The organism is Rhodococcus phenolicus (assembly GCF_001646785.1).
GTDB lineage: Bacteria > Actinomycetota > Actinomycetes > Mycobacteriales > Mycobacteriaceae > Rhodococcus > Rhodococcus phenolicus.
Map to the genome: position 1 here is coordinate 56,002 of NZ_LRRH01000008.1, position 115,343 is coordinate 171,344.

The 115,343-nt window shown below is 68.0% G+C and carries 111 protein-coding genes and 3 pseudogenes (2 of these 114 only partly in view); 61 read left to right on the forward strand and 53 right to left on the reverse strand.

The annotated features are described in order from the left end of the window. The 7 genes and pseudogenes from A8G15_RS03380 to A8G15_RS03405 all read right to left on the reverse strand — a co-directional run. On the reverse strand, positions 1-170 hold the 5' portion of the coding sequence (locus A8G15_RS03380; protein ID WP_342671536.1) for an aldehyde dehydrogenase family protein. It extends 31 nt beyond the left edge of the window; only the first 170 of its 201 coding nucleotides appear in the window; its start codon is at positions 168-170; its stop codon lies off the left edge, out of view. After that, positions 79-309, reverse strand: a pseudogene (locus tag A8G15_RS31655) (hypothetical protein); the annotation flags it as partial. The pseudogene A8G15_RS31655 and the gene A8G15_RS03380, both read right to left, overlap by 92 nt. Beyond that, positions 242-409, reverse strand: a pseudogene (locus A8G15_RS32435) (hypothetical protein); the annotation flags it as partial. The pseudogenes A8G15_RS32435 and A8G15_RS31655, both read right to left, overlap by 68 nt. Beyond that, complete coding sequence (locus A8G15_RS03390; protein ID WP_068155329.1) at positions 406-1,461, reverse strand: lipocalin-like domain-containing protein; 1,056 nt, start codon at positions 1,459-1,461, stop codon at positions 406-408. The gene A8G15_RS03390 and the pseudogene A8G15_RS32435, both read right to left, overlap by 4 nt. Positions 1,462-1,533: 72 nt before the next feature. Further along, complete coding sequence (locus A8G15_RS03395) at positions 1,534-2,811, reverse strand: oxygenase MpaB family protein (protein WP_068155331.1); 1,278 nt, start codon at positions 2,809-2,811, stop codon at positions 1,534-1,536. Next, the gene (locus A8G15_RS03400; protein WP_068155333.1) at positions 2,808-3,005 is read right to left on the reverse strand and encodes a hypothetical protein; all 198 of its coding nucleotides are present in this window, start codon (positions 3,003-3,005) and stop codon (positions 2,808-2,810) included. The genes A8G15_RS03395 and A8G15_RS03400 overlap by 4 nt, the downstream gene beginning before the upstream one ends. Further along, the gene (locus A8G15_RS03405; protein WP_068155658.1) at positions 3,002-4,789 is read right to left on the reverse strand and encodes a multicopper oxidase family protein; all 1,788 of its coding nucleotides are present in this window, start codon (positions 4,787-4,789) and stop codon (positions 3,002-3,004) included. The genes A8G15_RS03400 and A8G15_RS03405 overlap by 4 nt, the downstream gene beginning before the upstream one ends. A gap of 465 nt (positions 4,790-5,254) precedes the next feature. Between A8G15_RS03405 and A8G15_RS03410 the strand changes: the two genes are divergently transcribed. Next, positions 5,255-5,836: a TetR/AcrR family transcriptional regulator gene (locus A8G15_RS03410; protein ID WP_068155660.1), complete on the forward strand. Its 582-nt coding sequence runs from the start codon at positions 5,255-5,257 to the stop codon at positions 5,834-5,836. A gap of 110 nt (positions 5,837-5,946) precedes the next feature. Here the strand turns inward: A8G15_RS03410 and A8G15_RS03415 are convergent, their stop codons facing one another. Then, positions 5,947-7,059, reverse strand: coding sequence for an NAD(P)H-dependent flavin oxidoreductase (locus A8G15_RS03415; protein WP_068155335.1), 1,113 nt, complete (start codon positions 7,057-7,059; stop codon positions 5,947-5,949). 13 nt (positions 7,060-7,072) lie between these two features. After that, positions 7,073-8,731: an acyl-CoA synthetase gene (locus tag A8G15_RS03420; protein ID WP_068155337.1), complete on the reverse strand. Its 1,659-nt coding sequence runs from the start codon at positions 8,729-8,731 to the stop codon at positions 7,073-7,075. 77 nt (positions 8,732-8,808) lie between these two features. Here A8G15_RS03420 and A8G15_RS03425 point away from each other — a divergent pair, with 77 nt between their 5' ends. Continuing rightward, a complete protein-coding gene (locus A8G15_RS03425) occupies positions 8,809-9,645 on the forward strand; it encodes a crotonase/enoyl-CoA hydratase family protein (protein WP_068155339.1) in 837 nt (278 codons plus the stop codon). A 175-nt stretch (positions 9,646-9,820) separates the two neighbouring features. On the opposite strand, the gene A8G15_RS03430 is transcribed toward A8G15_RS03425, so the two are convergent. Together A8G15_RS03430 and A8G15_RS03435 are read right to left on the reverse strand one after the other, a co-directional pair. Then, positions 9,821-10,777 (reverse strand): hypothetical protein, encoded by a 957-nt coding sequence (locus A8G15_RS03430; RefSeq protein WP_068155342.1) that lies wholly within the window; start codon positions 10,775-10,777, stop codon positions 9,821-9,823. Between the two features lie 213 nt (positions 10,778-10,990). Next, entirely contained in the window at positions 10,991-12,028 is a 1,038-nt protein-coding gene (locus A8G15_RS03435) for an LLM class F420-dependent oxidoreductase (protein WP_068155344.1), read from the reverse strand. Positions 12,029-12,119: 91 nt separating this feature from the next. On the opposite strand from A8G15_RS03435, the gene A8G15_RS03440 reads away from it, so the two are divergent. The 8 genes from A8G15_RS03440 to A8G15_RS03475 all read left to right on the forward strand — a co-directional run bounded on the left by A8G15_RS03440 (position 12,120) and on the right by A8G15_RS03475 (position 18,235). Beyond that, entirely contained in the window at positions 12,120-13,091 is a 972-nt protein-coding gene (locus A8G15_RS03440; RefSeq protein ID WP_068155346.1) for a Zn-ribbon domain-containing OB-fold protein, read from the forward strand. A gap of 15 nt (positions 13,092-13,106) precedes the next feature. Further along, positions 13,107-14,168 carry a thiolase domain-containing protein gene (locus A8G15_RS03445; protein ID WP_068155348.1) on the forward strand — a complete coding sequence of 354 codons (1,062 nt, stop codon included), beginning with the start codon at positions 13,107-13,109 and terminating at the stop codon, positions 14,166-14,168. A gap of 1 nt (position 14,169) precedes the next feature. Next, positions 14,170-15,345, forward strand: a complete 1,176-nt coding sequence (locus tag A8G15_RS03450) for a thiolase domain-containing protein (protein ID WP_068155350.1) — start codon at positions 14,170-14,172, stop codon at positions 15,343-15,345. A 16-nt stretch (positions 15,346-15,361) separates the two neighbouring features. Continuing rightward, positions 15,362-16,240 carry a TIGR03619 family F420-dependent LLM class oxidoreductase gene (locus A8G15_RS03455; protein WP_211270111.1) on the forward strand — a complete coding sequence of 293 codons (879 nt, stop codon included), beginning with the start codon at positions 15,362-15,364 and terminating at the stop codon, positions 16,238-16,240. After that, positions 16,237-16,650, forward strand: coding sequence for a nuclear transport factor 2 family protein (locus A8G15_RS03460; protein WP_068155354.1), 414 nt, complete (start codon positions 16,237-16,239; stop codon positions 16,648-16,650). The genes A8G15_RS03455 and A8G15_RS03460 overlap by 4 nt, the downstream gene beginning before the upstream one ends. 16 nt (positions 16,651-16,666) lie before the next feature. Further along, positions 16,667-17,239: a nucleotidyltransferase family protein gene (locus tag A8G15_RS03465; RefSeq protein ID WP_068155356.1), complete on the forward strand. Its 573-nt coding sequence runs from the start codon at positions 16,667-16,669 to the stop codon at positions 17,237-17,239. A gap of 77 nt (positions 17,240-17,316) precedes the next feature. After that, positions 17,317-17,928 (forward strand): TetR/AcrR family transcriptional regulator, encoded by a 612-nt coding sequence (locus A8G15_RS03470; RefSeq protein ID WP_068155358.1) that lies wholly within the window; start codon positions 17,317-17,319, stop codon positions 17,926-17,928. Next, positions 17,915-18,235 (forward strand): YqeB family protein, encoded by a 321-nt coding sequence (locus A8G15_RS03475; protein ID WP_068155361.1) that lies wholly within the window; start codon positions 17,915-17,917, stop codon positions 18,233-18,235. Before A8G15_RS03470 ends, A8G15_RS03475 begins: the two co-directional genes overlap by 14 nt. 148 nt (positions 18,236-18,383) lie before the next feature. Here A8G15_RS03475 and A8G15_RS03480 read toward each other — a convergent pair whose 3' ends face one another. Then, positions 18,384-19,706 carry a cytochrome P450 gene (locus A8G15_RS03480; RefSeq protein WP_082899631.1) on the reverse strand — a complete coding sequence of 441 codons (1,323 nt, stop codon included), beginning with the start codon at positions 19,704-19,706 and terminating at the stop codon, positions 18,384-18,386. A 118-nt stretch (positions 19,707-19,824) separates the two neighbouring features. Here A8G15_RS03480 and A8G15_RS03485 point away from each other — a divergent pair, with 118 nt between their 5' ends. From A8G15_RS03485 to A8G15_RS03495, 3 genes are all read left to right on the forward strand, one after another. Beyond that, entirely contained in the window at positions 19,825-20,988 is a 1,164-nt protein-coding gene (locus A8G15_RS03485) for a steroid 3-ketoacyl-CoA thiolase (RefSeq protein ID WP_068155364.1), read from the forward strand. 1 nt (position 20,989) lies between these two features. Continuing rightward, positions 20,990-21,466 (forward strand): nitroreductase family deazaflavin-dependent oxidoreductase, encoded by a 477-nt coding sequence (locus A8G15_RS03490; RefSeq protein ID WP_068155365.1) that lies wholly within the window; start codon positions 20,990-20,992, stop codon positions 21,464-21,466. 78 nt (positions 21,467-21,544) lie between these two features. After that, the gene (locus tag A8G15_RS03495) at positions 21,545-22,204 is read left to right on the forward strand and encodes a GNAT family N-acetyltransferase (RefSeq protein WP_068155368.1); all 660 of its coding nucleotides are present in this window, start codon (positions 21,545-21,547) and stop codon (positions 22,202-22,204) included. A 56-nt stretch (positions 22,205-22,260) separates the two neighbouring features. Here A8G15_RS03495 and A8G15_RS03500 read toward each other — a convergent pair whose 3' ends face one another. The 3 genes from A8G15_RS03500 to A8G15_RS03510 form a co-directional block, all read right to left on the reverse strand. Beyond that, entirely contained in the window at positions 22,261-23,175 is a 915-nt protein-coding gene (locus tag A8G15_RS03500) for an SDR family oxidoreductase (RefSeq protein ID WP_068155370.1), read from the reverse strand. After that, entirely contained in the window at positions 23,172-23,948 is a 777-nt protein-coding gene (locus tag A8G15_RS03505) for an SDR family oxidoreductase (protein ID WP_068155662.1), read from the reverse strand. Before A8G15_RS03505 ends, A8G15_RS03500 begins: the two co-directional genes overlap by 4 nt. A 235-nt stretch (positions 23,949-24,183) precedes the next feature. Next, positions 24,184-24,795 (reverse strand): TetR/AcrR family transcriptional regulator, encoded by a 612-nt coding sequence (locus A8G15_RS03510; protein WP_068155372.1) that lies wholly within the window; start codon positions 24,793-24,795, stop codon positions 24,184-24,186. Positions 24,796-24,992: 197 nt separating this feature from the next. On the opposite strand from A8G15_RS03510, the gene A8G15_RS03515 reads away from it, so the two are divergent. Beyond that, positions 24,993-25,502, forward strand: coding sequence for a flavin reductase family protein (locus tag A8G15_RS03515; protein ID WP_068155375.1), 510 nt, complete (start codon positions 24,993-24,995; stop codon positions 25,500-25,502). Between the two features lie 12 nt (positions 25,503-25,514). On the opposite strand, the gene A8G15_RS03520 is transcribed toward A8G15_RS03515, so the two are convergent. The 5 genes from A8G15_RS03520 to A8G15_RS03540 form a co-directional block, all read right to left on the reverse strand. Then, a complete protein-coding gene (locus tag A8G15_RS03520) occupies positions 25,515-25,994 on the reverse strand; it encodes a nuclear transport factor 2 family protein (protein ID WP_068155376.1) in 480 nt (159 codons plus the stop codon). Positions 25,995-26,002: 8 nt separating this feature from the next. Next, positions 26,003-26,932: a biphenyl-2,3-diol 1,2-dioxygenase gene (bphC, locus tag A8G15_RS03525; RefSeq protein ID WP_068155378.1), complete on the reverse strand. Its 930-nt coding sequence runs from the start codon at positions 26,930-26,932 to the stop codon at positions 26,003-26,005. Between the two features lie 36 nt (positions 26,933-26,968). Further along, positions 26,969-28,147 carry an acyl-CoA dehydrogenase family protein gene (locus tag A8G15_RS03530; RefSeq protein ID WP_068155380.1) on the reverse strand — a complete coding sequence of 393 codons (1,179 nt, stop codon included), beginning with the start codon at positions 28,145-28,147 and terminating at the stop codon, positions 26,969-26,971. Between the two features lie 101 nt (positions 28,148-28,248). After that, entirely contained in the window at positions 28,249-29,115 is an 867-nt protein-coding gene (locus tag A8G15_RS03535; RefSeq protein ID WP_068155382.1) for an alpha/beta fold hydrolase, read from the reverse strand. A 64-nt stretch (positions 29,116-29,179) separates the two neighbouring features. After that, a complete protein-coding gene (locus A8G15_RS03540) occupies positions 29,180-30,064 on the reverse strand; it encodes an IclR family transcriptional regulator (RefSeq protein WP_068155664.1) in 885 nt (294 codons plus the stop codon). 284 nt (positions 30,065-30,348) lie between these two features. Between A8G15_RS03540 and A8G15_RS03545 the strand changes: the two genes are divergently transcribed. Together A8G15_RS03545 and A8G15_RS03550 are read left to right on the forward strand one after the other, a co-directional pair. After that, complete coding sequence (locus A8G15_RS03545) at positions 30,349-31,263, forward strand: LLM class F420-dependent oxidoreductase (RefSeq protein WP_068155384.1); 915 nt, start codon at positions 30,349-30,351, stop codon at positions 31,261-31,263. A gap of 3 nt (positions 31,264-31,266) precedes the next feature. Then, a complete protein-coding gene (locus tag A8G15_RS03550; protein ID WP_068155386.1) occupies positions 31,267-32,412 on the forward strand; it encodes an oxidoreductase in 1,146 nt (381 codons plus the stop codon). A 64-nt stretch (positions 32,413-32,476) separates the two neighbouring features. Here A8G15_RS03550 and A8G15_RS03555 read toward each other — a convergent pair whose 3' ends face one another. The 5 genes from A8G15_RS03555 to A8G15_RS03580 form a co-directional block, all read right to left on the reverse strand. After that, on the reverse strand, positions 32,477-33,835 hold the full coding sequence (locus A8G15_RS03555) for an MFS transporter (RefSeq protein ID WP_068155667.1): 1,359 nt from the start codon (positions 33,833-33,835) through the stop codon (positions 32,477-32,479). A gap of 348 nt (positions 33,836-34,183) precedes the next feature. Further along, entirely contained in the window at positions 34,184-34,987 is an 804-nt protein-coding gene (locus A8G15_RS03565) for an SDR family NAD(P)-dependent oxidoreductase (protein ID WP_068155390.1), read from the reverse strand. 44 nt (positions 34,988-35,031) lie between these two features. Beyond that, positions 35,032-35,289 (reverse strand): hypothetical protein, encoded by a 258-nt coding sequence (locus A8G15_RS03570; protein ID WP_068155391.1) that lies wholly within the window; start codon positions 35,287-35,289, stop codon positions 35,032-35,034. Next, positions 35,267-36,445: a 3-ketosteroid-9-alpha-monooxygenase, oxygenase component gene (locus A8G15_RS03575; protein WP_068155393.1), complete on the reverse strand. Its 1,179-nt coding sequence runs from the start codon at positions 36,443-36,445 to the stop codon at positions 35,267-35,269. Before A8G15_RS03575 ends, A8G15_RS03570 begins: the two co-directional genes overlap by 23 nt. Positions 36,446-36,585: 140 nt before the next feature. Beyond that, positions 36,586-38,259: an AMP-binding protein gene (locus tag A8G15_RS03580; protein ID WP_245687692.1), complete on the reverse strand. Its 1,674-nt coding sequence runs from the start codon at positions 38,257-38,259 to the stop codon at positions 36,586-36,588. Positions 38,260-38,423: 164 nt separating this feature from the next. Between A8G15_RS03580 and casG the strand changes: the two genes are divergently transcribed. The 7 genes from casG (at position 38,424) to A8G15_RS03615 (ending at position 46,796) form a co-directional block, all read left to right on the forward strand. Then, on the forward strand, positions 38,424-40,106 hold the full coding sequence (gene casG, locus A8G15_RS03585) for a steroid-24-oyl-CoA synthetase (RefSeq protein WP_068155671.1): 1,683 nt from the start codon (positions 38,424-38,426) through the stop codon (positions 40,104-40,106). Between the two features lie 124 nt (positions 40,107-40,230). Beyond that, complete coding sequence (echA20, locus tag A8G15_RS03590) at positions 40,231-40,992, forward strand: (7aS)-7a-methyl-1,5-dioxo-2,3,5,6,7,7a-hexahydro-1H-indene-carboxyl-CoA hydrolase (RefSeq protein WP_068155396.1); 762 nt, start codon at positions 40,231-40,233, stop codon at positions 40,990-40,992. Between the two features lie 13 nt (positions 40,993-41,005). Further along, on the forward strand, positions 41,006-41,908 hold the full coding sequence (ipdA, locus tag A8G15_RS03595) for a cholesterol ring-cleaving hydrolase subunit IpdA (RefSeq protein ID WP_156665238.1): 903 nt from the start codon (positions 41,006-41,008) through the stop codon (positions 41,906-41,908). Next, entirely contained in the window at positions 41,905-42,678 is a 774-nt protein-coding gene (gene ipdB, locus A8G15_RS03600; RefSeq protein WP_068155398.1) for a cholesterol ring-cleaving hydrolase subunit IpdB, read from the forward strand. Before ipdA ends, ipdB begins: the two co-directional genes overlap by 4 nt. After that, positions 42,675-43,739, forward strand: coding sequence for an NAD(P)H-dependent flavin oxidoreductase (locus A8G15_RS03605; protein WP_068155400.1), 1,065 nt, complete (start codon positions 42,675-42,677; stop codon positions 43,737-43,739). Before ipdB ends, A8G15_RS03605 begins: the two co-directional genes overlap by 4 nt. Before the next feature lie 166 nt (positions 43,740-43,905). Beyond that, entirely contained in the window at positions 43,906-44,679 is a 774-nt protein-coding gene (locus A8G15_RS03610) for an SDR family NAD(P)-dependent oxidoreductase (RefSeq protein ID WP_068155402.1), read from the forward strand. 92 nt (positions 44,680-44,771) lie between these two features. Next, the gene (locus A8G15_RS03615; RefSeq protein WP_068155404.1) at positions 44,772-46,796 is read left to right on the forward strand and encodes a CocE/NonD family hydrolase; all 2,025 of its coding nucleotides are present in this window, start codon (positions 44,772-44,774) and stop codon (positions 46,794-46,796) included. On the opposite strand, the gene A8G15_RS03620 is transcribed toward A8G15_RS03615, so the two are convergent. The 8 genes from A8G15_RS03620 to A8G15_RS03650 all read right to left on the reverse strand — a co-directional run bounded on the left by A8G15_RS03620 (position 46,793) and on the right by A8G15_RS03650 (position 54,130). Beyond that, positions 46,793-47,797 carry an LLM class flavin-dependent oxidoreductase gene (locus A8G15_RS03620; protein WP_068155406.1) on the reverse strand — a complete coding sequence of 335 codons (1,005 nt, stop codon included), beginning with the start codon at positions 47,795-47,797 and terminating at the stop codon, positions 46,793-46,795. The genes A8G15_RS03615 and A8G15_RS03620 overlap by 4 nt on opposite strands. Next, entirely contained in the window at positions 47,794-48,633 is an 840-nt protein-coding gene (locus A8G15_RS03625; protein ID WP_068155407.1) for an alpha/beta fold hydrolase, read from the reverse strand. Before A8G15_RS03625 ends, A8G15_RS03620 begins: the two co-directional genes overlap by 4 nt. Beyond that, positions 48,630-49,613 carry a DODA-type extradiol aromatic ring-opening family dioxygenase gene (locus tag A8G15_RS03630; protein ID WP_068155409.1) on the reverse strand — a complete coding sequence of 328 codons (984 nt, stop codon included), beginning with the start codon at positions 49,611-49,613 and terminating at the stop codon, positions 48,630-48,632. Before A8G15_RS03630 ends, A8G15_RS03625 begins: the two co-directional genes overlap by 4 nt. Beyond that, positions 49,610-50,926, reverse strand: a complete 1,317-nt coding sequence (locus A8G15_RS03635) for a zinc-binding metallopeptidase family protein (RefSeq protein ID WP_068155411.1) — start codon at positions 50,924-50,926, stop codon at positions 49,610-49,612. The genes A8G15_RS03630 and A8G15_RS03635 overlap by 4 nt, the downstream gene beginning before the upstream one ends. Further along, the gene (locus tag A8G15_RS30405) at positions 50,923-51,060 is read right to left on the reverse strand and encodes a hypothetical protein (RefSeq protein WP_156665239.1); all 138 of its coding nucleotides are present in this window, start codon (positions 51,058-51,060) and stop codon (positions 50,923-50,925) included. Before A8G15_RS30405 ends, A8G15_RS03635 begins: the two co-directional genes overlap by 4 nt. 5 nt (positions 51,061-51,065) lie before the next feature. Beyond that, complete coding sequence (locus A8G15_RS03640) at positions 51,066-51,872, reverse strand: alpha/beta fold hydrolase (RefSeq protein WP_068155413.1); 807 nt, start codon at positions 51,870-51,872, stop codon at positions 51,066-51,068. 10 nt (positions 51,873-51,882) lie between these two features. Further along, positions 51,883-53,118 carry a Rieske 2Fe-2S domain-containing protein gene (locus A8G15_RS03645; protein WP_245687693.1) on the reverse strand — a complete coding sequence of 412 codons (1,236 nt, stop codon included), beginning with the start codon at positions 53,116-53,118 and terminating at the stop codon, positions 51,883-51,885. A 67-nt stretch (positions 53,119-53,185) separates the two neighbouring features. Beyond that, the gene (locus tag A8G15_RS03650) at positions 53,186-54,130 is read right to left on the reverse strand and encodes a PDR/VanB family oxidoreductase (RefSeq protein ID WP_068155676.1); all 945 of its coding nucleotides are present in this window, start codon (positions 54,128-54,130) and stop codon (positions 53,186-53,188) included. A gap of 153 nt (positions 54,131-54,283) precedes the next feature. Here A8G15_RS03650 and A8G15_RS03655 point away from each other — a divergent pair, with 153 nt between their 5' ends. From A8G15_RS03655 to A8G15_RS03675, 5 genes are all read left to right on the forward strand, one after another. Next, the gene (locus A8G15_RS03655) at positions 54,284-54,976 is read left to right on the forward strand and encodes a TetR/AcrR family transcriptional regulator (RefSeq protein WP_068155415.1); all 693 of its coding nucleotides are present in this window, start codon (positions 54,284-54,286) and stop codon (positions 54,974-54,976) included. Positions 54,977-55,374: 398 nt separating this feature from the next. Further along, positions 55,375-56,700: an MFS transporter gene (locus A8G15_RS03660; RefSeq protein WP_068155417.1), complete on the forward strand. Its 1,326-nt coding sequence runs from the start codon at positions 55,375-55,377 to the stop codon at positions 56,698-56,700. Then, the gene (locus A8G15_RS03665; protein WP_068155419.1) at positions 56,697-57,539 is read left to right on the forward strand and encodes an alpha/beta fold hydrolase; all 843 of its coding nucleotides are present in this window, start codon (positions 56,697-56,699) and stop codon (positions 57,537-57,539) included. Before A8G15_RS03660 ends, A8G15_RS03665 begins: the two co-directional genes overlap by 4 nt. A gap of 1 nt (position 57,540) precedes the next feature. Next, positions 57,541-58,389 (forward strand): alpha/beta fold hydrolase, encoded by an 849-nt coding sequence (locus A8G15_RS03670; protein ID WP_068155421.1) that lies wholly within the window; start codon positions 57,541-57,543, stop codon positions 58,387-58,389. Next, positions 58,386-59,174 (forward strand): maleate cis-trans isomerase family protein, encoded by a 789-nt coding sequence (locus A8G15_RS03675; protein WP_068155423.1) that lies wholly within the window; start codon positions 58,386-58,388, stop codon positions 59,172-59,174. The genes A8G15_RS03670 and A8G15_RS03675 overlap by 4 nt, the downstream gene beginning before the upstream one ends. Here A8G15_RS03675 and A8G15_RS03680 read toward each other — a convergent pair. Then, entirely contained in the window at positions 59,118-59,702 is a 585-nt protein-coding gene (locus A8G15_RS03680) for a TetR/AcrR family transcriptional regulator (RefSeq protein ID WP_068155425.1), read from the reverse strand. The two genes, A8G15_RS03675 and A8G15_RS03680, sit on opposite strands and share 57 nt — an antisense overlap. 95 nt (positions 59,703-59,797) lie before the next feature. Between A8G15_RS03680 and A8G15_RS03685 the strand changes: the two genes are divergently transcribed. Next, complete coding sequence (locus A8G15_RS03685) at positions 59,798-61,204, forward strand: cytochrome P450 (protein ID WP_068155426.1); 1,407 nt, start codon at positions 59,798-59,800, stop codon at positions 61,202-61,204. A 21-nt stretch (positions 61,205-61,225) separates the two neighbouring features. On the opposite strand, the gene A8G15_RS03690 is transcribed toward A8G15_RS03685, so the two are convergent. After that, complete coding sequence (locus A8G15_RS03690; protein WP_068155428.1) at positions 61,226-61,495, reverse strand: DUF2277 domain-containing protein; 270 nt, start codon at positions 61,493-61,495, stop codon at positions 61,226-61,228. A 106-nt stretch (positions 61,496-61,601) separates the two neighbouring features. On the opposite strand from A8G15_RS03690, the gene A8G15_RS03695 reads away from it, so the two are divergent. Continuing rightward, entirely contained in the window at positions 61,602-62,006 is a 405-nt protein-coding gene (locus A8G15_RS03695; RefSeq protein ID WP_068155430.1) for a hypothetical protein, read from the forward strand. A gap of 84 nt (positions 62,007-62,090) precedes the next feature. Here A8G15_RS03695 and A8G15_RS03700 read toward each other — a convergent pair whose 3' ends face one another. From A8G15_RS03700 to A8G15_RS03715, 4 genes are all read right to left on the reverse strand, one after another. Further along, the gene (locus A8G15_RS03700; protein WP_068155432.1) at positions 62,091-63,245 is read right to left on the reverse strand and encodes an acetyl-CoA C-acetyltransferase; all 1,155 of its coding nucleotides are present in this window, start codon (positions 63,243-63,245) and stop codon (positions 62,091-62,093) included. Between the two features lie 8 nt (positions 63,246-63,253). Then, complete coding sequence (locus tag A8G15_RS03705; RefSeq protein ID WP_068155434.1) at positions 63,254-63,868, reverse strand: TetR/AcrR family transcriptional regulator; 615 nt, start codon at positions 63,866-63,868, stop codon at positions 63,254-63,256. A 72-nt stretch (positions 63,869-63,940) separates the two neighbouring features. Next, complete coding sequence (locus A8G15_RS03710; RefSeq protein ID WP_068155436.1) at positions 63,941-64,741, reverse strand: SDR family oxidoreductase; 801 nt, start codon at positions 64,739-64,741, stop codon at positions 63,941-63,943. Beyond that, positions 64,738-65,946, reverse strand: a complete 1,209-nt coding sequence (locus A8G15_RS03715; protein WP_068155438.1) for an acyl-CoA dehydrogenase family protein — start codon at positions 65,944-65,946, stop codon at positions 64,738-64,740. The genes A8G15_RS03710 and A8G15_RS03715 overlap by 4 nt, the downstream gene beginning before the upstream one ends. A 44-nt stretch (positions 65,947-65,990) precedes the next feature. Here A8G15_RS03715 and A8G15_RS03720 point away from each other — a divergent pair, with 44 nt between their 5' ends. The 12 genes from A8G15_RS03720 (at position 65,991) to argJ (ending at position 80,248) form a co-directional block, all read left to right on the forward strand. Continuing rightward, positions 65,991-67,538 (forward strand): FadD3 family acyl-CoA ligase, encoded by a 1,548-nt coding sequence (locus A8G15_RS03720; protein ID WP_068155440.1) that lies wholly within the window; start codon positions 65,991-65,993, stop codon positions 67,536-67,538. Next, a complete protein-coding gene (locus A8G15_RS03725; protein WP_068155441.1) occupies positions 67,535-68,404 on the forward strand; it encodes an enoyl-CoA hydratase in 870 nt (289 codons plus the stop codon). The genes A8G15_RS03720 and A8G15_RS03725 overlap by 4 nt, the downstream gene beginning before the upstream one ends. Further along, positions 68,404-69,564, forward strand: a complete 1,161-nt coding sequence (locus tag A8G15_RS03730; protein ID WP_068155678.1) for an acyl-CoA dehydrogenase family protein — start codon at positions 68,404-68,406, stop codon at positions 69,562-69,564. The genes A8G15_RS03725 and A8G15_RS03730 overlap by 1 nt, the downstream gene beginning before the upstream one ends. Beyond that, positions 69,561-70,526, forward strand: coding sequence for an acyl-CoA dehydrogenase family protein (locus A8G15_RS03735; protein WP_068155444.1), 966 nt, complete (start codon positions 69,561-69,563; stop codon positions 70,524-70,526). The genes A8G15_RS03730 and A8G15_RS03735 overlap by 4 nt, the downstream gene beginning before the upstream one ends. Next, complete coding sequence (locus A8G15_RS03740; protein ID WP_068155446.1) at positions 70,523-71,572, forward strand: acyl-CoA dehydrogenase family protein; 1,050 nt, start codon at positions 70,523-70,525, stop codon at positions 71,570-71,572. The genes A8G15_RS03735 and A8G15_RS03740 overlap by 4 nt, the downstream gene beginning before the upstream one ends. An 85-nt stretch (positions 71,573-71,657) precedes the next feature. Continuing rightward, complete coding sequence (locus A8G15_RS03745; protein ID WP_068155448.1) at positions 71,658-72,215, forward strand: P-loop NTPase family protein; 558 nt, start codon at positions 71,658-71,660, stop codon at positions 72,213-72,215. A gap of 80 nt (positions 72,216-72,295) precedes the next feature. Beyond that, a complete protein-coding gene (locus A8G15_RS03750) occupies positions 72,296-73,339 on the forward strand; it encodes a DUF559 domain-containing protein (RefSeq protein ID WP_068155450.1) in 1,044 nt (347 codons plus the stop codon). Continuing rightward, on the forward strand, positions 73,336-73,974 hold the full coding sequence (locus A8G15_RS03755) for a hypothetical protein (RefSeq protein ID WP_156665240.1): 639 nt from the start codon (positions 73,336-73,338) through the stop codon (positions 73,972-73,974). The genes A8G15_RS03750 and A8G15_RS03755 overlap by 4 nt, the downstream gene beginning before the upstream one ends. Then, positions 73,971-77,165, forward strand: a complete 3,195-nt coding sequence (locus A8G15_RS03760; protein WP_068155454.1) for a helicase HerA domain-containing protein — start codon at positions 73,971-73,973, stop codon at positions 77,163-77,165. The genes A8G15_RS03755 and A8G15_RS03760 overlap by 4 nt, the downstream gene beginning before the upstream one ends. After that, positions 77,162-78,034, forward strand: coding sequence for an aldo/keto reductase (locus A8G15_RS03765; RefSeq protein ID WP_068155456.1), 873 nt, complete (start codon positions 77,162-77,164; stop codon positions 78,032-78,034). The genes A8G15_RS03760 and A8G15_RS03765 overlap by 4 nt, the downstream gene beginning before the upstream one ends. A gap of 88 nt (positions 78,035-78,122) precedes the next feature. After that, positions 78,123-78,872, forward strand: coding sequence for an acetoacetate decarboxylase family protein (locus A8G15_RS03770; RefSeq protein WP_068155458.1), 750 nt, complete (start codon positions 78,123-78,125; stop codon positions 78,870-78,872). Between the two features lie 227 nt (positions 78,873-79,099). Beyond that, positions 79,100-80,248: a bifunctional glutamate N-acetyltransferase/amino-acid acetyltransferase ArgJ gene (gene argJ / locus A8G15_RS03775; RefSeq protein WP_068155461.1), complete on the forward strand. Its 1,149-nt coding sequence runs from the start codon at positions 79,100-79,102 to the stop codon at positions 80,246-80,248. A 161-nt stretch (positions 80,249-80,409) separates the two neighbouring features. Here argJ and hsaB read toward each other — a convergent pair whose 3' ends face one another. Genes hsaB through hsaA form a run of 4 tightly spaced genes read right to left on the reverse strand, consistent with a single transcriptional unit; the run spans position 80,410 to position 83,954 of the window. Continuing rightward, positions 80,410-80,994 carry a 3-hydroxy-9,10-secoandrosta-1,3,5(10)-triene-9,17-dione monooxygenase reductase subunit gene (gene hsaB, locus A8G15_RS03780; RefSeq protein WP_068155463.1) on the reverse strand — a complete coding sequence of 195 codons (585 nt, stop codon included), beginning with the start codon at positions 80,992-80,994 and terminating at the stop codon, positions 80,410-80,412. Next, a complete protein-coding gene (gene hsaC, locus A8G15_RS03785) occupies positions 80,994-81,893 on the reverse strand; it encodes an iron-dependent extradiol dioxygenase HsaC (protein WP_068155465.1) in 900 nt (299 codons plus the stop codon). Before hsaC ends, hsaB begins: the two co-directional genes overlap by 1 nt. Then, positions 81,893-82,768: a 4,5:9,10-diseco-3-hydroxy-5,9,17-trioxoandrosta-1(10),2-diene-4-oate hydrolase gene (gene hsaD / locus A8G15_RS03790; RefSeq protein ID WP_068155467.1), complete on the reverse strand. Its 876-nt coding sequence runs from the start codon at positions 82,766-82,768 to the stop codon at positions 81,893-81,895. Before hsaD ends, hsaC begins: the two co-directional genes overlap by 1 nt. Before the next feature lie 10 nt (positions 82,769-82,778). After that, positions 82,779-83,954, reverse strand: coding sequence for a 3-hydroxy-9,10-secoandrosta-1,3,5(10)-triene-9,17-dione monooxygenase oxygenase subunit (hsaA, locus tag A8G15_RS03795; RefSeq protein WP_068155469.1), 1,176 nt, complete (start codon positions 83,952-83,954; stop codon positions 82,779-82,781). Between the two features lie 189 nt (positions 83,955-84,143). On the opposite strand from hsaA, the gene A8G15_RS03800 reads away from it, so the two are divergent. The 12 genes from A8G15_RS03800 (at position 84,144) to A8G15_RS03845 (ending at position 96,788) form a co-directional block, all read left to right on the forward strand. Continuing rightward, positions 84,144-85,289, forward strand: coding sequence for a 3-ketosteroid-9-alpha-monooxygenase, oxygenase component (locus A8G15_RS03800; protein ID WP_068155470.1), 1,146 nt, complete (start codon positions 84,144-84,146; stop codon positions 85,287-85,289). Positions 85,290-85,291: 2 nt separating this feature from the next. Continuing rightward, on the forward strand, positions 85,292-85,630 hold the full coding sequence (locus A8G15_RS03805; protein WP_068155472.1) for a hypothetical protein: 339 nt from the start codon (positions 85,292-85,294) through the stop codon (positions 85,628-85,630). A gap of 172 nt (positions 85,631-85,802) precedes the next feature. Next, complete coding sequence (kstD, locus tag A8G15_RS03810) at positions 85,803-87,515, forward strand: 3-oxosteroid 1-dehydrogenase (protein ID WP_211270109.1); 1,713 nt, start codon at positions 85,803-85,805, stop codon at positions 87,513-87,515. A 73-nt stretch (positions 87,516-87,588) separates the two neighbouring features. Beyond that, positions 87,589-88,449, forward strand: coding sequence for a MaoC/PaaZ C-terminal domain-containing protein (locus A8G15_RS03815; protein WP_068155476.1), 861 nt, complete (start codon positions 87,589-87,591; stop codon positions 88,447-88,449). A 44-nt stretch (positions 88,450-88,493) separates the two neighbouring features. After that, positions 88,494-90,239: a cholesterol oxidase substrate-binding domain-containing protein gene (locus tag A8G15_RS03820; RefSeq protein ID WP_068155478.1), complete on the forward strand. Its 1,746-nt coding sequence runs from the start codon at positions 88,494-88,496 to the stop codon at positions 90,237-90,239. A gap of 116 nt (positions 90,240-90,355) precedes the next feature. Next, complete coding sequence (locus A8G15_RS03825; RefSeq protein ID WP_068155680.1) at positions 90,356-90,775, forward strand: DUF7144 family membrane protein; 420 nt, start codon at positions 90,356-90,358, stop codon at positions 90,773-90,775. Between the two features lie 86 nt (positions 90,776-90,861). Continuing rightward, positions 90,862-91,941, forward strand: a complete 1,080-nt coding sequence (locus A8G15_RS03830; RefSeq protein WP_245687694.1) for an alpha/beta hydrolase — start codon at positions 90,862-90,864, stop codon at positions 91,939-91,941. A 4-nt stretch (positions 91,942-91,945) separates the two neighbouring features. Continuing rightward, a complete protein-coding gene (locus A8G15_RS31030) occupies positions 91,946-92,089 on the forward strand; it encodes a hypothetical protein (RefSeq protein ID WP_169833853.1) in 144 nt (47 codons plus the stop codon). Positions 92,090-92,313: 224 nt separating this feature from the next. Beyond that, a complete protein-coding gene (locus A8G15_RS30410) occupies positions 92,314-92,727 on the forward strand; it encodes a hypothetical protein (protein WP_156665241.1) in 414 nt (137 codons plus the stop codon). A 751-nt stretch (positions 92,728-93,478) separates the two neighbouring features. Then, entirely contained in the window at positions 93,479-94,687 is a 1,209-nt protein-coding gene (locus A8G15_RS03835; protein WP_068155480.1) for a PP2C family protein-serine/threonine phosphatase, read from the forward strand. 32 nt (positions 94,688-94,719) lie between these two features. Further along, positions 94,720-96,351 (forward strand): sensor histidine kinase, encoded by a 1,632-nt coding sequence (locus A8G15_RS03840; protein WP_068155482.1) that lies wholly within the window; start codon positions 94,720-94,722, stop codon positions 96,349-96,351. Then, entirely contained in the window at positions 96,348-96,788 is a 441-nt protein-coding gene (locus A8G15_RS03845) for a response regulator (RefSeq protein WP_068155484.1), read from the forward strand. Before A8G15_RS03840 ends, A8G15_RS03845 begins: the two co-directional genes overlap by 4 nt. A 129-nt stretch (positions 96,789-96,917) precedes the next feature. Here A8G15_RS03845 and A8G15_RS03850 read toward each other — a convergent pair whose 3' ends face one another. Continuing rightward, a complete protein-coding gene (locus tag A8G15_RS03850; RefSeq protein WP_169833854.1) occupies positions 96,918-97,361 on the reverse strand; it encodes an ATP-binding protein in 444 nt (147 codons plus the stop codon). A 32-nt stretch (positions 97,362-97,393) separates the two neighbouring features. Beyond that, on the reverse strand, positions 97,394-97,783 hold the full coding sequence (locus A8G15_RS31660; protein WP_342671543.1) for an anti-sigma factor antagonist: 390 nt from the start codon (positions 97,781-97,783) through the stop codon (positions 97,394-97,396). A 369-nt stretch (positions 97,784-98,152) separates the two neighbouring features. Here A8G15_RS31660 and A8G15_RS03860 point away from each other — a divergent pair, with 369 nt between their 5' ends. The 4 genes from A8G15_RS03860 to A8G15_RS03875 all read left to right on the forward strand — a co-directional run bounded on the left by A8G15_RS03860 (position 98,153) and on the right by A8G15_RS03875 (position 101,643). Continuing rightward, positions 98,153-98,467 (forward strand): WhiB family transcriptional regulator, encoded by a 315-nt coding sequence (locus A8G15_RS03860; protein ID WP_082899636.1) that lies wholly within the window; start codon positions 98,153-98,155, stop codon positions 98,465-98,467. Positions 98,468-98,582: 115 nt separating this feature from the next. Further along, a complete protein-coding gene (locus A8G15_RS03865) occupies positions 98,583-98,888 on the forward strand; it encodes a hypothetical protein (RefSeq protein ID WP_068155486.1) in 306 nt (101 codons plus the stop codon). A 191-nt stretch (positions 98,889-99,079) separates the two neighbouring features. Beyond that, positions 99,080-100,387 (forward strand): lipase family protein, encoded by a 1,308-nt coding sequence (locus A8G15_RS03870; protein WP_082899637.1) that lies wholly within the window; start codon positions 99,080-99,082, stop codon positions 100,385-100,387. Between the two features lie 11 nt (positions 100,388-100,398). Continuing rightward, a complete protein-coding gene (locus A8G15_RS03875) occupies positions 100,399-101,643 on the forward strand; it encodes an alpha/beta hydrolase family protein (RefSeq protein WP_068155692.1) in 1,245 nt (414 codons plus the stop codon). A 249-nt stretch (positions 101,644-101,892) separates the two neighbouring features. Here the strand turns inward: A8G15_RS03875 and A8G15_RS29635 are convergent. Further along, positions 101,893-102,073 (reverse strand): annotated as a pseudogene (locus A8G15_RS29635) (YegP family protein). Positions 102,074-102,436: 363 nt separating this feature from the next. Here A8G15_RS29635 and A8G15_RS03880 point away from each other — a divergent pair. Then, positions 102,437-104,236, forward strand: coding sequence for an alkyl/aryl-sulfatase (locus A8G15_RS03880; RefSeq protein ID WP_068155488.1), 1,800 nt, complete (start codon positions 102,437-102,439; stop codon positions 104,234-104,236). Positions 104,237-104,678: 442 nt separating this feature from the next. Here the strand turns inward: A8G15_RS03880 and A8G15_RS03885 are convergent, their stop codons facing one another. Next, on the reverse strand, positions 104,679-107,249 hold the full coding sequence (locus A8G15_RS03885; RefSeq protein WP_068155490.1) for an AMP-binding protein: 2,571 nt from the start codon (positions 107,247-107,249) through the stop codon (positions 104,679-104,681). 288 nt (positions 107,250-107,537) lie between these two features. Between A8G15_RS03885 and A8G15_RS03890 the strand changes: the two genes are divergently transcribed. Further along, on the forward strand, positions 107,538-107,930 hold the full coding sequence (locus tag A8G15_RS03890) for a TIGR02611 family protein (protein WP_068155695.1): 393 nt from the start codon (positions 107,538-107,540) through the stop codon (positions 107,928-107,930). A 9-nt stretch (positions 107,931-107,939) separates the two neighbouring features. On the opposite strand, the gene A8G15_RS03895 is transcribed toward A8G15_RS03890, so the two are convergent. From A8G15_RS03895 to A8G15_RS03905, 3 genes are all read right to left on the reverse strand, one after another. Beyond that, positions 107,940-108,743 (reverse strand): ABC transporter permease, encoded by an 804-nt coding sequence (locus tag A8G15_RS03895; RefSeq protein ID WP_068155492.1) that lies wholly within the window; start codon positions 108,741-108,743, stop codon positions 107,940-107,942. Further along, positions 108,740-109,714, reverse strand: a complete 975-nt coding sequence (locus tag A8G15_RS03900) for an ATP-binding cassette domain-containing protein (protein WP_068155493.1) — start codon at positions 109,712-109,714, stop codon at positions 108,740-108,742. Before A8G15_RS03900 ends, A8G15_RS03895 begins: the two co-directional genes overlap by 4 nt. Before the next feature lie 102 nt (positions 109,715-109,816). Further along, on the reverse strand, positions 109,817-110,635 hold the full coding sequence (locus A8G15_RS03905) for an SDR family oxidoreductase (RefSeq protein ID WP_068155698.1): 819 nt from the start codon (positions 110,633-110,635) through the stop codon (positions 109,817-109,819). Positions 110,636-110,828: 193 nt separating this feature from the next. On the opposite strand from A8G15_RS03905, the gene A8G15_RS03910 reads away from it, so the two are divergent. Continuing rightward, positions 110,829-112,481, forward strand: a complete 1,653-nt coding sequence (locus tag A8G15_RS03910; protein WP_068155495.1) for an MFS transporter — start codon at positions 110,829-110,831, stop codon at positions 112,479-112,481. Here the strand turns inward: A8G15_RS03910 and A8G15_RS03915 are convergent. The 3 genes in view from A8G15_RS03915 to A8G15_RS03925 are tightly spaced (at most 13 nt apart) and all read right to left on the reverse strand, a layout consistent with a single transcriptional unit that may run on beyond the window. Continuing rightward, positions 112,445-113,794 (reverse strand): diacylglycerol/lipid kinase family protein, encoded by a 1,350-nt coding sequence (locus A8G15_RS03915; RefSeq protein ID WP_082899638.1) that lies wholly within the window; start codon positions 113,792-113,794, stop codon positions 112,445-112,447. The genes A8G15_RS03910 and A8G15_RS03915 overlap by 37 nt on opposite strands. A 6-nt stretch (positions 113,795-113,800) precedes the next feature. After that, positions 113,801-115,234: a hypothetical protein gene (locus tag A8G15_RS03920; protein ID WP_068155499.1), complete on the reverse strand. Its 1,434-nt coding sequence runs from the start codon at positions 115,232-115,234 to the stop codon at positions 113,801-113,803. Positions 115,235-115,247: 13 nt separating this feature from the next. Beyond that, positions 115,248-115,343, reverse strand: partial view of a DUF7144 family membrane protein gene (locus tag A8G15_RS03925; protein WP_068155501.1) — the final stretch only. It continues 330 nt past the right edge of the window; the window shows 96 of its 426 coding nt (coding positions 331-426); its start codon lies beyond the right edge, outside the window; it ends in the stop codon at positions 115,248-115,250.

Here is a 115,343-nt window from a genome sequence, read left to right on the forward strand (position 1 = left end):
CTCGCGGGTCGATACCCCAGGTGGACCGTCTTCACCTCGACAAACGCCTCGAGACCGCTGCGGCCGATACCGCTGACCTCACGTCCGCCCCAGGGCAGGCTCGGGTCGGGGACGCCCCAGCCGTTGACCCACACGGTACCGACCCGCAGTTGCGGGATCACGCTGTGCACGCCCAGTTGCCGGCGTCGATGCGCCGGAACGCGGGGTGTGCGGCGGACCGCATGATCCGGTACGTCCACGTGTGCCGGTTGATTCCACGCGGTCGGTGAGCGCCGTCGCGGAATGCTGCTCGGCGTACAGACCGTAGGGGGCGCGCTGCGGCGAATTCTGCCCCCCACGGCAACGTCCCCTCGATCGCCTCGGTGCGGTGTTCGTTGCCGAACACGAGGTCCGACGAACCGGCCGTCACGTGAGGGCAACCATCTCGTGCAGCGTCGCGCCGTGCCGCTCGTGGGTCAGACCGTCGACGGTCACCGCCAGGTCGAAGTCGGAACGGAACCGGAAATATCCGGGCCGGCCGACGAACCGGTTGACGATCGGCTTGAGCAACGGACTCGCCGCCAGCGGGATGTCCTCGAGCAGGTTGTGTGCGTGCACGATCTCCCGCACGTTCAGTCTGACGTCGAGGACATCCGGAACACGGATGCGCAGCCACGTCGGATAGGTGCGGTCGGCGACCGAGTCGAACACGGTGGGCCCCTCGGTCATCTCGACCTCACCGTTGCTGACCACCACATTCCCGTTGTGTGCGATCATCACCGGCTGCGACCAGTGGTGCCCGTACTTCTTCTGGGTGTGGACCATCGCGTAGACCAGGGTGAAATCATCGGTGTACAACCGACCCCAGTACCACTTGTCGATGATCCGTTTCATGTCACCCACACCCCAGTTGTGGTCGTGATAGCCACGGCCCGCAACAGTGGTGGTCTCGCCGTCGATGGTCACGGTTCCCGCGACCTTCGCGCGCGGTGCGCCGACGACCCAGGCGAAGAACTCGCGATCGTTGTAGCTCGTCTGCCCGCGGCCCGGCATCCACGGCGGAACTTCGGCAGCGAACGTGAGGTCGAATCCGAGGTCGCCCTCGGCGACTTTCACCCGGTACACGGGCAGCCCGTCCTCTTCCCCGGTCAGCCGCGCGAAGTTCGTGCCCACCCGGACATCGCACCTGTCGGTGGCGACCGCGAGATCCGCATCGGTGAACTGTCGCACCACCTCCCGGCGCTTGCCGTCGGGGCTGTAGACGTGGATCTCCACGCCCGGCTTGCGGTGCACCAGTTCCCGGGTTTGGAGCATCGCCACGACGATGCGGCCGTCGTCGAGATGCGCGTCGAAGTACCAGTGTTCGAATGCGTGCTTGTCGGTCGACGGGTGCGCCCCGTTGTCACTCGGCGCGACGGTGGTGATCTCACCGTCGCGTCGACCCGGTCCGTTCCATGCCTCGACGATCTGCAGTGCGGCCACAGTGCCCCCTTCTCGATGATGATGTCCGCGACGCGATGTACTCGTACGTCAACGACGCAGTGCCCACGTGCGTCAACGACGCAGTGCGCTGCTGGCGTCGAATTGCGCTTCCCGCCCCTGCATCTGGGCGCGATACCAGTTCTCGCGATGGGTAATCATGACCTTCTCCTGTATCCGGGCGACGCCGGGCACGAAGCGGCGGGCGAGTTCCATCGCGGTGATGAGCGGGAACCGGGCGATCGGGATGATCATCCACGGCAGCACCTTCGGCATCGAGTACTTGCGCCGGGTGCCGGGTGCCATGTAGATCGCCGAGTACACCGAATTGATGCGGAAGTTGTAGGCCTCCCGCAGCCGGGTGAGACCACGGTGGCCGTCGCGGGGCGCGAACGCCTGCGGGTACGACTCGATGAGTTCCTTGCCGTGCCGGCCGGAATCGTGCGAGCGCGACACCACCGTCGTAGCCAGCGCCCGCAGACTGTCGCCGATCGTCTCCGGGTACCAGCGCAGCCGCACCCCGAGCAGGTAGCCCATGTACTTCTGGAAGTGGATGAGCGCCCGGATCTCCCGCGGGGTGGTCTGGTAGCCGAGCACCCACAGCGCCAGCCCGGGGGTGACGCTGCCCGCGATGAGCGTGAGCATCATGTAGGTCTGGCTGATCGGCAAACCCCACTTGGACCGGTCCCATTCGGGATGGCTCGCCACCCGCGACCGGACGGACACGTGCATCACACGTACCTTCAGCGCCGTGGCCCGGCCCTTCGATCCGGGAGTGAGCAGCGCACCGGGTTCGGAAACGTCCATCCAGAACCGGCAGGTCTCGAGAAAGCGGCGCAGCGCGTTGTCCCCGGCGTAGCCACCGGCGAGCGACAGCGGTGTCGCGACCGCCGCCTCGGTGTAGATCTCGAGCGTCTCGGCTCCGGCGAAGCTGAACAGCATCGTGCCCCAGCGTCGCCAGATCGCCGCTCCCTGCTCGACAAGTTCCGGCCGCACCCAATCGGGTACGGATTCGAATTCCTCGAACAGCGCGCGCATCGATGCGGGAGCGTCCGGCACCGCGTCGATACCGTCGGCGAGCGCGACGTCGAGCATCTCGCGAGCCCGTGTCGGTCCGGTCTCGCCGTGGTAGACGTCCTCGACGAATCGCTCGGCGATGGGGTCGCCGCTGTAGAGGTCGTTGCACAGGGCGCGGGCCTGCTCGTCGGTCGGCAGAATATCGAACCCGGTGAGCCTCAGAACGAGTCGGCGCACCCGCTGGACACGCTCGGTCGCAACGGAATCCCAGTAGGGGAACGCGGACGGGCAACGGTCCGTCCCATCGGGTGTCTCACGAGCGAGCGTGCCGGTCATGCCGGGGCCTCCTGGCTGCGATCGTCGAGAACGGTACGGCCGATCCAGCCGGCGAGGCGGGAGACGACATCGTCCAGCCCACCGGGCTGATCCACCGGAAGGTGGTCGAGGTCGCGCATCTCGATCAGTTCGGCGTCGTCCGGCAGCGCAGCGCGCATGAGTCGCGAGTCGCGGATCTGTGTCGTGGAAGTCATGTCACCGTCCGATATTTCAGCATCATGTCGTGGTCTTCGTGATCGAGGATGTGGCAGTGCCACACGTACCCCTGCAGCGTGCGCGTCCCCGGGTGATCGTGGTGAGTCGCCGTCCCGTGGCCGTCGATGCCCTGGATCAGGTCGGTGGTGAAGGTGGCATCGGGGTCGAAGCCGAGTTCTTCCGCCGTCGGAAATCGAATCACGATGCGGGTGACGGAGTTCGGATCACACACGACGGTGTCCTTGAAGCCGGTCTCCCACGGCTCGGGCCCTCGGAGCGGTTCGACGACGAACGGGTCCGGGTCCGGTGTCCATTTGATGCCGAGGGGCGGTTGCGGCTCACGTGCACACATCGCGAGGGTGTTGATCGCCTGCCGTCCGAGAATCCGGAACGTCACCAGGTGCAGGTGCACCGGATGCGGGTCCGCGGTCGCATTGACGATGTTCCACTGCTCGACGGTGCCCTGCCGCGGCATCTCGATGTCGTCGCTGTGGAATCGAAGGTTGTTGAGCGACATGATGGACGGCGGCAGGCGCAGATCCGAGGGCTGACTGAGCGACACGTTCCGGACGACCTGCGGCGCCGGGACCGGTCCCATGGCGTGGGGTTGCCCCGTTCCACCGCGAAGGGTCGCGGGAACCGGGCCGGGGAACCCGCGCACCGCGCCGGCCCGGAAACGCAGGAACACTGGCATGCGCACGGCGCCGATCTGCGCGGCCTGGGGCGCGGCGTCCTCGGTGTTGCGGAGTTCGACGGTGGCGCCGGGATCGAGCAACGCGAAATCGACCAGCAGATCGGCACGTTCGCCGGGCGCGAGCCGGACCCGTGTGGTCGTGGCCGGCGCGTCGAGCAGTCCGCCTTCCATACCGACGACCCAGAACACCATGCCGTTGGAGAAGCTCAGGTCCCACACGCTGAACGAGGCGGCGTTGAGCAGCCGCAGCCGATAGAGCCCACGCGCAACGCGGGTCTCGGGCCAGATCTTGCCGTTGACGACACCGACGTCGCCGACCGCCCCACCTTCCCAGCGGCCCTGTGGCACGGCCGGTGTGGAGCGGATCGATTGCGAGCCGTCACTGTTCACGATCTTCTCCTGCAGCACCAGCGGCAGGTCGAACTCACCGGAGGGCAAGCCGAGGGGGTTGCCTGCCTCGCCGGTATCGAACTCGTCGCGCAACTCGTAGATCCCGGCGAGTCCGGCGTAGACGTTGAGGCGGGTGATCGCCATCGCGTGGTCGTGGTACCACAGCATCCCGGCTTCCTGACGGTTCGGGAAGCGGTAGGTCATTCCCTGACCGGGCCGGGAGATCAGCTCCGGATGGCCGTCGGAGGCGGGTGGGGTCACTCCGCCGTGCAGGTGCAGCGACATCGGGATCTCGACACGGTCGCGTTCGCTGAGACCGTGCAGCGAGGTGTCGATGTCCGGCGCGAAAGGATGGGCACCCGAGCGGTTTCGGAAGCGGATCTCGGTCGGCTGACCGCGGTGCGCGGTGATGACGGGGTCCAGGTAGCCGTCACCGTAGGCGAGAGTCGCGCCGGGCGGAAGGTCGCGGTGGAAGCTGTGGGAGGAACTGACGGCGTCGATCGCGATGCGCGAACCGGAAACCCGATCGAGCATCGGCAGTTCGTCGACGAAGGGTGCGAGTGTCGGCGAGCGGAACAGGAGCGGCCGGCCGATGTCGGGGCCGTCGGCCAGGGCACGACCGGCGAGGAGCCCGGTCGCACCGGCCCCTGCCCCCACGGCGATTCCCGTGAGAAGTGTTCTACGACTGATGTTTCGCATCGAGAAAGCTTCCATGATGAGCCCTGCGCGGACGAGGAGGAAGAACAGCCGATCGTGATCCGAGCCACACAGTACCATAGGGTATGGTTCAGTCAAGACGGCCGCGACCAGGCGCGACGAGGTCGATCCCGAATCCCTCCAGGAGAGATCCGGTGCGCCACCACGACGACCGAAGGTGAACTGCGCGAGTAGTTTTCGAATCGTCCCCGCTCGCCGTCGTCGCAACGGCCGTGTGCTTTCCCCGCCGGCGCCGGCGCGGCACCCACGACGGAATCGGTGGTTCCCGCCACCGGGCATCCCCGGCCGGGACGACGGTGGTCACACGGCAGGATCACGATCCGGGCGACTGCGCCGGGCCCTTCGCCCTCCCCACGACCCTCTGGTGCGCGGTCTCACGCTCGACGCGGTCCGGGACGGCACCGTGTAGGCTCGGCGCGGTCGAGGACAGACGAAGGAGTGGTGGACGTGGCGCGCCAACCGTCGGAGACCGAGCGTTCGGCCGAACGACGCCGGCGGCTCTCGCTCGAGGACTGGACCGAGGCCGGTCTGCACGTGCTTGTCACCGAAGGCCTTGCCGCCGTGAAGATCTCCCGCCTCTGCAAAGATCTCGGTGTCACCAAGGGCAGTTTCTACTGGCATTTCGACGACATCGACCAGCTGATGAAGGGCATCGCGACGCGCTACGCGTCCCAGGACAACGACGCCGCCCGCGGCCTGACCAGCCTCGAGGAGCTGCCGGTCCGCGAACGGCTGGCACGGATGGGCACCATGCTCGTCGACGACCGTGCGTGGGCCGCGGAAGCAGCGGTCCGCGAATGGGCCCGCAGCGATCCGAAGATCGCCGAATCCGTGCGCGCCCTCGATCAGCGGATCATGACCGTGGTGCAGAACGCGTTCCGCGAACTGGGTTTCGACGAACGCGGCGCCCGTGTCCGCGCCGGAACCCTCGTCTACGCGGGCATCGGATTCGTCTACGGCCGGGACAGCCTCCCCACGCCCACCGTCGACGAGATCCAGGAACTCCTCGCCGTCCTCACCGCCCGCTGACGTTCACACGAGCAGAGACACGGACCGGAGGCGCCGGCTCCGGGTGGGCAGAAACGGCAAGTGCCCGGGACGGATTTCCCGTCCCGGGCACTTCACCGTCCCCCGAGTCCCTACCGCGCCGCGTCGAGGCGGTCGACGGTCCTGTCGTATTCGTCCACGAGTTCTGCGATGATCTCGGCGACGGGCCGGATCTCGTTCATACGACCGACGATCTGACCCGCCGGCATCGCGACGACCTCGGGGTCGCTGCCCGCCGAGATCCGCTGATGCGCTTCGCTGACGAGGATGTTCTGCAGGGGCATCGGCAGCGGTGCCGGTGCATCCGGCTTCGCCCACGCGTCGGTCCACTTCGTCTTGAGCAGCCGGGCGGGCTTACCCGAGTAGATCCGCGAGCGCACCGTGTCCGCGGAGGTCGCGCCGAGCAGCGCCCGCTGGATCGCGGTGGGTCCCTTGTCCGCGCCACCGAGCTTGTACTCGGAGGTGGTGAGCCAGTAGGACCCCATCCATACGCCGGACGCCCCCAGCGCCAGCGCCGCCGCGACCTGACGGCCGGACCCGATACCACCGGCCGCGAGAACCGACGCGGAATCACCCAGCGCGTCGACGATTTCGGGCCACAACACCATCGAGGCGATCTCGCCGGTGTGACCGCCGGCTTCGTATCCCTGCGCGATGACGATGTCGACGCCGTTCTCGACGTGGCGCTTCGCGTGGTCGACGGCGCCGGCGAGCGCCGCGACCGGCACACCGTGTTCGTGCGCGAGGTCGATGACGTCCTTCGGCGGGGAACCGAGCGCGTTGGCGATCAGCGCCGGCCGGTGCGCGAGGGCGACGTCGACGTGCGAGCGAGCCACCGAATGCAACCACCCCAGGACACCGGTGGCGCGTTCTGCGTCGTCTCCGAGCGGGGGCACACCCAGTTCCGTGAGGGTCCGGTCCACGAATGCACGGTGCTCGGCCGGGATGAGCTTGTCGAGATCGACCGCAGCGCCCTCGGTCGGGACCTTCGCGGGCATCACGATGTCGACGCCGTACGGCTTGCCGTCGGTGTTCTCGTCCATCCATGTGAGCGTGTCGTCGAGCTCGTCCGGATCGTTGAACCGCACGCATCCGAGCACGCCGAGGCCCCCGGCCCGGCTGATGGCCGCGGCCACGTGCTCGGAGGGGGTGAACCCGAAGATCGGGTAGTCGATTCCGAACTTCTTGCTGAGATCGGTGTGCATCGCCGGTACCCCTCTACCCGGCCGCGACGGCGGAGCCGTTGACGTAGTCGTCGTCCGCCGGACGCGACTCGGTCTGCTCGTGGGCCCACCGGTAGTCGGGCTTGCCCGCCGGGGAACGCTTGATCTCGTCGACGTACCAGACACTGCGCGGCACCTTGTATCCGGCGATCAGCGTGCGGCAGGCGTCCGCGAGCGACTTTGCGGACGGACGCTCACCGTCGCGGGCCGCGATGACCGCGGCGACACGCTGGCCCCAGCGTTCGTCGGGAACACCGACGACGAGGACGTCGAACACGTCCGGATGCGACTTGAGCGCGGCCTCGACTTCCTCGGGGTAGATCTTCTCGCCGCCGCTGTTGATGGAGACCGAACCGCGGCCGAGCATCGTGACGCTGCCGTCCTCCTCGACCTGTGCGTAGTCCCCGGGGATCGAGTATCGGACACCGTTGATCTCGCGGAAGGTGGCCGCGGTCTTGGCTTCGTCCTTGTAGTAGCCGATCGGGATGTGGCCGCTGCGGGCGATCTGGCCGATCTTGCCGGAGCCCGGTTCGACCGGGTTGCCGTCGTCGTCGAGCACCGAGGTGGAAGCGTCGATCTTCACGGTGGGGGCACCGACGTGCGACTGCCCCTTGGTGACGAATCCGATTCCACCGAAGCCTGTTTCGGAGGAACCGATGGAGTCGGAGATCACCCGGTTCGGGAGCAGGTCGAGGAACTTGTCCTTGAGCGCCGGCGAGAACAGCGCCGCGCTCGAACCGATGAAGAACAGGCTCGAAAGATCGTAGGGCTGTCCGGTTTCCGGGTTTCCCTCGTCGAGAGCGTCGAGCATCGGCTGCGCCATCGCGTCGCCGGTGATGAAGATGAGGTTGACCTTGTGCGCGTCGATGGTCTGCCACACGGCGTGGCCGCTGAACTCGGCGAGCAGGACGGCCTTGCCGCCGCCGAACAGCGCCTGCAGCGTCGCCCACTGCGCTCCGCCGTGGATCATCGGCGGGATGGGCAGACGCACCAGGCCGGCGTTCTCGGCGCCCTGCTTCGCGAGGTCCCACTCGTCGGCGACATATTCGCCGGTCGCGAAGTTGATGCCGCCGCCGAGGACACGCCAGACGTCCTCGTGGCGCCACATGACACCCTTCGGCGCCCCCGTGGTGCCGCCGGTGTAGAGCATGTACAGGTCGTCGGCGCTGCGCTCACCGAAGTCGCGCTCGGGCGAACTCTGTGCCAACGCGGCCTCGTACTCGACGCCGCCGGAGGCCGTGAAGTCGAGATCGGTGCCGTCCTCGACCACGAGGACCGTCTTCAGCTGCGGCACGGACGGCAGCACATTGGCGACCTTGTCGGAATAGCGACGCTCGTGCACCAGCGCCACCATGTCGGAGTTGTCGAAGATGTACTGCAACTCGTTCTCGACGTACCGGTAGTTCACGTTGACCATGACGGCGCGGATCTTGAACACCGCCACCATCGCCTCGATCGCCTCGATGGTGTTGCGCGAGTAGATACCCACCTTGTCGCCCGGCTTCACGCCGTGTTCCAGCAGGTAGTGACCGAGCCGGTTGGCTCGCTCCTCCAGTTGCGCGTAACTGATCTCGCGACCTTCCGCCGCGAGGGCGACACGGTCGGGCACGAGGTCGATTGCATGCTCTACGAGGTCTGCGATGTTAAGGGCCACGCCATCAAAGTAGAACGTGTTACCGTTTCTGACAAGAGCCGAATGAGATCCAGTTCACAACACCGCAGGAGTCCCCAGTGTCCACTACCGCGCCGTCCGGCCCCACCGAAACCTCGGACATTTCGGAACGCGCGCCGCACTGCCTCGTCGAGCAGCGCGGCCACGTGCTCATCGTGACGATGAACCGACCCGAGGCCCGCAACGCCCTGTCGGGCGAGATGATGGCCATCATGACCGAGGCGTGGGACCGGGTCGACAACGATCCCGAGATCCGGGTCGCGATCCTCACCGGCGCAGGGGGCGCGTTCTGCGCGGGCGCGGACCTCAAGGACATGAACAGGTCCGCACCCGGCGACAAGTTCGAAGGCGGCGGCTGGGACCTGTCCAAGCTGCCCGCCCTGCTCAAAGGCCGTCGCCTCACCAAGCCGCTCATCGCCGCCGTCGAGGGACCGGCGATCGCCGGCGGCACCGAAATCCTGCAGGGCACCGACATCCGAGTTGCGGGCGAGAACGCCAAGTTCGGTGTGTCCGAGGCGAAGTGGGCTCTGTTCCCCCTCGGCGGTTCGGCGGTTCGCCTCGTCCGTCAGATCCCCTACACGATCGCCGCGGAAATCCTCCTCACCGGCCGCCATCTGAAGGCGCCGGAGGCGAAGGAGATCGGTCTGATCGGGCACGTCGTCCCCGACGGCCAGGCCCTCGACAAAGCCCTCGAGATCGCCGAGACGATCGCCGCCAACGGCCCGCTCGCCGTCCAGGCCATCCTCAAGACCATCCGCGACACCGAAGGCATGCACGAGGAAGAGGCCTTCCGCATCGACGCCGAACTCGGCGCCGCGGTGTTCAAGAGCGCCGACGCGAAGGAAGGTCCTCGCGCCTTCGCCGAGAAGCGCGCACCGAAGTTCACCGGCGCCTGACCTCGCCCCCGCCCTCCCTACCACTCGCCCTCGGGTCGGGCCGTCCGCTCCCGCGGTCCGACACCGGGCGCGTCCGCCTTCCGCGGTCCGAGCGAATGTATCCCTCGTCTCCTTCAATCGACTGGGTGAACCACTCGCTCAGGTGCGGGAGGGCGTGGCGACGGCGAATCCCGGTTCACGCTCCGGGAATCACCACTCGAACGTTCGGGCGGGGACGCGACCGCGCCAACTCGAAGTGCCGGACCAGCTCGGCCACCACCCGACCGGGACTGTCCCGAAGCGCACTGGGCGCGGTCGCCAGCACGATGATGCCCAGACCCTGCATTCTCGTCCGTCGCTCCAGCGTCCTCTTGTAATCGGCCGGCGAGAGGTGCCAGGCGAGCGAGTCGATCTCCCAGGCCATCGCGACCTCGTCGATCCAGCCGTCCGGACGTGCAACGAAATCGCCGTCGGCATCGACGACGTCCCGGTTGAACACCATCTCCGGCAACCCACTGCGCAGCCAGAGTTTTCGTGCATGTGCTTCCGGCACCGAATGCACGTTCGCCGTGACCTCCTGCAGCACCTTCCGCGGGAACGCCGAACCTCGGCCGCTACCGGCCTCGAGTTCCTCCGACAACTGGGGCACCGTCGCTGCTCCACGCTGCACGACTTCCGCGATCAGCGCGCGGGTCGCGTCGAGTGTCGGGCACCGGCGTGCCGCGTCGAGAACGGCGCGAACGAGCGGCGCGCAGCGAAGCCCTCGACGCCCCACCTGTTCCGGCATGCGATGCGTACGTTCCACCAATACGAATCCATTCGATTGGACGCGCTGTGCCGCCGGGAGCAGAATGTGGGCGCCGTCCCCGGCACTGTCGAATCCGTACTCGCGGAGAGCTGCACGCCCGGTCAGGATTGCCGTGTCACCGCTGTACATCAGTGCCGCGACGGATCGCTGGCGGTCCGTCAGCCGCCCGTTCCTCAGGTGGATGACCCCGGGGAGAACACGCTCCCAAGGACCACCCGGCCCGCATCTGTCGTGGATTGCCGAACCCGACACCCCGATGCTCCGCAGCGTCGAGTCCGCGATGATCCCGCGGTTCGCGATCCGAAGCAGTGCTTCGGGGTCCCCTGCCCATTCTCCTCGTCTCATGCACCGATCATGCTGTGTCCTCGGCGACCTCGGTGCCCTCGATGCCGCATCTGTGGATGGATCGCGCGCCTGTGGACAAACTCCCCGCGCGGGTTGTCCCACCCGCTCGGTCCGAGCGAGTGGTACACCGAGTCGGCTGAAGGAGACGAGGGATACATTCGCTCGGACCGCCGGGGCGGAACCGAACATCGGACCCGGGGCGGGGAGCGAAAGTCAGCCCAGTACGACGTCTGCCAGCGACCTCACGTGCTCGGCGTCGCGGCACGCTACGAGCAGCATCGTCACCCCCGCGTCCTCCCAGCGGCGTACGCCCTCGCGCACTTCGTCCCGATTGCCGATGATCATCGTCTCGGTGACCATTTCGTCCGGAATCGCAGCGGCCGCTTCGTCTTTGCGTCCCGACCGGAACAGTGCGGTCACTTCGTCGACGACCGCGTCGTAGCCCATCCGGCGGTACACCTGGGCGTGGAAGTTCAGTTCGGGGGCGCCCATTCCGCCGATGTAGAGCGCCATGATCGGTTTCTGCGCTGCGAGGGTGGCGGCCGTGTCGTCGGTGACGACGACCTGGCAGGTCGCGGCGACCTCGAAGTCCTCGCGGGTGCGCCGGGCGCCGGGGCGGGCGAAGCCCTCGTCGAGCCATTTGTTGTACATGGGTGCCAGGCGCGGCGAGTAGTAGATGGCGAGCCAGCCGTCGGCGATCTCTGCGGTGAGGGCCACGTTCTTCGGTCCCTCGGCGCCGAGCCAGATCGGGATGTCGGCGCGCAACGGGTGGGTGATCGGCTTGAGCGGTTTGCCGAGTCCGCTGGCGCCTTCGCCGGTGTAGGGCATCGGGTAGTGCGGGCCGTCGCTCGTCACCGGTTCCTTGCGCTCCAGGACCTTCCTCACGATGTCGACGTATTCGCGGGTGCGGGCGAGCGGCTTCGCGAACGGTTGGCCGTACCAGCCTTCGACGACCTGCGGTCCGGACACGCCGAGGCCGAGAATGTGCCGGCCGCCGCTGAGGTGGTCGAGGGTCAGCGACGCCATCGCTGTGGCGGTGGGCGTGCGCGCCGACAACTGGACGACGGAGGTGCCCAGGCGAACTCGTTCGGTTTCCGATCCCCACCATGCGAGCGGGGTGTACGCGTCCGACCCCCAGGACTCCGCGGTGAAGATCGCGTCGTAGCCGGCGGCTTCGGCTGCGGTAACGAGTTCCGGTGCGTTCGCGGGCGGTTGTGCGCCCCAGTAGCCGAGCTGCAATCCCAGTTTCATCTGGCACCTTTCGCGATGGATACCGGTGTGGAACCGGCCTGGTCGGACGCTACCCTTGCCTCAAATCCTAGAACCTGTTCTACTCGAAGTTGTGAGCCTGGGAAAGAGCGCGGTTGTCGAGCCACCGCTGAGCGCACCACTGAATCTGAAGTTCGACTACACCCGATCCACCGGACCGACCGTGGGAGCCTTCGTCACAGGTCTGCGCGACGGCCGGATCGTGGGGGCACGCGGATCCGACGGGCGGGTGCTCGTTCCGCCGCCGGAGTACGACCCGGTCACCCACGAACCGTTGCTGGATTTGGTGGAGGTCGGGCAGTCCGGGACGGTCGTCAGCTGGACGTGGAACGCGCTTCCGCTTCCGGGCCAGCCGTTCGACCGTCCGTTCGCGTGGGCGTTCATTCGCCTCGACGGCTCCGACTCCTCGATCCTGCACGCCGTCGACGTGACCTCCCCCGAGGACATCGAGACCGGCATGCGCGTGCGGGTGCGCTGGGCCGCAGAGCGTGTCGGCAGCATCAACGACATCGCGGCGTTCGAGCCCGGTGAGGCCACCGACGCGGCATCGGCCGACGAGGGTGAGCCGGTCACGATGATCACCACTCCGGTCGACCTGCACTACAAGCACACCGCCTCGGCCGAGGAGTCCTACTACCTGCGCGGCCTGGCCGAAGGCAAGCTCATCGGCGGCCGCACCGGTCCGGGCGATCCGGTCTACGTTCCACCTCGCGGCTCGAGCCCGACCGACGGCATCCCGACCAAGGAACAGGTGGAGCTGTCCGACAAGGGCACGGTCACGACGTTCTGCATCGTCAACGTGCCGTTCCTGGGCCAGCAGATCAAGCCGCCGTACGTCGCGGCGTACGTCCTGCTCGACGGCGCGGACATCCCGTTCCTGCACCTGATCCTCGAGTGCGATGCCGCAGATGTGCGCATGGGCATGCGAGTCCAGGCCAAGTGGCGACCGCGCGAGGAGTGGGGCCACACCCTGCGCAACATCGAATACTTCCGTCCCACGGGCGAACCCGACGCGGACTACGACACCTTCAAACACCACCTCTAGGGAGCACCGGGAACCATGACAGACATCGCAGTCGTCGGCTTCGCCCACGCACCCCACGTGCGTGAAACCACCGGCACCACCAACGGCGTCGAAATGCTCATTCCGTGCTTCCAGGAGTTGTACGAGACACTCGGAATCACCAAGTCCGACATCGGGTTCTGGTGCTCGGGATCGTCCGACTATCTGGCCGGCCGGGCCTTCTCGTTCATCTCGGCGATCGACGCGATCGGTGCCGTGCCGCCCATCAACGAATCGCACGTCGAGATGGACGCGGCCTGGGCCCTGTACGAGGCGTGGGTCAAGCTCATCACCGGCGAGGTCGACACCGCGCTCGTGTACGGCTTCGGCAAGTCCTCCGCGGGCACGCTGCGTCGCACGCTCACCATGCAGCTCGACCCCTACCTGGTCGCACCGCTCGGTGTCGACTCGGTCTCCCTCGCCGGCCTGCAGGCCCGTTCGGGTCTCGAATCCGGCAAGTGGACCGAACGCCAGATGGCCGAGATCGCGGTCCGCAGCCGGGCCGCCGCCAAGAACAACCCGAAGGCGCAGCTCAGCGGCGACCTCGATCTCGAGGAGCTGCTCGCGCAGCCGTTCGTCGCCGATCCGCTGCGCAGGCACGACTGCGCACCCGTCACCGACGGGGCCGCCGCCGTCGTGCTGGCATCCGGCGACCGCGCCCGCGAACTGTGCGAGAACCCGGCCTGGATCACGGGTATCGAGCACCGCATCGACTCACCGAACCTCGGCGCCCGCGACCTCACCGTCGCCCCGTCCGCGCAGGCCGCGGCCCGGGCCGTGACCGGTGGCGACACCGCCTTCGACATCGCAGAACTGCACGCGCCGTTCACCCATCAGGAGCTGATCCTGCGCGAGGCCATCGGTCTGGACGACTCCACCGTGATCAACCCGTCGGGCGGCCCGCTGACCGGCAACCCGATGTTCTCCGGCGGCCTCGAGCGCATCGGATACGCCGCGCAGGCGATCATCGACGGACGCGCGGGCCGCGCACTCGCACATGCGACGAGCGGTCCTGTGCTGCAACAGAATCTGGTAGCCGTTCTGGAGGGACGTAACTGACATGGCCAAGCAACCGGCAGCGGTCCTCGGTACGGGGCAGACCCACTACGTCGCCAAGCGGCACGACGTCTCCATGTCCGGTCTGGTCCGTGAGGCCATCGACCGCGCCATGCTCGACGCACAGGTCGGCTGGGACGACATCGACGCCGTCGTCATCGGTAAGGCACCCGACCTGTTCGAGGGCTCGATGATGCCCGAACTCGCGATGGTCGACGCGATCGGCGCGACCGGCAAGCCCATGCTGCGCGTGCACACCGCCGGCTCCGTCGGCGGCTCCACCGCGAACGTCGCGGCCAGCCTCGTGCAGTCCGGCGTGCACCGTCGCGTGCTGGCCGTCTCGTGGGAGAAGCAGTCCGAATCGAACGCGATGTGGGCGCTGTCCACACCCGTTCCGTTCACGATGCCCGTCGGGGCGGGCGCCGGCGGCTACTTCGCCCCGCACGTACGCTCCTACATCCGTCGTTCCGGCGCGCCCGAGCACATCGGCGCGATGGTCGCGGTCAAGGACCGACTCAACGGCGCCAAGAACCCGTACGCGCATCTCAAGCAGCCCGACATCACCCTCGAATCGGTGCAGGCATCCCAGATGCTGTGGGACCCGATCCGTTACGACGAGACCTGTCCCTCCTCCGACGGTGCGTGCGCCGTCGTGATCGGTGACGCCGACACCGCAGCGGCACGCGAAGCCGCCGGGCACAAGGTCGCGTGGATCCACTCGACGGCGATGCGCACCGAACCGACCACCTACGCCGGTCGAGACCAGGTGAATCCGCAGGCCGGTCGTGTCGCGGCGGCCGCGCTGTGGAAGGACGCGGGCATCACCGATCCGATCACCGAGATCGACTGCGCCGAGATCTACGTGCCGTTCTCGTGGTTCGAGCCGATGTGGCTCGAGAACCTCGGCTTTGCCGAGGAAGGTTCCGGGTGGAAGCTCACCGAGGCCGGTGACACCGCGATCGGTGGTCGTATCCCACTGAACATGTCGGGTGGCGTGCTGTCGTCGAACCCGATCGGCGCGTCCGGCATGATCCGCTTCGCGGAGGCCGCGATCCAGGTGATGGACAAGGCCGGCGACCATCAGGTCGAAGGCGCACGCAAGGCGCTCGGCCACGCGTACGGTGGTGGATCCCAGTACTTCTCGATGTGGGTCGTCTCTTCCGAGCGGCCTTCGCACTAGAAGGGACAGCTTCATGGTGAAGTTCTCCGTCGGTGTCGCGATGACACCGCTGGACCAGCTCCCCGAACTCGCGCGGACCGCCGAGGAGTGCGGGTTCTCGTCGATCGCGCTGCCGGATTCGTTGTTCTTCATGGAGAAGCAGACGGTCGACTACCCGTACACGCCGGACGGGTCGCGGATGTGGACCGAGGACACCCCGTGGGTCGATCCGCTGATCGCGGCCGCCGCGATGGGGGCGGTGACGTCCACGATCGGGTTCTACACGCAGGTACTCAAACTGGGTTCCCGGAATCCGGTGCTGCTGGCCCGGCAGGTGGGGTCGGTCGCGAACCTCACCGGCAACCGGTTCGGTTTCGGCGTCGGAATCGGCTGGGCACCCGAGGAGTTCGAGTGGTGCGGTGCGCCGTACGCGAAGCGGGGCAAGCGCGTCGACGAGATGATCGAGGTCATCAAGCTGATCCTCGGCGGCGGCATGGTCGAGCACCACGGCGAGTTCTTCGACTTCGCCCGGTTGCAGATGAGTCCGGCACCGAGCAAGCCCGTGCCGTTCTACGTCGGCGGTCACACCGACGTGGCGCTGCGTCGCGCGGCGCGCGTCGGTGACGGCTGGACGTCCGCGATGATCAAGTTCGACGACCTGGTCGCCGTGATCGACCGGTTGCGGGTGCTGCGCGCCGAATACGGCCGCAGCGACCTTCCGTTCGAGATCCAGGTCGTGTCCGTCGACCGGTTCGGTTCGTCCGGCTACGCCGAACTCGCCGACGCCGGGGTCACCGACATCATCACCGTGCCGTGGATCTTCGACGGCCACGGCTTCGACTCTCCCCTGGAAGCGAAGAAGGAATCTTTGCATCGCTTCGCGGACAAGTACATTCACGGAAAGGGCGCTGCATGAGCGAGGAACATCCCGCACGGATCGCGGCGCGGGCGTCGCAGACCGCGGCGAGCGCACGACGCAAGGACCAGTGGCTGGCGCTGTTCGCCGAGAACGGGTGTGTCGAAGACCCGGTCGGCCCGTCCGGTTTCGACCCGGAGGGCAAGGGCCACCACGGCCGGGACGCGATCGCGGCGTTCTACGACATGACGATCGCGAACACCGAGAGGCTCGAGTTCCTCGTCGACGACGTGCTGGTGTGCGGCGACGAGTGCGTCAATATCGGCACGATCCGGACGACGCTGGCCGGCACCGTCATCGACGCCGAGGGTGTGTTCGTGTATCGGGTCGACGGCGACGGCAAGATCGTGTCGTTGCGGGCGTTCTGGGAGGTCGAGCGGGCCATGAAAACGGCTCGCCCCGTCGAATAGCCGGTACCCTCGGTCCATGACCGTGGCCGGGATCGTTCTCGCTGCAGGGGACGGCTCGCGGTTGGGTGGTCGCGCGAAAGCGCTTCTACCCCACCGTGGCCGTCCCCTTCTGCTCACCGTCGTCGATGCACTGCGCGCGGGCGGTTGCGACGAGGTCGTGGTGGTCGTCGGCGCGTTCGGCGACGAGGTGGCCGCGCAGTGCGGTGCGGGTGTCACCGCCGTTCGCAATCCGGAGTGGGCTGCGGGCATGTCGACGTCTCTGCGGGCGGGTGTCGATGCGGCCGGAGATCACGGCACGGTGGCATTGACCGTGGTCGACTTCCCCGGCATCACAGCCGAACTCGTACGGACCGTGCTGTCGGCGCACGAACCGGGAACGGTGACGCTGCCGGTGTTCGGCGACCGGCCGGGACATCCCGTCGTGTTCGACCGTACCGACGCGGTCGCCGCCGCCGATCAGGCAGCCGGCGACGAGGGTGCCAGGTCGTTCCTGGCCCGGAACCGTGACCGTGTGCGTCGACTCGACTGCTCGGCGCTGGCCGACGCCGCGGACATCGACACCCCCGAGGACCTGCACCGCTTGGGCTGATCAACCCCTCGCGGCATCTGCGCACCCAACCCGACCAATAATTGACTTATTAGTCAATCAATATATACGCTCGGGACATGGCACGTACGGTCGACCACGAACTCCAGGCGCGGCGCCGCTCCACAATCCTCGACGCCGCAACGATGCTGTTCGCCGAACGCGGCTTCGACGCCACACCCGTGACCGCGATCGCAAAGGCCGCCGGAGTCAGCTCCGGCACGGTCTTCCACTACTTCGGCGACAAACGCGGACTGTTCCGGGCGATCTTCGAACAGGACCTGCCGGAGTCGCGCGAACTTGTCGAGCGCTTCCGAGTCGCCGACGACCCGCTGGCCGCGATCCTCGACATGGTGGCCGAACTCGTTGCTCCGTCGGAGAATCCGGCGTCGGCAGGCCTTGTGGTGGAGGTGATCCGGCAGGTCGCACACGACCCGGAACTCGCGCACGTGCTGAACGAAACCGACGCTGTCGTCCACGCGGGCCTGCGCGATCTTCTGGTCCGCGCCCACGACCGGATCGACCCCGCGCTCGATCCCGACGCGGCCGCCACGTGGATCCATGCGATCACCGACTCGGCATTCCTCTACGCGGACAACCCGACGGCGACCGCGCCCGTCGAGACCCTGCGCACGATCGTTCTGCGTTACCTGACCGGACACAGAAAGGAGCACCACCATGACGATGCGTGACGACGCGACCCGTGTCCACGTCTCCTACGCCCTTCCCACACTTCTGGCGGTCGCGTGCACCGCAGCAGGTACCGGACTCGGCTTCGTCGCTCCCCCGTTGTCACGGTGGGCTGTCGAAACCTTGCCGGCGGTCCCCGGACCACTCGAGCTCCTCGCCGAGCTCACCGCAGCCTGGACCGTCCCGATTCTCACCGCCGTCGGGGTCGTCGCGGGAACAGCGCTCGCTGCGACCGTGGTCGCCGAAGCCCTCGCCCTCACCGTCGATTCCGGTGGCGTGCTGCTCGACCAGAACGACGACGAGTTGTAGATCCCCCGCGCCAAGGCGCACGCCGTGTTCCTCGACGACCGCGCCTCCCACCAGGAGTTCCGGTACCTCGAGCAGCCCCGAAACGGTTGATGGGGACCTTCGTTCGGATTCTCCGAACCAAGGTCCCCATCACCGGGGAATGCGGGCGTCAGTGCTTGACCGGGCAGCCACCCTCGGTCTTGTAGTCGACCTGGAATTCCTTGATGCCGTTGAGCCAGGCGGAGCGCAGTCGCTTGGGATCGGCGACCTTCGTGATGTCCGGGACGAGATCGGCGATCGCGTTGAAGATGATCTCGATCTCCATGCGGGCCAGGTTCGCGCCGAGGCAGAAGTGCGCGCCCGTGCCTCCGAAGGCCAAGTGCGGGTTGGGATCACGCAGGATGTTGAATTCCCGCGGGTTCTCGAACACTTCCTCGTCGTTGTTCGCCGACGCGTAGAGCATCACGACGCGGTCGCCCTTGGCGATCTTCTGGCCGCCGAGCTCGGTGTCCTCGAGGGCGGTGCGCTGGAACGAGGTGACCGGCGTGGCCCAGCGGATGATCTCGTCGACCGCGGTCTTCGGGCGGTCGCGCTTGAAGATCTCCCACTGGTCGGGGTTCTCGAGGAACGCGAGCATGCCGTGCGTCGTGGCGTTGCGGGTGGTCTCGTTGCCGGCGACCGCGAGGACGATGAAGAAGAAGCCGAATTCCTCGGGAGAGAGCTCGTCGCCGTCGATGTCGGCTTCGATGAGCTTGGTGACGATGTCGTCGGCCGGGCATTCCTTACGGGCAGCGGCCATCTGGTACGCGTAACCGAGAACCTCCATCGACGCCATCGCGGGGTCGGCGGTGTTGTCGGGGTCGTCGTAGCCGGTCATCTGGTTCGACCACTCGAAGATCTTGGTGCGATCCTCCTGCGGCACACCGATGAGATCGGCGATCGCCTGCAGCGGCAGTTCCGCCGCGACCTGGGTGACGAAGTCGCCACTGCCCTCCTCGGCGGCCGCCCCGACGATCGTGCGGGCGCGGGCCTCGAGATCGTCGCGCAACGCGTTGATGGCGCGGGGGGTGAAACCGCGGGCGACGAGCTTGCGGAGCTTGGTGTGCTCGGGGGCGTCCTTGTTGAGGAGGACGTGGCGCTGCAGCTCGATGTTCGCGCGCTCCATGTCGTCGCTGAAGCGCGGGATCGCGGTGTTCTCCCAGTTGGAGAACACGTCGCTGCGACGGGAGACCTCGCGGACCTCCTCGTGCCGGGAAACCACCCAGAAGCCGTCGTCGTGGAAGCCACCCTTGTCGGGGGACTTCTTGTTCCACCAGACCGGCGCCGTGCGGCGCAGCTCGGCGAACTCTTCGAACGGCATGCGCCCTTCGTAGAGGTCGGGGTCGGTGAAGTCGATGTCTTCGGGAATGTTGGGCTGCGCCGTCACTGAACTCTCTCCTGCCCTGGGCCGGTACACCACGCCGACGTCATTTGTAACACGTTCTAGATCCATTCAAACACGGGCGGGCCGACATGCCAAGGATCCCGTGGCTCCCGCTCGGTCGGACTCGCCTTGTCCAACTGCGGAACCTGTTCTATTTTGCGAAGACAGGACCAGAAAGGAGCCCGCCGTGGGCACACCAGTCATCGTCGAGGCGGCACGCACCCCGATCGGCAAGCGCGGCGGCTGGCTCGCCGGCCTGCACGCCGCCGAGATCCTCGGTGCCGCACAGAGCGGCCTCGTCGAACGTGCCGGCATCGACCCGACTCTCGTGGAGCAGGTGATCGGCGGCTGTGTCACCCAGGCCGGTGCCCAGTCGAACAACATCACGCGCACCGCCTGGTTGCACGCCGGACTGCCCTGGCAGGTCGGCGCCACCACCATCGACTGCCAGTGCGGCTCCGCGCAGCAGGCCAACCACCTCATCGCCGGACTCATCGCGACCGGCGCCATCGACGCCGGCATCGCCTGCGGGGTCGAAGCGATGACGCAGGTTCCGTTGGGCGCCAATGTCGGTGAGCATGCCGGGCCGCGTCGCCCGGCGTCGTGGAACATCGACATGCCCGACCAGTTCGGCGCCGCGGAGCGCATCGCCCGCCGCCGCGGCATCACCCGCGAGGACGTCGACGCCCTCGGTGTGCGGTCGCAGGCACTGGCGAAGCAGGCATGGGAGGAGGGCCGCTTCGACCGCGAGGTGCTGCAGGTCGTCGCGCCCGTCGTCGACAAGGAAGGCAACCTCACCGGCGAGAAGCAGACCGTCAGCCGCGACCAGGGTCTGCGCGACACCACCGCCGAATCGCTCGGCAAGCTCAAGGCCGTGGTGGACGGCGGTGTGCACACCGCCGGCACATCGTCGCAGATCTCCGACGGTGCCGCCGCGGTGCTTCTCATGGACGAGGACAGGGCCAGGGCACTCGGCTTGAAGCCGCGCGCCCGCATCGTCGCGCAGGCACTCGTCGGCGCCGAACCCGAGTTCCACCTGGACGGCCCGGTGCAGGCGACCGCGAAGGTCCTGGAGAAGGCCGGGATGAGCATCGACGACCTGGACCTGTTCGAGGTCAACGAGGCGTTCGCGTCGGTGCTGCTGTCGTGGGCGCAGGTGCACGGCCCGGACATGGACAAGGTCAACGTCAACGGCGGCGCGATCGCCCTCGGCCACCCGGTCGGCTCGACCGGCTCGCGCCTGATCACGACCGCCCTGCACGAGCTCGAACGCCGGGACGCCTCGACCGCGCTGATCTCGATGTGCGCCGGTGGCGCGCTCGCGACCGGCACCATCATCGAGCGGATCTGAGATGAGCACCCCACCCGCTGCGCCGGCCGGCCTGGACTCGAAGTGGACCGTGTCGATCATCAAATGGATGTCACGGGCGAACGTGACGGCGTACCGGGCCACCGGTGGCCGGATCGGCGGAAAGTGGCGGGTGGGCAGCGCATTTCCCTGGGGAATACCGGTGTGTCTGCTGACCACCACGGGCCGGAAGACGGGGCAGCCACGGACGTTGCCCCTGCTGTTCCTCGAGGACGGCGACCGGGTCGTGCTGGTCGCCTCCCAGGGCGGGCTGCCGAAGCATCCGCTGTGGTTCCGCAACATTCAGGCGAACCCCGAGGTGACGGTCCAGATCCGGTCGCGGGTACGCACGATGAAGGCCCGGGTCGCGACGACGGAGGAACGTGCCGCGTACTGGCCGAAGCTCGTCGCTCTGTACCCGGACTTCGACAAGTACCAGTCGTGGACGGACCGGACGATCCCGGTCGTCGTGTGCGATTGACCTTCGCCTCTTCCCACGTGGCGGGAACCGGCAATACTGGAGGAGGTTCTGCCAGCTCTCGAGAAGGGATGTCACTCCATGACAACCACGAACCATGATCAGGTCCTCGACCGCCGCGAGATCGCCGCGGCCCTGTTGCGCGCGCTCGAACGCCGCCACGAGGTACTCGATGCCATCGTCGAGAGCAACGATCGCTCCGAGGCCGTCGCCACGATCGCTCAACTGCTCGACACGAACGAGTTGTGCGCGGAGGCCGTGCTGAACCTGCCGTTCCGGCGGCTGACGAAGGCCGAGCGCAAGAAGATCCGCGAGGAACTCGAGGATCTCGACGCCGTGCTCACCTGGACACCGGCCGAACGTCCCTACGCGACAGGCGCGCATTTCCGGTTGCGTCCGTTCACCCACAGCGATGAGGACCGCTCACTGTTCGCGGAGCGGTGCGCCGAGACCCTCGGCGACAACAGCGACCCCAAGGTCGACGCCGAGCGGGAGGCGGGCGAGTCCCGAATCGACGACGAGGCTGCCGTGTGGCTGGTCGCCGAGGACCTGTCCGGTGCCGAGCCCAAGAGCGTCGGGTTCGCGTTCGGTGAGCTCAACGGCAACGAGGTCGACGTCGCGATCTGGGTGCGGTCGGATCTGCGCAAGCAGGGTTACGGCACCGCGACCCTCAAGCAGGCCCGCACCGAACTGGCCGCGTATTTCCCGGGGTCGACGCTGATCGTCCGCACCCCCGCTTAGCAACCCCTCGTGCGGGGTTCCGGCAGCGCCCGCTACCGGAACCCCGCACGAGTCGTTTATGCGCCGTAGACCGGAGTCGGCGGCTGGGCTTCGGCGATCAGCTTCTCGACGACCGGGCCGAGCTCCTTCGGATCCCAGCGCTCGCCCTTGTCCACGACGTCACCGTGGCGCCAGCCGTCGGCCACCGACACCTTGCCGCCCTCGACCTCGAACACTCGGCCCGTGACATCCTTGGATTCGGCGCTGCCGAGCCACACCACCAGCGGCGAGACGTTCTCCGGCGCCATCGCGTCGAAGCCCTCCTCCGGCGCGGCCATCATCTCGGCCATCGCACCACCGGCACCGACGGTCATGCGGGTCCGCGCGGACGGCGCGATCGCGTTGACGGTCACGCCGTAACGGGCGAACTCTGCGGCGGCCTGGATCGTCAGCGCGGCGATGCCCGCCTTGGCCGCGGCGTAGTTGCCCTGGCCGATGCTGCCCATCAGACCCGCACCGGAGCTGGTGTTGATGATCCGGGCATCGACGGGGTTACCGGCCTTGGACTCGCCGCGCCAGTACGTCATCGCGTGCCGCATCGGCGCGAAATGCCCCTTGAGGTGCACGCGGGTGACCAGGTCCCACTCGTCTTCGCTCATGTTCGCGAGCATGCGGTCGCGGAGGAACCCGGCGTTGTTGACCAGAACGTCGAGGCGCCCGAAGTTGTCGAGTGCGGTCTTGATCAGGTTCGCGGCGCCGTCCCAGTCGGCGACGTCGTCGCCGTTGACCACGGCGTCGCCGCCGGCCGCGCGGATCTCCTCGACGACCTGCTCCCCCGGGCTCTCACCGGTTGCCGAGCCGTCGCCGCCGACACCGATGTCGTTGACGACGACCTTGGCGCCTTCCGCGGCGAACGCCAGCGCGTGGGCCCGGCCGAGCCCGCGCCCGGCGCCCGTCACGATGACGACGCGACCGTCCAGCAGTCCACTCACTTTGTCTCCTTCGTTCGGGCCGCTGCCAGGTAGGCAGGGCTTTCCCCGCCGCCGTGCACGGTCAGGGTCGATCCGCTGACATATGCCGCCAGCGGGGATGCGAGAAACGCGGCGCAGTTGCCGATGTCATCGGGGGTGGCGAGCCGTCCCGCCGGCACGGTCGCGCCGACCGCGGCGATACCGTCGTCGTCGCCGTAGAACAGGTGCGACTGCTCGGTGTGGACCATGCCGACCACGACGGAGTTCACCCGGACCTTCGGTGCCCACTCGACGCCGAGGGTCGACGACAGGCTGTCGAGCCCGGCCTTCGCCGCACCGTAGGCCGCCGTGCCCGGTGTCGGCCGGTGCGCGCTCACGCTCGAGATGTTGACGATCGAGCCGCCGCCCTCCTGCTGCTGCATCACCGCGTTGGCGGCCTGCGCGACGATCAGCGGTGCGAGCAGGTTGAGCTCGACGATCTTGGCGTGGAACTTGGCGCTCGCGTCGGCGGCGAGGGCGAACGGCGATCCGCCGGCATTGTTGACCAGCACGTCGAGCTTGCCGTGGCGGGCCACGATGGTGTCGACGAGTTCGCGGACCCTGTCGGGGTCGCGCACATCGCATTCGAGGAATTCGGCGGCGCGGCCGTCGATCTCGATGTCGTGGTCGGGCCGGGTGCGCGCACACGTCACGACGGTCGCGCCTGCCCGCAGGAACGTGCGGGTGATGCCGGCGCCGACGCCGCGCACACCTCCGGTGATCAGTACTACTGCGCCGTCGAGTCCCAGATCCATCCGTGCCTCCGCTTCGATTCGTGCGCCCGATTCCGCGGGGCGCATCCGTAACTTACCAAGCAATCGCTTGGTTCGGTATGGGGCGGTCCCGATCGGCCCCGAACGGTCCGAGAGATCCCGACGGTGGCGCACCGAAGAATCTTGGCGGAGAACGGTTTTCGCCGGTGGACTAGTAGAGGACCGGGACGGCCCGCTCGGCCTCGGCCGACCCGAGGCGCAGCGCACGGTGTGCCGGCTACGCCGCCAGGTGTACCAGCAGCAGCCGGCAGCTGCGCCGGATGTCGGTTTCGGTCCCCTCGAGGGTGGCCCGGCCGTTGAGGAACGCGATGATCACGCCGTACCAGAGCATCGACAGCAGCCGCAGCACGTCGCGGTCCGCGTCGGTGGGATCGGCGATACCCGCGGCGTCGAGCACGATCTTCTGGAACTGCTCCTCGACCTTGACCGAGTCGGGCACCGCACCGGCCGCGGCCGTGCCGTTGGACTGCAGCATCGCCAACGCCAACGACGGGTGCGCGACGAGCTCACGGGTCATCTCGATCAGCGTCTCGCAGATCGCGTCCTGCACGGACAGGCCGCGATCCGGCGCCGGATCCGGCCGACGCGTTTCGAACCGCTCGAGCCGATGCAGCATCACACCCACGAACAGGTGCGTCTTCGACGGGAAATACCGGTAGAGCGTTCCGATGGCGACACCCGCCCGCTTGGCGACCTCGGTCATCTGCACGTGCGCAAGGTCGTGCTCGGTCGCGAGATGCGCAGCCGCATCGAGAATGCGTACGTGCCGCTCCCGCTGGTCCGCCGAAGACGGTTCGGCGCCGTCGCGCGCCACACCGATCCTGGGCATTGTCGATCCCCTTTCACATCCGATCGGGGTCGATTGTCCCATCGCCTCGCCTCCGGGCAGGCGTCCCGGGCAGGTTGCGGCCCGGGATGTCCGCTGAGCGAGAATCGGGCAGGGGGCGGTGACGGTCCGCCCATAGGCTCGGATCCGTGAGTGTCGCCCCGTCCGGGGCGACCCGGACCGAATCGGAGCCGAGGCACATGCACACCCAGACGCGGCCCCTGACCACCCCTAGCGAGGCGCCCTCCCCCACCGAGATGCGGCATGCGATGAGTCACTTCGCGACCGGCGTCACGATCGTGACCGGCTTGGACGACGACGGTCCGGTCGGCTTCGCGTGCCAGTCGTTCGCGTCGGTGTCGCTCGAGCCGCCGCTGGTGCTGTTCTGCGCCGACCATCGGGGCCGCGCCTGGCCGCGGATCCGCCGGACCGGCCGGTTCGCGATCAATGTGCTGCGCGAGGACCAGTCGGATCTGTGTGCCAGGTTCGGGTCGTCGCGCGGCGCCCGCTACGAGGGCCTGGACTGGGAGACGTCGCGCTGGGGCACGCCGGCACTGCCCGGGGTGCTTCTTCGCGTGCACGCCGAGGTCGACGACGTGCATGTCGCGGGTGACCACGACGTGGTGATCGGCCGGGTCGTCGAGCTCGAATGTCTCGACGACGACCGGCCGATGCTGTTCTACCGTGGAGCGTTCGGGGTCGGCGGCTGACGGAAGGTCGGCTCAGCGCACGCCCGCGGCGAGGAGGTCGCGGGCGTCGGCGCGACCGTCCAGGACACGCGCGATGCGCAGCTTCACCTGCCACCGGCCGTCCCCGCGCACTAGTTCCCACCGGTTCGCGGTGACCCGAGCTACGCGGAAACCCTTGTCGGTGTTGAGGATCAGCTGCGAATGGCAGGTGACGACCGCAGTGTCACCGTCGACCCGGATGTTCAGCGGATCCATCAGGTGGCCGCAGCCGCCGTGGATGAACCGCTGGTGCGCTTCGGAACGCACCATCGCCGTGATCTCGTCACGGCCACGGTACGCACCCGAATCGACCTCGTACACACCGTCCTCGGTCCACAGCGCGCCGACCGCCTCGGCCGAGCCGCTGTCGACGGCCGGACCGTAGGTGGTGACGAGCTGCTGGATCGCGAGGGTGTCCTCGAGCAGTTCGACTCGCCGCGCAAGTTTTTCGACGAGTTCAGCCTGATCGGTCACCTCGGTCCCTACGATCGCGCGCTCGGCGGCGCGAACGCGGCGAGGGGCTCGGAACCGGACCAGTCGTGGCCCCAGTAGCTGTCGGCGGTGATCTCCTCGGCGGTGTAGAACGTCTCGTCGACGAGCATGCCTTCGGTACCGAACTCGATGTCCCAGCCACCCGGAGCCCGGACGTAGAACGAGACCATCTTGTCGTTCGTGTGGCGGCCGAGCGTCGAGGAGATCGAGAAGCCCAGGGCCCGGACCCGATCCAGAGCCTGCCCGACCGCGTCGAGGGAGTCGACCTCGAGCATCAGGTGCACCAGCCCGGGCAGCTCGGTCGGCGGCGCAGGGCACAGCGCGAGGCTGTGATGGCGGCGGTTGACACCGAGGAACCGCACGCGGCGCACGGGCGGCGGCGCCGACGGCCCGCCGACGCGGATCGCACCGCGCGGCAGGAAGCCGAGAACATCGGTGTAGAAGTCGTAGACCTTGTCGAACTGCGCGCTCGGCAGCACGACGTGGCCGAGCCCTTCCTCACCGGTGTGGAACCGGCCCGCGAACGGGGTCACGACCGGGCTGTGGTCGAGCACCGGCCCGAAGAACACCTCGACGCGGGTTCCGCCCGGATCGTCGAACGCGATGACCTGCTCGGCGTCGCGGTACGTCGACTCCTCTTCCGACAGCACCTCGACGGCGATACCGGCCTTCTCCACGGCCTCGCGTACCCGCGCGAGCGCGAACTGGTCGCGGACCTCCCAGCCGACGGCCAGGGCCCTGTCCGTATCGCCGGGCAGCACGATCAGGCGCGCACGGCGCTCGTCGATCCGCAGGTACAGCCCGTCCGTTTCCGGCCCGGAGCCGACCGCCAGGCCGAGCCCGTCGACGACGAGTTCACGCCACCGCGCGATGTCTGTGGTCTGGATCCTGAGATAGCCCAGTCCCCGAATGTCCGTCATGTTCGATAGTCCTTGGTGAGAAGTGGTTTCGGGCCGTCAGATCATCGAGCGCATCATGCCCTGCGGCTCTTCACCGAGCTGGGTCAGCGTGGCCGCGTGGAAGATCGAGCCGGGCACGTGGATGGCGTGGCTCAGGCCTGCGTGGGCGTCACGCCAGAACCGCTGCAACGGGTTGGTCAGCTGCAACGCACCGCCGCCGGCCCGCGCGAAGATCTCGTCGACCGCGCGCACCGCACGCCAGGCCGCGGCCGTCTGGGTGCGCCGGCCGATGGCGCGCATCTCGAACGTGACCTCCTGCCCCTTCTCGGTCATGTCCCAGAAGCGGTCGACGGTCTCGAGGATCGCGGCACGGGACGCGGCGATCTCGGCGGCCGCGTCACCGAGCGCGGACAGCACGTACGGGTCCTGCTTGATCGCGGTGCCGGACACCGTCACCCGCGACCGCTGCGTCTCGATGTAGCAGTTGAGGGCGCCTTCGGCGATGCCGATCAGCGACGAGGTGATACCGAGCGGGAAGATGCACGAGAACGGGAAGCGGTAGAGCGTCTCGTCCCGGCCGGCGTCCTGCCATGCGACACCGCCCATGACGCGTTCGGCGGACAGGGTCCGGTACTCGGGCAGGAAGGCGTTCTCGATGACGAGATCCTTCGAGCCGGTGCCGCGCAGGCCCACGACGTTCCAGCTGTCCTGATCGATGCGGTAGTCGGAGCGCGGCACGAGCACGTGCAGCGACTTCGGCGGGTTGAGCCGATTGCCGTCCTTGTCGCCGACCGCGGCGCCGATCATGACCCAGTCGCAATGGTCGGTTCCGGACGAGAAGGACCAGCGGCCGTTGAGGATGTAGCCGCCGTCGACGGGGGTGGCCACGCCCATCGGTGCGTACGGCGAGGCGATCCAGGTGTCCGGATCGTTGCCCCAGACCTCGTTCTGCGCCTTGGGATCGAAGAACGCCATCTCCCAGGGGTGCACACCGACGATGCCGGAGACCCAGCCGGTGGCGCCGTCCATGGCTCCGAGAGCCATCGCGGTCTCGGCGAATTCACGCGGGTGCGCTTCGAGGCCACCGAACTCGGCGGGCTGGAGCATCCGGATGACCCCGGAATCGCGCAGTCGCTTGGCACTGCGATCGGTCAGGCGCATGAGCTTGTCGCCTTCGGCGCCGTCGGCGCGGATCTCGTCCGCGAACGGTGTGATGGAGTCGAGAACCTGTCCCATGATCTACCGGCTTTCTGGTGTGGTGCCCGGGTTCACCCAGGCGGACGTCCGGTGGAAGTCGCGCCCGCCGAGCGGGATCGGTGAGGGGTGAGCGTGTTCGCTCACGCGTCCTTGCGGTTGAGGAAGGCCAGGACGGCGTCGAGCCACGCGTCGCGGGCCTCGATCATCGTCCAGTGCCCGCAGTTCGGGAACACGTGCAGCTCGCCGTTGCGCAGTTCGCGCATGGGGAGCATTGCCATGTCGACGGGGCTCACGCGGTCGTCGCGGCCCCACGTGATGAGCGTCGGCGCGGTAATCTTGCCGAGCTGCGCCCAGTAGGGGGTCTCGGTGGACGCGAGCGCGGCGCGGGCACCGGCCTCGAACGCGGCCGTGCTGTACATGCGGCGTGCGATCTCGAGGGTCTTCGGTTCGGTGGCGAGTTCCCAGCGCTCCTGGATCAATTCGTCGGTGACGATCGCGGGGTCGTACACCATCGAGCGGAGCCAGCGAACGAGCTTCTCACGCGTCGGGTCGTCGGTGAACTCCATCAGGAGGCGGATACCTTCACCGGGCGACGGCGCGAACACCGAGCGTCCGGCGCCACCGATCGTGACGAGCTTGTGCACGCGGTCGGGTTCGGCGATGGCGAACTGGGTGCCGACGATGCCGCCCATCGAGTTGCCGATGATCGACACCCGGTCGAGGCCGAGGGCGTCGAGGAAGTCGGTGACCGCGAAGCGGGCCATCACCATGGGGTGGCCCTCGCACGGGTCGCTGACGCCGAATCCGGGGAATTCGAGGACGAGGCAGCGGAAGTGCTCGGCGAGGTCGGCGAGCACCCCGCGGTAGTTCCGCCAGCCGGTCACGCCCGGGCCGGAGCCGTGCAGCAGGAGCAGGGGCGGCCCGTCGCCGGCTTCGTGGTATCGGAGGACACCACGGTCGGTCGTGATGGACTTCGCGGTCTCCTCGTAGCTGAGTTCCGTCGTCATGATCGGTACATTCCCAGCGCTGCCCGTACCGTGCGCGCAGGCTCCCGGTGAACGGGACCGGTCCCTACGCCCATGCCCCGGCATCGTCCGCGACCAGCTGCGCGGCCGTGTCCGGCACCGCGAAGGATGCGGAATCGTCGGCGAGACGGCGGCCACGACGCGGCGCCCCCAACTCGGGGTAGAGCATGCGCGAGATGTCGCGGGCGGCGTCCGCGACGAGCGGCGCGATGCGCTCGAGGTGGCCGGGCCGTGCCGGGCCGCACAGCGAGATGCCCGCGACCGGGCCCTGCGGGCTGCGGACGGGTGCACCGACGCATGCCATGCCGGCCATCGCCTCGCCCGTTTCGAACGCGAGCCCGTGACGCTGCCGGATACGGCCCAGTTCGCGGTGCAGCACCGCGAGGTCGGAGATGGTGCGGTCGGTGCGGCGCGACAGTCCGGCGCCGTACAGCGCGTCCACCTGTTCCGGCTGCAGGCCCGCCAGGATCGCCTTGCCGCACGCGGTCGCGTGGGCGGCGACGCGTCCGCCGACGCGGGAGGTCAGGGTGGCGGCGAGCTGCCCGCCGACCTTGTCGAGGTAGACGATCTCGCCGCGGTCCAGGACCGCGAGATGCGCCACCATCCCGGTCTGCAGGTGCAGCTCGTGGAGCACCTGGGCAGCGGCCTCGCGGATGCGCCCGTGGCCGTTGTCACCGGCGCCGAGGGACTTGGCGCGGCGGCCGAGGCAGTAACCGAACGACGCGTGGTCGACCCATTCGAGCCGGACCATCTGGTCGAGGATGCGGTGGACGGTGGAGCGGGGAAGCCCGGTACGGCAGGCCACTTCTTCGAGGGTGAGCCGGGAGGAGGCGTTGTCGAAGGCGTCGAGGATGAGTGTCATACGCTCGACCATGGATGCCGGAAGTTCGCGCTGCGGCGCCGCGGCCCGCGTCGATTCCGGTTCGGACATGAATTCGCTTGCAGCATTTCCGGATTCGAACATTGGCGTTACCTCCTCCAACCCCTCGATGTGGGGGCAACCCGAGGGACTGAAATTCATTCTTGTGATCGACGCAACAAGTATCACCGATCGGTGCCCGATACACAACATCCCACTGAGCAGGAAGGTCCGGGGCCCCGCCCCGATCGGGCCGGGTACAACGGTCGGAAAGGGACGATCACGCGCTCCACACCCACGCCACCGGCCGCCGGCGACGCGGGGCGCGCCGGGTTCGGTACGAGGGGTCCGATCGCATGTACATAGGTGTCACATCTCCCGTGGTCATCGACCATCCCGACTCCCGGGTCGAGTGGGAACGCCACGCCGGCATCGACGAGCTGGCGCGCGTCGCCGAGGCCGCCGACCGGCTCGGCTACCACCACGTCACGTGCAGCGAACACGTCGCCGTCCCCTCCCGGATCGCCGCCGAGCGCGGCGGGGTGTACTGGGATCCGCTCGCGACCTTCGGCTACCTTGCGGCCCGCACCCACCGGATCAGGCTCAACACCCGCGTGCTCGTGCTCGGCTACCACCATCCCCTCGAGATCGCCAAGCGCTACGGCACCCTCGACGCGATCAGCGGCGGTCGCCTGGTGCTCGGGCTCGGCGTCGGCAGCCTGGAAGAGGAGTTCGCACTGCTCGGCGCGTCCTTCGCGGACCGGGGCGCCCGCGCCGACGAAGCACTCCTCGCCCTGCGTGCCGGACTGTCGAACCCGAACCCGGAGTTCCACGGCACCTTCTACGACTACGCGGACGTCGAGGTGCGGCCACATGCGGTCCAGCCGCGGGTGCCGTTCTGGATCGGCGGGCGCACCGCACGGTCGCTGCGGCGCGCCGTCACGCTCGGTGACGGCTGGCTGCCCTTCGGTCTCACCGTGCAGCAGATCGACGAGATGCTGCGCCGAGTGGATCTGCCGGCCGGTTTCGACGTCGTCCTCGACGCCGGTCGTCTCCTCGATCCGCTCGGTGACCGCGATGCGGCCCTGCGCGCCCTCGACCGCCGCCGCGCGATCGGCGCCACCGTCGTGAGTGCCGGCATCGTGTCCACCGGCGCCGACCACTATTGCGATCAGCTCTCCGCGCTGCACGAGTACGCCGGCGAAGCCGGGGTGACCTTCGAATCCTCTCCTCCGAAAACCCCTTCCGATATCGACGAAAGTTCCCGGTAACGCATGACGAAAACCCTGTCCCCGCTCTTCCGTCCGCTGTCGGTGCGTTCGCTCGAGCTGCCCAACCGGATCGTGATGTCGCCGATGACCCGGTCGCACTCCCCCGGCGGCATGCCGGGAGCCGATGTCGCCGAGTACTACCGGCGGCGTGCGGCCGGCGGCACCGGCCTGATCGTCACCGAGGGCGTCGCGATCGACCACCCGACGGCCGTCGACAACCCCCGGGTCCCGCGGATGCACGGCGACGAAGCCCTGGACGGCTGGCGGCGCGTCGTCGACGCCGTCCACGCCGAGGGTGGACGGATCGTTCCGCAGCTGTGGCATGTCGGTCCACTGTGGGGAGCGATGACCAGCAAGGTGGACCCGGCGCTGACGCCGATGCGCCCGTCGGGCCTGTGGGGCGAGCCCGGTGTCACCGCCTACTCGGACGAGTACGTCGAGCAGGCGTCGCAGCCGTGCCGGCCGATGACCGCCGACGACATCGCCGATGTCGTCGACGCGTACGCGCGGGCCGCCCGTGCCGCGCTCGACGTCGGATTCGACGGGATCGCGCTGCACGGCGGCCACGGATACCTGCTCGATGCGTTCCTGTGGGCGAGCACCAACCGGCGCGACGACGAATGGGGCGGCGACCTGGAGCGGCGCACTCGCTTCCCGGCAGCGGTGGTCGCGGCGATCCGCGCGGAGATCGGCGAGGACGCCCCGATCTTCTTCCGGTTCTCGCAGCACAAGCAGCAGGACTACACCGCGCGGATCGCGGAGACCCCGGAGGAACTGGGCACGATCCTGGGTGCCCTGGCCGACGCGGGAGTCGACGTGTTCGACGCCAGCATTCGCCGATTCGACGTCGCCGCGTTCGATGGCAGCGACCTCTCGCTCGCGGGGTGGGCCAAGAAACTCACCGGCGCGCTGTCGATGGCCGTCGGCAGTGTAGGGATCGCGACCACGTTGCGGGAGACTCGGCTCGGCGCGGCCGCACCGTCCCGCGACAACATTCCCGAACTCGAACGCCGGCTCGCGGCCGGCGAGTTCGATCTCGCCGCGATCGGCCGGTTGCATCTCGCCGATCCGCAGCTCGCGGCGACCCTGCGGGCCGGTGGCCCGCTGCCCGAATTCGACCGCGGCGTACACGAGCTCACGCTCACCTGAGTCCAGCACCCGTGCGCGTTTCCGGTAGCTCCGGCTACCGGAAACGCGCACGGGCACCGGGTCGTCAGTCGGCGGTCCGTCGCGGGATCATCGCCGTCAGGACGATGGCGACGACCGTGCAGATCACGATCATGGCGCCGACCAGGTTGAGCCCGGTGACGGTCATCGCACCGCCGGCGGTGACGGTCGCGGCGAGGATCATCGTCGCGAGCGACGTGCCGACACCTTGACCCGCCATCCGCAGCACCGTCTGGGTTCCGGTGGTCTCACTGGTGTTGCGTTCCGGCACGGATTCGACGATGAGGTTGGGCAACGCGGTGTACGCGAACGCCGTCGCGATCGACACCACGACGACCATCGCGGTCATCGCGAGTTCCGAGCTGTGGGCGGTCAGCATCACGACCACACCCACGACGAACAGCACGCTGCCGAGCAGCATGGACGTGCGTGCTCCGACGGCAGCGGCGATACGGCCGCTGATCGGCGTGCACGCGAACCCGAACAGGGACCCGATGAACGAGAGCCACCCGGCGTACGTCGCGGACAGGCCGAGGCCGAACGAACCTGTCGTCGGGGATTGCATCACGATCGGGATGATCATGGTCACCACACCGAGCGGGCCCATCGCGATGGCGAGTGTCGCGAGCATCGTCAGGGTGAACTTGCGATCGGCGAACAGCCGCACGCTGATGAGCGGGTTCGCGACCTTCAGTTCCCAGCGCACGAGCAGCACGAGCCCGGCGAGTCCACCGATCACGAGGGCGAGGAAACGCGGATCGGTCCAGCCCCACGCGCCCACCTTGTTGATGCCGAGCAGTACCGCGGCGACCGACGCGGCGAAGATGACGGCGCCGATGTAGTCGATCGGCTCCTTGGTTCCCTTCGGGGCGCGCCACGGCAGGACGAACAGCACGAGCAGCAGAGAGAACAGCGAGTATCCGGCGGCGACCACGAAGATCATGTGCCAGCTCGCGTAGTCGATGAGCAACCCCGCGACGAGCAGCGAGGCGGCACCGGCGGTGACCGCGGTACCGGAGATCAACGCGACGGCAACGGGAACACGCGCGGCCGGAAGGTGTTCCCGCGCCAGCCCGATGCACAACGGCAGGATCGCGCCGGCGACACCCTGGATGGTTCGGCCGACGATGATGCTGCCGAGGCTGTCGCCCAGGGCGCTGACGAGCGAGCCGAGGGCGGCGAGGGCGAGCAGGACGACGAGCACGCGTTCGCGGCCGTACATGTCGCCCAGCCGGCCGCATGCGGCCGCGGATGCCGCGGCCACGAGCAGGAACGCCGTGACGGCCCAGCCAACGGTGGTGGCGTCACTGTCGAAATCTTCGATGAGCGTGGGGATCGCCGCATACATCATCGAAGTTTCGAAGGCACTGATGATCTCGACGGCGATCAGTACCGCCACGATCACCCAGACGGGACGTTGGCGGGCATAACGCCCCTTGACGGGCGGATCGGGATCCAGGTGGTCGACTCGGGTCGCATCGGAGGTCACAGATTCGATTCCAGACGTTCAGCGCACCACGTAGCGCGGTACGCGGGGGGAAGGAAATGGACGAGGGCCGGCACACTCTGGGCCGGCAACCGTGTCCCACACCACTTTCCCGTCTCGAATGTGTCTGCCCCGTCCAAGGTCTCGCTCAGCGGGAACTCGAAGAAGAAGGCGCCCACGGTATGTCCGTGGACGCCTTCGTCGTTGCACCTTCACCCGTGAGTGCCGCGGCGAGCGAAGCCGCCGCGGCACTTCTCGGCCGATGCCTCAGCGGTTGAGCAGGGCGCGCATCGCCTCGGCCGCACCGCGAACCATCGCGTCGCGGGGGAATCCGCTGCGCTTGATCGCGGCCTTGTAGTTGCCGCCCGCGACCCACACGGGCCCGTCGGCCAGATGCTCGAGACCTTCGCGCGCGACATCCTCGGGCTCGGACACGAGCATGCCCGGTACATCGAAGTTCAGTCCGGCGCGTTCCATCGCGGGCGTACGGGTGACACCGAGGACCAGCTCGAGGACATCGACGCCGTGCGGCGCGAGTTCGAGCCACAGGCTTTCCGCGAACACCCGGCTGAACGCCTTCGATGCCGCGTAGATGCTCTGGTGTTCCGAACCCATGTACCCGGCGAGGGATCCGAGCAGCATGATCCCGCCGCGACCCATGTCCTTCATTCGCGCCCCGAACAGGTGCGCGAGCTCGATCTGCCGGTGCACGTTCAGGTCGATGACTCCCCGGAAGCCGTCGAGGTCACCGGTGACGAATTCGTGGCCGTAGCTGTTCGCTCCGGCGTTGAAGATGAAGAGCCCGACCTCGAGATCCGCGGTGGCCGTGCGGATCTGCTCGACCGCATCGTCGACGAGCAGATCCAGTGCGAGCGTGCGCACCTCGACACCGTGCTCGCGTACCGCGGAAGCGGTGTCCTCGAGCGGTCCCGGCTTGCGTGCGATCAGCAGCAGATCGAATCCGGCGCGACCGAGTTCGTCGGCGAAGGCCGCGCCGACTCCCTCGGAACCACCGGCGATCACCGCCCACTTGCCGTAGCGAGCACTGTCGATCTGCAGGGTTTCGGTCATCACTCGTCCTTCGAAAACTGTCGGTACGCGAACTGGAATCGGAACTACTGGAGGATCGGACCTGGGACGGGCGCGTCGTCGAGAACCTCGACCAGCCCCTCGGCGGCGGCGCGGGTCAGGCTGGCCTCCATCGCCGAGCACGTGATCACCGGTGCACCCGGCCGCCGCCCCGGTCCGGACGCGCTGCCGAACTCACGGCAGCGGCTGCGCGCCTCGGCGCTCCACTGGACCTCGGTGTGTTCCCAGCTGTTCTTCTGCACCAGCACCTGCGCCTGGCATTCACTGCACCGAAGTGGCTGCATTCTTGCCCGCCTCCGCTGCGCTTGCCGCCCTGGCTGCGAGGTTCTCATCGACTTCCTTCATCCACGCCGCGACCGGGCGCGTGGTGTCCATCTCGAATTCGAAGCGGTCGGTCATCTCGGGCTTGACGTCCGCGACATCGACGTAGAACTGCTCGTACCACCGGCGCAGCTGGTAGACGGGACCGTCCTCCTCGCACAGCAGCGGGTTCTCGATCCGGGTCTTGTTCTTCCAGATCTCGATGTCCTGCTCGAAGCCGCGCGCGATGAAGTCACCGAACTTCTGCGCCGTCTCGAGAGCGGCTTCGCCTTCGAGCTGGGGCGACTTCTTGACGATCATGCCGTACATGAGCACGAACTTGTCGGCCGACACCGGGTAGTGGCAGTTCAGCAGCACCGATTCGATGTCGTAGCCCTCGTACTGGTACTTCAGATCGTCGATCATGAACGACGGGCCGAAGTACGACGCCTCCGACCGGCTGCCCAGCATCTTCGGCTGTCCCTCGGTGTTCGGGCGCATGTCGTCGCGTGCCTTGCCGTTCATGACCTGCGTCGCGACATGCCCTTCGAAGACGTTCTTGAAGAACGTCGGGAACGAGTAGTGCACGTAGAAGAAGTGCGCCATGTCGACGATGTTGTCGATGATCTCGCGGCAGTTGGTGTCGACCTCGGTGGTGTACCAGACCCAGTCCGTCCAGTCGTCACTGGTGGCGCCCTCGATACGGGGGATCGCGACCTCCGCCGGCGGCTGGTTGCCTTCGGGGTCGTGCCAGACGAACAGCAGACCGTCCTGGTCGAGGGTGGGCCACGCCCGGGTCCTTGCGAGCGGCGGAACACGGCGGGCATAGGGGATGTTCGTGCACTTGCCCTTGCCGCCCCACCGCCAGTCGTGGAACGGGCACGCGATGTCGTCGCCCTTGATCGTTCCCTGGCTGAGATCGCCGCCCATGTGCCGGCAGTACCCGTCGAGGATCTTGATCTCTCCGGCGGAATCGGCCCACACCACGAGCTTGGTGCCGAACGCCTCGATGGAGTGCGGCTTCCCGTCGCGGAAGCTGTCCGTCAGTCCGAGGCAGTGCCAGCCGCGGGCGAAGCGGGTGGGGGCGGTACCGGTGACGATCTCGCGGATGTCGGAAGTACCGGAGGTTTCCAAGCTCACGGCCGGCCGTCCTTTCGGTGGTGAGGGTCGGTGGGATCGAAAGCGCTACTGGGTTTTACGTGTTCAACCATTGTCACGGTAGGTGAGCCGGACAACAGCCGAATCGTCGGTCTCACTCGGTGGGACCCCCGAGAGCGTGCTCAGGACACCGGCGCCGGGAGCAACGCCGCGCGACCGTTCGCGGTGAATTCACGCTCGATGTCGGCGCGCATCGACTCGTCGAGCAGCACGTACTCGGTGGTGCGTGCCACACGCACGTAGACCGGGTCGCCGGTGTGCCACGCGACCGCGCGCAGCGGCGCCTTGTCGATCTTGTTGCTGCCGGTGAGCGGGATGTGGTCGGTGACCCGCACGAACCGCGGCCACCACTTGTCACCCATGTCCGGTTGTGCGGCGAGGTCGCGGCCGAACGCTTCGGGGTCGAAGACGGCACCGGCGTCCATCTCGACGGCGCACATCACCTGGTCGCCGGTCGTCGGGTCCGGCACCGCGAACACCGGCGCCGACAGCACGCCGGGCAGCCGCTGCAGGATCCGCTCGACGGGCGCCGCCGCGAAGTTCTCGCTGTCCACCCGCAGCCAGTCCGACGACCGGCCCGCGAAGTAGAAGTACCCGTCCTCGTCGCGGTAGCCGAGGTCGCCGGTCCAGAAGTCCTCGCCGCGGATCCGGTCCGCGACCGCACCAGGGTTCTTGTAGTACCCCTCGAACGACGCGGCCGCGCCGATCGCGACGATCTGTCCGACGGCCTCGGGGTTCAGCAGCCGGCCGGTCGGGTCGAAGCGCCCGCGGGGACATTCGAGGCCGGTGTTCTCGTCGAGGATGCGCGCCTCGGAACCGCCGGCGGCGACACCCAGCGACCCGGTCGGGGTGTCCGGTGTGCGGTTGATGCGCAGGACCCCTTCGCTCGAGCCGTAGCCCTCGATCACGGTGCAGCCGAACCTCTCGGAGAACCGCGCCACGTCCACTTCGGACGCTTCGGTGCCGAAGGCCACCTCGAGGGTGCCGGTCCGGTCACGGGGATCTTCGGGCCGGTTCAGCACGTACGACAGGGCGCGGCCGACGTAGTTGACGAAGGTCGCGCCGAAGCGGTGGATGTCCTCGGAGAACCGGCTCGCGGAGAACTTGCGGATGAGGCCGACGGTCGCGCCCACCCGCATCGCGGTCCCGAGGTTGAGCATGACCGCGTTGCCGTGGAACAACGGCATGCACAGGTAGGCGACGGAGTCGCGGCGCATATGGGTGCGTTCGACGAGCACGTCGACGAGCCGTCCGAGACGGCCCTGGGTGACGATCACCGCCTTCGGCCTGCCCGTCGATCCGGAGCTGAACAGCAACAGCGCGATGTCGTCACCCGCGGGAACGGTGTCCGGGAGGGCTGCGCCGCGGTAGGGCTCGAGGAACCGCTCGTAGCCGGGCGTGTCGATGTCGACGATGCGGTCGGCGGCAAGTCCGTGGTCGGTGCCGACGACGAGATGCGCCAGCCGTGACTCGGTGACGAGCAGGTCGATGTCGGCCTGGCGGATGTCGTCGGCGATCTCCGGCCCGCTGCGGCTGGCGTTGATCCCCACGACCACGGCTCCGGCGAGGGCACCCGCTCCGATCCAGAACACGAAATCGGGCACGTTCTCGAGGAGCACACCGATGTGACGCTGACGACCGTGCGGCGGTGGCACGGCCGCCACCAGCGCTGCGGCGCGGTCCGCGCTGTGCTGCACGACCTCGTCCCAGGTCCATTGCCGGTCCTCGAACCGCACTCCGATCTTGTCGTCGCCCTTGCGAGCACGCACGACCTCGGCGAACGTCTGCACTGCCACCTCCGAATCGTTGCGGACGCCCGCGTGCGGACATCCCGGACAAGCACGTTAGGAGGGGCCACCCGCCGCATCTGTGCAGGTCCCACTCACCGGTACATTCGGATGGCGGCGCGGTGAGCGTGAGACTCTTCGGCCGGATGTTCGGTCGAGAAGGGAGGCTCGTGTTGACCGTGCCACCCGATCCTCAGCGCTTCGTCGACCAGCTGATCTCCCGCCTCACGGGTCGCGGCGGGATGTTCGAGATCGTGATGAGCGATGTACTCGGCACCGAGATGCCCGTCATGCGGAACCGGGACCGCGCCGTCGCGGATCTGCTGGAGCGTTCGCAGGCGTGGGGCGACCGCGAGTACCTCGTCACGACGACGCGGCGGATCTCGTTCGCAGAGCACGCACGGGAGGCGTATGCGCTCGCGGCGGCGCTGCAGCAGCGATACGGGGTCGGCGTCGGCGACCGGGTCGCGATCCTGTCCGCGAACCGGCCCGAGTGGGTCACCGCGTTCTGGGCGACGCAGGCGCTCGGGGCGATCACGGTGGGGTTGAACGCGTGGTGGGCGCAGCCCGAGCTCGAGTTCGGGATCCGCAACTCCGCGCCGCGCGTGCTGTTCGTGGACGAGCAGCGCGCGGAGTCAGCGGCCGGTCTCGGCCCGGACGGCCCCGTCGTGCTGACCCTCGAGGAGGATCTGCCCCGGCTGATCGCCGAGTTCGACGGGTCACGGCCTCCGGCACCGCAGGTCGACGAGGACGATCCGGCCGTCCTGTTCTACACCTCGGGTACGAGCGGAGACCCGAAGGGCGCATTGCATTCGCAGCGGAACCTGTTGGCGGTCACGGACTATCATCGTTTCCTCGACGCGATCACCGCGACGTGGAGCGGTGAGGTGTACGAGCGGGACGCTCCTTGCGACGCGCGGCATCTGCTGACTTCTCCCGTGTGCCACATCACGAGCCTGCACAACACGATCGTCCCGGTGCTCGCGACCGGCAGCACCATCGTGATGAACCAGGGCTGGTTCGGCGTGCATCCCGTCCTCGAAATCATCGAGAACGAGCAGATCACGCATTGGAACGCCGTCCCGTCCATGGCGGCGCGGATGCTCGAGGTCGACGACCTGGACAGGTACGACCTGAGTTCGCTGGTCCGATTCACCCTGTCGTCGGAGCCGACGACGCCGGAGGTCAAGCAGCAGCTGCGCGAGCGGCTGCCGTTCGGCCGGTTCACGGTCGTCGACAGCTACAGCATGACCGAGTGCAGCACGTCGATCGCCGTGGCGAGCGCGCAGGAACTCGAGCAGTACCCGGGCACGGTCGGGCCGCCGATCATCACGGTGAGCATGGAGATCCGGGACGAGCACGGTGGCTGGCTGCCGGACGGGCAGGCCGGCGAGGTGTGCGTGCGCAGCCCATTCGTGATGCTCGGCTACTGGCGGGACGACGCCGCCACGGCGGCGGCGATCACCCCGGATCGGTGGCTGAGGACGGGCGACTTCGGTGTGATCGAGAACGGCCGGCTGCGGCTGCTGGGCCGGCGCTCCGATCTGATCGAGCAGAACGGCGAGGACATCTACCCCTCCGAGGTGGAGCGGGTGCTCGGTGCGCACCCGGCCGTGCGCGAATGCCTGGTCAGCGGCGAGCCGCATCCCGAGTGGGGCGAGGAGGTGTGTGCGGTCGTGGTTCTCGTCCCCGGTGTGGAGGCCACGAAGGAGGAGCTCACGGCCTATCTCGCCGATCGGCTCGCGTACTTCAAGGTACCGACCCGCTGGCGCCTGACCCGGGAAATGCTGCCGCGCAACACAACCGGCAAGATTGTGCGCCGCCGCCCCTCCGAGGACGATCCGACCGGGCGCTGAAACGGCGCTGCGCCTCCCGCCGGCTCGATCCACCGGCGCCCCCTTGCGGTCCTGTGCCGGGGAGCGGCTGTGTGCTAGCTTACCAAGCAATCGCTTGGTTCGGTACCGACGTAAGGAACATGCCATGGGCATCACCTCCACCTCCGACGGCGCGGGAATCACCACGGTCACCGTCGACTACCCGCCCGTGAACGCCATTCCGTCCGCCGGATGGTTCGAGCTCGCCGACGCCGTCCTGGCCGCCGGCAAGGACCCCGACACCCACGTCGTGATCCTGCGGTCCGAGGGACGCGGCTTCAACGCCGGCGTCGACATCAAGGAAATGCAGGCCACCGAAGGTTTCGACGCGCTGATCGCCGCCAACCACGGTTGCGCCGCCGCATTCTCCGCCGTCTACGACTGCGAGGTCCCCGTCGTCGTCGCCGTCAACGGCTTCTGCGTGGGCGGCGGCATCGGTCTGGTCGGCAACGCCGACGTCATCGTCGCTTCCGACGACGCGGTCTTCGGTCTTCCCGAGGTGGACCGCGGCGCGCTCGGCGCCGCCACCCACCTCTCGCGGCTGGTGCCGCAGCACCTGATGCGCACCCTGTACTACACGGCGCAGAACGTCACCGCGCAGCAGCTCCACCACTTCGGTTCCGTCTACAAAGTGGTCCCCCGCGGCGACCTCGACGCCGCCGCCCTCGAGGTCGCCGCCCTGATCGCCGCGAAGGACACCCGCGTGATCCGCCGCGCCAAGGAAGCGATCAACCGCATCGACCCGGTGGACGTGAAGACCGCCTACCGCATCGAACAGGGCTTCACCTTCGAGCTGAACCTCGCCGGCGTCGCCGACGAGCACCGCGACGAGTTCGTCGCGACCGGCAAGCCGCGTGCGAACAAGTAGGGAGAGAAAAACAGTGCGTGACAAGAGGATTACTCTCGACGAGGCCGTCGGACAGCTGCGCAGCGGCATGACCATCGGCCTCGGCGGCTGGGGTTCGCGGCGTAAGCCCATGGCGTTCGTGCGCGCGATCCTGCGCTCGGACGTCAAGGACCTGACCGTCGTCACCTACGGCGGACCGGACCTGGGTCTGCTGTGCTCGGCCGGCAAGGTCAAGAAGGCCTACTACGGCTTCGTCTCGCTCGATTCGGCGCCGTTCTACGACCCGTGGTTCTCCAAGGCCCGCACCGAGGGCACGATCGTGGCCCGCGAGATGGACGAGGGCATGGTCAAGTGCGGTCTCGAAGCCGCCGCCGCCCGCCTGCCGTTCCTGCCGATCCGCGCCGGTCTCGGCTCGGACGTGCCGAACTTCTGGGGCGAGGAACTGCAGACCGTCACCTCCCCCTACGCCGACGCCTCCGGCAAGCACGAGACGCTCATCGCGATGCCCGCGCTGAACCTGGATGCGGCGTTCGTGCACCTGAACATCGGTGACGCCCACGGCAACGCCGGCTACCAGGGCGTCGACCCGTACTTCGACGACCTGTACTGCCTGGCCGCGGAGAAGCGTTTCGTCTCCGTCGAGAAGATCGTCGAGACCGAGCAGCTCGTCAAGGAGGTTCCGCTGCAGCAGCTGATCCTCAACCGCATGATGGTCGACGGCGTCGTCGAGGCCCCGAACGGCGCCCACTTCACCCTCGCCGGCGAGTCCTACGGCCGCGACGAGAAGTTCCAGCGCCACTACGCCGAGGCCGCCAAGACGCCCGAGTCGTGGCAGGTGTTCGTCGACCGGTTCCTGTCCGGATCCGAGGACGACTACCAGGCCGCCGTCGAGAAGTTCCACGCGGATTCCGAAAAGACCGGGGAGCAGAAGGCATGACCTCCACCACTGTCACCTCAACCGACGCCGTCACTCGCGCCGAGTACTGCGCGATCGCATGTGCCGACATCTTCGCCGGCGCCGGCGAGATCATGGCCAGCCCGATGTCGACCATGGCGCTGATCGGTGCGCGCCTGGCGCGCCTGACCACCGAACCGGACCTTCTCATCACCGACGGTGAGGCGCTGATCTTCGCCGACACCCCCGCCGTCGGCGCGAAGGGCGCGATCGAGGGCTGGATGCCGTTCCGCAAGGTGTTCGACGTCGTCGCCTCCGGGCGCCGCCACGTCGTCATGGGCGCCAACCAGATCGACCGCCACGGCAACCAGAACCTCTCGGCATTCGGCCCGCTGCAGCAGCCGACCCGCCAGATGTTCGGGGTGCGCGGGGCGCCGGGCAACACCATCAACCACCCCACCAGCTACTGGGTCGGCAAGCACAACAAGCGCGTGTTCTGCGACAAGGTCGACGTCGTCGCCGGTGTCGGCTGGGACAAGGTCGATCCGGAGAACCCGGCGTACCGGCACCTGAACGTCTACCGCGTGGTCACCAACCTCGGTGTCTTCGACTTCGGCGGCCCCGGACACACGTTCCGCGCGCTGAGCCTGCACCCGGGCGTCACCGCCGACGAGGTCGCCGAGAACACCTCCTTCGAGGTCGCCGGTCTGGCCGAGGCCGGCCTCACCCGCGAGCCCAGCGCCGAGGAACTGCGCATCATCCGCGAGGTGCTGGATCCGAAGAACCTGCGCGACCGCGAGGTCTCGGCGTGAGCACCCCCCGTTTGAGCACGGCGCTGACCGAACTGGTCGGCATCGAGCACCCGATCGTTCAGACCGGCATGGGCTGGGTGTCCGGTCCGCGCCTGACCGCGGCCACCTGTAACGCCGGCGGGCTGGGCATCCTGGCGTCGGCGACGATGACCTACGAGGAGCTCGAGGTCGCGGTCGCGAAGACGAAGTCGTTGACGGACAAGCCGTTCGGCGTGAACATGCGCGCCGACGCATCCGACGCGGGGCAGCGGTGCGATCTGCTCATCCGCGAGGGTGTCAAGGTCGCGTCCTTCGCGCTCGCGCCGAAGAAGGACCTGATCGCCAAGCTCAAGGACAACGGCATCATCGTCGTCCCGTCGATCGGGGCGGCCAAGCACGCCGTGAAGGTCGCCTCGTGGGGTGCCGACGCGGTGGTCGTGCAGGGCGGCGAAGGCGGTGGCCACACGGGCGGTGTCGCGACGACGCTGCTGCTGCCGTCGGTGCTCGACGCCGTCGACATCCCGGTGATCGCCGGCGGTGGTTTCTTCGACGGCCGCGGCCTGGCCGCGGCGCTGTCGTACGGTGCGGCGGGTGTCGCGATGGGCACCCGGTTCCTGCTCACCAGCGACTCGGCGGTGCCGGATTCGGTGAAGCAGCAGTACCTCTCACGTGGCCTGCAGGACACCACGGTGTCGGTGAAGGTCGACGGCATGCCGCATCGGGTGCTCAACACCGACCTGGTCAACGCGCTCGAGAAGTCCAGCTACGCAACCGGACTCGTCGCCGCGACGAAGAACGCCATGAAGTTCAAGGCGATGACCGGCATGAAGTGGTCGACGCTGATCAAGGACGGTCTGGCCATGAAGAAGGCCGGCGACCGGACGTGGCAGCAGATCATCATGGCCGCCAACACCCCGATGCTGCTCAAGGCCGGACTGGTCGAGGGCAACACCGAGGCCGGTGTGCTGGCGTCGGGTCAGGTGGTCGGCATGATCGACGACCTGCCCAGCTGCCAGGAGCTGATCGACCGGATCGTGACCGAGGCCGTCGAACGCATCGACGCCCTGTCCGCGCTGCGCTAGTCACGCCGCACCGAAGCGCCGCCTCCGCCCTCCGGGCGCGGGGGCGGCGCTTCGTCTTTTCCCGGGCGCGTCGCGTCCGCGGTACTTCACAGAGCCGCCCTCGTCGGATAACGTCAGAATGTCATTCTTGATTACGAGAACAATATTTCAGACGAGAGGCGGTTCCATGACCGACGCGATACCGGCACCGTTCGACCGATTCGGCCTCGACGGCAAGGTCGCGCTCATCACCGGCGGCAGCCGCGGCATGGGCAAGGAGATCGCGCTCGCGTTCGCACGCGCCGGCGCCGACGTCGTGGTCGCGAGCCGCAAGACCGAGAACTGCGAGAAGGTCGCCGCCGAAATCCAGGAGACCACCGGCCGGCGCGCACTTGCCTACGCCTGCCACATGGGCCACTGGGACGAGATCGAAGGACTCGTCGACGCCACCTACGCGACGTTCGGGCGCATCGACATCCTCGTCAACAACGCCGGCATGTCCCCGGTCTACCGGAACATCGCCGACGTCACCGAGTCGCTGTGGGACAGCGTGCTGGGCCTCAACCTCAAAGGCCCGTTCCGGTTGACGCAACTCGTCGGACCCCGCATGAAGGAGCAGGGCAGCGGCTCGATCATCAATGTGAGCAGCAGCGGGTCCCTGCACCCCTCCGGCGCATTCATCCACTACGCCTCCGCCAAGAGCGGCCTCAACGCCATGACCGAAGGTTTCGCGGATCTGCTCGCCCCCGAGGTGCGCGTCAACACCCTCATGCCCGGCCCGTACCGCACCGACATCTCCAATGCCTGGACACCCGAACAGATCCGGCAGTCGGGCGAGGCCGTACACCTGCAGCGGATCGGCGAACCTCACGAGATCGTCGGCGCTGCACTGTTTCTCGCGAGCGACGCCTCGAGCTTCACGACCGGCACGATTGTCCGGTCCGACGGGGGGTTCCGCTGAGCAACAGCAGACATCCGTGCGCAGATCATTGACCCTCTCCACCGATCGGGATAGGTTGCTCCGGGGTTTTCACCGTCCACAGGGGGTTCCGGGTGAAGAGGCGATTCCTGCGCGGCGCGATCGCGTCGTTGGCCGTCACAGCCGTCGCGACCACCGCTGCGGTCACTGCCGCACCGGCCGCGGGGGCCGATCCGTCGGGAGGCGCCGACGCCGTTGCCTGGCAGGCGGCGGTCGACGCCTCCGACGCATACCCGAACACCGCCGTCGAATGGGACGTACCCATCACGATGAGCGACGGCACCGTTCTGCGCGCCAACGTCTTCCGTCCGGCGGATGCGAGCGGAACACCGATCACCGACCCGACGCCGGTCGTCCTCAACCTCACGCCCTACACGAAACTGATCTCCACACTGGGAACGCTCGTGGGTGACGATCCCACGATCGCGCCGCTGGTCGAAGGGCTCGGCGACGTACTGAACTTCGCCGCCCCGTTCGACGGGGTCACCGAACTCGCGAAGACGACCGGCGGCGGATTCGTGCAGACATTCGGACTCAACCGCGACCTCGTGCAGAACGGGTACACGCAGGTCATCGTCGACGTCCGCGGCACCGGCTTCTCACAGGGCGAATGGCAGGTCCTCGGCCCGCGGGAGCAGCAGGACACCGTCGAGGTCATCGACTGGGCATCGAAGCAGCCGTGGTCGAACGGTCACGTCGGAACGAGCGGGGTCTCCTACTCGGCGATCAACCAGCTGCAAGGTGCAGGCCTGCAGCCGGATGCGCTCGACGCGGTGTTCGCGGTGGAACCCGGCAACGATCTGCTGCGCGACATCGTCGGCACCGGTGGCGCACTCGGCATCGGATTCATGCCGCTCTGGCTCACCCTCGTCAACGGCCTCAAGTGGATTCCCGACGTGCAGGCGCTGCTGCAGGGCAACTTCGACGCGCAATGGCTGCGCGACCGCCTCGCCGACCCCGCGACCAAGCTCCCCGAACTCACCGAGGCGGTCACCGCCCCCACGGTCGAAGGGGTCTCCCCCGGCGCTCTCGAGGTCGCGCAGGACGGGCCGTTCTATCGGGAACGCAGCGCGAACCTCGAGGCGATCGAGGTGCCCAGCTTCGTCTTCGGCGGGTGGCACGACATCTTCGCCAACAGCGAGCCCGACATCTACAACCGCATCCCCGTGGCGCCCGGAGAGAAACAGCTCATGATGGGCGACGGCTATCACGTCGTCGCGGGCACCGACTTCGGCAAGCCCGGCTACCCGCCGAAGCTCGGCACCCTCCAGCGCGCCTGGTTCGACCACTGGCTCAGGGGCATCGACAACGGCATCGAGAACTACGGTCCCGTGACGCTGTACCAACAGGGCGGCGGATGGACCACTACCGGCCGGTTCACCCGCGCCGGAACAGAATTCGAGAAGTTCTACCTATCGGGCACACCGAGCGGAACCGCCGGTCACGCCGCATACGACGGGACGCTCACATCCGACGCACCCACCGGCAACCAGGATCTGACGGTCGCGCCGGGGCTGCGCGGGTTCTGCTCTCGCGAATCGGCTGTCGGCACAGCCGGAATCGCGGTGCTGCTCGGTTCGAACTGCACCGAGGACGCCCGGTTCAACGAAGCGGAGGGCCTGACCTTCACCGGCGCCCCGGTCACCGAACCGACCGAGATCTCCGGTGGCGTCAACGTGCACCTGAACACCGTGCTCGACGCCCCCGACGGCTTCTGGACGGTGACCGTGAACGACGTGGCACCCGACGGCCGTTCGACCGTACTGACCTCCGGTTCGCTCGTCGCGTCGCTGCGCGCGATCGACGACTCCCGGAGCACCTTCACCCCGTCCGGCGACTACGCGAATGCCGTCCCCCATCTGACGCTCGACACGCGGCAGCTCGTCCGGCCCGGGGTGCCCACCCAGCTCGACATCTCCACGGTGCTCACCGACGCAATCCTGCTGCCGGGTCACCGGCTCCGGATCAACGTGTACGCGTCGAGTGTGCCGCGGTCGCTGCCGCTGGGCCCGATGCTGCACGACAGCGGGCTGAAGCCGCAGCACATCCGGCTCGACCCGTCCGCGCCGAGCTTCGCGTCCGTCCAGATCGTGGGTTAGGACCGCACGCTTGGCAACACCCGGGCCGCGACGTCCTCGAGCAACTCGTACGGCAGATCGTAGGAGCCGACGTGCTGGAGGAACACCGCGTCCGCGCCTGCCTCGCGGACCGCGGTGAGCCGCGCGGCGATCTCCTCACCGGTGCCGTAGAGGCAGAACTCGCGGGCGAAGGCGGTCACGGCCTCGTCGCTCACGTACGGATCACACGCGCGAACCGCGGCGTCCCAATCCTCGGCGTGCACCAGGTCGGGGTACACACCGGGCACCCGGTCCGGCACCTCGACCTGCACGCCGGCCAGCGCAAGGAAAGACGCACCGCCGTTCTGTGCGATCCGCGCACAGATGGGCTTGAGCTCACGCGCGGCCCGCGGCACGTCGTCGGTCACCCGGCAGAACGCCGACACCGTCGTGCGCACCCCGGACCGTCCGACGGTCCGCGCGCCGTCCCGCACCCTGGCGACGGCCGCCGCGAGCGGGGCCGGTGACACGCCGGACAGCAGGATCGCGCCGTCGGCGATCTCGCCCGCGAGCGCGAGGTTGCGGGGTCCGGTCGCAGCGATGTGGATCGGCACCGCCGCCGGATCGCGCAACCGCGAGACGGTTCCGTCGAAGTCCACCGCCCGGCCGGCGAGCAGGTCCCGCACGACCATGACCCCGGCCCGCAATCGAGCGCGGGTCGATTGCCGCAGACCGGCCGGGGCGACGGCGCTGTCACCGACCCCGACGCCGAGGACGAAACGTCCCGGTGCGAGTTCGGCGACCGTGCGTGCCGAGGAGGCGACCACACTCGGATGCCGGGTCTCGACGTTCGTGACCGCGGTGCCGAGCGTGACCGTCTCCGTCGCGGTGGCCGCGGCCGCGGCCACCGCGAACACATCCCGCCACAGCAGTTGCGAGTCGGGGAACCAGACCTCGTCGAATCCGGCGCGTTCGGCGTCCCGGGTGAGTTCGGCGATCCGGCCGGCAGGCGCGCACGGCGGGATGCGTAGCCCGACTCTCACAGCAGGAACTTCAGGGCGAGTTCGTTGAAGCGGTCCGCATGCTCGTGCTGCGGCCAGTGACCGCACTCGGGGAAGATCTCGAGGGCCGAGCCCGGGATGGACTCCTGCATGCGGTTGGCCTCCGGCACGTCACCGAAGGGGTTCTGGGCGCCCCACACGATCAGGGCCGGCGCGACGATGCGTGCCATCTGTTCGGGGCTCAGCAGATCCACGACCCGGTTCTCCATGTTCTGCAGGCACAGCAGGTGATCGATCCCGGCCACGAACTCGGGGCGGTGGTAGATCGCGTGCCGGACGTCGACGAGTTCGTCCGAGACGTTCGCGGCATCGTGCATGAGCAGTTCGAGCCGCTGCCGGGTCAGGGCGCGGTCGTCGCTCGACACCGCAGCCTTCGTGCTGCTGCGGATCCGGTCCATCACCTCCGGGTTGGCCACGGTCCCACCGGGTGCGACGAGCACGATCCTGGACACCCGATCCGGATGGTCCGCGGCGAGCCGGCCGGCGACCCAGCCACCGAGGGACTCGCCGATGAAATGCGCACGTTCGATACCGCGGCTGTCGAGGTAGTCGAGCACGTGCCGCACGTAGCGCGGGATCCGGAGGTCACCACCGGGATTCTCGGTGTAGCCGTGTCCGAGCATGTCGAGGGCGTGAACCTCGAAGTGCTCCGAGAACGTCGGGATGTTGCGGACGAACGCTTCGAGGTGGCCGCTGGTGCCGTGCAGCATCACCACCGCTTCGCCGGCGCCGGCGCGCAGTACGCGGGTACGGGCACCGTTCACCGGTGCGTAGGACATCTCGAATGCGGTTCCGGTCAGGTCGGTCCAGATGGTCATGCGGGTAGCTCCTCTTCGGTCGCAGTGGGCAAGCTGATGTGTTCGGGGGTGAGCAGGCACACGCCCATTCCGGTGAGCCAGTTCGGCACCGCGCCGTATCCGAGGGTGCGGGCCTTGGCCGGGCTGGACGAGGCGAGCGCCGCGGTCATCGCGATCCAGGCACGCAATTCGTGGGCGCCGTTGCCACCCTCTCGTTCGAGCTGCTCGTCGCTCATGTCGAGCAGTGGTGTGAGGTCACCGGATTCGAGAAGGCCGAGAAAACGGGCGTCGAACTCTTCGTTGATGTTCGGCTCCGCGGCACGGATGATCTGCCGGCGGCGTACTTCGTATTCGCTCCAGGACGTGCGCCCGTTCAGCCACGCCTCCACCAGGAAACGATCGTCGTCGGACAATGTCTCGAACCATTTGGGCCACGGAAGACGGTGCGACAGACCCCCGGACGCGACCACCGCGATGCGCTTCGATTCGCCGTCCGCCGCAACGGCTCTTCCGATCGCGGACCCCAGCGCGTGGCACCGTCTCAGCGACGGTAGCGGGGGCGCGAACATGTTGATCACGATCGGCACGATCGGAACGTCCAGTTCCGGGATCAGGTGTTGCAGCGAGTGCGTGATCCCGTGGTCGACGGTCAGGCGCAAGGAGAAGGCCGGATCGAATCCGTCGGAGACGAGTCCGTCGACGATCCGGCGTGCCAGTGCCGTATCGACCGGGAGCGGACCGTTCGGCGTTTCCGCCTCGCCGGCACCGAGCACCTCCGCGACACCGATCGTGAACGCGGGCATCAGATCCAGGAACATACCCCGGAAGTGGTTGGACCCGATCACGACGACGGCGTCGGGGGCCGCTTCGGCGAGTGCGGCGCGCGCCTCGTGGAGCCCTTCGCGGAACACGTTGGCCGCCGGCTGATTCGCCACCTCCTCCCAGTGGGTGTTCATCAGGGTGCTGTGCGAGGCACCCACCCCCAGAACGAAATCGCTCACGGGATGCTCCGTTCTCGGGTGCACAGCGTGATCGCGGTGTGCACGATGGCCCGGGTCAGGCGGACTGCCTCCCGGATGTCGACCACGTTCATTCCGGACGGGAAGTCCAGTGCCATCGGAGCATCCGCTCCGATTCGGTCCATCCCGATGCGCGCGGTCGGAAGACCGCGTGCGCGCAGGATGTTGGCGTCGGTGGCGCCGCTGTTCGCGACGATCGGTTCGTGTGGCCGGCCGGCGATCTCCTCCCAGGCGGCCACGGCAGCCGCCACCACCGGAGCGTCGCGGCCGGTGGCTGTGCCGGGGATCGACAGCACCATGTCCCAGTCGAGGTCGATCCCGGGATGCTCCGCGACGATCGCGTCGACCGCCGCCGCGAACTCGCGGCGGACCTCGGCGGGTGTCGAGCGGGGGCTGGTGCGGAGGTCGATCATGAAGCGGCACAACGCAGGTGCGACCGCGGCCATGCGCGGCCAGCCACCCTCCACCGAGGCCACGATGCCCTGCGGAGCGACGAGACCGTCGGTGTGCCGTGCCGCGTACTCCGGGAACCAGCCTTCCAGCGCGGCGATCACCGTCGCGGCGTCCGCGATGGCGTTGCGGTAGGGCATCCGATGCCTGCTGCCCACATAGGTGTAGGTGCCGCGCACACGGACCTCGAACCAGCACAGGCCGACTTCCTCCCACGCGACGGCCCATCCCGGTTTCGCGATCAGGGCATGGTCGGCCCACCATCCCTGTTCGAGCAGGAAGGAGCACCCGGCGCCCTGTCCCGTGTTGCGGCGGGTGAGGCCGCGGGTGGTGCGGCCGTTGGTCGGCATTCCACCGGCACCCAGACCGACGATCAGGTCTCCGCGCAACGGAATCCCGGCCTTTGCGACGACTTCGGCGGCCGCGACGACGGCCGCGGCATGACCCTTGGGATTGCTCGCGCCCAAGCCGAGCACGTGGTGCCCGCGCACCTCGGCGCGCGCGCGCATGTCCGCGCGCAGTTGCGGCCCGACCCACGGCGTGTCCTCGTCGGGATCACCGACGGTGAGCGTGTCGATCGGCGCGTAGAGCAGGAGGTCTTCGCCGCTCCCGTCGCCGCGGAGCCGGCCGACCGCGTTCGCCTGGCGGTCGTCGATCGCCTGGTAGTGGGCTTCGAGTCCGCTTGCTTCGAGGGTCGCCGTCGACCATCGGGCGAGTTCGGCCTCCTCCCCGGTGGGGCTCGGAATGTCGACCATGCCCACGACCAGTTCCGTGAGCCGTTCGGCGTCGATGAGGGCGGACGCGGACTCGAACCAGGTTCGCTGCTGCTCCGACGTCGCGCTCATCGGGCACCCCGGTGGACGGTGCGCACGGTCGTGCCGCGCCCCAGTCTTGCGAGCGGTCGGGTGCGCTGCGCTGCGACGAGCGCGGCACCGGTGGTGAGAACGGCCAGGACGGTCACGGTGAGGACGCGAGACACGGAAATCAACTCCTGTCGGTGAAGAAGGCAAGGGCGAGCGCGGCGACGATGCCGGGACGCTCGGACTGGGGATGGTGGGCCGTGCGGGCGACGACGGCCAGGTCGCCGCGCGGCAACGCGTCGGCGAGTGCGGCCGCGTACTCCGGCCCGGCGAACGGGTCGTGGCGCCCCCACATCACGAGAGTCGGGGCGGCGACGGCACCGAGGTGGACCCCGAGGTCCTCGGGCCGGCTGCCGTCAGCGGTGGCCAGTGCGGTGTCCGTGCTGCCGGCACCGTGCCGGTCCGACACCAGACCGGAAGGCACGAGATCGTGGTCGTACCACTCCAATTCCGTCACCAGAGCGCGCATCTTGGCCAGGCTCGGCCCGGTTCCCCCGTAGTAGCCGGCCCGTGCCCGGGCGCCGAGATCAGGGTCGCGCGGGAGACCCGCCCGGCCACCGGGGTCCGGGGTGGGCTGGCTTCCGATCGCCACGATGCGGCGCACGGACGCGGGACGATCGGCCCCCAGCTGCAGTGCCACCGAGCCACCCAGCGATTGGGCCAGGATGTCGACCCGGTCGAGCCCGAGTCGGTCGAGCAGCCCGGCGAGGGCTCCGGCGGCGTCGGCCAGGGGGTGTGCGGTCGGGGCGCGACGGGGTGAGCGTCCGAAGCCCGGAAGATCCACCCAGAGCCATCGGCGGTCGGGACGAGCTCTCATCACTGCCCCGAAGTCGGAGGTGGAATGGCACCCGGGGCCACCCCCGTGCAGGACGACGGTGACCGGTCCCCCGGCGGATCCGGCCCAGCCGTAGGCCACTTCGTCTGTGGTCACGACGGGACGCTCAGTGGCCGATGCGGCGTTCGGTCGGTTGGACGACCGGGCCGACCTGTTCGACGTGGCGACGCCAGGCCGTGATCGACAGGTCGGGACGGTAGAGCCGTTCCGGCGGGGCATCGGTGACGTTCACCATCCACGCGTCCTGGCGGGTGAACTGGCCGTGGAACAACCAGCGGAACGCGGCGAGATACTTCGCCTTGAAAGCCAGTGCGGTCAGGCCCGTCTCGAATCGAACCATGAGCTGGACGTAGCGCACGTGGTCGGCGTCGACCGGGACGTACCACTCGTAGTGGATGAACTTCGGGTACGCAACACGCAGCAGGCCGGGCATGCGGACCGACACGAAACCGGGGATGTTCATCCCGGCGATCACCGGGTTCGCGTCGCCGTTCTTGCCCGGGTGGTCCGGCAACGGGATGCGCTTCCACCACCGCTTGTTGGTGAACGTGCCCACGCCGGGGAACTCCGCCTCCCAGTGGATCTTGTCCTGCACCCGGACGAGCCACCCGTCCTTCTCGACGATGCGGGTCTCGTTCCAGGTCGGCATGACCTTGAACAGACGCCACAACGCCGTGTTGTGAAGGTATTTCGCGTGTCCCTCGTCGAATCCGTTCTCGGCGGCGAACCGCCAGTTGCCCTCGCGGACCTCCGTCCGGCCACCGAGGACGAGCGTGTTGTCGGTGAGTTCGGCGGGAATGTCGCGTTCGACGGGGGGCGCCGGGTTCTCCGGTGTCACCTCGCCGATGTAGACCCACAGCAGACCGAGCCGTTCCTCGACGGGATACGTCGCGACCGAGAGTTTGCCGCAGATGGGGCTGTCCGGCCCGTCGGTGATGACGGCCTTCAGCTTGCCGTCGTCGGTGCCGAAGGTCCAGCCGTGGTACGCGCAGCTGATCGTGCCGGGGAACTCGCGTCGCCCGTGGGACAGGGGCACGCCGCGGTGCGGGCACCGGTCGTGGAGTCCGCGCACGACGTCGCCGTCCCGGACGAGCACGATGCGCTCACCTGCCAGGGTGATCGGCACGGGATCGTCGCCGACCTGATGGGCCCAGATCGTGGGGTACCAGTAGTTGCGGAAGCCGTGCGCCGCCGCGTTGTAGGTCGGCCACGACGTCCAGTCGGCGCCTTCCTGCACGGGCGGCCCGGGCTCCACGGGAGTCGTGTTGCCGGCCTTCGCGTTACGTGATCGTGCGGGCCGGCGGGGCGCGACGTCAGGAGTCTCCGAGGTGGGTGCGCTCACAATTCCTCCAATATTTCGTTCCGGCACCCGGGTGATCCGGTCGTGAAAGTGCCGTATGCGCAGTTGTTCACAGGTCGACCACGAGTTCGGCGCTCGACGCGCGCGAGACACAGGGATAGACGATGTCGGTGCGTTCCGTGTCGAGGAGCGCATCGCGGTGAAGCGGCCTGCCGTCGAGAACCCGCGTCTCGCAGCTTCCGCAGACGCCGTCCCGGCACGCGTTCGGCAGTGCGATGCCGGCCGCGTCCAGGACATCGAGAGCCGAGCAGTCGGCGGGCACGGTCAGACGCAGACCGGAGCGGGCGAGCACCAGGTCGAACGCCTGCAGATCGTCCTCGTCGTCGCGCGGACTAGCCGAGAACCGCTCGACGTGCAGCGTGCCCGCCGGCCATGCGGAGCACCGATCCTCCACTGCCGCAATCAATCCCTCGGGACCACAGCAGTAGACGGCACTGCCGTCGGCCGGCTCGCCGAGCGCCGCATCCAGATCCGGGTGTCCGGACTCGTCGAACGGCCGCACCTCGACGCGGTCGCCGTAGCCGTCCAGTTCCGCGAGATAGGCCATGGACCTGCGGGAGCGGCCGCCGTAGATCAGCCGCCAGTTCCGGCCTTCGGCGTGCAGTCTCCGGATCATCGGGAGCAGCGGCGTGATTCCCACGCCGCCCGCGATCATCAGGTAGTCGCTCGCCTCGACGAGCGGGAAGTTGTTGCGGGGACCCCCGATTTCGACGAGGTCGCCGGGCCGCAGCACCGTGTGCACGTAGCGGGAGCCACCCGAGGACGCCGGCTCGAGGAGCACTGCGATCCGGTAGCGGTAGCGGTCCTCCGGAGAGCCGACCAGCGAGTACTGCCGTACGTGATCCGGCAACCCGAGGTCGATGTGCGCGCCCGGCTCCCATGCCGGCAGCGCACGATTCTCCGGATCGGCGAGCTCCACACCGAGCACACAATCCGATTCCCGCCTGAGGGCGACGACCTCGAGTTCCAGGACGCCGGTATCGCCGTCGATCATGTTCACCTCCAAAGGTTCGTACGTTGTACGGTACTTAGAACCCACTCGTCCCGCAACCGTTGACTTCCGTGCGGCGAACTGGTGTGATGCGGGGCCCTCGGTTCGCCGGAACGATGTCCGATACGCTGTATCCGCGATCAGACGAGGAGTCCCATGCCACGGCCACAGAACCGCTCGCAGCGCCGCGACACGCCGCTCACGCCCGAGCTGATCATCGAAGCTGCCCTGCGCCTGTCCGATTCGGAGGCGGATCTCGACCGCCTGACCGTGCGACGCCTCGCCTCCGACCTGGGTGTGGGTGCGATGACGCTCTACAGCTATTTCCGCAGCAAGGAAGAGATCCTCGACGGCATGGCCGACCACGTGCTCGGCCGGATGACGCTGCCCGACAAGCCCGATGCCGACCCGGCCGAAGCGCTTCGCACCGTCGGCCGTGCCTTCCTCACGATGATGCGTGAGCATCCGAGCGTCGTCCGGCTGTTCGCAAGCCGCGTCACCGACAGCCGCGCCGCGCTGCGCGGCGCCATGGAGGCGGTCCTGCAGCGCCTGGTGGACGCCGGCATCCCGGGGCCCACGGCCGTCCGCTGCTACGGGTTTCTGATCACCTACGCGATCGGTTTCGCCAGCTACCAGGCCCCTCGCCCCTGGGGCAGACTCGACGGGCAGGACGACGCCGAGGCGCGGCGCCAGCGCAGCCATTTCTACGCGGCCCTGCCGATCGACGAATTCCCGCAGGTCGTGGGCAATGCCGAGGAAGTCGCCGAACTGGCGTCCGATTCGCAGTTCGAGGCCGGTCTCAGCGCCTACATCGAGGCAACGGTGCGCGCCCTCCCCGACCGGGCCTGAACCTCTCCGCCACAGGGCCGGTTGCCCCGCGTCTGCACGCGGGGCAACCGGCTTCCTCCGTGATGTGCCTGTGGCCGAACCCGCTCCGGCGGGACTGCGGGCACGTCGACGTAAACATCTCGTCAACTCAGGAAAACAAAGCTCCCGATTCGGCGCCCACCCTTGACACCCGCTCCAAGTCCGTACAGAGTACCAATCAATGTACGACCGGGTGCCGGGGTCGTTCACGGCATACATCCCCCAAGGAGAATGTATGCGCGACCTCGCCACACACAGCGACGTAACCGGTTCATACACAGCGGATCTCACTCCGCCGCAGGAGACTTCGATCGGCCCCGTCTCCTCGACTCCCCCTGTTCGCTCGGCCGAGTTCCACGGCCCGCCCCCGGAGGACGATCATGTCCCTCTCGACCAGCCCCACCACCGAACGACGCAGACGAGCCGTATTCGCCAGCTGGATCGGCACGACGATCGAGTACTACGACTTCTCCGGCTACGGTCTGGCGGCGTCCCTGATCTTTCCCACCCTGTTCTTCCCGTCGACGAATCCGGCCGTCGCCACCCTGCTCTCCCTGTCGACATTCGCGGTCGGTTACATCGCGAGACCAGTGGGCGCCGCCGTGTTCGGTCACTACGGTGACCGGATCGGACGCAAGAAGGCGCTCGTGTTCACCCTCGTCCTGATGGGCGCATCGACCTTCGCGATCGGTCTGCTGCCGACCTACGCGCAGATCGGCCTGATCGCTCCGGTACTGCTCGTCGTGGCGCGGCTGCTCCAGGGGTTCTCCGTGGGCGGCGAATACGGTGGCGCGGTCCTGATGACCGTCGAGCATTCCGGTGAACGCAAGGGCTTCCTCGGGTCGCTGGTGAACACCGGCGCCACCGCGGGGCTGATTCTCGCGAATGTCGTATTCCTGGCGGTGTTCCAGCTTCCCGAAGACCACCTGATGTCGTGGGGCTGGAGGGTTCCCTTCCTGCTGAGCGGCATCCTGGTGGTGATCGGCCTCGTCGCCCGGGTCACGTTGGAAGAGACCCCGGATTTCGAGAAGGCCAAGCAGCACAGTGCCATTCAGCAGCGTCCGCTCGTCGACGTGCTGACGAACCACACCTCGACCGTGCTGTTGCTCGCTCTCGGGATCGTGGCCGCCGGGACCGCCTTCACCATGACCACCGTGTACTCCCTGAGCTACGGCACCACCGTTCTGGGGCTGAGCAGCGGTACCATGCTCGCGGTGCTCCTGCCGGCCACCGTCACCATCCTGATCGGCCTGCCCCTGTTCGGAGCCCTCGCGGACCGCATCGGTGTCCGGAAGGTATTCCTCGGCGGCGCTGCGTCCCTGGTGGTCCTGCCGTTCTGCTGGTTCGCGCTCATGGAGACCCGCCAGTACGGAATGATGCTCCTCGGCTTCGCCCTGCTGTTCGTCGGATATTCCGCCAACTACGCGGTGGTGCCCGCCTACTTCTCCCAGGTCTTCCCCGCGTCCGTGCGGTTCACCGGAATGTCGATCGGACTCACGATCGGACTCATCGGCGGCAACGCCATCGCCCCCTCGGTGTCCTCGCTCCTGTGGGACGCCACCGGTGGCTGGCTCGGGATCGCGCTCTACATGGCGATCACCGCGGCGGTCTCGCTCGTCGCCGGACTGTTCCTGCGGCTTCCCGGTACCGGAACCGTGCGCGACGCGTCGTCGGTGGCGGTCTCGGCGGAGGCGAACCGCTCATGACATCACCGGCTCTGCTCCGGCACGGTTTCGCCGACACCCGGCACGGACAGGTGCACTATGTCCGGCAGGGACACGGCCTACCGGTGCTCCTGCTCCACCAAACACCTCGCAGTTGGGACGAGTACCGCGACGTCATCCCGATCCTCGCCCGGGACTTCCACGTGATCGCCATGGACACATTGGGTTTCGGGTCGTCGACTCGCCCGCCGACACCGTGGACCGTCGAAACGTTCGCCGAGGGCGTGCTCGACCTGTGCGACGAACTCGGACTGGGTTCGTTCGCACTGGTCGGCCACCACACCGGGGCCGTCGTCGCGGTCGAGGTCGCCGCAACCCGGCCCGACCGCATCGAGGCACTCGTCCTGTCGGGCATGCCGTTCGTCGATGCTCCCCGACGGCGCGCCGTCGAGCAACGGCCGCCCATCGACCACGTCGTCCCACAGCCCGACGGCTCCCACCTGCTGCAGCTGTGGAACAACCGGGCCCCGTACTACCCATCGGACCGCCCGGACCTGCTCGACCGGCTGGTGCACGATGCCACCGGCGTTCTCGACGAGGTCGAACACGGGCACGTCGCCGTGAACCGCTATCGGATGGAGGACCGGATCGGCGCGATCACCGCACCCACGCTGGCCGTGTGCGGGGAACACGACGAGTTCTCGCTACCGGATCAACCGCGAATCGTCGGCGCGATCCCCGGCGCGCGGGCAACGGTCCTCCCCGACACCGGTGTTCCCGCCGTCGACCATCGGCCGGACCGGTTCGCGGCCGTGGTCCGCGACTTCCTCACCGAATCGATCGACCCGAGGGTCCGCGCCCGCGACCCCGAAGGAGCCTGACATGGAAACGCACACCCGAACGATCCCCCTGGACGGCGCGCAACTGACCTATCACGTGTCGCGGCCCGACGCGCCGGGAACCCCGACGATCCTGCTGCATCCGTGGTTCGGCTGCTGGCAGTTCTGGGCCTCGACGATGGACGCGCTGTCGGACCGGCCGTGCTTCGCAGTCGACTTCTATTCCCTGGCGGGCGAAGGCGGCCGGCCCTCGGCCGGGCCGACCGATCTCGCGGACGCCGTGCTGCGCATGCTCGACGCGGAACAACTCGACCGGGTCGATGTGGTGGGCAATTCCGTCGGCGGCATCGTCGCCCAGATCATCGCCTCGTCCGTGCCGCAGCGGGTACGGCGCCTCGTCCTGGTCGGCACCGGAGCGAACACCGTCGGTGCCCTCCCCGCATTCGCGGAAACGGTCGACCGGTGGACTGCGGCGACCCGCGCCGGTGAAGGCCCGTCGCGCACAGCGATCGAGGACACCGTCGGAATGCTGTTCACCGGTAGACCACGATCCGACGTGTGGGAGACCTACATCGCGGCCGTGGCCGGCGCCGACGCCGCCTACATGGGTTCGGTTCTCACCGCGGCGCGCGCTCTCGACCTCGTGCCCCGGCTGCCCGGCATCACCGCACCGACACTGATCGTCCGTGGGACCGAGGACTGTGCGCGGACCGCCGAGCATGCCGCCGTCCTGGCGGCCGGGATCCCCGTCGCGCGCTCGATCGAGATGGAAGGCGCCGGGCATTCGCCCATGGTCGACCATCCCGCCGACTTCGCACGACTGGTCGCGGAGCACGTCGGCGCCGACATCGACGCCGCCGCAACCCGAACCGCAGCAGCCGGCACCCGATGAGTCTTGGATTCGGGCACCGCGGCCGGATCGGCCACCTCTACCCCTCGGGTGGATTGTGCGACTACGAAATTCAGCTCATGGCACCCGAGGGAATCCAGCTCGTCACCACCCGCCTGCCGTTTCCGGCGACCGGGATCGAGGACGACCTGCGTCTCGTCGAGGACCTGGAGTCACACGCCCGGATGCTGGCCGACGCGCAGGTCGACATCATCGCACTCAACTGCACCGCGGCCACGCTGCTCGCCGGACCCGAGCGGCTGAATCGGCGGATCACCGACGCGACGGGGATCGAGTCCGTGACCACGATCGAGGCGGTGCTGGCCGCCCTCGCCGAGACAGCCGTCCGGCGGGTCGCACTCGTGACCCCCTATCCGGAAGACGTCGCCGCCGCCGAGATCGAATATCTGCGTGCGCACGGAATCGAGGTGACGGCCGATATCGGAATACCCTGTGCGACACCGGTCGAGCAGTCGATGATCGACCCTGCTCGCTGGCGGCGCCTCGCCGAGTCCGTCGAGCGCGACAACGCAGACGCAATTCTGCTCAGCTGTGCGGGTATTCGAATATCCGGGGAGATCGATGTGATCGAGCGACGGACCGGCCTGCCCGTGATCACCAGCAATCAAGCCCTGCTGTGGCACATTCTGCGGACGCTCGATGTTGCCCCGCTGCCGGACCGGTTCGGCTCACTGCTCACCGGGCGGTTCCCGGATCGCGAGGTCGCGAAGTCAGCGCAGCCGGGCGGCGAGCATCCCGGTCAGCGCGTCCAGGCACAGCCGTCGTAGCTGGGCGGCGGTGATCCTGGGATCCTCCAGCCACTCGATACACACGCTGCGCACGAACGAGATCCAGCCACGCACCGCGAGCGCGACGAAATCAAGATCGGTCGCATCGGGCCCCAGCGCGTCGACGATCCGCTGCTGCTGCACGTCCAGTTCCGCATCGACGATGCCGCGGATGCTCGCGTCGGCGGAACCGGCACCCCGGTTGACTGCCAGCACACCCTGCGCATGGGACTCGATGTAGTCCAGGTAGGCGTCCAGGCCCGCCGCGATCCGGTCGTGCACCGACAGTGCCGGATCCGGTTCGGTGACGGCGAGCAACCGGTCGGACTCGCGTTGCACCACTGCCGCCAGGAAGTCGCGCTTCGTCGGAAAGTAGTGGTACATCAGGCCCCGCGAGACCCCGGCGAGCTCCGCGACTTCCTCGATGCGCACGTCCTCGTAGGCGTGCTGCGAGAACAGCCGGGCACCGATGTCGAGCAGTTCGGTGCGCCGCTGGTCGGGGCTCAGTCGTCGCCGCGGGGATGCCACATCGCCAAATCTACTTCTTGACAGGGCGGCGTCCGGGCGTAGCGTGGCTACTGTACGTCGGTTCAATAAGGGTTCGACTGTCCGGGGGACGCACCATGGCCGTGGCAACATCGCACGTGTTCGACACCGAGATCCCGCATCCGCCGTGGCGCCTGCCCCTGCTCGGCGATGCGCTGGGCATGTCGCTGAGCACGCCGGTCCAGAACTCGATGGACATGCACCGCCGGCTCGGCCCCGTCTTCGAACGACGCCCGTTCGGGCTGCGCTTCGTGTTCGTGTGCTCCGGCGAACTCACCGCCGAACTGTCCGACGACCACCGCTTCGCCAAACACCTCGCGCCCGGGGTCGAGGCCCTGCGCAGCCTCGCCGGGGACGGCCTGTTCACCGCGTTCAACGACGAGCCGAACTGGCGGCACGCGCACGAACTGCTCGCTCCCGCGTTCACCCAGTCCGCGATGCGCTCGTACCACACGACGATGTTGGACGTGACCGCCGATCTGCTCGACCACTGGGACCGCCGGGCCGCCGCGAACGGTCGCGTGGACGTGGCGGCCGACATGACGAAGCTGACCCTCGAGACGATCGGCCGCACCGGATTCAGCTACTCGTTCTCCCCGTTCGAGCGCGAACGTGCGCACCCGTTCGTCGAGGCGATGGTCGGCGGGCTGGCGTTCTCCCAGCGCAGCGCACTGCGGCGACTGCCCGTCGTCGGACGGTACCTGTTCCCCAAGGCGAAACGACAGTACGACCTGGATCGCGCGTATCTGCACCGGGTCGTGGACGAGGTCGTCCGCAGCCGGCAGGCCGCGGGCGACACCGGGCACGACGATCTGCTCGAGCTGATGCTGCGGGCGGCCCGGGAGAACGACCCGAACCGGATCGACGACGAGAACATCCGCAACCAGGTGCTCACCTTCCTCGTCGCCGGCCATGAAACCACTTCGGGTGCACTGTCGTTCGCGCTCTACTATCTGATGCGCAACCCGGAGGTGTTCGCCCGCGCACGGGCCGAGGTCGACGCGGTGTGGGGCGACGACGTCCCCGCGTTCGAACAGGTCGCGAAACTGCGGTACGTACGCCGGGTGCTCGACGAAGCTCTGCGACTGTGGCCGACCGCGCCCGCCTACGCCCGCGAGGCGCGGGAGGACACGATGCTCGGCGGACGGTACCGGCTGAGGAAGGGCGACTGGGTGCTGGTTCTGCTCCCGTCGGTGCACCGCGACCCCGAGGTGTGGGGTCCCGACGCCGAGGTGTTCGATCCGGATCGCTTTCTGCCCGAACGGGTCCGGGCGCGGGCGGGGCACGTGTACAAACCGTTCGGAACAGGCGAACGCGCCTGCATCGGACGCCAGTTCGCCCTGCACGAAGCCACGCTGGTTCTGGGAAGTCTGTTGCGCCGCTTCGATTTCGATCTCGATCCGGCTTACCGGCTGCGGATCGCCGAGCGCCTGACCCTGATGCCGCAGAACCTGCGCCCCACGGTGTCGCGGCGCACCCGCTGACGCTTGCGGGCACGCCGTCGGTCAGCCGCGCGCCGCGATGCGCGCCTGCACCTCGGGACGACGCAACGGCGGGACCGTCGCCGGGGGCTGCCGGCGCTCCGGCAGGGCGGCGAGCAGCCGTGCGGTGGTCGCGGTGACCTCCGCGACCGCCTGCTCGAACGGTTCGCGGGTGGCATCGGACAGCTTCTGGATACCGCTGACCTTACGGACGTATTGCCGCGCGGCAGCTTCGATCTCCTCCGCCGTGGCAGCAGGTTCGAGTCCGCGCAGTTCGGTGATGTTCCGGCACATGGGTCCGAGGGTAGTCCCGGTCGGCCGAGTTGACACCGGACCGGAAAATACAGACGTATGGCCCAATTCCGTCGTATCGTCGATCGAACCCTACGGAAGGAGCCGAATGAGAATCCGATACGTGAGCGCCGCCGCGGCCGTGTTGTCCACCGCAGCAATCGTCCTGACCACTCCCGGTGTCGCCGGTGCGGCGGCCACCGCGGATGTCGTCCCGGGACGGGCCCGGGTGAAGGTGACCGTGCACGGTGTGCCCGTGCATCCGGAAAGCTGTCGCGTCGATCCCGATGCCGACGGGGACACCCAGAGCCTGCCGCTGGAACCGTCGGGAACGATGGTCGCGCACAACGTCGCCCCCGGCCCGCGGCGGGTGGTGGTGTGGTGCCCCGACGGCGGCGTCATCTACCAGAACGTCGTCCACGTCCTGCCGGCCGATCCGGTCGCCGACGTGGTCGACACGGTGTTCCGCACGGCGGGCAGCAGCGACCGCGTCACCGACCCGACGCTCCGCTAGCACCGAATATCGGATCCCGAAGCGAGCCGCGGTGTCCGTCCCGCCCCACCCTGCCGGGCAGGACGGACACCGCGGGTTCCGCTGTCAGGATTCGATGCGCTCGATGATGGTGACGTTGGCGGTACCGCCGCCCTCGCAGATGGTGAGCAGACCGTAGCGGCCACCGATGCGCTCGAGCTCGTTGAGCAGGGTCGCCATGAGCTTGGTGCCGGTCGCGCCGAGCGGGTGGCCGAGGGCGATGGCGCCGCCGTTGACGTTGACCTTGGCCGGGTCGGCGCCGATCTCCTTGATCCACGCGAGCACGACGGGTGCGAACGCCTCGTTGATCTCGATGAGGTCGATGTCGTCGATCGTCAGGCCGGTCTTCTCGAGGGCGTACTGCGTGGCCGGGATCGGCGCCGACAGCATGAAGATCGGGTCGTCGCCGCGGGCGCTCACATGGTGGATGCGGGCGCGGGGCTTGAGTCCGTGCTTCTTCACCGCTTCGTCGGACGCGAGCAGCAGTGCGCTGGCGCCGTCGGAGATCTGGCTGGCGACGGCGGCGGTCATCTTGCCACCCTCGACGAGCACGTTCAGACCGGCCATCTTCTCCAGGCTGGTGTCGCGGGGGCCCTCGTCGACGGTCGCGTCACCGAGCGGAACGATCTCGTTGTCGAAGCGGCCCGCGGCGATCGCCGCCTTGGCGCGTTCGTGGCTCTGCAGCGCCCACTTCTCGAGGTCCTCGCGGCTGATGTCCCACTTGTCGGCGATCATCTCGGCACCCTTGAACTGGGACACCTCCTGGTTGCCGTAACGCTCGGTCCACCCCTTCGACTCGGCCGTGGGGGTGGTGAAGCCGAACTGCTCGCCGACCACCATCGCCGACGAGATCGGGATCTGGCTCATGTTCTGCACGCCGCCGGCGACGATCAGGTCGGCGGTGCCGGCGAGGATGGCCTGCGCGCCGAACTGGATGGCCTGCTGGCTCGAACCGCACTGACGATCCACGGTCACGCCCGGCACGTGCTGCGGGAGTCCCGCGGCGAGCCACGCCATGCGGGCGATGTTGCCGGCCTGCCCTCCGACGGCGTCGACGCAACCGAACACGACGTCGTCGACGTCCGACGGGTCGATGCCCGTGCGCTCGACGAGCGCCGCGATGATGTGCGCACCCAGGTCGATCGGGTGGACACCTGCCAGGCCGCCGTTCTTCTTGCCGATCGGGGTACGCACCGCGTCGACGATGTATGCCTCGGTCATGGTTGCTCCTAGGAGGATTCGGGTCCCGACAGGCCGTCGAGGACGATGCTGAGGTACTGCTGTGCCACGCGGTCGGCGGTGAGAGCACCGCCGGGCCGGTACCAGCGCACCGCGACCCACACGGTGTCGCGCAGGAACCGGAAGACCAGTTCGACGTCGACGTCGGGACGGAAGCTGCCGTCCTCGACGCCCCGTTCGATGACGCCGACCCACAGGTCGCGGAATTCGGTGTTGAGTTCGGCGATGTACGCGAACCGCTCGTTGCCGACGAGGTGCTTGGCCTCGTCCTGGTAGATCGCGACCGCCGCGTGCGACTTGTCGATCGACTCGTACGACGCGGTGATGAGCGCCTCGAGGGTCGCGCGGGAGTCGAGGCCGGCGGCGACGATCTTGCGGTAACGGCCGAACAGGTCGTCGAGGAAGCCGCGGAGGATCTCGTCGACCATCGACTCCTTCGAATCGAAGTGGTGATAGAGGCTGCCCGAGAGGATCCCCGCCGCGTCGGCGATGTCGCGGACGGTGGTCGCGCGCACGCCACGCGAGGCGAACAGGTCGGCGGCGATGTCGAGCAGTTCGCCGCGGCGTCCGGACTTTCCGGCGGCGTCGTCACGAGGTGGAGTCATGGGTGCATCCTTTCAAGCGGCCCCGTGTGTCTTTTGTGCCACCGGGGTGGCCACAAAGACACACCGGGGTGGTCACGCCCGCTGCGAGGAGATCGAGACGACCTCGCCGGTGAGGTAGGTGGTGTAGTCGCTGGCGAGCATCGCGATGGTCGCGGCGATCTCCCACACGTCCGCGGCCCGCCCGAAGGCTTCGCCGGCGGCGAGGCGGTCGAGCAGCTCCTCGCTGGTGACCTTCGCGAGGAACGCGTGCCGCGCGATGGACGGCGCGACCGCGTTGATCCGCACTCCGTATTCGGCGGCTTCGATCGCCGAGCAGCGGGTCAGTGCCATGACACCGGCCTTGGCGGCCGCATAGTGCGCCTGCGAGTGCTGGGCCCGCCAGCCGAGGACCGATGCGTTGTTGACGAGCACACCGCCGTGGTCGACGCTGCGGAAGTAACGCAGCGCAGCGCGGGTGGCGCGGAACGTGCTGGTGAGGGTGATGTCGAGGACGCGGTCCCACTGGTCGTCGGTCATGTCGACGACGGGCGTCTCACCGCCGAGGCCGGCGTTGTTGACCAGGACGTCGATGCGGCCGAGCTGTTCCGCGGCACCGGTGATCAGCGCGTCGACCTGCTCGGTGGACGAGACGTCACACACGATCGAGGTGACCTGCTGGTCCGGGAACTCGGCGGCGAGCTTCTCGACGGTCTCGGCGAGGCGGCGTTCGTGGAAGTCGGAGACGAGCACGTCGCCGCCTTCGAGCAGCGCGCGCCGCGCGGTCGCGAAGCCGATGCCGGTGCCGGCGGCGGCGGTCACGACGACCTTCTTGCCGGCGAGCAGTCCGTGGCCGGGGGTTTCGACGGGAACTTCCGCCAGGGGTGAAGTGGTCACGCGCGTGCCTCTCGGGGAAGGCCGAGCACCCGCTCGGCGATGATGTTGCGCTGAATTTCGTTGGAACCGCCGTAGATGGTGTCGGCGCGGGTGAACAGGAACAACCGCTGCCATTCGGCGAGTTCGAGGTGTTCGGGGTCGGTGATCACGGACGGGGTGCCGGCGTGGTCCTGGTCCGGGCCGACGAGGGAAGCCGCTCCCTGCACGTCCATGGCGAGCTTGCCGAGGTCGCGATGCCAGTTGGCCCACAACAGTTTCTGCACGGATGCCTGACCGGGGTCGGCGCCGTCGAGGGTGCGCACCGCGTGGGCGCGCATGACGCGCAGGCCGATGCGTGCGCGGGCGATGCGTTCGCGGATGTGCGGGTCGTTCGTCGCACCGGATGCTTCGGCGAGCGCGACGATCGCGTCGAGTTCGCGGGCGAACCCGATCTGCTGGCCGAGGGTGGAGACGCCGCGTTCGAAGGTGAGCAGCGCCATCGCGACCTTCCAGCCGTCTCCGGGCGCGCCGACGACGAGTTCGGCGTCGGTGACGGCGTCGTCGAAGAACACCTCGTTGAACTCGGAGGTGCCGGTGAGCTGCTGGATGGGCCGGACGGTGATGCCGGGCTGGTCGAGCGGCACGAGCAGGAAGCTCAGGCCCTGGTGCCGGCTCGAGCCGGGTTCTGTGCGGCACACGACGAACGCCCACTGGGCGACGTGCGCGAGGGACGTCCACACCTTCTGTCCGTTGATCACCCACTTGTCGCCGTCGAGTCGCGCGGTGGTCGAGACGTTGGCGAGGTCGGACCCGGCGCCGGGCTCGGAGTAGCCCTGGGCCCACAGCTCGGTGACGTTGCGGATGCCGGGCAGGAACCGCTTCTTCTGCTCGTCGGTTCCGAACGCGACGAGGGTCGGGCCGAGCAGTTCCTCACCGAGGTGGTTGACCCGCGCGGGCGCGTTCGCCTTGGCGTACTCCTGGTGGAAGATCACCTGCTGTTCGAGGGTCGCACCGCGGCCGCCGTACTCGGTCGGCCATCCGATGCAGGTCCATCCGGCGGCAGCCAGATGTCGATCCCAGGCGAGCCGTTGTTCGAAGAACTCGTGCTCACTTCCGGGGCCGCCCTTACCTCTGAGCTCGGCGAATTCGCCGGTCAGGTTTTCTTCGAGCCACTGGCGGACGGTGGCCGCAAACTCTGCGTTCTCGAGACTCTCGCTCTGATCCACGTCTGTACGATAACCTACCAAGCAATTGCTAGGTAGGGAGCTCAGTGACTGCACATCCGAGAACCACGCCGGCCGCCCTGGACCGCGCCGCCGGCGACCACGCCGACCGGCTCGCCATCGCCGACGGCGATATTCGTCTGACCTTCGCACAGCTTCGCGACCAGGTCCGGGACTTCGCCGCCGCGCTCGTCGCGAGCGGACTCGAACCGGGAGGCCGCGTCGCGCTGTGGTCGCCCAACACGTACCACTGGGTGATCGCCGCACTCGGCACACACTGGGCCGGGGGCGTGCTCGTACCCATCAACACGCGATACACCGGAGCCGAGGCCGCCGACATCGTCGAGCGCGTGCACGCCGCGGCGCTCGTCGTCGTCGGCGAGTTCCTCGGAACCGACCGCTACCGCCAGCTGCGCGAGGCCGCACCCGAACTGCACGTGCCCACCGTCGTCCGCGTCCCGGTCGGCGGCGACGACACTCCCACCGAGAACGTCACGGACTGGGACACCTTCCTGGCACAGGCAACCGAGGACGCCCGCACCGAGGCCGACGCACGCGCCGCCGCGGTCGGTGCCGACGACGTCTCCGACATCCTGTTCACGTCCGGCACCACCGGCCGCAGCAAGGGCGTGCTCAGCGCACACCGTCAGGCCGTCGGCGTCGCCCGGGCGTGGGCCGACTGCGCCGAACTGACGGTCGAGGACAACTACCTCATCATCAACCCGTTCTTCCACACCTTCGGATACAAGGCCGGCATCCTCGCCGCCCTGCTCTCCGGCACCACCGTGGTGCCGATGGCGGTGTTCGACGTGGAGAGGGTCATGGCGATGGTGTCCGCGGAGCAGATCAGCGTGCTCCCGGGAGCGCCGACGATCTACCAGAGCATCCTCGATCACCCGCGCCGCGACGAATTCGACCTGTCGAACCTGCGCGTCGCCGTCACCGGGGCCGCACCGGTGCCCGTCGCACTCGTCGAACGCATGCAGACCGAACTGGCCTTCGACGCGGTGATCACCGCCTACGGCCAGACCGAAGCGGTCGTCGCGACCATGTGCCGCACCGACGACGACCCGGTCACCGTGTCCACCTCCTCCGGCCGCGCCACCGCCGAGTTCGAGGTCCGCATCGGCGACAAGGGCGAGATCCTGCTGCGCGGACCCAATGTGATGCTCGGCTACCTGGACGATCCGGAAGCGACCGCCAAGACCATCGACGCCGACGGCTGGCTCCACACCGGTGACGTCGGAACTCTCGACGAGCGCGGCTATCTCGACATCACCGACCGTCTCAAGGACATGTACATCAGCAACGGCTTCAACGTGTACCCGGCCGAGATCGAGGCGGCGTTGCTGCGTCTGCCCGGCGTGCACGAGGTCGCCGTGATCGGCGTCCCCGACGAGCGCGCCGGCGAAGTCGGGCGCGCCTTCGTCGCGACCCTGCCCGGAGCCGAACTCACCGAAGACACGGTGATCGCGTTCTGCAAGGAACGACTCGCGGGCTTCAAGGTCCCCCGTTCGGTGCGATTCGTCGACCACCTGCCCCGGAACCCATCCGGCAAGGTTCTGAAAAACGTTCTGCGTGAGGAGAAATCATGACCGTCCCGTTCGAGCCCGATGTCGTCACGTACGAGGTGCGTGACGGGGTCGCGATCGTCACCCTGAACCGCCCGGACTACCGCAACGCGCAGAACTCGGTGATGACCTACGCACTCGACGCGGCCTTCGAGCGCGCGGTCGAGGACGACGAGGTCAAGGTGATCGTCCTGGCCGGCAACGGCAAGCACTTCTCGGCGGGCCACGACCTGGGCACCCCCGGCCGCGACCACCACGTGCACTACGACAACAAGGCCGTGATGTGGTGGGACCACGTCGACAAGCCGGGCGGCGACCAGCGCTACGCCCGCGAGATGGAGGTCTACCTCGGGATGTGCCGCCGCTGGCGGGAGATCCCCAAGCCCGTCATCGCGTCGGTGCAGGGCGCCTGCATCGCCGGCGGCCTCATGCTCGCATGGGTGTGCGACCTGATCGTCGCGTCCGAGGACGCGTTCTTCTCCGATCCCGTGGTGCGCATGGGCATTCCGGGTGTCGAGTACTTCGCACACCCGTGGGTGCTCGGTACCCGCTTCGCGAAGGAGATCCTCTACACCGGTGACCGCTTCACCGCGCAGCGCGCGTACGAGGTCGGCATGGTCAGCCGGGTCGTGCCGCGTGAGGAACTCGAGAGCGAAACCCTGGCATTGGCAGGACGCATCGCCGAGATGCCACGCTTCGGCCTGGCCCTGACCAAGCGTGCCGTGAACCAGTGCGAGGACCAGATGGGCATGCGCAACGGCATGGACTCGGTGTTCGGCCTGCACCACTTCGCGCACTCCTACAACGCCGAGGTCGGCACCGATTCGCTCGGCGGCATGAACGCCAAGTCGATGGCGGCCAGCGCCCGTCCCGTCCAGGAAGGCAAGTGATGGACCTCGAGTTCGACGACGCCACCGTCGCATTCCGCGACGAGGTACGGGCGTTCCTCGCCGAGAACGTGCCGTCCACCCCACTGAGGTCGATGGACACGAAGGACGGTTTCGAGGAGCACCGGCAGTGGGAACGCACCCTCGCCGACGCCCGCCTGTCCGTCGTGTCCTGGCCCGCCGAACTCGGCGGCCGTGACGCGACCCTGCAGCAGTGGGTGATCTTCGAGGAGGAGTACTACCGCGCCGGCGCGCCCGGCCGGGTCAGCCAGAACGGCATCTTCCTGCTCGCCCCCACCCTGTTCGAGCACGCCACCCCGGAACAGCTCGCGCGCATCATGCCGCGCATGGCCCGCGCCGACGACATCTGGGCCCAGGCCTGGTCCGAACCCGAATCCGGGAGCGACCTGGCGTCACTGCGCTCGACGGCGACCCGCACCGACGGCGGATGGCTGCTCAACGGCCAGAAGACGTGGAGCTCCCGCGCGAGCTACGCCGACTGGGGCTTCGGCCTGTTCCGCTCCGACCCGGATGCCCAGCGCCACAAGGGCATCACGTACTTCATGTTCGACCTGCGCTCCCCCGGTGTCACCGTCCGCCCGATCGACCAGCTCGACGGCGAACCCGGCTTCGCGGAGATCTTCCTCGAGAACGTGTTCGTGCCGGACGACCCGGCGAACCCCGGTGACTCCGGTGTCATCGGCGGTGTCAACGAGGGCTGGCGCGTCGCGATGAGCACCGCCTCGAACGAGCGTGGCCTGTCGTTGCGCGCCCCGGGCCGCTTCCTCGCGGCAACGGACCGGCTGCTGGACCTGTACCGTACCTCCCCTCTGCACGGCGACGCCGCGCTGCGGAACCGGGTGGCGGACGCGTGGATCGGTGCGCGGGCGTACGAGCTGTCCACGTGGGGCACCGTCACCCGGCTCGAGGCCGGCGGCGAGCTCGGCGCCGAATCGTCGATCAACAAGGTGTTCTGGTCCGAATGGGACATCGCCACCCACGAGACCGCTCTCGCCCTGCAGGGCCCGGAGGCCGAGCTGGTGGACTCCTGGACCGACGGCTACCTCTTCTCGCTGTCCGGCCCGATCTACGCGGGCACCAACGAGATCCAGAAGAACGTCATCGCCGAGCGACTGCTCGGCCTACCGAAGGGCGACCGATGAGATTCGCACTCGACGAGTCCCACGAGGACTTCGCGGCGAGCATCGACGCGCTGCTCACCAAGTCGGACATGCCGGCGGTGATCCGCGCCTGGAACACCGGGGACACCGAACCCGGCCTGAAGGTGTGGCAGCGCCTCGCCGAGACCGGCGTCAACGGCCTGCTGGTCGCCGAGGAGCACGACGGTCTCGGCGCCGACGCGATCGATCTGATCGTCGCCGTCGAGCAGCTCGGCCGCCACGCGGTGCCCGGTCCCGTCGTCGAAACCGTCGCCGTCGCACCGGCTCTGCTCGCCGCGGTCGCGCCCGACCGGCTGGGCGCGCTGGCGTCCGGTTCCCTCGCCACGGTCGCTGCGGCACCGCACGTGCCGTACGCGGTCGACGCGGACACCGCCGATCTGATCCTGCTCGTGGAGGATTCGACGGTGTCCACGGGTACCGCCGGCACCGTGCACGGCTCGATCGACCCCGCGCGCCGCCTGTTCCCGGTCACCGCGGCCGGCGAACTCGGCACCACCGATTTCACCGAGGCATTCGACCTGGGTGCCCTCGCGACCGCAGCGCAGCTGCTCGGCCTCGGCCGGACCCTGCTCGACATCAGCACCGAATACGCGCAGCAGCGCAAGCAGTTCGGCCGCGTCATCGGCTCGTTCCAGGCGATCAAGCATCACCTCGCCGAGGTCGCCGTCGCCCTGGAGATGGCGCGTCCGCTGCTCCTCGGAGCGGCGCTCGCGGTGCGGGACGGTCTGCCGACCGCCTCGCGCGACGTCTCGGCCGCGAAGGTCGCGTGTGGCGATGCCGCGTACCTGGCCGCACGCACGGCACTGCAGGTGCACGGCGCGATCGGATACACGCAGGAACACGACCTCTCGCTGTGGCTGACGAAGGCCCGTGCACTCGTCACCGCGTGGGGCACCCCGGATGTGCACCGGGCGCGGGTCGTCGCCGCATTGGAGGCGTCGTGACGTTCGAAACCGAGGATCGCGCGGCACTGCGACAGTCGGTGCGCGACCTGCTCGCCAAGCATTCCGATTCCGCGGCCGTGCGTAAGGCCATCGCGTCACCGGACGGATTCGACGCAGCCCTGTGGGGCCGGCTCGTCGAGCAGATCGGTGTTGCGGCACTGGCGATTCCGGAGGAGTTCGACGGGGTCGGCGCGTCACTCGCCGAAACCCACGTGGTGCTCGAGGAACTCGGCCGGACCCTCACACCGTCGCCTCTGCTCGGTTCCGCCGTGCTCGCCGCGCAGGCGCTGCTGATCTCCGGCGACGCCGACGCGTGCAGCCGCTTGCTGCCGGGCATCGCGGCCGGCGAGGTTGCCGCGGTGTGCTGGGCGTCCGAATCCGGCTGGGATGCAACGGGTGTGTCCGCGTCCGGCGACTCGCTCACCGGGACCGCTCATTACGTGCTGGGCGGCGACGTCGCGACGACGCTGCTCGTGCTCGCCGCCGACGGCTCCGGTGTATCGCTGTTCGAGGTGGATCCGGCGGCCGACGGTGTCGACCGTCGCCGGGTGCCGACGATGGATCCGACGCGGTCGCTGTCACAGGTGTCGTTCACCGGTGCGACCGGACGACTCCTGTCGTCGCCGGCCGATCTGGCCGAGCGGCTGAAGACGGCCGCGCTCGTCGCCCTGTCCGCCGAGCAGGTCGGGGCGGCACAGGCCGCGCTGGACCTGACCGTCGAATACGCGAAGAACCGCAAGCAGTTCGGTCGTGTGATCGGCTCGTTCCAGGCGCTCAAGCACCGCATGGCCGACATGTACGCGCTCGTCGAGACCGCCCGGTCCATGTCGTACGCGGCGGCACTGTCGCAGGATCCGCAGGATGCCTACGCGGCGAAGATCTACTGCTCGGAAGCATTCGAGCAGGTCGCAGCCGAAGCGATCCAGCTTCACGGCGGCATCGCCATCACGTGGGAGCACGACGCGCAGCTCTACTTCAAGCGTGCCCACGGCACCGCGCAGCTGTTCGGGCAGCCGCGCGACTTCCTGGCCGCGATCGCGTCGTAGCGAGGACGTCCACGGACGGCCGCGCAGGTGTCATCGCCTGCGCGGCCGTCGTCGTGCGGGGCTCCGGTCCCGATATCCTTCCCGGATGCCGTTGCTCGACGTGACCACTCCGCCGCCCACCCGTCCCTGCAGGATTCTCGTCGCCGGTGGTTCCGGCTCGGGGAAGACCACGCTGGCCGGGCGGATCGCAGCGGTGCTGGGGACCGAGCACGTCGAGCTCGACGCATTGCACCACGGGCCGAACTGGACACCGCGTCCGTCGTTCGCCGACGACGTGGAGCGGTTCAGTGCCGCACCCGAATGGGTCACCGAATGGCAGTACACGGCGGTGCGGGAGCTGCTGGCCGAGCGCGCCGATCTGATGGTGTGGCTGGATCTGCCGCGGTCGACGGTGATGCGGCAGCTCCTCGCCCGCACGCTGCGGCGCCGGGTGCATCGCGAAGTGCTGTGGAACGGCAACGTCGAACCGCCGCTGCGCACGATCTTCACCGATCCCACCCACGTCGTGCGGTGGTCGTGGTCGACCTATCCGCTCGTCGCGACCCGGATCGCCGAGGTGCTCGCGCGACGACCCGACCTGCCGGTGATCCGGTTGACCGATCGGCGCGAGGTCGACGGGTGGATGCGGCGAGCGCAACACTGACCTCTTAGTCCGACCACGGGGTCCGGTATGTATGGTTCGGGCATGTACCGACGTCGGCGCGGTGGGGACGCCGGGCACCGATGATCCCAGCCGAATCTCTCGTACCCGGCACGCTCGTCGATCTTCCGACCGATCGTGTCGTTCATCTGCGTGGCGTCGACAGTGCCACCGTCGCCGACGCACTCGATCCTCTCCCACCCGGCGCTCCCGCGGTATCGACCTATCACGTCGAAACGGTCCCGAGCGCTTCGGACCTCGTCACCCGGATCCTCGACGACTGCGAAAGCGCTGCTCGCGTACTTCTGCACTCGTGGCTGCCGGGTGCCCACGCGATCGGCGGCCGCAGCCGCCTCGACACCGCGGCCGTCCGTGCGTTCGCCCTCGACGTGGCGGCGGCCGGCCCACACTTCGGCCCGTTCCTGGCCGACCTCGCCGAGGCGGCCCTGCACGGCGTCCCGATTGCTCCGGGCCGGCACGCGGTCGAGGTCCGTGCGGCCGGGATCGCCCGGGTCCTCGCCGCGAGCTACACCCGCGACCGTGCCGTGCTCGTCGTCACCGCGGAACCCATGTCCGTCCCGGAACAACACATGTTCGCCACCGCGTGCGAATGGCTGGCCGAGCGCGGACGCTTCGGCATCTGGCTGACCGGCGACCCGATCCCCGTGATCGATCGGTTCCCCGTCGTCCACATCGGGACCGCGCCATCCCCCGCGGCCGACACATCTCCGCTGCCCCGGTTGCGTGTCCCTGCGCTCCAGGGGGTCCCGCATCCCGGAAGCGACACCGAGAAGCTGCTCGAATCGGCCCTGGCCGGGTGCGACTGGGCACACGACCGCCGGTGGAACACGACGTGGTCGCGTGGCCCGCTCGACGCCCCGATCCGCGTCGACGTACTGTTTCCGGCCGCCCGATGTGTTGTCGAGATCGACGGACCGGAACACCGCAGGCCCGCGAAGTTCGCCGCCGACCGGCAACGGGACGTCGACCTGCAACTCGCCGGATACGCCGTGCTGCGGTTCACCAACGAACACGTCCGCCACGACGTCGCATCCGTCGTCGAGAAGATCGCCCGATGCGTCAGTACCCGCAACCTCGTCCCGACTCCGGAAAGCAGACCCCAGTGAGCGCCGACAATCTGACTCCCAGCGAGACACTGATCCTGCTGACACTGCTCGCCGAGGCGCGGCCCGTCACCAGCACGGACCTGAAGGCGCTCGGTCCGGAGCTGCGTGCCGAGAGCCGCCGCAAGCTGAACAGGCTGGGTCTTGTCTCCACCGATACCTCGGTCCGCCCCTACGCACACGAACTCACCGACGCGGGCTGGGCCCGGTGCCGCCAGGAATTCGGCGCCGAGACGCCGCCTCGCGTCGCGCCCCCGGTCCGCACCGTGTACACGCTGCTCCGCGCGCTCGGACGCCACTTCGACCGCGCCGATCTGCAGTTGTACGAGGTCTTCACGCCGGTCACCGAAGTCGATGTGTCCGTGGACGCTCCCGCCCCACTCGAGGACCGGATCCGCGCCGCGTACCGGAACCTCGCCCGCCGTCCCGGGGCGTGGGTGAGCCTCACGAGGCTGCGCCCGGCGCTGATCGGAGCAACCACCGCCGACGTGGACCGCGAACTGGTCCGGATGAACCGCTTGCCCGACGTGCACTTGACGCCCGAGGCGAACCAGAAGGCACTCACCGACGACGACCGCGCCGCGGCTGTCGTGGTCGGGGATGTGGACAACCACCTGCTTGCGATCGAGGAACGATGACCGTCGACGAACAGCTCCGGGCCCTGGCATCCGTCCGTCTGACCTGGGCACCGACGCCCGACGACGTGTGGGAGGCGCAGCAACCGCTGCACGTACCGGGCTTGCACGACGCCGCACTCACCGCCGTGCTCGATGCCTTCACCGACGCGCGGAACAGCGACGGGACGAACCCGCTCGGCGTCGTCGTCCAGGGCCAGGCGGGCGCGGGCAAGACGCACCTTCTCGGTTTCATCCGGGAACGTGTGCAGCAGCAGGGTGGTTACTTCTTCCTGCTGAAACTGCTGGATGCCTCCAGCTTCTGGCGTTCGACGTTGTTCGGGATGCTCGAGGATCTGGGCCGGCCGGCGCCGGAGCACGACACTCAGTTGCGGGCGCTGCTGTGGCGTCTGGCGAACCTCGCGGGGGTATCGCGCGTGCAGCGCAAGGCGATCGTGGGCGACTCTCCCGTCGACCGCACGACACTCGACACCTTCGTCACGCGGCTGTATGCCGTGGACCCACCACTCATGCAGAAATACCGGCGCACTCTCCGCGCACTCGTGCTCTATGCCGCGGGCCTCGAATTGCGGGAGATCGGCGAGTCGTACCTGCTGTGTTCGGACGAGACGAATCCCGGCGAGCGCACCAAATGGGGAATCGGCCCGGTCGTCTCGACGCATCAGGAGATAGCGCGTGACCTGTCACGGTTGCTCGCGGCGACCGGTCCTGCCGTGCTGGCGATCGACCAGATCGACACACTGATCACGCAGATGGGCCACAGCGGGACCGACGCATCCGGACGCCCGTCCGGGGCCGCCGCGTTCGACGATGTCGCCCATGGGCTGATGTCGTTGAGGGAAACGCTCAGCCGCACCGTACCCGTTCTCTCGTGCCTGCCCTCGGCATGGGAGGTGATCGACCGGTCCGCGACCGTGACGGTCCGCGACCGCTTCCGAGTGTGCGCGCTGTCGCAACTGCCCTCTCCGGACGTAGCGCGTGAACTGATCCGGCGGCGCCTCGACCGTGCCTACGACACAGTGGGTTTCGTTCCGCCGTATCCGACCTGGCCGATCGCCGAACCCGCCTTCGCCGACGCGCACGACTACACACCTCGTCGCCTGCTGCAACTGGTGGACCGGCACATTCGCCAGTGTCTCGAACGCGGATCCGTCCAGGAGATGACCACCCTGACCGCACGGGCCGACGACCGGGCCGACTCGGCGGTGGCCCCGATTCGACCCACCGGCGACTTCGCGGTACTCGATGCGCGTTTCGCCCAGTTGCGCGGCGCGGCAACGATCGACGACGTGTCCGAGCCTGCGGCCGAGGACCTGGTCGTCCCCGGACTTCTCGCGGTGGGTCTCGATGCATGGATCCGGGAGACGGGCGCACCCGGTGACGTCTACCAGCAGGAGGTGCCGCCCGGAACGAAACCGGCCCTGCACGCCCTCTTGCGCCGCACCCTCGACGAAGAGACCGAGACACACGTACAGTGGGCGTTCCGCGCGATCACCGCCCCCAACGCCGTCGCGTCGACAAACCGGCTCCAGAAGGCGTGCACTGCAGCCGGATTCAACTCGGGAGTTCCGGGCCGACACTTGATCGTGTTGCGCAACAGTCCGTGGCCCGCGGGAGCGAAGACCCAGGCGGCGGTCGCCGAGTTCACGCGGGCCGGGGGACGGACGATCTCGTTCTCGTCGGAGGATGTGCGCACGTTCGCCGCACTGCGAACGATGCTCGACGACAATCCGGAGAATCTCGACGCCTGGTTGCGATCCCGGCGCCCCGCGCACGGGACCGATCTGCTGGGCAGCATCCTCGACGGCGGGATTCCCTCGGGCCCTCCGGAATCCGAAGTAGATTCCGCCGTAGAGTCGACCACCCCGCCCGGCACCACCGCAACACAGGAAACGGCGGAAGCGACCCGCGACCCGGGCACGATCGGGACGGCACCCGGGACAGCGTCCATCCCGCTCGGTACCACCGTCGACACGGGGCAGCAGGTGCACGTCGATCTCGAGGCGCTGCGCAAGCACACCGCGATCTTCGCCGGATCAGGGTCCGGCAAGACGGTGCTCATCCGGCGGATCGTCGAAGAATGTGCACTGCAGGGTGTTTCGTCGATCATCCTGGATCCGAACAACGACCTGTCGCGGCTCGGCAGCCCGTGGCCCGACGGCGAGCGATCGTGGAGCCAGGAAGACAGGGCCAAGGCCGACGAGTACCTCGAGCACACCGAGGTGGTCGTGTGGACACCACGGCGGCAGAACGGTCGCCCGCTCGCATTCCAGCCTCTGCCGGACTTCGCGAGCGTCGTGGACGACGCCGACGAATTCGATGCCGCGGTCGAATCCGCGGTCGCAGCGCTGGCACCGCGCGCGAAGGTGGACGGCAAGTCCGCCACCGCGGACAAGGCCCGTGCCGTGCTCAAACAGGCACTCGAATACTTCGGGGAACGCCCGCACGGCAACCTGGACCAGTTCGTCGCACTCCTCGAGGACCTACCCGAGGACATCAGCAACCTGCGCAACGCCACGAAGATCGCCGCGGATCTCGCGGAGAATCTCAAGGCGTCGATGGCCAACGATCCGCTCTTCGGGGGGCAGGGTGCACCGGCCGATCCGGGTACGTTGCTCACCCCGTCCCCCGGACGCCGGGCTCGCGTGTCGGTGGTGAACCTGTCCGGGCTGCCGTCGGACGACCAACGACAGGGCTTCGTCAACCAGTTGCAGATGGCATTGTTCGCGTGGATCAAGAAGAACCCTGCCGGTGACCGGCCGCTCGGCGCCCTGTTCGTCATGGACGAAGCGCAGAACTTCGCGCCGTCGGGCGGATTCACCGCATGCACGCAGAGCACGTTGGCGCTGGCGTCGCAGGCCCGCAAGTACGGGCTCGGCCTGGTGTTCGCGACACAGGCTCCCAAGGGCCTGAACAACAAGATCCCCGGCAACGCCGCCACACAGTTCTACGGACTGCTCAACAGCCCCGCCCAGATCCAGGCGGCCCAGGAGATGGCGCGCGTCAAGGGTGGCACGGTGCCGGACATCGGCCGACTGTCCGCCGGGCATTTCTATGCGGCGATCGAAGGAGCGGAGTTCCGGAAGACCCGCACACCGCTGTGCCTGACGCATCACCCGAAGAGTCCGCCGACCGAAGAGGAGGTACTCGAACTCGCTGCGGCTGGGGGAGGATTGGTTAGCCTGGAACGATGAGCGCTGCCTCGATCACGCTGAACAACGGAACGACCATCCCGCAGCTCGGTCTGGGAGTCTGGCAGGCCACGGACGAGCAGACCGAGCACGTTGTGCGATTCGCGATCGACGAGGCCGGCTACCGCCACATCGACACCGCCGCAGCATACGGCAACGAGGCGGGCGTCGGGCGCGGCATCGCGGCGTCGTCGGTCCCCCGCGAGGACCTGTTCGTCACCACCAAGCTGTGGAACGCCGACCACGGATACGGGCCGGCGCTGGCCGCGTTCGACGCGAGCCTGGCGCGGCTCGGCCTCGACTACGTCGATCTGTACCTCGTGCACTGGCCGTTACTCGACGACCAGCGCCTTCTGCGCACGTGGGATGCGATGGAGGAGATCGCGTCGTCGGGGAAGGCGAAGGCCGTCGGGGTCTGCAACTTCGAGCCGCGGCATCTGAAACTGCTGGCCGATCGCGGCGGACTGCTCCCCGCCGTGGACCAGGTCGAACTGCATCCGAATCTGCCGCAGGCCGATATCCGCGCGAGCGCGGCGGAGCTCGGCGTCGCCGTCGAGTCCTGGAGCCCGCTCGGGGGCACCAGCGGTTCCGGCTGGGGCCGGGCGTCGAAGCCGAACACCCTGCTCACGGACCCGATCATCGATCGCATCGCCGACCGGCACAGCAAGTCGCCCGCGCAGGTCCTGATCCGGTGGCACCTGCAGAACGGGCTGATCGTCATCCCGAAATCGGTGCACGAGGACCGGATCACGCAGAACATCGACGTGTTCGACTTCGAGCTCTCGGATCTGGATCTGAGCGAGATCGACACCCTCGAGAACGGGAACCGTCTGGGGATGCACCCGGACGAGATGAACCTGGGCGCACCGTAGGGCCTTGCATTCGCCGTCCCCGGACCCAATAGTGGAACACGTTCTCATTCTTGATCCGAGCGTTCCACGAGCCTCCGGGAAGGCAGACATGAGCGACACCGCGAGCACACATCACGTCCTCGGCAAGGAGGTCGCGATGCCCGTGCAGGTCCGGACCGCGACCGCCTTCATGGCGATGTACTCGGTACCCACCGGACCCGCGCAGGCGCTGATCGCCGACAGCGACCTCGAGATCCTGCAGTACCGGCCGGGGCGCGGCCTCTGCACGCTCGTGTTCGTCGACTACATCGACGGCGATCTCGGACCGTACAACGAGTTCGGGGTGTGCTTCCTCGTCCGCGACCACAACCGGCGCGGCGGAACGGTGTTCCAGGATCTGCGGGAACTCGGCTCGGGCGGTGCGGGGGCACTGATTCACCGGCTGCCCGTCGACGGCGACTTCACCCTCGCAGCCGGGCGCGGCATCTGGGGTTTCCCGAAGATCCTCGCCGACTTCGACACCGACCACCGCAGCGCCACCAGACGTGCTTCGGTGTCGGAAGGCGGCCAGCTCATCGCGGAACTGATTGTCGCACCGGGTATTTCGGTTCCCGGTTCGGGTGCGACCGCTTCCGTGGCGGCGTACTCGTCCCTGGACGCGGTGACCCGCCGGACGAGCTGGGACATGAACCCGACCGGGATGCGTTCCCGGATCGGCGGTGCGCAGCTACGACTGGGGACGCACCCGATCGCCGGCGAACTGCGGTCGCTGGGTCTACCCAAACGCGCCCTGGTGTCGTCGTCGATCGGGAACCTGGCGATGACGTTCGGGAACGCCGTCGGGGTTCCGGCACGCTGACCGCCCTGCTTTTCCCGAGCTCGCCCTGCTTTTCCCGAGCGAATGTATCCCTCGTCTCCTTCAACCGATCGAACGTACCGTTCGCTCGGAGAAAGGGCGAGGCCGACCAGGGGTTCCTGCGACGGTGAACGGCGCATTTCGCGCAGCCGCGGATTCCGACCCCGCCGTTCCGGGTTCCGTCGTCCGTTCGGCAGAGTGAGTGTGACACTCGCCCGAAAGGACCACGCATGATCCCCGCCGTCCACGGCTTCACCTCGCTCACCGGAAGCATCGGTGTCAAGCAGGACCATCCCGACTTCGCGCTCCTCGGCGTGAACACCCCCGAGTCCGCCTCCGCGGCGGTGTTCACCCGGTCCCGGTTCGCCGGGCCGAGCGTGCGACTCGACCGCGAGGTCGATCTGTCGGCGCTGCGCGGAGTCGTCGTCGTGTCGGGCAATGCGAATGTCGCCACCGGAGAGCAGGGGCTCGCGGATGCCCGGCAGCTCCGGGCCTGGGCGGCAGACCGCCTCGGCTGCCCGGACGAGCAGGTGCTCGTCGCCTCGACCGGTGTCATCGGCGTGCTGTACCCGATGGAACGCATGCTCGCCGGAATGGACGCTCTGCCCGCACCCGGGCCCGCCGACCTCGGTGCGGTCGCCGAGTCGATCATGACGACGGACACGCGATCCAAGTGTGCGTTCCGCACGGTCGGGAACGCCACGGTGGTCGGCGTGGCCAAGGGTGTCGGCATGATGGAGCCGAACATGGCAACGATGTTGTCGTTCATCGCGACCGACGCGCAGATCGACGCGGACGACCTCGACCGGATCTTCCGCGCGGTGGTCGCTCGCACCTACAACGCGGTCAGCGTCGATTCCGACACCTCGACATCGGATACCGCTGCTGTGTTCGCTTCCGGGGCAGCCGGTCCCGTCGACCTCGCCGCGTTCGAGGCGGCCCTGCTGGAGGTGTGCACCGAGCTCGTGCGGATGATCGCCTCCGACGGTGAGGGCGCGAGCAAACTCATCGAGGTCCGGGTCACCGGTGCCCGCGACGACGCACAGGCCAAGCTCGTCGCCAAGGCGATCGTGAACTCACCGCTCGTCAAGACGGCTGTGCACGGCGCCGACCCGAACTGGGGCCGGGTGGCGATGGCCGTGGGCAAGTGCGAATCCGAAACCGACATTCTCGAGGAGAACGTGCGGATCGCGTTCGGGGGGCTCGAAACATATCCGGTCCCGGCCTCACCCGAACGCCTTGCCGCACTCCAGGAGTACCTCGGGGGTGACGAGGTGGTCATCGAGGTGGATCTGGGCATCGCCACCGGCGAGTTCACCGCGTACGGCTGCGATCTCACCGAGGGCTACATCCGCATCAACGCGGACTACACCACGTAGCCGCCCCGTCCCCGACCGCAGATGGGAGCGGGGGAGACAACCGCTTTTCCCGAGCGAATGTACCGTTCGTCTCCTTCAATCGAGCGAACGTACCATTCGCTCGGAAAGGGTAGGGGCCGAAGGGGAAAGGGCAGGGACGACGAGGAACGCCAGGGGTGGATCTAGAGCCAGGTGTCCTCGGATGCGGTGGTGAGGAACGCCTCGAGGTCGTCGCGCCACGGCGCAGGCACCGTCTTCTCCGGTTCGATGCCGGTGTACTGACCGCGGTAGAACAGCAGCGGGCGTTCCTTGTCGTCGCGTGCCTCGCTGAGCGAGTCGACACGACCGAACACCACCCAGTGGTCGCCGCCGTCGTGCACCGATTCGACGGTGCAGTCGATGTGGGCCAGCGAGCCGGTGAGGATCGGCGACCCCAACGGCGACGGCGTCCAGTCGATGCCCGCGAACTTGTCGGGTTCGCGGGATCCGAAGCGTGCGCACGTGTCCTGTTGTTCCTCAGCGAGGACGTTGACGCAGAACCGTCCGGACCGTTCGATCGCCGCCCACGACCTCGACGCCTTGGTGGGGCAGAACAGCACCAGCGGCGGTTCGAGCGACAGCGCCGCGAATGACTGACACGCGAACCCGACCGGAGAGCCGTCGTCGACGGTGGTGATGATGGTGACGCCGGTGCAGAACTGCCCGAGGACGTTGCGGAACCGGCGCGGGTCCAGGCCCGCGCCGGTGCCGGATTCGCTGCCGGTCATTACTTGAATCCCACCGTGAAGTCGTGGCCCCACAGGCTGACCGCCGTGCTTTCACGCGCGATCCATGTGTCGTCCTCGACTTCGAGTCCCTCGCAACCGAATTCGATGTCGAAGCCGCCCGGAGTCTTCATGTAGAAGGACAGCATCTTGTCGTTGACGTGCCTGCCGAGCGTCGCGGACATCTTGACCTTCTTACGCAGTGCGCGGTCCAGGCAGAGGCCGACGTCGTCGGAGTTCTCCACTTCGATCATCAGGTGCACGATGCCGGTCGGGTTCGGGAACGGCAGGAACGCGAGGCTGTGGTGCCGCGGATTGCATCCGAGGAAGCGGAGCCATGCGGGTTCGCCGTCGGCGGGACGGCCGACGGCCTGCGGGGGCAGCCGCATCGAGTCGCGCAGTTTGAATCCGAGCACGTCCCGGTAGAAGCGCAGGGACGCCTCGTCGTCGTTGGTGGTGAGCACCACGTGTCCCAGGCCCTGCTCGCCGGTGACGAACCGGTGGCCGTACGGGCTCACGACGCGGCGGTGTTCGAGCGCGACACCGTGGAACACCTCGAGGATGTTGCCGGAGACGTCCTCGAACGTGATCAGTTCGACGACGCGACGATCGGCCAGCTGTTCGGCGGTGCCCTCCTTGAACGGCACTCCGGCGGCGGACAGGTTGTCCCGGACCTCCTGAAGCTCGGCGGCGGTGGCGGTCTCCCAGCCGGAGACGAGCAGGCGGTCCTTCTCACCGGGCACGATCACCAGGCGAGCCGGGAAGTCGTCCATCCGCAGGTACAGCGCGTCGGGGTTCGTGCCCTTGCCCTCGACCATGCCGAGCACCTTGAGGCCGTAGTCGCGCCAGGCCGCCATGTCGGTGGCCTCGATACGCATGTAGCCCAGGGACCTGATGCCCATCACTTGCCTCCCTCGAGCAGGAAATCGGTTGCCAGCCGGTTGAACTCGTCGAATTTCTCGAGCTGCGCCCAGTGACCGCAGCCGCCGAACACGTGCAGCTGCGCCCGGGGGATCATCTTCAGCGCGACGAGCGCGCCGTCGAGCGGGTTGACCCGATCCTCACGACCCCAGATGAGCAGCACACGCTGCCGCAGTTTGTACGCGTCGCGCCAGAGCATGCCCTTCTCGAACTCTCCGCTGGAGAAGGACTTGCCCATGGCCTTCGCCGCGGCGAGGGACTCGGGGGTGCTCGCCGCAGCGAATCGCTCCTCGATGAGTTCGGGGGTGATCAGCGACTGGTCGAAGACCATGATCCGGAGGAACGCCTCGAGGCTCTCGCGGGTCGGCGCGTAGTTGAACTTGCCGAGGTTCTTCACACCCTCGGTCGGATCCGGCGCGAACAGGTTGACGCTCAGACCGCCCGGGCCCATGAGCACGAGCCGGCCTGCGCGGTCCGGGTAGTCGAGCGCGAAACGCACCGCAGCACCGCCGCCGAGCGAATTGCCCAGCAGATGAACGCGTTCGGTGACGCCGAGCGTGTCGAGCAGATCGTTGAGCGCCGACGAGCTGTGCACGAAGTACTGCGGGTGCTCGGTGGGCTTGTCGGACTTGCCGTACCCGGGCTGGTCCACCGCGAGCACGTGGAACCGCTGAGCGAGGACCGGGATGTTCTTGGAGAAGTTCGACCAGGAGGAGGCACCCGGCCCGCCGCCGTGCAGCAGCACGATCGTCGGGCCGTTGCCGACACCGGCCTCATGGTAGTGGAGCTTCAGGTCCGGGCGGACCTGCGCGAAACGGGACGTGGATTCGTAGGTGAGTTCTTCCGTCGTCGTCATCGATCGCCCCCTAGACCATCGTGTCCGTGAGCGGCAGACCGAATTCGGCGCCACCGAACATGACGTACGCGCGCTCGGCGTCGTTCGCCGCGTGCACGCGACCGGCATGGGCGTCGCGCCAGAACCGCTGGATCGGTGTGCCGTTCGCGAGAGCGGTGGCGCCGGAGTTCTCGAAGAGCCGGTCGATCGACGCGATCGCGCGGCCGGTGGCGCGGACCTGGTCGCGGCGGGCGCGCAGGCGCATCTCGATCGGAACGTCCTTGCCGGCCAACAGGCATGCGTACTCGTCGGCGACGTTGCCCGAGAGCTGACGCCATGCGGCGTCGATGTCGCTGGCGGCCTCGGCGACGCGGATCTTGGCGAACGGGTCGTCCTTCGCCTTCTCCCCGGCGTAGGCGGCGCGTACGCGCCTACCCTGATGTTCGACGTGAGCGTCGTAGGCGCCGTAGGCCATTCCGACGATCGGAGTGGAGATCGTCGTCGGGTGGATGGTGCCCCACGGCATCTTGTAGACGGGCGCGGTGTTGAGTTCGAGTCCCGGCGAAGCCAGATCGTTCATGGTCTTGAAGCTGAGGAAGCGGTGACGCGGGACGAACACGTCCTTGACGACGACCGTGTTCGAGCCGGTGCCGCGCAGGCCCACGACGTTCCACACGTCGTCGATCTCGTACTCCGAGCGCGGGATGAGGAAGCTGCCGAAGTCGACCGGGCGTCCGTCCTTGATGACGGGGCCGCCGACGACGACCCAGGTCGCGTGATCGGAGCCGGACGACCATGCCCAGGCGCCGTTGACCTTGTATCCGCCGTCGACGACCTCACCGGCACCCATCGGGGCGTACGACGAGGAGATGCGCACGTCGGTGTCCGCACCCCACACGTCCTCCTGGGCCTGCTGGGAGAACAGCGCGAGGTGCCAGTTGTGGATGCCGAGGATGCCGGCGACCCATCCGGTCGAGCCGCATGCGCTCGCGATGTTGCGGACGGCGGTGTAGAAAGTCACCGGATCGCACTCGAATCCACCCCACTGGGACGGCTGGACGAGCTTGAAGAATCCGGCCTCCTGAAGCGCCTTGATCGAGTCGTCGGGGATGCGGCGTAGGTCCTCGGTCTCCTGCGCACGGTCCCGAAAGGAAGGGAGCAGCGCGTCGATGCGCTGCAGTACCTCGTGGCTGTCGTGGTCGCCCACTGGACGCTCCCGTCTGCTCCGGAATTGATCGCTTGTTTCGAGACTAGAACACGTTCTTATTTCTGTCGAGGGCGGGCCCTCGCTGCTGGTCGGCGCGTTTTCGTAGGGACCAAAGTCTCCGATCACTTCCGGATCCCCACGAACTTCTATAACGTGTTCTAGTAGAAATCCGAAGGGAAGTGAGGGGACATGGCACCGATTCGCGAGATCGACGTCGGAGAAGCTCGGACGCGGTACGCGCGAGGCTGGCACTGCCTCGGCCTGACCAAGACGTTCAAGGACGGCAAGCCCCACTCCGTCCATGCGTTCGGCACCAAGCTCGTGGTCTGGGCCGACACCAACGGCGACATCAAGATCCTCGACGCCTACTGCCGTCACATGGGCGGCGACCTGTCACAGGGCGAGGTCAAGGGTGACGACATCGCGTGCCCGTTCCACGACTGGCGCTGGAGCGGCACCGGGAAGTGCGCCGACATTCCCTACGCCCGCCGCGTTCCGCCGCTCGCACGCACCCGGGCGTGGATCAGCACCGAGAAGCACGGCCAGCTCTTCGTCTGGAACGACCCCGAGGGCAACCCGCCGCCGCCGGAGGTCACGCTCCCGGACATCGAGCACTACGGCACCGACGAGTGGACCGACTGGACCTGGAACCAGATCCTCATCGAGGGGTCCAACTGCCGCGAGATCATCGACAACGTCGTCGACATGGCGCACTTCTTCTACATCCACTACGCCTTCCCGACGTTCTTCAAGAACGTCTTCGAAGGACACGTCGCCGAGCAGTTCCTCAACACCCGGGGCCGCCCGGACAAGGGGATGTCCACGCAGTACGGGCTGGAGTCGACCCTCGAGTCGTACGCGGCGTACTACGGGCCGTCCTACATGATCAACCCGATGACCAACAGCTACGGCGGCTACAAGGTCGAGTCGGTGCTGATCAACTGCCACTACCCCATCACGCAGGACTCGTTCATGCTGCAGTACGGCATCATCGTCAAGAAGCCGACGGGGATGACCGACGAGCAGTCGGACAAGATGGCGGCCAAGTTCACCGAGGGCATCGGTGAGGGCTTCCTGCAGGACGTCGAGATCTGGAAGAACAAGACCAAGATCGAGAATCCGCTCCTGTGCGAGGAGGACGGGCCGGTCTACCAGCTGCGCCGCTGGTACGAGCAGTTCTACGTCGACGTCGCCGACGTCACCGACAAGATGACCCAGCGCTTCGAGTTCGAGGTCGACACCGCCAAGGCCAACGAGGCCTGGGAGGCGGAGGTCGCCGAGAACATGGCCCGCAAGGCCGCCGAGGCCGAGAAGAAGCAGGACGCGGAGGTCTGACGATGAGCGCCTCGACCCGACGCAGCACGTGGGCCAAGTCTCCGAGTTTCGCGGACCAGCCGGACCGGGTCGAGGCGATCGCCGCCCAGACCGCCATCGACAAGATCAACTATCTGGATTCGGGCCTGAGCGAGGTCGAATGCCACAACTGCGGCACATGTGTCCTGGTGCGCAAGAACAGCTTCCGCCAGACGAGCGTGCAGTGGCAGAGCGATCCGAACGTGACGTGCCCCGTGTTCCGGGACACCGACCGCGCCAACGCCCCGCGCGAGGGCTGCCCAAACCTGCGGGCCAGCATCGAGCAGGCGGTGCTCGACGGTTCGCTCGACGTCCCCAGATAGCCTGCGCCCCACGGTGATGGGAACCTTCGGTCGGTCTGACCGGCCGAAGGTTCCCATCACCCATTTGTGGAACGTGTATCGAGTCGCACGGAGTACGCGATTCACCGTCCCGTCCAGACAATTTCACCGGAAGGGATGGACTCGGCAGAACCAATTCTATAACGTGTTCTACATGAGCATGCAGGAGTACGACATCGTCGTCGTCGGCAGCGGTGCCGGCGGAATGACCGCCGCCATCACCGCCGCCAACAAGGGCGCGAGTGTCGTCGTGATCGAGAAGGCCGCCTGCTACGGCGGCTCGAGCGCCCGCTCCGGCGGCGGCGTGTGGATCCCGAACAACGATGCACTGAAGACCGCCGGTGTCGACGACACCCCCGACGCCGCGCGCACCTACCTGCACAGCATCATCGGCGACGTGGTGCCCGCCGAGAAGATCGACACCTACATCGACCGCGGCCCCGAGATGCTGTCCTTCGTCCAGAAGCACAGCGCCCTCGAACTGCAGTGGGTCCCCGGCTACTCCGACTACTACCCCGAGGCTCCGGGCGGCCGCGCGGGCGGCCGCTCGGTCGAGCCGAGCCCGTTCGACGGTCGCCGCCTCGGCGCGGACCTGGCCACGCTCGAACCCGACTACGCGCGGGCCCCGAAGAACTTCGTCATCACCCAGGCCGACTACAAGTGGCTGAACCTGCTGATACGCAATCCGCGCGGACCGCTGCGCGCCGCGAGGGTCGGCGCGCGTTTCGTGTGGGCCAATCTCACCAAGAAGCACCTGCTCGTGCGCGGCCAGGCGCTCATGGCCGGGCTGCGCATCGGCCTCCGCGACGCGAACGTGCCGCTGCTGCTGAACACCGCCCTGACCGATCTCGTCGTCGAGGACGGCGTCGTACGCGGCGTCAAGGTCGTCTCGGACGGTACCGAGCAGATCATCCGCGCCCGCAAGGGCGTCGTCCTCGCCAGCGGCGGCTTCGAGCACAACGACGAGATGCGCAAGCAGTACCAGCGCGCGCCGATCGGCACGGCATGGACGGTCGGCGCCAAGGCCAACACCGGCGACGGCATCCGCGCCGGCCAGGCCGCCGGGGGCGCTGTGGACTTCATGGACGACGCCTGGTGGGGTCCGTCCTTCCCGCTGACCGGCGGCCCGTGGTTCGCGCTGTCCGAGCGCAGCCTGCCCGGCTGCATCATGGTCAACGACTCCGGCAAGCGATTCGCCAACGAGTCCGCCCCGTACGTCGAGGCGACGCACGCGATGTACGGCGGCCCCCACGGCCGCGGCGACGGTCCGGGCGAGAACATCCCGGCGTGGCTGATCCTCGACCAGCGCTACCGCGACCGCTACACCTTCGCCGGCATCACCCCGCGCACCCCGTTCCCCCGGCGCTGGCTCGAGGCCGGTGTGCTGGTGAAGGCCGGGTCCATCGGCGAACTCGCCGAGAAGATCGGTGTCCCCGCCGCCACCCTCACCGAGACCGTCGAACGGTTCAACGGTTTCGCCCGCAGCGGCAAGGACGAGGATTTCGGCCGCGGCGAATCGCGGTACGACCACTACTACGGCGATCCGCTGAACAAGCCGAACCCGAGCCTGGGCGTCATCGGCAAGGCTCCTTTCTACGCATTCAAGGTGGTGCCCGGCGACCTCGGCACCAAGGGCGGACTCGTCACCGACGTCGACGCCCGCGTGCTGCGCGAGGACGGAACCGTCATCGAGGGTCTGTACGCGGCCGGCAACGTCAGCTCCCCGGTCATGGGCCACACCTACGCCGGTCCCGGCGCGACCATCGGCCCCGCGATGACATTCGCCTACCTGGCGGTTCTCGACATCCTGGGCCGGGAAGCCCGGTCAACGGGAGAATCCGCCGTCGAGGCGGCCGAGCAGCACTAGTCTGCGGCCGGGACCGGACGGTCCCGCCCAGCGTGGCCGCTCCCCGGGAGCGGCCGGTCAGAAAGGATCCCGCGTGCCCATCGACCCCTCCGTCGCGATCGGTGCCGAACTGCCCTCCCAGGATTTCTCCTGGACGAGCAGCGAGGTGCAGCTGTACCACCTCGGCCTCGGCGCCGGCTCGCGTCCGACCGACCCCGCCGAACTGCGTTACCTGCGCGACGGCGACTCCCAGGTGTTGCCGACGTTCGCGACCGTCGCCGCGACCTTCCATGCGATCGAACCGCCGAAGGTGTCGTTCCCCGGCGTCGAGATCGACCTGGCCAAGGTCGTGCACGGCAGCCAGGAGGTCGTCGTGCACGCGCCGATCCCCGCGGACGGCAAAGGCCGCACGACCACTCGCATCGCCGAGGTGTGGGACAAAGGTAAGGCCGCGGTGATCGTCCAGGAGTCGACCACCGTCGACCCCGACGGCAACCCGTTGTGGACAGCCCGGTCGTCGATCTTCGCGCGCGGCGAGGGCGGTTTCGGCGGCGAGCGCGGCCCGTCCGAGTCCGTCGAGTACCCCGACCGGGAGCCGGACGTCGAGGTGGACGTTCCCACGCTGCCGCAGCAGGCCCTGCTGTATCGCCTCTGCGGCGACCGCAACCCGTTGCACTCGGATCCGGAGTTCGCGAAGGGCGCCGGATTCCCCGCCCCGATCCTGCACGGCCTGTGCACCTACGGGACCGTCTGCAAGGCCGCGACCGACGCGGTCCTCGACGGTGACGCGGCACGCGTGAAGGGTTTCCGCGCCCGGTTCGCCGGCGTGGTCTTCCCCGGCGAGACGCTGCGCGTCCGGATCTGGCGCGAGAGCGATCGGCTGCTGATGACCGCCGTGGTCGTCGAACGCGACCTCGCCCCCGCTCTCGCCGACGTGGTGCTCACCATCGCATAACTTCCTTTTCGATCTCCTTTTCCCAACGAGAAAGTAGATCCTGCATGACGATTCGTGACGACTCACTGCGTCTGTCCCGGCGGGGATTCCTCGCCGCCGGGGCGGGCGTACTCGCTGCCACCGCATTGGGCGGATGGTCCCCGGCCCACGCCCTCCCGTTCGGATCGTCGGGCGCGACGCTGCCCGCACCCCCGCAGTTCCCCGAGGGCATCGCGCTGTTCCAGCAGGCGTATCAGAACTGGTCCAAGGAAATCATGCTCGACGCGGTGTGGACCTGCACGCCGACGAGCGCGGACGACGTGGTGCGCCTGGCGAACTGGGCACACGCGAACGGTTACACCATCCGGCCGCGCGGTGCCATGCACGGCTGGACCCCGCTGACCGTCGTCAACGGCGCTTCGGTGGACCGGGTGATCCTCGCGGACACGATGACTCATCTGGCGGGGGTGAGCGTGCAACCGGGCGGCGATCCCGCCACGGTGACCGCGGGCGCGGGGGCCACTCTCGACGCGATCACCACCGCACTCCAGGAACACGGGCTGGGATGGGCGAATCTTCCCGCGCCCGGTGTCCTCTCGATCGCCGGATCGCTCGCCGTCGACGCGCACGGTGCGGCGCTGCCCGCCGACGGTGAGGATCCGGTGCCGGGCAACACGTTCGGCTCGCTGAGCAACCTGGTCACGGAGATGACCGCGGTGGTGTGGACGGGCAGCGAATACGGTCTGCGCACCTTCCGCCGCTCCGACTCCGACATCACCGCGCTGCTCACCAACCTCGGCCGCACGTTCGTCACCTCGGTGACGATGCAGGCCGGGCCGAACGCGCGGATGCGGTGCCGCAGTTACACCGACATCGACTGGCGGGAGTTGTTCGCACCGGCCGGTGCGAGCGGCCGTACGTTCGAATCGTTCGTGCGTTCGGACGGACGCGCCGAGGCCATCTGGTATCCGTTCACGGACAAGCCGTGGATGAAGGTGTGGTCGATCGCACCGGAGAAACCGGCCGCATCCCGCGAGGTCACCGGACCCTACAACTACCCGTTCTCCGACAACGTCCCCGAGCCGATCACCGATCTTCTCGGTCAGATCACGGCCGGAAACACCTCCATCGCACCGGCATTCGGCCAGACATATTACGGTGTGACGGTCGCCGGGCTCGCCGCGACGAACTCGAGCGACATCTGGGGCTGGTCGAAGGACCTGCAGTTCTACATCAAGGCCACCACACTTCGCCTGACCGAGGGTGGCGGCGCGGTACTCACCAGCCGGGCGAACATCGCCAACGTGATCCACGACTTCACCCACTGGTTCCACGAACGGATCGAACACTACCGTTCGCTGGGCCAGTACCCGCTCAACGGTCCCGTCGAGATCCGTTGCTGCGGTCTCGATCAACCCGGCGACGTGCGCGTCCCCTCGGCCGGTCCGCCCACGATCTCGGCGATGCGCCCCCGCCCCGACCATCCCGAGTGGGACACTGCGATCTGGCTGAACGTGCTCGGTGTCCCGGGAACTCCCGGCATGTTCGCGTTCTACCGGGAGATGGAACAGTGGATGCGGCAACGGTTCGCCGGTGGCGATTCCACGTTCCGGCCCGAATGGTCGAAGGGCTGGGCGTTCGGCCCCGACCTTCCCTACACGGACGACTCGATTCTCGCCGGCGCGCTTCCCGACACCTACCGGCAGGGTGTCCCGGCGGACGAGAACTGGGATTCGGCCCGGCAGGTGTTCAACCGTCTCGATCCGCATCGGGTGTTCAGCAACAGCTTCCTGGACCGTCTGCTGCCCTGAACACACGGTGGGTCACCCGGATCGGGTGAAGTTCCCGGAAACGACACCACGACGACGGACCCGGCGCGCAAAATGGCGTTCCGGGTGGGGGCATTTCCGACTGGAAGGTGACCGTCGTGTCCGATGATGTGACCGTCGATCGGGGAAACACCAAGCAGAAGGTTGCCGCAGGCACGTCCCTTGCGGCAGCCGTCATTCTCATCACCGTCGGCATCCTGCAGTTCCTGCAGGGCATCGCCGCGGTCGCCGAGAACGAGCTGTTCGTGGTGGGCGTGGAGTACACGTTCAAGTTCGATTTCACGACGTGGGGCTGGATCCACATCGTGTTCGGAGTGGTGATCGTCGTCGTCGGCCTCGTCCTGTTGACGGGTGCCACGTGGGCCAGGATCGGCGCGATCATCCTGGCGGCGCTGTCGATTCTGGTGAACTTCATGTGGTTGCCGTACTACCCGTGGTGGTCGGTGCTGATCATCGCGCTCGACATCGTCGTCATCTGGGCGGTGTCCACCTGGCAGCCGGATCGCATCACCTACTGAGTGAGAACATCCCGACCGCGGCAGGCGACCCACCTGCCGCGGTCGGTTCCGTCTGCCGTGTTCCGCCGCTGCTAGGGTCCTTACCCATGCGAAACACGAAGCGGTGGCTGGTCTGTGCGTTCGTCCCCGTCGCTGCGTCGCTGGGTGCTGCGGCGGTTCCCGTGACGGCGACCGCCGCGCCGGACACCGGTTCGCTGATCGCGCCGATCGGAGTCGACACCGAGGTCACGTTCGAATCGGACGGTCTCACCTTCTTCGGCAGCCTGCGGACACCGCAACACCCCGTCACCGGTACCGCGGCACTGCTACTGCCCGGCAGTGGCCCGACCGACCGCAACGGCAACCAGCCGGGCATCTCCGCCGACACGCTGATCCGAATCGCGAACATCCTGGCCGACCACGGCATCCCCAGCCTGCGCTTCGACAAGTTCGGCAGCGGCGCGACCGGTCTCGGCGGTCTCGCACCGGAAGCCGTCGCGGGCTACGGTTTCGCCGATCAGGTCGACCATGCCGTCGCGGCCGCCGCCCTCCTGCGCGACCGCACCGGGGTCGGCCCGGATGGGCTGCTGGTGCTCGGCCACAGCGAAGGCGCGCTCACCGCGCTGGCATTGGCGGACCGGGGTGTCACGCCGACAGGTATCGGGCTGCTCCAGCCGCTGCCGATGCGGTACCTGGACCTGCTGCGCGCCCAGATCTCGGTGCAATTGGACGGCGCCACGGCGAGCGGACAGATGCCACCGGGTGAGGCCGACACCGTACGAGCCGATCTCGAGCGCACCGTCGAGTCCCTGCGCGCCACCGGTACCGTTCCGTCCGATGTGCACCCGATGCTCGCGCAACTCGGGCTCAACGCCGCGAATGCGAAGTTCCTGTCCGAAGCGGACGCACTGGACCCGAGCCTTCTCGCGGCCGGACTGCCCGAGTCGACCTCGGTACTGCTGACCTGCTCGGACAAGGACCTCAACGTCTCCTGCGCCCAGGTCGGGCCACTGCGCGACGCACTCGCACACACGTCCGTGGATTTCCACCGGTTCGGCACCGCCAGCCACCTGCTGAAGGAACTCGGACCGGTACCGCCGAGCACTCTCGATACTCTCGTGCCGCTCCCGATGTCGACAGAGTTCTCCGCTGCACTGACCGAATGGGCCGGCGGTCACGGACGCTGATCCGGTGTTCCCGGTGGCCACCGTCGCGCTCGCGGGCTGCGGCAGCGACTCCGGCGAGCATCCGGTTTCGGGATCGGTGTGGCCGGCCGTGCCGTCCGATCCTGTCCCGGCCGATGTGCTCGCTGCGATTCTCGATCAGGACACATAAGCACCCGTTCGGTGGGAAGCCTCGAATGCCGGACACCCTCGATTCTCGTAGGGACGCGCCGTCCATGGATCCACCGGGGTGATCGTGCCCACACGCCGCGTCGTGTCGACACACAACCGCTACACCATGATCGTTCACCCGTGGGGGGGCAGCCGGCATCCGCTCCTGAGCTGGGAACGGCCACCTTTCACGGCTGGCCGCATCCACTTGCCATACTCGATTTCGTGAACGACGAGCTCGACCTGGACCGGGTGCTGCTGCCCGGCAAGAACGTCAAGGTGGGCAGCTTGCGGTTCTTTGTCGCCGGGCAACGGTGGCAATGGTCGGACGTGTCCCGAGCGACCAGGCTTTCGAGGTGCTGGTGTGGCGTTCCCAAGAAACCAACACCAAGCTTCGCACTGTCGCGAGCATCCGATCGGGGCGATGCGGACCAGCCTTCAGATCCCTGGCGAGCTGCGCAGCGCGTTCGACCATCTACTTCGCGGCCGGCCACCGCAGCAGGCGGATGGGAACCGATCCTCGCATTGACGGGCAACATCGTCTGCGTCGCGAGGGAGAGCCGCCAGCGTGACGGTGAGGCGATACCAACTCGGCGGGTCGTGATTGCCGATGCGTACAACGGGTATCACCACCTGTAGCCGGACCGTCTTTCCGGAGGACAGCCCGGTCAGGTGCGACCGGTTCAGAAGCGCAGCCGGTGGCACCGCCTTCACACGGGAGGTCTGACGGGTTCGACCTGCATCGCATGGATCCTGTGAAGGGCCCCGGGAGCAAGTGCCATTCACGCCGCCTGCTCCCGGCCGCCTCACGCCCCGGCCCATCGAAACCGCAGTGGCCGAGACGAACCCATGCGGAACCCTTCGGGAAACCTGACACAACCGATTTCCGGCGCATCCGCCCGCTGTTCCGGGCATTTCCCGGTCGAGCGATCCCCCCGCGGACCCCACGAGACCTTCGCAACACTGCAGCAGCTGACCCCGGTCAGGAGCAACGAGGAAACCTGCCTATCTCTGCGCCGACCTCTGCGCCGACGAGGCTCGGGCATGGTTTCTCATCACGGTGCTTGCTGATCTGCCGAACACCCGCTCCGGGCTTGTTCGACTCTACGACCCGGCCCCGGCAGGCACGGTGATCGAAGCGGCACCCATCCCCGGAGGCGGGTGAAGACCTGCCCCTCAGCGCAGCCGTGAACGGCGAGGCAGCAGACCTGCTCGGGTCGATCCGGGCTCTCGTCGCACCGCAGCAGTCCCCTCGCCCGCGACAAGAATCTGCTGTCCTTCCGCCCACCCCCGGGCGTGGAAGTGCGGGTCCCAGTGGACTGCGAGACCCCGATTGTCAACACAACCTCGGCATGCCGGAAGATCACCCTCACAAACGTAGGAGGATCATGTGGCAGACCCTGATGAAGGCTTCGGCCGGACCGGAACAGCCGGGGTGTCTCTGCTACTGATCGAGGACGACCCCGGCGATGCCCTGCTCGTCGAGGAGATGGCCGCCGAGGCGACCATCGACTTCCACATCACCTGGGTGCGAACTCTCGACGAGGCACGCAACCGGCTCGCCACCGCGGCCCGCCCTGACTGCATCGTGCTGGATCTGAACCTGCCCGACTCTCGCGGCCTCGACGCTCTGGGCATCATCGAGCGCCACGCATCGGATGTGCCGGTGATCGTGATGACCGGCCTGGCCGAGGAACAGGCCGGCCTGACCGCCGTCGCCGAAGGAGCCCAGGACTATCTGGTCAAAGGCGTCGTCGACACCGCCCTGCTCACCCGGTCGGTGCGCTACGCGATCGAACGCCAGAACGCCGCACGAACCGCGGCCGCACTGCAGGTGAGCGAACAACGCTCCCAGGAGAACGCCCGACTCGAACGCGGGCTGCTTCCCGTCCCCCTGTTGCGAACCGAGAAACTGAAGGTGGTGACCCGCTACCGGCCGGGCCGGGACGCAGGTCTGCTCGGCGGCGACTTCTACGACGTCGTCGAACGCGACGACGGCACCGTGCACGTGCTGATCGGCGATGTCTGCGGGCACGGCGCCGACGAGGCCGCACTCGGCGTTGCCCTGCGCATATCCTGGCGCACACTGGTTCTCAGCGGTGTCGATGCACCAGCAGCGATGAGGACCCTGGAACAGGTCCTGATCGCCGAACGACCCCGATCCCACATCTTCGCCACCGTGACCAGCATCGTCCTGGCCGCCGACCACCGCACCATCGAGGTGGTCCGGGCAGGACACCCCGGTTTCCTGCTGCGCACCCCCACCGGGGTGCAGTGGGTCGAGTGCCCCGGCGGGCCGGCACTGGGTTTGCGCAACAGGGCGGGCGCCTGGCAGAAGACCACCCTCGAGATCGACGACAACAGCGCGCTGGTGCTGTTCACCGACGGGCTGTTCGAAGCACGGATCGGCGAGCAGGACCGGCTGGGGGAAGAAGGCCTCCTCGGCTACGCGCGTTCCTGCGATATCGACTGCGGCGGAGACGAATTCGTCGACACCGTGATCGCCCGCGTCGAGACTCTCACAGCACCCTACGGGGGCCTGAGCGACGACGTCGCGGTCCTGCATCTGCAGTGGGACGACACCGAGACACCTGCATGAGCGCTTCCACAACCACAACATCAGGAACCCGAATGGAACCCGGACCCGACACTCGGGCGGCCGCGCCCCGTGACACGAGATTGACCCTGCAAGGATGGTTCAACCTGATCCTGGTGATCATGACGCTGCTGGTGGTCACCGGCTCGGTGGTCGGCGCCACCGTCTTCGCCACCAGCGCGCAAGTCACCAACGACCTCATCGACCGCATCATGCCCGCCAGAGCGGCGGCCTACCAGCTCCAATCGGCGTTGGTGAACCAGGAGACCGGGGTGCGCGGATACGCCCTGACCGGCGATGCCACCTTCCTCGCCCCCTACCAGGAAGGCCTGCAGGCCGAGCAGCAGAGCGCAGCCCGGATGCGACACCTGCTCGCCGACCACCCCGAACTGCTCGCCGATCTCGACACCGTCGAACAGGCGGCACGGGACTGGCAGTCGGTTTTCGCCGACCCCCTCGTCGCCATGCCGGGACGAGCGGCCTTCCCCGACGACCAGCAGTTCTACGACCGGGGCCGAGACCTGTTCGACCAGGCACGCGTGCACTTCGACCAACAGAATCAGCATCTGACCGAGGTGGTCGACGAGGGCCGCGCCCACATCGACCGCATGCGCACCATTCGCAACATCGTCTTCACGGCCCTCGCGACGGTACTGGTTCTCGCGGCAGGGGTGTTCGCCGTGCTCGTCCGTGTCGCGGTGACCAACCCTCTGGCCCGACTGTCCTCCTCCTCGCGTATGGTCGCAGACGGCGACTTCGACCACCGGGTCGACGCCGGCCGGGGCCCCGCCGACATCCGGTCGCTCGCCACCGACATCGAGGGAATGCGCCGGCGCATCGTCACCGAACTCGATGTGGTCCGCGACCGGCAACGGCAGCTCGAGGACCAAACCCGCCAACTCGATGCCCAGACGGTGGAACTACGCCGATCGAACGCCGATCTCGAACAGTTCGCCTATGTCGCCTCCCACGACCTGCAAGAGCCGCTGCGCAAGGTGGCCTCGTTCTGCCAGTTGCTCGAAAAACGCTACGGGGACGCGCTCGACGACCGCGGCCGCCAGTACATCGAGTTCGCCGTCGATGGTGCCCGCCGGATGCAGACACTGATCAACGACCTACTGGCGTTCTCCCGTGTCGGACGGGTCGGGAGCGGCTTCGAGAAGATCGCGCTGGACAGGCCACTGGACAAGGCCGTGGCCAATCTCGGGTCCGTCATCGAGGACACCGGTGCCCTCATCGACCGGCCCGATCATCTACCGGAGATCGACGGCGACCCCACGCTGCTGACGATGCTCTGGCAGAACCTCATCGGAAACGCCCTCAAGTTCACCCGCCCCGACACCACACCGAAAGTCACCATCACCGCCGAGCAATCCGACGGAATGTGGCGGGTGTGCGTCCAGGACAACGGCATCGGCGTGCCCGAAGAGTTCGCCGAGAAGATCTTCGTCATCTTCCAGCGCCTGCACGCCCGCGAGGAATATTCCGGAACCGGGATCGGACTGGCGCTGTGCAAGAAGATCGTCGAGTACCACGGCGGGACCATCGCGCTCGACACCACCTCCTACATCGGTGCCCGTTTCTGCTTGACCCTGCCGGTCGCCGGTGAGGACCCCATCGCCACCGACCCCGTCGCCACCGTCACTACCGAAGGAACCCGCCCATGAACCCCCTCGCCCACGCCATCGACGTCCTGCTCGTGGAGGACGATCCTGGTGATGTCCTGATGACCCAGGAAGCCTTCGAGTTCAACAAGGTCGGCAACACCTTGCACGTGGTCCGCGACGGGGAGCAGGCACTGGATTTTCTGTATCGGCGAGGCGAATTCACCGACGCCATCCGTCCCGACCTGATCCTGCTCGATCTGAACCTGCCCAAGTACGACGGACGGCAGGTTCTCGAGAAGATCAAGTCCGATCCGGATCTGGCCGACATTCCGGTGGTCATCCTCACCACCTCGGCCGCCGAGGAGGACATCCTGCGCAGTTACAAGCTCCACGCCAACGCCTACGTCACCAAACCGGTCGATCTGGACCAGTTCATCGCCGCTGTCCGCCAGATCGACAACTTCTTCGTCCAAGTGGTGCGCCTTCCCGGGCGCTGAGATCGGATGCCCCCGAACGCGCCGTCGGTGGAACCGCATCTCGGCCAGCGTCCTGGCAAGCAGGCGGGAGATATGCACCGGGGAGGCTCCGATTTTGAGAGACGTTGCGCATCCCGGATCAAACTGACGTCATCGGTCGGGCAGCCACGTGGCGGACCCGAAGTTCCAGCGCAGTCGAATCTCGGTGCCTCCTCCGGTCAGTGACGAGATCTCGAAATCGTCGCTGCAGGCACGCATCAACGGCAGGCCGCGACCACGTCGGCTGCGACTGGTGTCCGGCGGCGGCTTCCATGCCCCGTGATCGACGATCGCGACGGTCAGGACACCGTCGTCGGCGAGCGCCTCGGCGAGCAGATCGAACGTCCCCGCCTGCCCCGGCGGATACGCGTGTTCGACGACGTTGGCCAGCGCCTCGTAGGTCGCGAGCGAAACATTGGTGACTGTTTCCTCGGGAAGCCCGATGGCATGGGTGAACTGGGTCAGCTGGGTGCGGATGGTGCCGAGTACGTGCATGTCGGCCGGGGCCGCGTCGAGTGTGAGGCGGTGGCAGGTGTGATCTTTCGTGGTGTTCACGGTCAACGGCGTCGTAGTCTGTCGTTCTTCGCTCATACCGTCGACAGAGCCGCTTCGACGGTCGGGTGGATCTCGAGTGCCTCGCTCAGTCCCACCAGCCTCATGGGGCGGACGGTGACCGGCCCCTCGGCAACGATCAGAAACCGGCAACGACCTTCGAGGTCCTCGGCGGTGCGCATCAACACCGCCAGTGCCGCCGAGGACAGGAACTGAACCCCGAGCAGATCGACCAGCACAGTGCAGGTCCGGTGCTGTTCGGTCAGATCGAGGATCTTGTGTTCGAATGCCAGGGCGGTGACCACGTCGATGTCGCCGGATGCACGCAGCATGGCCACTTTGTCGGTCACCTCGATTCCGATCCTCAGGTGGGAACCGGACGCTTGCGTGGTCGTGCACTCGCGATCCACCACTGCCGGCTGCACGTGTAGTACGCCCACCTCATCGCTCCCTCTGCTGTATACCGCCAGGCTCCACGACCGTGTACGGCTGTGCCCCTCGCTACGGAAAATCCCCGCCGCGCTCGTGATCTGCGCCATCACCCGGCAGGTGTGCCGACTGCCCCGGTGCTGTCTTCACCTGCCCGCGGACAGGTCCTGATACCCCTACCCGCACCCGGACATACCTGCGGTCCGGCACCGGGTCTGCGCGGTTGGCTTCTCGCCGACGGCCCGCATGGACCCGGCTCGCCCCGTTGTGGCTCCGACAGGTGTAGATCGGGCCCTCCAGGTGTATTCAGCTGCTCACACACACGAGACAGTCCCATCGTGCCGAACCGAACCGGAGGCAGAGCCATGAGCGAGAAGATCCGGCGCCGCGCCCGAACCAGTCCCTGTGCACCCCGCCCCGAGCTGCGGCCGATCGGCACCGAATGGGAATGGCAACTCGGCGCCGCATGCCGCGGAGCAGACTCGGATGTGTTCTTCGCACCCCACAACGAACGCGGACGTGCCCGCCGACAGCGCGAAGCCCAGGCAAAGAGGGTGTGCATGCAGTGCCCGGTCCGGACGCGATGCCTGCAACACGCGTACGCGGTCGATGAACCGTTCGGCGTGTGGGGAGGACTGTCGGCCAGTGAGCGCCGCGCCCTGCCGGCCGACTCCGCGTGAGCCTGCAGGGAACAGCCTCAGGTATGGGTGGGCTCGTGCCGGGGAATTTTCGCTCCGCTACCTCGAGGCATCCGCGGTAAACCGAGGCCCGAGTGCTTCGACCGAGAGGACTCCGATGCAGGCCGACCCCCGCCGCCCCACCGATGCGGACGCCACCTGGCAGAAAACCACGGATCACGCGGCGGCGACCGGTGATTCCCCGGCATCGCGGTCGGCTGCGGTGGTGCACGCCGGATTGGTACGGATGGCCGGATGGCTCACCGATCGCGCCCTGCGGTTCCCCGTATGCCTGGCCCTGGGCGGGACGGTCGCCACCGGTCTGCCCACCACCTTTCTGACCCAATCCGGCTCACTCGGGACCCTGGTCGCGCTGGGCACCACCGGATGTATCGGGGCGGCGGTCGCCATGATCGGAACATGACCCCGGCGCGGGCACGATTTCGTCGAGTTCGACGGTGGCCCACGATGTCCGACGATCACCGAGGTCTCGGCGCTCGTGCTCCTCGGCCGTCACCGCCGGGCGGCATCGCGGATCCCGGCGCCGCGACAACAGGTGCCGGCGGACCGGCGAAAGCACCTCCACGGGACCCTGGCCGAGTAGGTTCATCCGCCATGAGGTGTACGCATGCCGCGTGCTGGTCCGCCCGCTCGCTGCGACATACCGCCTATGCCGCCGCGGCCGCCCTCGTGCTGTCCGCCGCAGCGCTGACCTCGGCGGGCACCGCCACCGCCGAACCGGTTGCCCAGCTCCCGCTGCCGGCCGTCGACCCGTTCTACCACTACGACCGGCCGCTCGACGACGTGGCACCGGGGGCGATTCTGCGCACCCGTCAGGTGCCGTACGGGTTCCACGATCTGGCCACGCCGCTGACCGGCACCCAGGTGCTGTATCGCACCACCGACCAACAGGGCCGGCCGATGACCACGGTCGCCACGATCCTGCGTCCGCTCACCCCGGGAGCGGAAAAATTGGTGTCGTACCACATGGCCTACGACGCCCTCGGGTCCGAATGCGACCCCTCCTACACCCTCACCGGCAACGGAAGCTACAGCCGGGCCGGCACTCTCGAACAGGGCGTGATCAGCGGGTATCTGGCCGCAGGATACGCCGTGGTGGTCCCGAACTACGAAGGGCCCGATCTGGCGTGGACTGTCGGACGCCAATCCGCCTATGCCGCCCTCGACGCGATCCGCGCCGCCGAGGACGTCCTCGACTTCTCCCCCGCCACCCCGGTCGGGTTGGCCGGCTACTCCGGAGGATCGGTGCCCACCCAACGGGGCGCGGAAATCGCCCCCGACTACGCGCCGGAGCTCAACATCATCGGGGCCGCAGCAGGCGGCGTGCCGGTGCATCTGGCCCACAACCTGCCCTACATCAGCGGCAGCACCCACTGGGCCGGAGTCATTCCCGCCCTGATCGTCGCCTACCAGCGTGCCTACGGCTTCGACACCGACCCATTCCTCTCCGACCGCGGCCGCCAGATCCTGTCCACCGTCGATTCCCGGTGCATCATCGACTTCGCCGCCAAATATCCCGGCCTGACCGACGCCGAGATGGTCCGCGCCCCCTACACCTCACTGCTCGATGTCCCCGCGATCGTCGCAGCGATCAACGACAACATCATGGGCACCGGCGGCACACCCCGGGTTCCGATGCTGCTCGGTGTCGGCGATGCGGACGGCACCGGTGACGATGTGATGGTCACCGCCGACGTCGAGGGCCTGGCACGCGAATATTGCGATCGCGCGGTGGCGGTGACCTACGCCCGATACGACCGGCTCTCCCACGCCGATGCGTTCGTCCCATTCCAGGCCCAGGCGGCGCAGTTCTTCACCGACCGGTTCGCCGGCGCAGCACCCACCGACAACTGCGCTGTCGTCGGCACCGGCAATTCCCTTGCCCCCGTTCCTGTGCCGTGAAGGAGCCGATGATGCCCGAATTCCCGACCGTCGCGGCCCACCTGCATCGGGTGTTCAGCACCGGTTTCTACCCCAGTGCCGACTTCGACTACCAGGTGCGCGGTCTGCTCGGGTCCGTCGCCTACGGAGGCGCCGAAACCGGCGAGATCCTGGCCACGATCGACCGTGTGGCCGACAACGACCACGAGCACTGGTTCCGGGCGTGGAGCGAGACCGCCGACCGCATCCACGCCGAGGCCGAAACCGCCAGCGCCGCCGGGCACATGGTCACCGCCGCACAGAAATACCTGCGGGCGGCCAACTATTTCGCGGTCGCGGTCGACGCGGTCAGCGGTCTCGGTGACGACACCGCCCTGCTGTTCGCGTTCCGCTCGCACCGCTCCTGCTGGGACGCCTTCGTCGACACCACCGACCGGATCGTCGAACGAGTACAGATCCCATACGAGACAACCGCGCTGCCCGGCTACTTCTTCGCACCCTCCTGGGAAGCAGCGGCCCGGCCGACACTGGTCATGGTCAACGGCAGCGACGGGGCGATCAGCACCCTCTGGAGTTCGGGAGCGGCCGGAGCTCTGGCCCGCGGCTACAACGTGCTGGTCTTCGACGGCCCGGGGCAGCAATCGATGCTGTTCGAACGCGGTATCGGGTTCCGCCCCGACTGGGAGGCCGTGCTCACCCCGGTGGTCGATTTTCTCCTGGTCCGGTCCGATGTCGATGCCGACCGGCTCGCGCTGTACGGGATCAGTCAAGGTGGCTTCTGGATTGCACGGGCGTTGACGCGCGAGCACCGGTTCGCCGCCGCGATCGCCGACCCCGGCGTCGTCGAGGTTGCCTCCTCGTGGGCGGCGAACATTCCCGGCAGCCTGATGAAACTGTTCCGCGCCGGCAAGAAGGATTCGTTCGATCGGGAAATGGCGCTGGGCATGAAGTTCTCCCCGAAAACAGCCCGGACGTGGCGCTTCCGGGCCCGCCCGTACCGGCAGGAGGGATACTTCGACACCCTCACCGAGGTGCACCGGTATGTCCTGTCGGAGGCCGATCTTCGCTCCATCACCACACCGCTGTTGCTCACCGATCCCGAGGACGAGCAGTTCTGGCCAGGTCAGTCCCGACGGCTGGCCGATCACGCCGGTCCGGCGGCCACGCTCGCCGATTTCACCGCGGCCGAAGGCGCGAACTTCCACTGCCAGCCGCTGGCGCGGCAGTTGACCGACGAGCGCATGTTCGACTGGCTCGACGAGTGCCTCGCCAGGTGAGCTCGAACGTCGCAGCCGTGATGCCACCGTCCCGGACACCGACATCTCCACACTGCGCAGCGATCGACCCTGAGCCCTCCACAACCTCGGGTCGGACGACCGGGCCACCGGCACGCCGCGTCGGAGCACTCGCGTCCACTGGTCACACCCACCCTGCCTACAGACAAGCCCGCCGGTGTGAGACCGGGGAGAACCCGAATCGCCGTCCGGCGGGATCGGAGTCGACGCTCGTGGCGAACCGTTCATCGTTCAAGCGTGCTGTGAGGTCAAGTCCTCGATGGGAGCTGAGGCAGCGTTGGTCTTGACCCGACGCAATCCCGTTCTGAGTCGCTGCCTTCGAGGTGTAACCCTCACTGGCCGCGATGATCTCGCCGTTGGCTGCTTTCAGCCGAAAGCGGAATTCCCCGCTGGTGTCTTTGAACCCGTCGATCTGTTCGGCACAGGTCCTCCGACCGCACTCGGTGGACAGGCAGCGGTACGTCGACGGAATCGGGTTCAGGTGCCGTTGACAAACCCAACTGCGCACCGCAGTTACGCGGCCAGCGCAGGTCGGACGCAACCCATCGCCTTGGACAGATTCGGCGAGAACATCGTGACCGATTGCCGGGGTCGAACACGCACGCGTGCAAGCCTGTGGACGGCGGATGCACCGCGATGTGACGAGGCGGTGCCCGGTGCGGTCGCGGTTGATTTCACCTGGGGCGGGTGATGCCCGGGGACTGCCGAATCAGCAGACTGGCGTCGTCGCTGGAAACAGCGGTGCACCACACCCATCTCTGCAAGGAGCGCACCGATGCCCGCCGATTTTGCCGATCGCACCGATTTCGACAACGCCAATCGCGGTCTTGTCGCCGTACTCGAACCGGCGCAGGTCCGCGCCGACGACGGCAAGCTCGTCTATGACGCAGCGGGCTTCGCCGCGGCGACCGCCGGCGACTGCCCCGACACAGTGAACCCGAGTCTCTGGCGCCAAGCACAACTGACGGCGATCCATGGACTGTTCGAGGTCACCACGGGGATCTATCAGATCCGCGGCTACGACCTGTCGAACATGACGCTCGTCGAGGGCGAGACGGGGGTGATCGTGATCGACCCGTTGGTCTCCGCGGAGTGCGCCGCGGCCGGGCTCGCGCTGTACCGGGAGCATCGTGGCGAGCGCCCGGTGACCGCGGTCATCTACACCCACTCCCACATCGACCACTTCGGTGGCGTCCTCGGTGTCGTGGACGCCGACACCACCGTGCCGATCGTCGCCCCCGAGCATTTCCTCGAGCATGCGGTCTCGGAGAACGTCTACGCCGGCGGCGCGATGCTGCGGCGCGGGATGTACCACACCGGGGTCGTTCTCCCCGTCGGCGCCACCGGCACTCTGGGAGCGGGCCTCGGACCCAGCACATCGACCGGCACCGTGGGGCTGCTCGCCCCCACGCTCGACATCACCCACACCGGCCAGGAGGAGACCTTCGACGGCGTCCGCATGATGTTCCAGGTGACGCCCGGAACAGAGGCACCGTCGGAGATGAACTTCTACTTCCCCGACCATCGCGCGCTCTGCCTGGCGGAGAACGCGACCCACAACCTGCACAATCTGCTCACGCTGCGAGGCGCTGAGGTGCGCGACGCGCGGAACTGGTCGCGGTACCTCGCCGAGGCGATCGAAATGTTCGCCTATGAATCGGATGTCGCGTTCGCCTCGCACCACTGGCCCACCTGGGGCACCGACGAGCTGATCAGGTACCTCACCGAACAGCGCGACCTGTACGCCTACCTTCACGACCAGACGCTGCGCCGCCTCAACCAAGGGCAGGTGGGTACCGAGATCGCCGAGGACTTTCCCATGCCGCCCGCACTGGACGCCGCCTGGCACACCCACGGCTACTACGGCTCGGTCAGCCACAACGTCAAGGCGATCTACCAGCGTTATCTCGGCTGGTACGACGGCAACCCGGCCCACCTGTGGCAGCACCCCCCGGAGGCGGCAGGCGCCCGCTACGTCCGCGCGATCGGGGGGATCGACGCCGCCGTCGCACGAGCCCGGGAGTTCGCAGAGGAAGGCGATCTGCGCTTCGCGGCCGAACTCGCGAGCCACGCGGTGTTCGCCGAGCCGGAACACACCGGGGCGAAGGAGGTGCTCACCGAGGTGCTGACCCGACTCGGCTACGGCTCCGAGTGCGCGACCTGGCGGAACAACTTTCTCGTCGGTGCCAGCGAGATCGATGGCCCGCCGCATCCGGCCGAGGTCAGTGCGGCCGGAATGGCCACCGCGCTCACGATCACACAGATCTTCGACAGCATCGCGATCCGCATCGACGGTCCGCGAGCGTGGGATGTGACGGCGACGATCCGCTGGCACTTCACCGACGTGGACGAGACCTACCGCATGGAGTTGTCCCACGGCGTGCTGATCCACTATCCGACAACGCGATCCGATCCGACAGACCTCGTCGTGGAGCTCACGACGCCGCAGTTGCTCGACCTGCTGGCAGGATCCGGAACCGATGCGATCACCATGGAAGGCGACGCCACAGCGATCACGAGAATCGTCGAACTGACCGATGCCCCCGACCCGGCGTTCGCCATCGTCACCCCGTAATCGCGGCGGCGCACACCGCTGCCCGTGCGCGTCGCGTGGGCATCGGCCCGATCAGCATTCTGCCCCGAGCGGTGGCGGGCGAGAAGCATTGTGTCCCGCAATCCACGGGCACTCGCTACGCGGCGACCGGAGAGATCGCCGACGGGCCGGTCACCAACCGGCCTGTATACGTCGCGATCGGAGTGTCCACCGCAGGTGAACGCGACATCCGCCCCCACAAGCGCGAGGGACCCCCACGCCTATGGGTCGGCAGGCCGAAGCAGGCACGAGAGGCGGTGGCGTGGCTGCTCGACGGTTCCGGAATTCATCGCCGCGTTCCTCGCCACCCGTTACGCCGCCTGGTCCGGGGGCGATCCGCCGGGACGGCCGCGCGTGGAGAACCCACCCTCCCCGGACACTCGACGGTGATCCCCACCGGGTTCCGGCTCGCCTCGGGAAAACGTCAGCCCGTCCCGGCGTGGTGCACAGTGGGTGCCCGTTCCGGAATTGCGCGAACACCGGGTAACACCGAACGGCGCCTTCTCCACAGCCAGGCCGCACCGACCCACAGCTGCTGATAAGCGATCCCGACCACCAGCGACGCGGCGAACGCGAACCACGGGTCGATGTCCCGCAAGTACTGGTTGACGGTGAAGTGCGTCAGATAGATGAACAACGAGGCACTCGCCAGCACCTCCATGGGGCGGACGAGCAACGCAGGCAACCACAGTCGCGGAACCCAGACGAGCAGCAGCAACCCGGCGACAACCAGCGCGGTTCGTTCCGGCTCGGCGTGGAAGAAACCCGGCACCGTCGCGAGCGCCACCGCGCTCACCACCACCCGCTGCCACACCGCGACCGCGCGCGCCGCCGCCCAGCCGAGGGGGAACAGCCAGAACACCACGTACGACGCCAGGATCTGGCTGGTCGGGGTGTGCGGTCCGATCACCTGGTAGCGGGTGAGCAGTCCCGCGGCCACGAGCACCAGGGGAAACACGAACGGGAAGCGCCGTTCTCGTTCGTCGACCCACGGGATCGCGAGCAGCACCGAGACCGCGAGCACGATGTACACCAGCGCCTCGACGAACCAGTACCGCCACTCGCGGGTCCAGGCGTCGGGCCCGAACACGCCGTTGAGGAGGAAAACACTGCTCAGCGGATGGACACCGCTGACGGCGACGATGCCCCCGATCCACACCGTGCTCGGCAGGACGATGCGCGCCAGGGACGCCGCCGCATGGCGGAACCGGGCCCCGCGGGATCCCTCCAGAGTGAACCGCGCGAAGTTGTATCCCGCGGCGGCGAGCAGCACGTGCGCGCCACCGACGAGCGCGAACAACTGAAGATGCGACCCGACGATGAAGACGATGGCCAGCGCCCGGATCAGCACATTCGTCTCGACGGTGCGCAGCCCGCGCCGGGGCCGGCCCGTCGCAGCGGCCAGTTCGCGCAGCGGAGTGGTGTGCCAGTTTCCCGGCAGGGTCCCCAGGACCTTCTCGAGCCGCACCGACATCCGCACGTAGGTGAGCGAGTCACCGCCGAGGCCGACGAAGGTGCTGTCGTCGGTGACGTCGTCCGTCGCGAGGATCTCCGCGTAGAGCGCCCGCATCCGGGACAGGTCGACCGGCCCGGCCTCGGTGGGCGGTTCATCGGCTCTGTGGCCGGCCAGCGCGGCGACGGCACGGAAGTCGGGCTTGCCGTTCTCGGTGCGCGGCAGCTCCGCGACCGGGAGCACACGCACTGCCGCCTCGGGGAGCCCGCTCGCGTCGGCCGCCAGCTCGCGGACGTGCCGTGTATCTGCATCGACAGCCGCGACGATCAGGTGCTCGTCCCCGCCGGCGCAGCAGGCGACCAGTCCGTGATCGGCGAGCACGGCGTCGACCCGCTGCAGGTCGATGCGCAGACCGAACAGTTTCGCGAAGCGGGAACGGCGTCCGACGATGCGGTACAGGCCGGCGTCGGTGCGGACCGCCAGATCCCCGGTCCGCAGTTCGTCGACGGCCCGGCCCGAGGCCAGATCGCCGGGTCCGGTCGCGTACCCGAGCATCACGTTCGGTCCGGTGTAGACGAGTTCCCCGGCGCCGTCGTCGCACTCGGCGACCGGATCTATGCGGAAGGAACCACCGGGCACCGGGATGCCGATGGTGTCCGGATGCTGCGCGGCACGTTCCGGCGGCAGATACGCCATGCGGGCGGTGGCCTCGGTCTGCCCGTACATGACGAAGAACTCGAAACCGCGGCGCTGCCCGAGCGCGGTGTAGCCGCGGACCCGCTGCGGGTCGAGCCTGCCTCCGGCCTGTGTGATGTACCGCAGGGAGGGCAGGTCCAGGTCGGCGAAACCGACGCGGTCGAGCAGGTCGAACGTGTACGGGACGCCCGCGAGAGCGCTCACGCGGTGGTCGCGCACCAGATCCCAGAATTCCGGCTCCGTGACGGACCGGTCGGTGAGCACTACGCCCGCGCCGCGCAACAGGTGACTGTGCAGCACCGACAGGCCGTAGCAGTAGTGCATCGGCAGGGTCGTGATCGCACGGTCGGTGTCCCGGATGCCCAGATACGTGGCGATCGACTCGGCGTTGGCCTGCACGTTGTCGTGGGACAGGCGAACCAGCTTCGGTGATCCGGTGGATCCGGAGGTGCTAAGCAGCAGCGCCAGTTCCGGATGCAGGTCGTGGGTCGTGCCGGGGGCGAATTCGTCGATACGGCCGTCGTCGACGACGACGTCGGGACGATAGGTCTCGATCATCGTGGCCAGGTTGCCGGCATTGCCGCCGGGCACGAGCAGCACCGGATGCCCCACCGACAGTGCCGCGAGGTAGGCGACGATCGGATCGAGGGTATGGGCGCCGGCGATCAGGACGAGCCGACGGGTCGGGCCGAGGCTGCGGGCGACGGATTCGACTCGGTCGGCCAGGTCACGGTAGGTGATGTCGCGGTCGTCGACGACGAGCGCGGTTCGTTCACCGTGAGCGGCGAGGCCCGAGGCGAACGGCACCCGCGAGCGCTCGACGAGCTCGGTGGAACGGGAAAGCACCGCAAGAGTCTAGAAGGTTCGGCGTGGCCGAGAACAGGGCCTGTCGGATTCTCGCCGCACCGACGGGGCGCTGACCAGGCAGTTCGCGCGTGGCGCAGGAGAAGACGCCGGAGCGGCCACCGTGCCGGTGCCACCGTTCGGGGGGCCGGCGAGGACCGGACCACCCCACCGCTCGTCGGTACAGTGGGTTTCGGAGAACCGGTTGCACGAACGACGCAACCGACGCGAAACGAATCCGGAGCGATCGTGAACAGTGAACGGGGCGAGTCACCGGCCTCGCCGTCAGAGATGCTGGACCGCCTCAAGCTGTGGCGGGCCGGTATCGCGTTGCGGCCGTCCCTGAACCTGGTCTACCGGATCGTCGTCGCCGTGGCCGGAACCGCCGTGCTCGCGCTCGGCATCGTCGCGATCCCCTATCCCGGTCCGGGTTGGCTGATCGTGTTCGCCGGACTCGGCATCCTCGCGTCCGAGTTCACCTGGGCGCGGCGGATCCTGCACGCCGTCCGTACCCGGTACGACCGGTTCATGGCGTGGTTCTCGAAGCAGTCGTGGGTCGTGCGCGGCGCGGGCGCTCTCGGCACGGGCGCCGTCGTCCTCGTGACACTGTGGCTCCTGGGCACGTTCGGTCTCGTCGGCGGCTGGGCCGGTCTCGAATACTCGTGGATGGAAAGCCCGCTGTGATCGCGTGTTTCAGCGACTGACGGCCTTCTGATAGCGGCGAATCGCCAAGGGCACGAACACGATCAGCATCAGGGCCGTCCACAGCAGCGAGGCCAGGATCGGATTCTGGAGGGGCCACACCTCCGGCGCCGGCATCATCGGATTCGTGTTCCCGAACAGTTCACGCACCGCCTGGGTCAGGGCGGACATCGGATTCCATTCGGCGATCGTGCGCAACACCGGCGGCATCGAGGACGGATCGACGAACGTGTTCGCGATGAACGACAACGGGAAGATCACCATGAAACTCGCGTTGTTGAACACCTCCGGCGTGCGGATCCACATGCCGATGACCGCCATCACCCACGACAACGCGTAGGCGAACAGCAGCAGGAGCAGATACCCGGCGGCGGCCTCACCCAGCGACGTGTTGATGCGCCAGCCCACGACGAGACCGGTCAGCGACATCACGATCAGGCTCACCACATTGATGAGCACATCGGTCGTGGTCCGTCCGATCAACACGGCGGACGGGGCCATCGGCAGGGACCGGAACCGGTCGATGATCCCCTTCTGCAGGTCCTCGACCATGCCCAGACCGGTCCACGTGGACCCGAAGATCACCGTCTGCGTGAAGATGCCCGCGATGAGGAACTCCCGGTACGACATACCCGGGATGTCGATGGCGCTGCCGAACACGTACGCGAACAGCAACACGAACATGATCGGCGAGAGGATCGTGAACACGATCAGGTCGGGCACGCGCTTGATCTTGATGACGTTGCGTTTGGCGATGGTGAGCCCGTCGGACGCGACCATCTGCACCGAGTTCACTGTGCCGAATCCTTCCGGTCGTCGGCCTCGTGGCCGGTCAGGGTGAGGAACACGTCGTCGAGTGTCGGTTTGCGCAGCGCCGCATCCACCACCCGCACGTCCGCGGCGGAGAGCTTGCCCAACGCGACGACCAGCGCTTCCGCGCCGCCGGCCGGAGACGAACCGATCGGGATCGTCAGGGTTGCCGCGCCGCCGTCGACCTGGATCTCCCCTGCGGCGACGGATTCGAGTTCTCGCACCGCGATCTCGCGATGTTCCGGATCGGGAATGCCCAGTTCGATGCGCTCACTCCCGACGAGGCTCTTGAGTTCGTCCGCGGTCCCCTCCGCGATCACGCGACCGCGGTCGATCACCGCGATGTCGTCGGCGAGCCGTTCGGCTTCCTCCATGTACTGCGTGGTGAGCAGGAGCGTCGTGCCCCGCGCCACCAGTTGTTCGATGACCTCCCACAAACCGAGCCGGGCGCGCGGGTCGAGACCGGTGGTGGGTTCGTCGAGGAACAGCACGGGCGGTTCGGCGACGAGTGCGCCCGCGAGGTCGAGGCGCCGGCGCATACCTCCGGAATAGCCTTTGACCGGCCGGTCGCCTGCCTCGACGAGATCGAATCGGTCGAGCAGTTCGCGGGCGCGTTCCCGGCTGCGTCTGGCACCGAGATGATAGAGACGGCCCACCATCTCCAGGTTCTCGAAACCCGTCAGGTACTCGTCGACCGCCGCGTACTGCCCGGACGCCCCGATGTGCGACCGCAGGGCACGGGCGTCGGCGACGACGTCGAATCCGGCGACCTCGGCGCGGCCGGAGTCCGGCACCAGCAGCGTGGTCAGGACGCGAACGGCGGTGGTCTTCCCTGCACCGTTCGGTCCGAGCAGCGCGGTCACCGTCCCCTCGGGTACCCGCAGGTCGACGCCGTCGAGCGCCCTGACCTTCCCGTAGGTCTTGATCAGTCCTGCTGCGACTATGGCGTCGACCATCGGTCCTCCCCTGACCGTCGTGTGCTGCCCAGTCCGTCGTGTTGCTGCCCAGTCTGCCCGACGGCACCGACAAGTGGCGACCGGTTTTCTCCGCAGCGGCTCTCAGCCGTCCGCGCGCAGCTTCGCCTGGAACCGGCGCATGCCGGCGATCCAGCGGTCGTAGTCGGCACCCTTGTAGCGGTACATGTCGAGAACTTCGGGATGCGGCAGGATCAGGAAATGCTCCTCCTCGAGCGCGGCGAGGACGACCTCCGCGACCTCGGACGGCTCGAGCACCTTCCCCGCGGCGGTGACCGCGCGTGTCGCCATGTCGCCCAGCCCGGTGCCGGATCGTTCCCCTTCGCGCAGCAATGCCGTCTCGACGCCCATCGGACACAGACACGACACACGGATTCCCTTGTCGCCATAGGTGACCGAGAGCCATTCCGCGAATCCGACGGCCGCGTGCTTCGTCACCGAGTAGGTTGCCGATCCGATCTGGGTCAGCAGGCCGGCCGCGGATGCGGTGGACACGAAGTACCCCTCCCCACGCTCGAGCCACCCGGGCACGAGCAATCGGGCAGCACGGATGTGGGCGCGCACGTTCACGTCGAATGTGCGATCCCAGACGGACTCGTCGGCATCCAGGCCCGGCGCGCCGGTGATTCCGGCGTTCGCGAAATACAGTGTGACCGGTCCGAGTTCGCGCTCGGCCCGGTCGACCACCGTCCGGATCCCCTCGTGGTCGGCGACGTCGGCCCGCACGCCGACGGCCGATCCGGTTCCGGCCGGATCGAGTTCGGCCGCGACCTTCTGCGCGGCGTCGCCGTCGAGATCCGCGAGCAGAACCCTCGCCCCCGACGCCACCAGTCCTCCCGCGATCGCGGCACCGATACCGCCTCCCGCTCCGGTGACGACCGCAACCTTGCCCTCGACCTGCACTTCGACCCCTTTCGCCACGATGCCCGGCGCGATTCGCGACGATGCTCGTCCGTGTCTAGCCGACCTCGAGACCGCAGGCAACGTCCTGCCACGAAACCGGGCGGACCGCGCGGCGACCTGCTGTACTCGAGAACGGTTGCATCAGCACGATTCGTCCAGGGGCCACAGCGGCCCGGATCGGAAGCGGTCGAACATGAGCATCGAGAAACCCGCAGCCTCGGGAGTCGGTTCAGGATCGGCTCTGGTCCTGGCGGTACTCGCGTCGGGGCAGTTCCTCATGACTCTCGACAGTTCGGTGATGAACGTGTCGATGGCGACGGTCGCGCAGGACGTCGACACCACGATCACGGGCATCCAGACCGCGATCACCCTGTACACCCTGGTGATGGCATCGCTGATGATCACCGGCGGGAAGATCGGCTCCATCATGGGGCGGCGCAGGGCGTTCGGTCTCGGACTCATCGTCTACGGCATCGGATCGTTCGTCACCGGAATCGCCCCCAATCTCGGGATCCTGCTGCTGGGCTGGTCCCTGCTCGAAGGCATCGGCGCCGCGCTGATCATGCCCGCGATCGTGTCGCTCGTCGCATCGAACTTCTCTCCCGAACGCCGTGCAGCGGCGTACGGCCTGGTCGCTGCCGCCGGGGCCATGGCGGTAGCGGTGGGTCCGTTGCTCGGCGGTGCGGTGACGACCTACGCATCGTGGCGGTACGTCTTCTTCGGTGAGGTCGTCGTGGTGGTGGTGATTCTGCTGGTTCTGCGCAAGGTGCAGGACGTGCCGCCGCAACGTACCCGGCTCGACCTCGTCAGTTCGGTGTTGTCCGTGATCGGGCTGGCCATGGTCGTCTACGGGGTGTTGCGGTCGAGCGAATGGGGCTGGGTCCGTTCCAAGTCCGGTGCCCCACAGGTGATCGGCATGTCACCGGTCATCTGGCTGGTGATCGGCGGGATGCTGGTTCTCTACCTGTTCCTCCGACGTCAGCACTTCCTGACCGAGCGGGGACGTGAGGCGCTCGTCGATCCCGCTCTCCTGACGAACCGGCGGCTCACCGGCGGACTCGGAATGTTCTTCGCGCAGTTCGCTGTACAGGCCGGGGTGTTCTTCTCCGTGCCGTTGTTCCTGTCGGTGGTTCTCGAACTGAGCGCGGTCCAGACCGGCGTCCGCATTCTGCCGCTGTCGATCGCACTGGTGCTCGCGGCGATCGGAATACCCAAGCTGTGGCCCCACGCGAACCCACAGCGCGTCGTCCGGCTCGGGCTCGGATCGATGATCGTGGGCATCCTGATTCTCACCGCCGGCATGGATCCCGGTGCCGAGGCGGCAGTGGTATCGATCCCGATGCTGCTGATGGGTCTCGGATTGGGGGCGCTGGCCTCCCAACTCGGTGCGGTCACCGTGTCGGCGGTACCGGACTCGCGCAGCGCCGAGGTCGGCGGCCTGCAGAACACCGCCACCAATCTCGGTGCGTCGTTGGGGACCGCGTTGATCGGGTCGATTCTGATCGGCACGCTCACGTCCTCGGTCGTGGCGGGGATCGAGGACAATCCGGCGGTCCCGGCGTCCGTTCAGCAACAGGCCACCACCGACATGGCGGGCGGGGTTCCGTTCCTGTCGGACACCCAGCTCGCGAGCGCGCTGGACGAGTCCGGAGTCGACGCCGCCACCCGGCAGGTGGTCGTCGACGTCAACTCGGAAGCTCGGCTCGAGGCGTTGCAGGTCGCGTTCGCCGTCACCGCGCTGATCGCGGTGGGCGCGTTGTTCGGGACGGGCCGACTGCCCCGTCGGGCCGTCGGCAGCGGAGGCGACGGTCAGCGCACCTCCGGAGACGCGGAGCCCGACGACTGACGACGCGGCAGGGCCAGTTCGCGCAGCCGCACCCAGTCCAGTGCCGGCGCCGGAACACGCACGCCCGGTCGGTTCCGGGGAACGCGCACCCGCAACGCCCCCGGGGTGATCGTGCACCGCACCGGTGTCGGCACCCGCAGGGACTCGCCGTCGACACCGACCGGGATGTCGGGTGCGTCGGCGTCGACGACCACCTCGGTTGCGGTGCGCTGCACGAGCCCTCGGCTGCGCGCGCGGTTCAGCAGACCCACCGCCTGCCGGGCACCGGACACCGCGATCGCCACCACCCCGAGCCGGCCCCGGTCGAGCCGGGTGCGCCGGCCCAGCCCGGCCAGATCGTCCGTGGTGTAGGGCCCGTTGCTGACGAGGATCGCCTGCGGACCGTCGACGAGTTCCCCGTCGATTCGGGCACGCAACCGCACACCGCTGCTGCCTGCGAGCAGATCCGGCAGCATCTCCAGAACGGTCCCGGTCTTGTCGTCGCGATAGTGGGGGCTCTGCACGATGTCGGCGTACACCCCGAACGAGGCATTGTTGACGAACGTACGGCCGTCGATATCGCCGAGATCGACGTGCAGCTCGACTCCGTCGCGCAACGCATCGAGGCAGGCCGCGGGGTCGTCACGGTCCAGACCGAGGTCGAGCGCGAAATGGTTGCGGGTGCCGGCGCTGATGACGAGAAACGGCAGGTCGTGTGCGGCGGCGATCCCCGCGACGAGCGCCTGGGTACCGTCGCCACCGGCCACCCCCAGCAGATCCGCACCGCGCGCGACCGCTTCGAGCGCCAGCGCCTCGACGTCGACGGGCTCTGGCCCGTCGAGCAACGCGACCGTCGCGCCCAGTGCCTCTGCCTTGTTCTGCAGATCGAACGCGATCACCTTCCCGCCGCCGGAACGCGGATTCATCACCAGGAAGGGTTGATTCACCGGTGTCGCGGGATACTCGGGCTGACCGGTCTCGTCGTGGTGGATCCGCAACGCCGCGCGGGCACACACGAGAGCGAGAGCGACGAGAACACCCGCGACGACCACCACCCAGAGGCGCCGCTCGTGAATGTACAGCGCCAGCACCACGATCGGCACGACGACGGCCAGGGCGAGCGCCCCGGCCCGGAGCACACCGCGCCGGGACAGGAACCAGTAGACCGCGGCCACGGTGACCGCGACCGCGACGATCCCCACGACCACGAGCAGCACGGCGCCGCCGAGGCCCGCCTCGACGATCGGCACGACGATCGCGGCGAGCACACACAGCCCGGCGGCCCGCGCCCACCAGCGCGCCGCGCCCGGAACCTCGTCGACGACGGCGGACACGATCCGCTACCCGCTCGGCGTCTCGGCGTCGTCCGACGGCGTGGTGCCGGCGTCGGACTGCGCCTGCCAGGTGCGCACGGGACGCACGAACACTTCCAGGACCAGCAGTGCGAGGAGCACACCGATCACGATCCACACGACGACCAACCCGGTGGGGTAACGCCAGAACGTCAGCAACAGCGCCCCGACCGCGATGATCGCCACTCGCAACGGAACCCGGGCCCGGGCCACCCAGAGTTCGACCTCGTTCGGTGGACGTGTGCGCCGCACGCGTTGCACGGCATCCAGTCCACGTCCGAATCCACGGCGCACCGCGGTGGCCGACGCCGATCCCCCGGTCAGATAGGCGGCCAGGGCGATCACCAGCCCGAGGAGTGCCACGCCGCGAAGCGCCGCCCGCAGCGGCACCAGCACGGTGTCGATGAGCGTCGTGGCCGCGTCGGGAGACAGCACGTCGGGCGGTATGTTGTCGAGATAGATTGCGCGCCCGATGATCAACGCGATCGCGAGGACGAGCATCCCGAGCGCGAGGGCGACACCGACGAACGCGAGGGCACGCAGCCGCCGGCCGGCCGGTGCGACGACGACGGCGGCCACCGCCGCGGCGATGGTCACCCACGGCAGGATGCCGGATGCCTTGTCCAGCGCGGACACAGCGCGTTGCGCACGTACGAGATCCGGCGACTGGAACAGCACGAACTGCTTGTCGATCGCCGGGATCTTCTCCGCGAACGTGAAACCCCGATCGATCAGCCGTGCCTTCACGTTGTCGATGACCGTGCCCAGCGAGATGCTCACGGTTCCGGACTCGTCCACCGTCACCGACGACGGTCCGACCTCGCCCGTCACGACCGCGACCAGACCGGTGTGGGCGGCACGGTTCGCCTGGATCCACAGGTCGTCGAACTGGTCGCTCTGCACCAGCGACAGCACGGTCTCGTTGACGAAGCTGCGTGCCTGCCCGGCGATCACCGGAGCAAGTCCTTCGATCGCGCGATCGAGACGCGGCGCGTTCTCGGTTGCAGGCACCACGTCGGTGAGCGCCGCCAGCGCGTCCGCGGTGAGTTGCTGGACGTCGACTCTCGCGAAGATCTCGTCGGTGACGGTGTTGGCGATCTCGTTCTGGATCGCGGGGTCCGACCCGAGCGGGGCCACCGTGGTGACGTAGCGGTCCGTGTCCAGGATCTCTCCGCGCACGAACCGCGCCGACACCGTCGCGATCGCGAGGATCGCGACGAGGACGGTCAGGATCGTCACCGCCGTCCACCTCAGCGCGTGGCGAGGTTCCCGCGCCGACGGCGTGACCGCGGGCGAGACCTCCGCGGCCTGCGACCGCAGGGTCGCGACCTCGGCGCGCAGTCGCTCCAGTTCGGCCCGCTCGCCCGAGGCGAGCGGGCCGTCCGGGACACCCGATCCGGTCTGGCCGGCACCCGATGTCATGGCAGTGGGGCGATCAGTAGAGCTCGGGCTGTGGCTTCCACGTCGACACCGCCCAGATGACCACGATGTCGAGCGCGATGATCAGGATCGACCACCACGGGTAGTACGG

Bases quoted from the DNA above. Each gene is read 5' to 3' on its own strand.
- A8G15_RS03510 (WP_068155372.1), bottom strand. From the start codon at position 24,795: ATGCCCAGGATCGGTGTGGCGCGCGACGGCGCCGAACCGTCTTCGGCG.
- A8G15_RS03765 (WP_068155456.1), top strand. From the start codon at position 77,162: ATGAGCGCTGCCTCGATCACGCTGAACAACGGAACGACCATCCCGCAG.
- A8G15_RS03400 (WP_068155333.1), bottom strand. From the start codon at position 3,005: ATGACTTCCACGACACAGATCCGCGACTCGCGACTCATGCGCGCTGCG.
- A8G15_RS03675 (WP_068155423.1), top strand. From the start codon at position 58,386: ATGAGTCTTGGATTCGGGCACCGCGGCCGGATCGGCCACCTCTACCCC.
- A8G15_RS03920 (WP_068155499.1), bottom strand. From the start codon at position 115,234: ATGACATCGGGTGCCGGCCAGACCGGATCGGGTGTCCCGGACGGCCCG.
- A8G15_RS03475 (WP_068155361.1), top strand. From the start codon at position 17,915: ATGACGATGCGTGACGACGCGACCCGTGTCCACGTCTCCTACGCCCTT.
- A8G15_RS03870 (WP_082899637.1), top strand. From the start codon at position 99,080: ATGAGGTGTACGCATGCCGCGTGCTGGTCCGCCCGCTCGCTGCGACAT.
- A8G15_RS03435 (WP_068155344.1), bottom strand. From the start codon at position 12,028: ATGAAACTGGGATTGCAGCTCGGCTACTGGGGCGCACAACCGCCCGCG.
- hsaD (WP_068155467.1), bottom strand. From the start codon at position 82,768: ATGACGACGACGGAAGAACTCACCTACGAATCCACGTCCCGTTTCGCG.
- A8G15_RS03415 (WP_068155335.1), bottom strand. From the start codon at position 7,059: ATGCACACCGATCTCAGCAAGAAGTTCGGAATCGACTACCCGATCTTC.
- A8G15_RS03725 (WP_068155441.1), top strand. From the start codon at position 67,535: ATGACCGTCCCGTTCGAGCCCGATGTCGTCACGTACGAGGTGCGTGAC.
- A8G15_RS03540 (WP_068155664.1), bottom strand. From the start codon at position 30,064: ATGTCCGAACCGGAATCGACGCGGGCCGCGGCGCCGCAGCGCGAACTT.
- A8G15_RS03430 (WP_068155342.1), bottom strand. From the start codon at position 10,777: ATGAGACGAGGAGAATGGGCAGGGGACCCCGAAGCACTGCTTCGGATC.
- A8G15_RS03470 (WP_068155358.1), top strand. From the start codon at position 17,317: ATGGCACGTACGGTCGACCACGAACTCCAGGCGCGGCGCCGCTCCACA.
- A8G15_RS03495 (WP_068155368.1), top strand. From the start codon at position 21,545: ATGACAACCACGAACCATGATCAGGTCCTCGACCGCCGCGAGATCGCC.
- A8G15_RS03530 (WP_068155380.1), bottom strand. From the start codon at position 28,147: ATGGGACAGGTTCTCGACTCCATCACACCGTTCGCGGACGAGATCCGC.
- A8G15_RS03900 (WP_068155493.1), bottom strand. From the start codon at position 109,714: ATGGTCGACGCCATAGTCGCAGCAGGACTGATCAAGACCTACGGGAAG.
- A8G15_RS03570 (WP_068155391.1), bottom strand. From the start codon at position 35,289: ATGCAGCCACTTCGGTGCAGTGAATGCCAGGCGCAGGTGCTGGTGCAG.
- A8G15_RS03745 (WP_068155448.1), top strand. From the start codon at position 71,658: ATGCCGTTGCTCGACGTGACCACTCCGCCGCCCACCCGTCCCTGCAGG.
- A8G15_RS03800 (WP_068155470.1), top strand. From the start codon at position 84,144: ATGGCACCGATTCGCGAGATCGACGTCGGAGAAGCTCGGACGCGGTAC.
- A8G15_RS03705 (WP_068155434.1), bottom strand. From the start codon at position 63,868: ATGACTCCACCTCGTGACGACGCCGCCGGAAAGTCCGGACGCCGCGGC.
- A8G15_RS03535 (WP_068155382.1), bottom strand. From the start codon at position 29,115: ATGACGACGGAACTCAGCTACGAGGAGACCGCGAAGTCCATCACGACC.
- A8G15_RS03700 (WP_068155432.1), bottom strand. From the start codon at position 63,245: ATGACCGAGGCATACATCGTCGACGCGGTGCGTACCCCGATCGGCAAG.
- A8G15_RS03545 (WP_068155384.1), top strand. From the start codon at position 30,349: ATGTACATAGGTGTCACATCTCCCGTGGTCATCGACCATCCCGACTCC.
- A8G15_RS03480 (WP_082899631.1), bottom strand. From the start codon at position 19,706: ATGGATCTAGAACGTGTTACAAATGACGTCGGCGTGGTGTACCGGCCC.
- A8G15_RS03550 (WP_068155386.1), top strand. From the start codon at position 31,267: ATGACGAAAACCCTGTCCCCGCTCTTCCGTCCGCTGTCGGTGCGTTCG.
- A8G15_RS03830 (WP_245687694.1), top strand. From the start codon at position 90,862: ATGCGAAACACGAAGCGGTGGCTGGTCTGTGCGTTCGTCCCCGTCGCT.
- A8G15_RS03730 (WP_068155678.1), top strand. From the start codon at position 68,404: ATGGACCTCGAGTTCGACGACGCCACCGTCGCATTCCGCGACGAGGTA.
- A8G15_RS03445 (WP_068155348.1), top strand. From the start codon at position 13,107: ATGACAGACATCGCAGTCGTCGGCTTCGCCCACGCACCCCACGTGCGT.
- A8G15_RS03875 (WP_068155692.1), top strand. From the start codon at position 100,399: ATGCCCGAATTCCCGACCGTCGCGGCCCACCTGCATCGGGTGTTCAGC.
- A8G15_RS03750 (WP_068155450.1), top strand. From the start codon at position 72,296: ATGATCCCAGCCGAATCTCTCGTACCCGGCACGCTCGTCGATCTTCCG.
- A8G15_RS03635 (WP_068155411.1), bottom strand. From the start codon at position 50,926: ATGAGCGCGACGTCGGAGCAGCAGCGAACCTGGTTCGAGTCCGCGTCC.
- A8G15_RS03460 (WP_068155354.1), top strand. From the start codon at position 16,237: ATGAGCGAGGAACATCCCGCACGGATCGCGGCGCGGGCGTCGCAGACC.
- A8G15_RS03845 (WP_068155484.1), top strand. From the start codon at position 96,348: ATGAACCCCCTCGCCCACGCCATCGACGTCCTGCTCGTGGAGGACGAT.
- A8G15_RS03770 (WP_068155458.1), top strand. From the start codon at position 78,123: ATGAGCGACACCGCGAGCACACATCACGTCCTCGGCAAGGAGGTCGCG.
- A8G15_RS03820 (WP_068155478.1), top strand. From the start codon at position 88,494: ATGACGATTCGTGACGACTCACTGCGTCTGTCCCGGCGGGGATTCCTC.
- A8G15_RS03860 (WP_082899636.1), top strand. From the start codon at position 98,153: ATGAGCGAGAAGATCCGGCGCCGCGCCCGAACCAGTCCCTGTGCACCC.
- hsaC (WP_068155465.1), bottom strand. From the start codon at position 81,893: ATGGGCATCAGGTCCCTGGGCTACATGCGTATCGAGGCCACCGACATG.
- echA20 (WP_068155396.1), top strand. From the start codon at position 40,231: ATGGGCATCACCTCCACCTCCGACGGCGCGGGAATCACCACGGTCACC.
- A8G15_RS03840 (WP_068155482.1), top strand. From the start codon at position 94,720: ATGGAACCCGGACCCGACACTCGGGCGGCCGCGCCCCGTGACACGAGA.
- A8G15_RS03405 (WP_068155658.1), bottom strand. From the start codon at position 4,789: ATGCGAAACATCAGTCGTAGAACACTTCTCACGGGAATCGCCGTGGGG.
- A8G15_RS03890 (WP_068155695.1), top strand. From the start codon at position 107,538: ATGCTGGACCGCCTCAAGCTGTGGCGGGCCGGTATCGCGTTGCGGCCG.
- ipdB (WP_068155398.1), top strand. From the start codon at position 41,905: ATGACCTCCACCACTGTCACCTCAACCGACGCCGTCACTCGCGCCGAG.
- A8G15_RS03490 (WP_068155365.1), top strand. From the start codon at position 20,990: ATGAGCACCCCACCCGCTGCGCCGGCCGGCCTGGACTCGAAGTGGACC.
- argJ (WP_068155461.1), top strand. From the start codon at position 79,100: ATGATCCCCGCCGTCCACGGCTTCACCTCGCTCACCGGAAGCATCGGT.
- A8G15_RS03805 (WP_068155472.1), top strand. From the start codon at position 85,292: ATGAGCGCCTCGACCCGACGCAGCACGTGGGCCAAGTCTCCGAGTTTC.
- bphC (WP_068155378.1), bottom strand. From the start codon at position 26,932: ATGACGGACATTCGGGGACTGGGCTATCTCAGGATCCAGACCACAGAC.
- A8G15_RS03505 (WP_068155662.1), bottom strand. From the start codon at position 23,948: ATGGATCTGGGACTCGACGGCGCAGTAGTACTGATCACCGGAGGTGTG.
- A8G15_RS03685 (WP_068155426.1), top strand. From the start codon at position 59,798: ATGGCCGTGGCAACATCGCACGTGTTCGACACCGAGATCCCGCATCCG.
- A8G15_RS03655 (WP_068155415.1), top strand. From the start codon at position 54,284: ATGCCACGGCCACAGAACCGCTCGCAGCGCCGCGACACGCCGCTCACG.
- A8G15_RS03735 (WP_068155444.1), top strand. From the start codon at position 69,561: ATGAGATTCGCACTCGACGAGTCCCACGAGGACTTCGCGGCGAGCATC.
- A8G15_RS03565 (WP_068155390.1), bottom strand. From the start codon at position 34,987: ATGACCGAAACCCTGCAGATCGACAGTGCTCGCTACGGCAAGTGGGCG.
- A8G15_RS03690 (WP_068155428.1), bottom strand. From the start codon at position 61,495: ATGTGCCGGAACATCACCGAACTGCGCGGACTCGAACCTGCTGCCACG.
- A8G15_RS03910 (WP_068155495.1), top strand. From the start codon at position 110,829: ATGAGCATCGAGAAACCCGCAGCCTCGGGAGTCGGTTCAGGATCGGCT.
- A8G15_RS03670 (WP_068155421.1), top strand. From the start codon at position 57,541: ATGGAAACGCACACCCGAACGATCCCCCTGGACGGCGCGCAACTGACC.
- A8G15_RS03625 (WP_068155407.1), bottom strand. From the start codon at position 48,633: ATGACCATCTGGACCGACCTGACCGGAACCGCATTCGAGATGTCCTAC.
- A8G15_RS03695 (WP_068155430.1), top strand. From the start codon at position 61,602: ATGAGAATCCGATACGTGAGCGCCGCCGCGGCCGTGTTGTCCACCGCA.
- A8G15_RS03465 (WP_068155356.1), top strand. From the start codon at position 16,667: ATGACCGTGGCCGGGATCGTTCTCGCTGCAGGGGACGGCTCGCGGTTG.
- A8G15_RS03650 (WP_068155676.1), bottom strand. From the start codon at position 54,130: ATGATCGACGGCGATACCGGCGTCCTGGAACTCGAGGTCGTCGCCCTC.
- A8G15_RS03515 (WP_068155375.1), top strand. From the start codon at position 24,993: ATGCACACCCAGACGCGGCCCCTGACCACCCCTAGCGAGGCGCCCTCC.
- kstD (WP_211270109.1), top strand. From the start codon at position 85,803: ATGAGCATGCAGGAGTACGACATCGTCGTCGTCGGCAGCGGTGCCGGC.
- hsaB (WP_068155463.1), bottom strand. From the start codon at position 80,994: ATGACCGGCAGCGAATCCGGCACCGGCGCGGGCCTGGACCCGCGCCGG.
- A8G15_RS03665 (WP_068155419.1), top strand. From the start codon at position 56,697: ATGACATCACCGGCTCTGCTCCGGCACGGTTTCGCCGACACCCGGCAC.
- A8G15_RS03610 (WP_068155402.1), top strand. From the start codon at position 43,906: ATGACCGACGCGATACCGGCACCGTTCGACCGATTCGGCCTCGACGGC.
- A8G15_RS03865 (WP_068155486.1), top strand. From the start codon at position 98,583: ATGCAGGCCGACCCCCGCCGCCCCACCGATGCGGACGCCACCTGGCAG.
- A8G15_RS03760 (WP_068155454.1), top strand. From the start codon at position 73,971: ATGACCGTCGACGAACAGCTCCGGGCCCTGGCATCCGTCCGTCTGACC.
- A8G15_RS03660 (WP_068155417.1), top strand. From the start codon at position 55,375: ATGTCCCTCTCGACCAGCCCCACCACCGAACGACGCAGACGAGCCGTA.
- A8G15_RS03450 (WP_068155350.1), top strand. From the start codon at position 14,170: ATGGCCAAGCAACCGGCAGCGGTCCTCGGTACGGGGCAGACCCACTAC.
- A8G15_RS03395 (WP_068155331.1), bottom strand. From the start codon at position 2,811: ATGACCGGCACGCTCGCTCGTGAGACACCCGATGGGACGGACCGTTGC.
- A8G15_RS03880 (WP_068155488.1), top strand. From the start codon at position 102,437: ATGCCCGCCGATTTTGCCGATCGCACCGATTTCGACAACGCCAATCGC.